The sequence below is a fragment of the Nocardioides carbamazepini genome (assembly GCF_024614185.1).
Classification (GTDB): Bacteria; Actinomycetota; Actinomycetes; order Propionibacteriales; family Nocardioidaceae; genus Nocardioides; species Nocardioides carbamazepini.
Map to the genome: position 1 here is coordinate 474,204 of NZ_JAHTLF010000013.1, position 114,214 is coordinate 588,417.

The window sequence follows — 114,214 nt, forward strand, 5'->3', positions numbered from 1 at the left end:
GGCCGACCTGGTCTTCGTCCCCACACCCGCCTGCTGAGGCTTCCGCAGCTTGTTGCCACTACCGGCCTTCTCCCGGGACCGGACGCATCTGACGTCCGGACCGAGGCAGGGCTTACGACTAAGCCGCACCGTGATCACCACGCACGGGGGCTCCGCCCCCGTGGACCCCCGGAGGGCACCTCGAGGACTGCCGTCCGTACGTGACTTACGTGGACCGTTTCGCCTGCGACTGGCATCGGCTTGCCGCACCCGATCGGGCTCGCGCCCGGTCCGAGCGACGCAACCACGGACCCGGGCGGACTCCATGACCAGACGTTAGTCCGTCGCTGGTGACGACGAAAGGCCTCACCGGAAGTTCGGGCCCGGGACACCGCTCCTTGCGTCATCCGACCTCCTCCTCGTGGCAGCGACCACCGCCCCCGCGAGCACCGGAACGCCCGCCGCCTCGAGGGCGCGCTGGGCCTCGCGCAGAGTGGCGCCGGTCGTGAGCACGTCGTCGCACACGACGACGTGGGCGCGCGGGCAGCGCCGCGCGAGCCGTCGTACGGCGGCCGCGGGAGCCGTCATCGAGCCGGCCAGGTTGGCGGCCCGGCCGGCCGCGTCGAGACCGGCCTGGTCGACGACGCCCGGCCGGAGGCGGAGCAGCCGGGCGGTCACCACGCCCGTCCCGCGCGCCCGCGCGGCGGCCCGGGTCAGGGTCAGTGTCGGGTCGTGGCCGCGCTGCCGCACGACCGCGGGGCGGGACGGCACCGGGACCAGGACGACGGGCCCGGACGTCACCGCGCCGGCTGCGCCCGCGACCGACACCGCCAGGAGCTCCCCGAGAGGGGCGGCGAGGGCGAGGACCCGCCGCTCCTTGTGGGCGAGGACGAGCGCGCGCAGGACACCTGCGTACTCGCCGGCGGCGTACGGCGGCACCAGCCCGTCGGGGCAGGGCGTCGGCCGGCGCAGGCCGGCCTCGGCGGGCAGGCCGGCGCGGCACGCGCCACACAGGGGCCGCCCTGGCCGCTCGCAGCCCACGCAGCGCGAGCCGAGCACCAGGTCGACGAAGCCGTCGGCAAGGGTCGGCAGCGTTCTCATCCACGCCACCCCAGCAGGGCGTCCCCGGACGAGCAACCGCGCGGTCCACGCCTGTGGAGAACAGGTCAGCCCGCGTAGTCGAGCTGGGTCAGCCCCTCCGGCTCGACGGGATGCCGCTCCTGGCGGACGACATCGACGTACTGGTCGGCGTACACGGCCAGCATCGGGGCGTCCTCGACCGGCGTCGCCGCTAGGCCGCGGACCTTGCCGGTGACGATGGTCGACAGCACGTCGACGCCGACCGTGGCGCCGTCGGCGGCGACGACATCGACCTCGTAGAGGCTGTCGGGCGCGGTCGCGGTGAGCAGGCCGAGCCGGATCGGGCCGTTCCAGGCGAGATCGGTGATGTGGCTGTCCTCGGCCTCGCGGACCACGAACGGCCGCCGGACCCGTTGGACCTGGCCCCGGCCGCCGATCAGGACCCGGGCCCCGACCACCTGGTCACCGCCCTCAGGGGTGCGGACGATCCCCACGAGGCGGGTGCCGTCGCGGCTCACGACGAGCCCCCGGGCGCGGGTGCCGGTGATCCCGGGCACCCGCACGGCGCGGACCACGTCGTCGTCCTGCTCGTCGTACAGCCACACGACCGCCCCGCCGGGGCGCCGCTCGAGCACCCAGAGCCGGTCGGCGTGGTCGAAGGTGGGCCGGGTGTAGTTCCCGCCGGACAGCAGGGTCTGCGCCGCCGGCTCGGAGGCCGACTGCTGCACGCGGGCCAGCCGGACCCGGCGGCCGCCGAGGTCGACCGCGGCGGCCCGCTGGTTGTCGAGCGTGACCGCGACGGAGCCGAGTCCGGCACCCTCGTCGCCGAAGACGCCCGTCACCGGCGCGAGGTCCCCGTCCCCGCTGCCGGCGACCAGACGTCCCTGGCTGACGCCGAAGAGAGTCCGGCCACCACCGGGGCCGGCAGGTCCGAGCACCGCGGCCGCTTCGACGGAGTACTGCGAGACACCGCCCGGGAGGGGCAGGTCGGTGCCGTCGATGCTGACCCGCAGCGCGGTGACGGACGGGTCCTGGCGTAGGGTCCACGCCAGCTGGGCGAGCATCAGCTCGGCCTGCTGAGCGGTGATCGCCTGGGGCTCCCCCACCAACGCGATGTCGGCGACGCCGGCGTCGCTCACCGGCACGGACAGCCCGACGGTCAACCCGGACGGCAGGAACGAGCGCACCACGCCCCGGGCCCGCGGCGGCGGCCCGGCGAGCAGGGCCGAGACCAGGCTGGTCGCCAGCTGGTCGCCCTCGGGCACGAAGACCGGCTCGGGGACGAGGATCTGCGCGATCGGGTCGAAGTAGTAGAGCGAGACCTGACGGTGACGCTGCCGGAACCATCCCGCGGGTACGACGAGCGCGTCCGGCGGGTCGGCGATCCGGTACTGCCCGTCCTCGATGCTCACCCGGAAGTCCACGGTGAGCTCGTCGGTCCCCATCGCCCCCCGCCACGCTCCGACGGCGTCGAGCCGGTCCGCGGCGGTCAGCCGGACCGAGACCGTGCCCGCGCTCTCCTGCACGGGCAGGGAGTCGCTGTAGATGATGGTCTCCTGCTCCGGGTCCCAGCCGGCGGCGGCCTCCTCGGTGAGGTACTCCTTGGCGACGCTGGTCTGCACCGGCCAGGCGGTCATCGCGTCCAGGAATCCGGCGACCACCTCGGTCCGCGACGCCCCGGAGAGCGGCGGCCGGGCGTCGATGTCACTGGCACGACGGGTCGCGCCCTGGTCGGCGCCACTGCCCTCGACCACCGGTCCCGACGTCGGCAGCGACGTGCAGCCGGCCAGCACGAGGGCCGGCACGGCGACCAGCACCGGGCCCACCCGGGCGACCTTCCGGCGCAACGCCGCGGGGGTCATCGTCCCTCCTCCGGCCCCGGGACGACGCCACCCCGCCCGACCACGACCGCAGCGTCGCTCGACGCGGCGTCCTCCGGCACCAGGGGCAGCGGGCTGTGGCGCAGCGTTCCGCCGGCGTGCCGTGGCACGGTGAGGCGGAACTGGGCGCCCTGCCCGGTCCGGCCCCAGGCCTGGAGCCAGCCGCCGTGCAGGTGGGCGTCCTCCTGGGCGATCGCGAGCCCCAGCCCGGTCCCGCCGCTGGTCCGGGTACGGGCCGGGTCGGAGCGCCAGAACCGGTTGAACACCATCGAGGCCTCGCCCGGCGCGAGGCCGATGCCGTGGTCGCGCACCGTGATCGCCGCCGACTCCTCGTCGGAGGCGAGCCGCACGATCACGGCTTCGGTGGGATCGTCGGCCAGCGCGTGGTCGATGGCGTTGGTGACCAGGTTGCGCACGATCCGCTCGATGCGCCGCACGTCGACATCGGCCCGGACCGCGACGTCCGGCTCCTCGACGAGCACCCGCACACCCCGCTGGTCGGCCAGCGGGCGCGCTGCCTCGACGACCCGGCGGACGAGGTCGCCGAGGTTGACGTTCTCGGTGGCGAGGACCGCGGCACCCGCGTCGAACCGGCTGATCTCCAGCAGGTCGACGAGGAGGTTCTCGAACCGGTCGAGCTCGGCCTGCATCAGCTCGGCGGAGCGGGCGGTGGCGGCGTCGAAGCTCTCCCGGGCGTCGTGGAGCACGTCGGAGGCCATCCGGACGGTCGTCAGCGGGGTGCGCAGCTCGTGGGAGACGTCGGACACGAACCTGCGCTGGACCCAGCTCAGCTCCTCCAGCTGGCGGATCTGACGCTGGAGGCTGGTCGCCATCTGGTTGAAGGAGTACGCCAGGCGGGCGATGTCGTCCTCACCGCTGACCTGGAGCCGCTCCTGGAGCCGGCCGGCGGCGAGCCGTTCGGCCACCTCCCGGGCCATCCGGATCGGGCTGACCACCTGTCGGGTCACCAGCCAGGTCACGCCGGCGACGAGCACGAGGAGGAGCCCCGCGGCGGTCAGCAGCGCCCGGGTCACCAGGTTGAGCGTCTCCTGCTCCTCCGCGAGCGGGAACAGGAAGTAGAGCGTGTAGGTCTGCCCGTCCGACGGCAGCTGCACCTGCGATCCGACGACGATCCCCGGCTCGCTCGTGGTGCGGGCGTCCGCCCCCGTGCCGGTCGAGCGGACGATCTCGGTGTAGGTCCACGCCGTCGCGCGCAGCCGCCCGTCGAAGTGCTCCTCGAGCGAGGCGGGGACGCTGGCCAGGTCCAGGCCGCTGGTGTACTCACCGCCACCGGTCCGCAGCGGCGGCCCCTCCTCCTCGGGGCCGGCCAGCACGACGGCGTACCCGCGACTGTCCCCCCGCTCGATGATCGGGTCGACCAGGTCACGCTGCTGTCGGCCGGCGTTCCCCTCCCGTCCCGAGGCCGCCTCCAGGCGGTCCTGGGCGTCGGTGACCTCCGCGTCCACCTCCCCGAGCACGACGTCGACCCGGTGGCGCAACAGGCCCTCGCGGGTCTGTTGCAACAGGATCCAGCCGACGCCGCTGACGACCACGGCGGACAGCACCACGGTGCTCACCACGACCCGCGCCTGGATCGAACGGCGCCAGAAGGTCAGGGCGCGACGCAGCCGCGGCGCCAGCCAGGCCCAGCACCGGCGCAGCCCCGCAAGCCCGCGGCGGCCGAGCCGGGCCGCCGCGGGCCTATCCGGAGCCGGCCTTGTAGCCGACACCACGCACCGTCAGTACGATCTCCGGATGCTCCGGGTCGTGCTCCACCTTGGATCTCAGCCGCTGCACGTGCACGTTGACCAGACGGGTGTCCGCGGCATGCTGGTAGCCCCAGACCTCCTCGAGCAGCACCTGACGGGTGAAGACCTGCCCCGGCTTGCGGGCCAGGCAGAGCAGCAGGTCGAACTCCAGCGGCGTCAGGAAGATCTCCCGGCCGTCCCGGGTCACCGCATGCCCGGCGACGTCGATCTCGAGGTCACGGATGGTGAGCGTCTCCTGCGGCACGGCCTCGGTGCGGCGTACCCTCGCGCGGATCCGGGCGACCAGCTCCTTGGGCTTGAACGGCTTGACGACGTAGTCGTCCGCCCCTGACTCCAGCCCGACGACGACGTCGACCGTGTCGCCCTTGGCCGTCAACATGACGATGGGGACGCCGGACTCGGCCCGGATCTCCTTGCACACGTCGATGCCGTCCCTGCCCGGCAGCATCAGGTCGAGCAGCACCAGGTCGGGCCGGTAGTCCCGGAACGCCGCGAGCGCCAGGTCGCCGCGCGGGCAGACCCGGCTCTCGAAGCCCTCCTGGCCCAGCACGATGCCGAGCATCTCCGCCAGCGGCGCGTCGTCGTCGACGACGAGGACGCGTCCCCGGGTCGGGTACGGCGCACTGGTGGGCGGGGTCATGAACGCGATCCTACTGATCGGTCTCGCCGTCTCATGCGACCGAGCCGGACGGGACGATCCATCGCGCGCGCAGGTCGGGACGGACACGGGCCACATGGTCGAAATCAGCGTCGTAGTGCACGACGGTGACTGCTTGATCGCCACGCGAGTGCCGCAGCGCGGTCGCCGCGATCTGAAGATCGCTCACCCCCACGGACCGCCCCGTCCCCGCATGGAAGAGCAGGCTCTGGAGGTCGACGGCGATGCGGGCGACCTCCCCGTCGGGCGCCAGGAAGACCTTTCCGCGCTGATTGCCGTCGAGAATGATGCGGTGGTCCGCTGCACTCCGGGCCGAGTAGCACTCTTCCAGCACCTGCGGCAGACAACTCGCCAGCTGCCCCGTCGCGAGGAGCACTGCCACCGCCTCGGCGACCGCCGGAGCGCGATGGACGCGTTGGGCGACGGAGTTGTCGAGCAGATACAACTGCCTCATCGCTGAGCTTGATCGACGACCTCCGGGTCATCGAGGCTACTGGCGACACCCTCCTGCAACCGCTCGAGATAGTCGAGTGCCCGCGCCTTGCGGACCGCCTGCTCCAGCGCCTCGGTCACGGTGCCTCGCTTCGTCGTCTGACCGGTCGCCAGCATCGCGTCTGCCATCAGACGCTCGTCCACCTCGATCAACGTCTTCGCCATCGGCCCGCCTTCCAAGGAGATATCCTTTTTCTGCCGCGAGTATATCTCGGCAGCCCGGAGCACACGAGCCCCGCACCCAGGCGGGTACGGGGCTCGCGAACGGCCAGCTTCTGCTACGTCAGGCGTGCGACGCGACGCCCGCCCTGTCGCCAGCTACGCGCGAGCTGCCAACTACGCACGGGCGGCCAGCACGCATGTCTTGCCGCCAGGCCAAGCCTGGACCTACGCAACACGACCGCGTGCGCGGCAGCGCGGCGCTCGCGCCTCAGTAGCGGTAGTGGTCGGACTTGAACGGGCCCTCGACCGGGACACCGAGGTAGTCGGCCTGGGCCTGGGTGAGCTCGGTGAGCTCGACGCCGATGGCGTCGAGGTGCAGCCGGGCGACCTCCTCGTCGAGGTGCTTCGGCAGCACGTAGACGCCGATCGGGTACTCCTCGAGCTTGGTGAAGAGCTCGATCTGCGCCAGCACCTGGTTGGTGAACGAGTTCGACATGACGAACGACGGGTGGCCGGTCGCGTTGCCCAGGTTCAGGAGCCGTCCTTCGGACAGCACGATGACCTTCTTGCCGGCCCCGCCGTCGGACGAGGGGAAGATCCACTGGTGGACCTGGGGCTTGATCTCGTCCTTGACGATGCCCGGGATCTTCGCGAGGCCGGCCATGTCGATCTCGTTGTCGAAGTGGCCGATGTTGCCGACGATCGCCTGGTGCTTCATCCGCTCGAAGTGCTCGACCCGGATGATGTCGAAGTTGCCGGTCGTGGTGATGAAGATGTCGGCGAAGTCGACGACCGACTCGAGGCGCTTGACCTCGTAGCCGTCCATCGCCGCCTGCAGCGCGCAGATCGGGTCGATCTCGGTGATGATCACGCGAGCGCCCTGGCCACGCAGCGACTCGGCGGAGCCCTTGCCGACGTCGCCGTAGCCGCAGACGACGGCGGTCTTGCCCGCGATCATCACGTCGGTGCCACGGTTGATGCCGTCGATGAGCGAGTGGCGGCAGCCGTACTTGTTGTCGAACTTCGACTTGGTGACCGAGTCGTTGACGTTGATGGCCGGGAAGAGGAGCGAGCCGGCCTTGAAGCGGTCGTAGAGACGGAGGACACCGGTGGTGGTCTCCTCGGTGACGCCCTTGATGCCGGCGCCGATGTTCGTCCAGTACGTCGGGTCGTTGTCGACGGAGCGGGCGAGGACCCGGAGGACCTCCTTGAACTCCTCGTTGTCCGTGGAGTCCTGGCCCGGGACAGCGCCGGCCTTCTCGAACTCGGTGCCCAGGTGGACGAGCATGGTGATGTCGCCACCGTCGTCGAGGATCATGTTCGGGCCGATGGCGTTGCCCTCGGCGTCCTTGAACTGGAAGACCTTCTCGGCCTCGTCCCAGTACTCCGCCAGGGTCTCGCCCTTCCAGGCGAAGACGGGCGTGCCGGCGGGCGCCTCGACGGTGCCGTCCTTGCCGACGACGACGGCCGCGGCGGCGTGGTCCTGCGTCGAGAAGATGTTGCAGGTCGCCCAGCGGACGTCGGCACCGAGAGCGGTGAGCGTCTCGATCAGCACGGCGGTCTGGATGGTCATGTGCAGGGAGCCGGCGACGCGGGCGCCCCGGAGCGGCTGGTCGGCGCCGTAGCGGGCGCGCATCGCCATCAGGCCGGGCATCTCGTGCTCGGCGAGCTCGATCTCCTTGCGGCCGTACTCGGCCAGGCTCAGGTCAGCAACCTTGTAGTCCATGAATGATCCTCGAGGTTCGAGTGTCGTGTGACAGCTGGGTCCTGCGGCGCATCTGCGCATCGTCGGGATCTCCCGCGCATGACGTAGGACACCTTACAAGCGGGGTCCGGGGCCGGGGGAATCATCGGAGACCATCTCCGTCCGCGCCCGGCCGGCAGCCGGCGGACATGCCGCCCCGAGCGGGGCGTGGCCGCTACCCTGCTGTCGTACGTTCTCAGGGCGGGGTGGAACTCCCCACCGGCGGTGAGGGCGTCCCGGCGGATCCGGGGCGGCCGAGCCCGCGAGCGCCGGATCGGTCCCCACGACCGGTCCGGGTCAGCAGATCCGGTGCGACTCCGGAGCCGACGGTCACAGTCCGGACGGAAGAGAACGCGGCGGGCCTCGTGCGCGTCGTCACGCCCTGGGTGACACGCGAACAGGAGAACCCATGTCACCCATCGCCCCACGCGTCGCGGTCGTCGCGGCCCGTTGGCACGCCGACATCGTCGACGTCGCCGTCACGACCTGCACGGACGAGCTCGAGCAGCGCGGCTACACGGTCGACGTGGTGCACGTGCCCGGTGCGTTCGAGATCCCGCTGCAGGTACGACGCCGCGCGCTGTCCGGGCAGTACGTCGGTGTCGCGGCGGCGGCCCTGGTCGTCGACGGCGGCATCTACCGGCACGACTTCGTGGCGTCGTCGGTGGTGGACGCGCTGATGCGGGTGCAGCTCGAGACCGACGTGCCGGTCTTCTCGGCGGTGCTGACGCCGCACCACTTCCACGAGCACGACGAGCACACGGGCTACTTCCGCCGTCACTTCGAGACGAAGGGGCGCGAGCTCGCCCACGCCATGGACGCGACGGTCAGCCTTCCCCTCGTCGGAGGCTGACGCTCCTCGCGGACAGGAGGCGCCGTCGCGTTCGACGAGGTCCATTTTCGGCATGATCGGGTCCTAACTTTCCGCAGTGCGGAATGTGCCTTGTGTCACACCACCGCCGGATCCCAGGGTTGGCAGCACTTTCCCGACCACGAGAGATCCCGCCTTGACCTCCTCCGCGCAGCCCTTCGACGGCTACCTCATCGGCACCGACATCGGCGGCACCTTCACCGATCTGGTGCTCCTCGAAAGCGGTCGCCGTCCTCGACTGTTCAAGTCGCCGACGACCCCCCACGACCGCTCCGAGGGCATCATCGACGCCCTCGAGCTCGCCGCCACGTCGGTCGGCACGACGCTCCCCCGGTTCGCCTCCCAGATCCGCTACTTCGCGCACGGGACGACGGCGGCCACCAACGCGCTCATCGAGCGCAAGGGCGCCGCGACCGGCCTGCTCACCACCGCAGGATTCGCGGACACCATGCTCATCCAGCGCAGCATGACCTCCTGGGTCGGCATGGGCTCCGCGACCGGTCACTACAGCCGCCGCCGCAACCCCGAGCCGATCGTCGGGCGCGACGCGATCGTCGAGGTCCCCGAGCGCGTCGACGCCGCCGGAACCGTGCTGGTGGCCCTCGACGAGGACGAGGTGCGCTCCGCCCTCCGGCGGCTTCGGGCGGCCGGCGTCCAGGCCCTCGCCACGTCCTTCCTGTGGTCCTTCCTCAACCCGCGAGCGGAGCTCCGGGTGCGCGAGATCGTGGAGGAGGAGTGGCCGGAGGTCTACCTGACCCTCTCCCACGAGATCTCCCCCGTGATCGGGGAGTACGAGCGCACGGCGACGACGGTCGTGAACTCCTACCTCGGTCCCGTCATCCGCGACTACATGGAGAACCTCGAGGGGCGCCTGCACGCGACCGGCTTCGACGGCGAGCTCTCCGTGATGGACTCCGGGGGCGGCGTCATGCGGGCCAGCGACGCCGCCCGCCGCTCCGCCTCGCTGCTCACGTCCGGACCGGCAGGCGGCGTCCTCGCGACGGCGAGGGTGGCCGACGCCATGGGCTTCTCCAACGTGATCACGAGCGACATGGGCGGTACCAGCTTCGATGTCGGCCTGATCCTGGACGGCGAGCCGCTCGTCGAGCGCCAGAGCGAGGTTGGCAACTACCACCTCGCGATCCCCCGCATCAAGGTCACCGCCATCGGCGCCGGAGGCGGGTCGATCGCGTGGGTCGACGAGGTCGGCGCACTCGTCGTCGGCCCGGAGAGCGCGGGCTCGGTCCCGGGGCCGGCCTGCTACGGCCGCGGCGGAGTGCGCCCCACCGTCACCGACGCCGACGTCGTCCTCGGCATCATCGACCCGGACTACTTCCTCGGCGGTCGCATGACGCTGGACAGGCACCTCGCCGAGGAGGCCATCCGCGAGCACATCGCCGATCCGCTCGGCATGAGCGTCGAGGAGGCCGCGCTCGGCATCCGGACGGTCGCCGACAACCAGATGGCCGACCTGCTGCGCAAGGTCACGGTCGAGCAGGGCCGCGATCCCCGCGACTTCGTGGTCTTCGCGTACGGCGGCGCGGGTCCCACCCATGCCTGTGCCTACACCCAGGCCGCGGGCATCAACACCCTCGTGGTGCCGCCGACCTCGACCGTGCACTCGGCCTACGGCACCGTGACGGCCGACCGGTTCCGTGCGCTGCAGGCGACCGACCCGCCGCGCACCCCGCCCGGAGCGGACGACCCGGCGAGCACCCTCGACCTCGACCGACTCAGGTCCACCCTCGCGGACCTGGCCGACCGCGTGCACGCCGACCTGGACCACGCGCCCGAGGTGCGGTTCGTGCGCTCGGTCCACCTGAAGTTCCGGCGCCAGACCCACGAGCTCCCTGTCGTGCTGCCGGACGGTGAGGTGACGGTCGACGTGATGCGCGCCGTCATCGAGGAGTTCTTCGAGACCTACGAACGGATCTACGGCAAGGGCACCGCGCTGCGCAGCGCGGGACTGGAGCTCAACACCCTGCGGGTCGAGGGACGGGCCGCGGTCGCGGCACTGGCGCCGTCCGCGCCGTTCGAGGCGGGCAGCCTCGACACCGCCCAGATCGGGACTCGCGACGTGGTGTTCGGCGAGGTCGGACGGGTCGAGGTGCCGGTCCACCGCGGCGAGCTGGTGGGCTCCGGCGCCCAGCTCGTCGGGCCCGCCGTCCTGGAGTTCGAGGGCACCACGATCGTCGTGGGCCCGGGCCAGGAGCTGACGGTCGACGCCAACGCCAACATCATCATCAACTGCAAGGGAAACTGATGGCCACCGACACCTCCACCATCGGCGCCGACCCGCGTGACGGCCTCGGCCACGACGTCGATCCCGTCACGTTCGAGGTCATCCGACACCGGCTGCTCGCGATCACCGACGAGCAGGGGGCGACGCTCGCCGCCATCTCCGGCTCGCCCCATGTGGTCAACGCCAACGACTTCAACGTCGGGCTCTACCTCCCGGACGGCTCCGTGGCCGCGATGGGACGCACGATCCTCCTGCACTCGGCCTCGATGGCGCTCATCACCCGCCACGTGATCGAGGACTGCGCGGAGGACCCCGGCATCCATCCGGGTGACATGTTCGTCGTCAACAACCCGTGGAAGGGCTCCATCCACGCGCAGGACATGGGCGTCGTCGCCCCCATCTTCCTCGACGGGGAGCTCGTCGCGTGGGCCGGCGCCATGTGCCACATGCCCGACGTCGGCGGCTCCCGTCCGGGCAGCTTCTGCAACGACGCCACGGAGTGCTACCAGGAGGGCCTCCAGCTGACGCCGACCAAGCTCGTGGAGGACGGGCGGATCCGCACCGACGTGTGGAACCTGATCATGGCCCACACCCGTGCCGCCCCCGCCGTCAACCTCGACCTTCGTGGTCTCATCGGCGCGAACAACACCGCCGTCCGCGCGATGACGCAGCTGGCGCAGCGCTACGGCGTGGACACCGTCAAGGCCGTCATGTCCGGCCTGATCGACCTCTCCGACCGCCGCCTGAGGAATCGGCTCCGCGAGCTCCCCGACGCGGTGATCCACAGCACCGCCTACCTGGACAACGACGGCGGCCTCGACGAGCTCTACGAGGTCGACCTCGTTCTGACCAAGACCGCCGATCGTCTGCACTTCGACTACTCGGGGTCGTCGCCGCAGGTCGAGGGCTACATCAACTGCACCTCTGCCGGCCTGATGGCCGGCATCAACGCGGCGCTGCTCCCCACCCTGGCCTACGACGCCCCGTGGAACGAGGGTCTCTTCCAGCCGGTCGAGGTGCATGCGCCCGAGGGCCTGATCTGCAATGCCAAGCGGCCGGCGGCCGTCTCCGGTGGCGCGCTCGAGGCGGGCTGGCTGGTCGAGATGACGGCGATCGAGGCGCTGTCGAAGCTGGTCGCGTGCTCCGACGACCTGATCGGCGAGGGGCAGGCAGCCCCGGCCGGGGGGCCCGATCAGTTCGTGCTCAGCGGCTGCAACGCACACGGCGACCCGTTCACCCACGTCATCCTCGACTGTCTCGCCACCGGTGGCGGTGCCTACGCCCACCGCGACGGCGTGTGGACCCAGGGTCAGCACAACATCGAGCGGCAGCGGATCTCCAACGCCGAGGACATGGAGCTGGAGACTCCGCTGCTCTACCTCGAGCGCCGCCTCGTGACCGACTCGGGCGGCGCCGGGGAGTTCCGCGGCGGTCAGAGCATGGGGTCCACCTTCCTCGTCCACCGCGGCACGGCGCTCAAGGCGATGTGCAACGGTCACGGCTGGGAGGCTCCGAACTCGACCGGGATCTTCGGCGGCTTCCCCGGCACGCAGAACATCCGCGAGCTGGTCGCCGGCTCCGACGTCCTCGACCAGTTCGCGGCCGGGCGCCATGTCGCCGACCTGGAGCAGATCCAGGGCGAGCGTCCCACCATGCACGGCCGACAGGGCGCCTTCTCGCTCCGAGACGGCGACGTCCTGTCCACGATCCACCAGTCGGGCGGCGGCTGGGGCGACCCGCTCGCCAGGCCCGCGGTCGCGGTCGCCGAGGACCTCAAGCACGGCGCCGTGTCCCCGCAGGCCGCGGTACGGCTCTACGGAGCCGTCCTCACCGGCGACGGCCGGGTCGACGAGAGCGCCACCGCCGCGCGCCGCGATCGGCTGCGTGACGACCGGCGGTCGTGGCCGGTGACCGCCCCCGCGACGCCCCGTCCCGAGGGAGCCCTGGACCGCGTCGCCCCGCTGGGGACGGCACTCGAGGTCCTGCGGGCAGCGGACGGGACCACCTACACCGCCTGCCGGTGCGGGAGCGTGCTGTCCCGCACGACCCGCCCCTGGCGGGCCCACGCGGGACAGCACGTCATCACCGACGTGCACGAGGTCAGCCTCGCGACCCGGCTCAACGCGAGCCTCGAGATCCGTCAGTACGCCTGCCCGGCCTGCGGCACGCTCTTGACCACCGACGTAGCGCGGCGCGGGGCGCCGGTCGCGCACGACGTGGAGGTGAGCATCTGATGGGCCGCCTCGTCTATGCGGGTGCGACGTCCCACGTCGGCGCCATCCTCAAGAACCCCGACGCCCACCCCGACCGCAACCAGGTCCTGACGGCGGCCTGGCAGACCATGACGCGCGACCTCGCGACGGCGGATCCCGATGTCGTCGTGGTCGTCGCGACCGACCACTACGAGACCTTCGGTCTCGAGCACTACCCGATCTTCTGCATCGGGTCCGCGGACAGCTACCCGGCATGGGGCGAGTACGGCAACCCCGCCGGGACCGTCCTCGGCTCGCCCGCGGCCAGTGACGAGCTGCATCGCCGGCTCGTCGTTGCGGGCTTCGACGTCGCTCGCGCCATGGAGATGCCGCTCGACCACTCGTTCATGGTTCCGATCCTGCGGCTGGGGATCGAGCACCGGGCGGTGGTCCCGTTCTTCGTCAACTGCAACACACCGCCGCTGCCGTCGCTGGTCAGGTGCCGCGACCTCGGCCGAGGGCTCCGCGCGGCGATCGAGCAGCTACCCGACGACGTCACGGTCGCCGTCGTCGCGACGGGCGGGGTGTCGCACTGGGTGGGCCTCCCGCAGTTCGGACAGGTCAACGAAGCCTGGGATCGCCGCTTTCTCGGCGCCCTGGAGCGAGGTGACGTCGACGAGGTGCTCGGGTGGGGCGACGAGCGGATCCTGGAGGAGGCCGGCAACGGCGCCCTGGAGATCCGCACCTGGCTGCTGGCGCAGGCGTGCGCAGGCGGTCGTGCCGACCTGCTCGGCTATGCCCCGATGCCCGACTGGGCGATCGGGATCGGTGTCGTCAGGATGGCGGTCGCGGCATGAGCGTCCTGGGCCTGACCAAGCTCGCTCGGGCTCTCGAGCACGAGGACGGTCTCCTGGAGCGCTTTCGCAGCGAGCCCGGTGCGGTCATGGACCGCTTCGTGCTCGACGACGCCGAGCGGGCATCGGTCCTCGCGCTCGACGCGAACGACCTCCGCGAGCGCGGCATGAATCCGGTGGCGCTCCGCAACCTGCTCGTCCTGCTCGGGGTTCCGCACGGGCAGATGTACGTCCACACGCAGGTCGGGATGCCGCCGCAGGGCAGGGACGCCCGCCATGGCTGAGCGTCCTCCGGTGGGCCTCGCCATGACCGCGACGGGCCCCGGCGAGCCGACCGCCCGCCCGCGGCCCGCACACCCGGACGCGACGTCCTCCGGCCGCCCGGCGACGCCAGCCCTGCGAATGCTGGGGATCGTCAAGTCGTACGGCGGGGCGACGGCGCTCGCCGGCGTCGACTTCGTGGCGCGGGCCGGGCGCGTCCATGCCCTCCTCGGCATGAACGGCGCCGGCAAGTCGACCCTCGTGCAGATCCTGAGCGGCGCCGTCGCGGCGGACGCCGGAGTCATCGAGGTGGGCGGGTCTCGCCTCACGCACCAGGGCCCGCGTGCCGCGCGGGCGGCCGGCATCGCCACGGTCTACCAGCGTCGCAGCCTCGTGCCCGCTCTCAGCGTCGCCGAGAACCTGCTGCTCGGCCGGCTCCCACGAGCTCGCGGGATCGTCGCCTGGCGCGAGATCCGGGAGCAGGGGGCGACGATGCTCACCGATCTGGGTCTGGACCTCGACCCCCAGATGCCGGTCCGCGCCCTCGGCCCGGGCAGCCAGACGCTCGTCGAGATCGCCCGCGAGTCCCACCGCGGCGGCCGGATCCTCATCCTGGACGAGCCCACCGCCTCGTTGGGCGGCCACGACGCCGCCCTCATCCACCGCCTCGTTCGCCAGCTCGCCGCGAACGGCACCAGCGTCGTCTACATCTCGCACCATCTCGACGAGGTGATCGGCCTCAGCGACGATGTGACCGTTCTCCGCGACGGCCGGGTCGTCCTGACCGCCGAGACGGCGAGCACCTCCGCAGCCGACATCGTCTCGGCCATGGTCGGCACGACGGTCGTCAACGACCGGCCCCCGCGGCCCGAGCGCCCCCACGTCCCCGTGCTCCGCATCGACGGGCTCTCCCGCCCGGGCCGGATCGCCGACCTGAGCGTGACGGTCGGCGCCGGAGAGATCGTGGCGGTCATCGGGCAGGCCGGCGACGGCCACGAGGAGCTCTTCCCGTTCCTCAGCGGCATGCGCAGGGGATACGACGGCACGGTGACCCTCCGCGACGAGCGGATCCGGCCCCATCAGGTCACCCGCTCGCTGAGGTCGGGCCTGCGATGCGTCACCGGCGACCGTCTGGGCACCGGCCTCGTCCCTCAGCTCAGCGTGGACGAGAACGTCACGGCGCTGCACCCGACGGCGCGCCGTCCGCTGATGCGCTGGGGCCACCTCCGCTCCCTGGCGGGCGAGGCCCGTTCGCGGTTCGGCGTCACGACCCTGCAGCCCAACCCGCCGGTGTCGGCGCTGTCGGGCGGCAACCAGCAGAAGGCGCTGCTGGCGAAGTGGCTCTCCGGCTCCTCCGTCAGCGCCTGCCTGCTCGAGGACCCGACCGGCGGCGTCGACATCCAGGCCAAGGCCGAGATCCACACGATCATCGAGGACCTGGCCGACTCCGGCATCGCGGTGCTCCTCGCCAGCTCGGACACCGACGAGGTCATGCGCCTCGCCGATCGCGTCGTCGTCGTCCGCGACGGCAGGGCGATCGCAGAACGAAGCGTCGACGACCTCACCCACGACGCTCTCACCCATCTCCTCCTGGGAGGCTCGCAGTGAACTCCATCAGCCTGAACAGGGCCACCCTCGGCCTTCCCCCGGCGCTCACCCGCCATGCCGGCCTGGCAGCCGTGCTCGTCCTCATCTGCCTCTATCTCTCGGTTCGCTCCGAGGTCTTCGCGACGACGCCCAACCTGGTCAACGTGCTGCGGCAGGTCGCCGTGATGGCCGTCCTGGCGGCGGGCCTGACCGTCCTCATGGCCGCCGGCGGGCTGGACTTCTCGCTCGGGAGCCAGGTGGCCGTGGTCGTCGCGGTGGTCGCGCGGCTCCTCGAGAGCGGCACCCATGTCGTCATCGCCAGCATCTGCGGCGTGCTGCTCGGCGCCACGTTCGGCCTGGTCAACGGGCTGGTCGTCACCGTCTTCAAGGTGGCGCCCTTCGTCACCACCCTCGCGACGGCGACGGTGCTGGACGGCGCCGCCCTGATCGCGATGAAGGGCCAGAGCGTGTCGGCCGGCGGCGCGCTCACCGACCTCGGCACCGGCGAGCTCCTCGGGATCCCCTACCTGCTGCTGATCGCCGTCCTCGTCATCGGCGGCGCCGCGGCGACCCTGCGCTGGACGCGGTTCGGCCGCGACGCGCTCGCCATCGGCGGCAACGCCGTCGCGGCCCGGCTGGGCGGCATTCCGGTACTCCGGCACACGGTCATGCTGTACGTCGCCAACGGCATGCTGGCCGGACTGGCCGGCATCATGCTCCTCTCCAGGCTGGGGGCCGCCAGTCCCGGGACGGCAGGCCTGCACCTCGAGCTGACCGTCGTCGCGGCCGTCGTGATCGGCGGAACCGCGCTGCACGGCGGCAACGCCACCGTCGCCGGAACCGTGCTGGGCGTCCTGCTCCTCGGGATCGTCGCGAACGGGATCAACCTGCTCCAGATCGACTCCTTCTACCAGTCGGTCGCCGTGGGCGTGGTTCTCCTCGTGGCCGCCGTCGTCAACCAGCTCCGACACCGCGGCCCGCACTGACCGGACGGCCGCACCTCGATCTCGGAACTCACCCAGCCCGAAAGGCAACCACCATGATGAAGTCCCGCATTCTCACCGCCGCCCTCGCCGCGACAGCGGCAACGACCAGCCTGGCCGCCTGCGGCTCGGGCTCGGACTCCGGCGACAGCGACGACGCCGCGTACGCCATCGGCTTCGTGAACGCCGACAGCCTCGACTTCCACCAGTGCCTCGAGGCGGGGATCGACGACCAGGCGCAGACCGTTCCCGTGGAGGTCGTGCACGCGAACTCGGCGCGGGACCCTGCCAAGGAGCAGGCGAACGTCGAGGACATGATCGTGCGGCAGGTCGATGCGATCGTGCTCCAGACCGTCAACATCGACTCGCTCGAGGGGGCCATCGCGAAGGCCGTCGCGGCCGACATCCCCATCTTCCTCACCTCCGTCGGAGGCCCCGACATGGCGGGGGTCGCGGGAGCCGAGCTGTCCGACGTCCAGCACACCGGCGAGGTCTCCGCCGAGTGGCTCAATGAGGACTCGGCGGGACAGGACGTGGACGTCGCCATCATCGCCGGAGCGCCTGGCGCGGCCTCGGACCTGTTCGTCGGCGGCTTCAAGTCCGCGCTCGGCCCCCATGCCACCGTCGTCTTCGAGCAGCCCGGCATGTTCCAGCGCGCGAAGGCACAGGAGGTCGCCGAGAACCTCCTGCAGTCCAACCCCGACGTCGACTACGTCTTCGTCCCCAACGAGGAGATGGGCTTCGGAGCGCTGACCGCGTTCGAGAACGCCGGTCGGTCCGACATCAAGATCATCACCAACGGCGGCACCGAGGACGGGCTGGAGGCCACCAGCGAGGGCCGCTTCGCGATGCTGGTCGCGAGCTCGCCGTACGAGCTCGGGGTGAAGGCGGTCAGCACCATGGTCGACCTGCTGGAGAACCCCACCGACGAGCCCGTCATCGGCCAGATCCCGACCACGGTGGTCACCAAGGACAACGTCGACGACGCACCCTCCTACTGCGGCTGAGGCTCATGAGCATGGAGAAGCCACCGGGAAGCTCGGTCCGCAGCGTGCAGTCGGTCGACCGTGCCGTCGACATCATGCTCGCCTTCACCGCCGCGCATCCTCAGCTGACCTTGCGGGACCTCGCGGACACCGTCGGGCTGCCGGCGTCGAGCACCCACCGCATCGCGCGCACCCTCGTCGAACGCGGCTTCCTACGCCAGGACGACTGGGGCAGCTACGCGCTCGGCTCCCGGCTGCTGGAGCTGGGAGGTCTGGTCTCGAACGCCGGCACGCTGAGCCGGGTGACGTCCGACGTCGTCCACACGATGGCCGAGACGACCGGCGAGACGATCCTGGTCGCCGAGGCCAACTGGATCGACAACACGGTCCTGATCACCCGCAAGATCGACTCGACGCACGTGCTGAGCGTCGCCTCCCCCGTCGGCAAGCGCTCGGGCATGGGCGGTGGGTGCATCGGCAAGGCGGTCCTGGCGGGCCTCCCGAGTGAGGAGGCGGAGATCCTCCTGCCGCGCATCCACCTGGTCCGCCGTACGCCCTCGAGTGTCGTCGGCACCGACCAGCTCGCCGAGCAGGTCGATCTGGCGCGGCGTCGTGGCTGGGCCTCGGAGAGCGACGAGTACATCCCGGGGGTCTCCGGCGTCGCGGTCCCCGTCACGCTCACCGCTCGTCCCATCGGCGCGGTCGCGGTCATCGTGCCGACGGCTCGGGGACAGGCGAAGCGCCTCGCCGAGCTCGGCAAGGCCCTCACCAAGCTCGTCGCGGCCGCGTCCAAGAAGGCTATCGACGACCTCGACACCGGATCAGCAAGGAAGAGCCCATGAACGTCAACCTCACCGACCATCGCGACGGGACCCGGGCGGGGTGGGTCCACTTCCGCTCGGGAGAGGAGCTGGTCCGCGGATACCTCGCGCTACCCGACGGCTCGAGCGGTGCCGGCCCCTACCCGGTGGTGGTCACCGCACACGAGAACCTCGGCGTCACGGCGCATCGGCAGGAGGTCACGCGGCGGCTGGCCGCCGAGGGCTTCGTCTCCCTGACCGTCGACCTGTTCAGCCGGCTGGGCGGCCTGCCACCCCAGAACTTCGCGAGCCAGGACGAGCGTCGTGCCCTCGCGTTCCTGGCCGCCCACGACGAGCGGGCGGTGCCGGACCTCCAGGCCGGGCTCGAGTTCGCCCGCTCGCTCGCGGCGGCCGATCCGCAGCGCGCGGGCGCGCTCGGGTTCTGCCTCGGCGGCGGCACGGTCCTCGCCTGGGGGACGGCGACCGACGACCTCGACGTCATCGTCTCCCTGTACGGCATCCCGATCCTCCCGGCCGAGTACTCGCCCACGGGTGAGCCGCTCTCTCGGCTGCCGCTGCTGGAGCGGTTGCGGGCGCCCGTCCAGTTCCACTTCGGGGGCAGCGACGAGGCCATCCCGGCCGAGCAGGTCGACGCCCTCGAGCGCACCCTCGCGACCGCGGCCAAGGGTGCCGAGCTCCACCGTTACGAGGGAGCGGGGCACGCCTACCACGACGACACGCACCCCAACTTCCATCGCCGCGCCGCCGACCTGACCTGGTCGCGGACCGTGCGACGGCTGCGGGAGTCGCTCGGGTGAGCATCTGGAACGACTACACGGGCTCGGAGGTGCGGATGGTCCGGTACGGCGGGATCCGCACCCGGACCGTCATCACCCCCGCACGCGTTGCCGACCACGGCGCGCCGCCGGTGCTCATGCTGCACGGCCGGGGCGGCCATCTGGAGTCCTTCCACCGCAACGTGCCGGCGCTCTCGGCCGGTCGCGCCCTGGTCTCGCTGGATCTCCTGGGGCACGGCCTGACCGAGCAGGCCGGCAGCCGGTACGACGTCGGCGAGATCGCCGACCACCTGGCCCACGCGATGACGAGCCTCGATGACGGGCGTGGCTTCGACGTCGTTGCGCAGTCGCTGGGCGCGTGGGCGGTCCTGCACCTGCTCGCCACCCGGTCCCCCAGCGTGCGGCGCCTGGCGCTCATCGAGCCCGCCGGCCTCCAGACCCACGCCGAGCGGATGAGCGACCCGCGGGTCCGGACAGCGACCGCCTCGGGCGGGCGGGCGTTCGACGACCCGAGCGCCGACAACGTCCGGCTCCGGTTCGCCCAGCTGCTCCACGATCAGGTCACCCTCGACGAGGAGCTGGTCGACCTGCGCCGGCGTCTCTACGCGCTGCCGGGCGCGGCGCAGGTCCATCGGGCCGTGCGCACCGCGGACAACGAGCCCCACGTGGTGCGGCCGGAGTCCCTCGTCCCCGCCGACCGCTCGATGCTGTTCCTGCGCGGCGAGCACGGCCACCTGCCGTCCGCGCTGCTGGACGACTTCGCCGGCCGGCTCCCGGACGCCCAGGTCGTGACGATCCCGGGGGCCAAGCAATGGCCGCACTACGAGCGGCCCGACCTCGTCAACACCCACCTCCTGCGACACCTCGAAAGGTGACCACCATGTCCTTCTGGAACGCCACACTCGGCGCCGAGATCCGCTACCACCAGGCCGGTGCCTGGCGCACCCGCTCGCTCGAAGCAGGCTCGACCGGAGAGCACGTCATCATGATCGGCGGCCTCACCGGACACGCCGAGGGCTTCGTCCACAACGTCCTGCCCCTGGCGGAGCGGGGACTGCAGGTCCACGCCATCGACGCGATCGGGCACGGGTTCACCGACAAGCCCCTCGACGTCACGTACCACGCCCCACTCTTCACCGAGCACCTGCTCGCCCTCATGGATGCGCTCGGGATCGAGCGGGCCCACATCGTCGGCCAGAGCCTGGGCGGCTGGATCGCACTCCACACCGCGCGCCATCATCCCGAGCGCGTCGGCAAGATCGTGTTCGCGACCGGTGCCGGCATCCTGCTCGACGACGAGGAGAGCCGGCGCGAGAGCGCCGACGTCCACACCCGGGTCCGCGATGTCACCAAGAAGGCGGTCGACGCGCCCACCCACGACTCCGTGCGCACCCGGCTCGAGTGGCTCATGGCGGACCCGTCGTCGGTGACCGACGAGCTCGTCGAGGCGCGGTACCGGATCTACACCCTGCCCGACAGCCGGCTCGCCATGGCCAAGCTGGTCGCCGAGCAGCCCGGCGAGGAGAACCGGGCTCACCTCCTGACCGAGGCCGAGCTCGCCGCCATCCCCCACGACGTCCTGGTGCTGTGGTCGGACCAGAATCCGACGACCCGCGCGGAGGTGGGCCGCCGCGCGGCCGAGCTGCTGCCCAACGGCTCCTTCGAGCTGATCACCGGCGCCGGTCACTGGCCGATGTTCGAGCAGCCCGAGCAGTTCAACAGGCTGGTGGGCGAGTTCCTGGCCGGACATGGCGCCTGAGGCGGCCCCGCCGGACCCCCGCCGGGCCGTGGTCGAGGCCGGCCAGGTCCTCGCCGACCACGGCCACGCCGACCTGGTCTGGGGACACGTCTCCCTTCGCGACGAGGACGGGCGAGGGCTGTGGCTCAAGCGTCCCGGCCTGGGGTTCGACGAGGTCCTCGAGGACGACGTCCAGCTGCTCGACCTCGACGGCGATGTCGTCGAGGGCGATGGCCCGCCCCACCTGGAGCGCTTCATCCACACCGAGGTGCTGCGGGCGCGTCCGGACGTCGCCTGCGTCGTGCACACGCATCCGGAGGCGGCCACGACGCTGGCGTCGACCGGTCTCCCGCTGCGGCCCGTCGCCCACGAGGCCACGCTGTTCGTGCCGCCCGACATCGCGCGCTTCGTGGAGACGGGCGACCTCATCCGGACGCCCGAGCTGGGCGCGGCCGTCGCCGAGGCGCTCGGCGAGCGCAACGCGCTGCTGTTGGTCAACCACGGCGTCGTCGTCGTCGGCTCGTCGGTCCCCGAGGCCGTCTTCGCGGCCGTGCTGCTGGAGAAGGCGTGCCGGATGCAGCTCATGGCCCTGTCCGCGGCCGGCGGCGACCTGCGCGTGTCCGACGATACCGAGGCACTCGCCAAGAGAGCGCGCTGCTACTCCAGCGTGCAGATGCACCACGGATGGGACTACCTGCGCCGGCGCAACGACCGCCGCCGGCGCTAGCCGACTACTCCCCGGTCAGTGCGAGGGCGTGGTGTCGCTCTCGTGGCGCTCGACCGGGTCCTTGTCGCCCTTGAACGGCAGGAGGGACACGATCACGACGACGACGGCGCCGACCACGAGACCGATCACTGCCGAGATGCCGGTGTTGGCGAGCCACGCCAGCACGCTGCCGAGGAAGCCGTGGACGGCGTGCTCGATGTCGTGCTCGATGCCGTGCACCCACTCGTAGGGCGCGTCCCACCAGCCGACCTCGTGCACGTTGACGAGCAGGATGTGACCGCCGACCCAGAGCATGGCGACGGTGCCGACGACCGAGATGACCGACAGCAGTCTCGGCATGGCGGCGACCAGGCCGCGGCCGACCTTCTGCGCGAACGCCGACGGCCGCTGCGAGAGGAGCAGGCCGGTGTCGTCCATCTTCACGATGAGGGCGACCACTCCGTAGACGACGATCGTGATCGCGATCGCGACCACGACCAGGATCGCGAGCCGGGCCCAGAAGCCCTCGGCGGCGACCTCGTCGAGCGCGATCACCATGATCTCGGCCGAGAGGATGAGATCGGTCCGGATGGCTCCGGCCACCATCTGCTTCTCGGCCTCCGGGCTGATCACGGTGGCCGGGAGCTCGTGGTCGTCATGCTTGGCGAGCAGGTGCCACACCTTGTGCGCGCCCTCGTAGGCGAGGAAGGTGCCGCCGACCATCAAGATGACGGGGAGCAGGTCGGGCAGGAACTCGCTGAGCAGCAGCGCCGCCGGGAGGATGAACAACAGCTTGTTGCGGATGGAGCCGATCGCGATCTGCTTCACGATCGGCAGCTCGCGCTCGGCGGCGACACCGTGGACGTACTGCGGTGTCACCGCCGTGTCGTCGACCACCACACCGGCCGCCTTCGCCGTGGCACGACCGGCCGCTGCGCCGACATCGTCGATCGACGCGGCGGCCATCTTGGCGATGGCGGCGACGTCGTCGAGCAGGCCGAACAGGCCGGCGCTCATCGACGGACTCCGCGGGCGGGACGGACCGGTCCGGAGGGGCTGCGGGGCATGGGCGAAAGGCTACCGGCCCGCGGACACCAACCCGTCCGCTGCGCGGTCCGCGGTCTCCTGCTCGTGGACGACACCGGTGAGCTGGACCGCCTCCCGCACCCGGCGGTGGGCGACGTCGAACGGGTCGACGACCCGCTCGAGCACCCGGCGTACCGGCGGGGCGGCCAGGAGGAGGGCGACGCCCACGCCGATCCCGACCGCGGCGAGGAGGCCCGACCAGGGCCGGTCCTGGGCCCAGGCGACGAAGCCGAGATACTCCAGCTCCTTCACCGCGAAGCCGTGGAAGAGGTAGACGACGAGCGTCGCGCCGCCCATCCGGCTGAACCAGCCGCCGACCCGCGGCACCAGGGTCAGCCAGGCGAGCGCGCCCGCGGCTCCGGCCAGCAGCACCAGCAGCCGGGTGACGATAGCCGTGGACGTGGGGTCGTCGAGGAGGGCGAAGGGCCGGTAGTAGAGGTAGGGCCGGCTCGCCCACTGGTCGAACGAGGCGGCGAGCAGGCCGAGCACGGCGAAGGTCGCGAGGCCGAGCAGCGCGGGGAACCGGCCGCGCAGCCACTCCAGCGCCTCGGGTGTGGTCTTCAGGCCGAGCACGAAGAACGGCAGGAAGCCGAGGACCCGGGGCGCGTCCAGCCAGCGCGTCCAGTCGCCCTCCAGGAAGCCGCCGGCGACGCAGATCCCGACGGCGACGAGCACACCGCCCCACAGCGGCCGGAAGAGCGGGGTGGCGAGGCGCCAGGCGACCATGGCGAGCAGGTACCACAGCGGGAAGTGCGGGTCGGTCCACAGGTCCCAGAGCCGCTCACCTCCCACGTTGATCCGGAACCAGGCGAGCGCGCCCTCGAACAGGAGGTAGGGCACGAGCAGCGTCGTGACCAGCTGCCAGAGCCGGGTCGCGCTGTAGCGGAAGCCACGGGAGAGGTAGCCGGAGAGGAAGACGAAGGCCGGCATGTGCCACAGGTAGACGAAGTCGTAGAGGCGCCCGCCGGGGCCGTCGGCGGGCAGCAGCGCGAGCAGGTGCCCGACCACGACGAGCGTGACCAGGCCCATCTTCGCGTTGTCGAGCCACGGGTCCCGAGTAGGTGAGGCCATCACTCCTTGGTACCCGAACCGCCTGTGCGGAGACCAAGTGTCTGACAACCCGGCGCTGAGAGCCGGCCCGGTTCAGTCCGCGACGAGCCCCAGGCGGAGGTACTCCGCGGCGTAGGTGCCGCTGAGCAGCAGCGAGGCGTAGCGGGCGACCTCACCGGTCGCCTCGGAGGCGACGTGCTCGATCCGGACGTCGTGGCTGCGGGCCGCGTCCTCGAGGCGCTGGCGCTGGTCACGGACCACCGCGTCGTCGACGCCGTCGTCGAGCATGACCAGCACCGGCCGACGATCGCCCGTGCCGTCGGCGACCGGGTCGGCGAACACGTTGCGCGGGCGCGCCGCCTCCACGACCGGGAGAAGGTGCTCGGCGTCACCCGCGAGCGCCGTGCGTCCCGAGGTGCGCCGGATCGACTCCGCGATCCGGCGCGCGGCCCGGGCGGCGAGGACCGAGCCACCCCAGACCAGCGGCGCCGCGTCGGCGAGCGAGATGGCGAGCATCTTCGCGGGGTTGATGGAGATGTCGCGGTGGGGCGAGCACCCGATCGCCACCGTGTCGAGGGCGTCGGCGACGGCCTCGGGGTCGGCCGTCGGGCCGAGGTGCACCTGGTCGAGGAAGGACAGCATCGCGACGGCCGTGGCGAGCTGGTCGCCGGTGCTCGTGGGCAGCAGCGTGGTCCAGCGACCGGTGGCGTGCTCCGCGACGACGGACCCGGGCGGCGCGGCGACCACGAGCTGGCAGCCGCGGCGCGCCGCCTCGGCCACGGCGAGGGCGGTGCCGGGGTCGCCGCCCTCGGGGGCGAGCACGACGACCAGGTCGAGACTGCCGGCCCACCCGGGCAGGGACGGGGACGGCCACGCCACGAAGGGCACCGGACAGAACGGCTCGAGCACGGCCCGCAGCAGCCGGGAGTCCGGGCCGGCCGCGATCACCGCGCGAGGGCGGGACTCGATCGAGCGGGAGACCGCCTCGGCGATCGCGTCCGCGCAGCCACCGACCTCGCGGCGTACCCGCGCACCGGCCTCGGCCAGCGTCCGGAGCCGGAGGCCGCCGGCGGCGAGCGCCGTCTCGTCGTCCAGCCGGGACTCGTCGAACCAGACCATCGGGGCGCTCCTTCGTCCCGCCCTCAGGCGGGCTTGCGGGCCTCGTCGACCAGCAGGACCGGGATCCCGTCGCGGACCGGGTAGACCAGGCCGCAGCCGCCGCAGGCCAGCTCGGGCACGTCGGTCAGCGTCAGCTCCCCCTTGCAGGCCGGGCAGACGATGATCGCGAGCAGCTCCGGGGAGATCTCCGCCGCGCTCACCTGCTGCTCCGGATGGTCGCCAGGACCTCGTCACGGACTCGGATCATGGTGGACTCGTCCCTTCCTTCGGTGTTGAGCCGCAGCAGCGGCTCGGTGTTGGAGGCACGCACGTTGAACGCCCAGTCGGCATGGCCGACGCTGAGCCCGTCGAGCTTGTCGATGGTGACGCCCTCCTGGCCGCCGTACGTCGCCTCCAGCTCCGCGAGCACGGCGCCCTGGTCGGCGACGGTGCTGTTGATCTCGCCACTGAGCGGGTAGCGGGCGTAGGCCGCGAGCAGCTCGGAGAGCGGTCGTTCGGTCTCCGCGAGCGCCGCCATCGCGTGCAGCGCGGCGAGCATGCCGGAGTCGGCGCGCCAGAAGTCGCGGAAGTAGAAGTGGCCGCTGTGCTCGCCGCCGAAGATGGCGTCGGTCTCGGCCATGGTGGCCTTGATGTAGGAGTGTCCGACCCGGGTCCGGACCGGCGTGCCGCCGAGCTCGGTGACGATCTCGGGGACGGCACGCGAGGTGATCAGGTTGTGGATCACCGTGGCACCGGGCTCCTTCGCGAGCTCACGCGCCGCGATCAGCGCGGTGAGCGTGGACGGCGAGACCAGCTCGCCCCGCTCGTCCACCAGGAAGCAGCGGTCGGCGTCGCCGTCGAAGGCCAGCCCGATGTCGGCCCGCTCCGAGACGACCGCCTTCTGCAGGTCGACCAGGTTGGCGGGCTCGATCGGGTTCGCCTCGTGGTTGGGGAAGGTGCCGTCGAGCTCGAAGTACATCGGCACCATCTCGACCTGTCCGGCGAGACGGCCGAAGACTGCCGGCGCCGTGTGCCCGGCCATGCCGTTGCCCGCGTCGACGACCACCTTCAACCGGCGGCCGACGACCGGGGCCAGCGCGAGCAGGTGCGCGGCGTACGCCTGGAGCACGTCGTGGGAGCTGATCGATCCCGACCGGTCCGCCCCACTGGTCGAGCCCGAGGCGCCGGCGGCGACCCGGTCGCGGATCTCGGCGAGGCCGCTCTCCACACCGACCGGCTGCGCCAGCGCCCGGCACATCTTGATGCCGTTGTACTGCGCCGGGTTGTGGCTCGCCGTGAACATCGCGCCCGGCAGGTCGAGGTGGCCGGAGGCGAAGTAGAGCTGGTCGGTCGAGGCCAGTCCGATCATCGTGACGTCGGCGCCGGCCGAGGTCGCGCCGTCGGCGAAGGCACCCGCCAGCGCCGGCGAGCTGGGGCGCATGTCGTAGCCGATCACCATCGCCTCGACGCCGAGCACGTCGACGTACGCGGCTCCGGTCGCCCGTGCCAGCTCCTCGTCGAGCTGCTCCCCGACGATGCCACGCACGTCGTAGGCCTTGAAGACCTTGCTCAGGTTGTCAGAGGACGTCGTGCCACCGGCCATGCCGCGACCCTAGCGGAGGCCCGGCCCGGATCCACCGATGGCTGCCTGCTGCAGGTCCGTACCCGTGCCGAAGTCACGGCGGCGAAGACCGGTGCCGGCGGCGAGAACGAGGCTGACGAGGAGCAGCACGGCGGCGCCGGCCAAGGCCGTCGGCACGTCGACGAGGTCGGCCGTGAGGCCGCCGAGGACGGCACCGAAGGGGGTGCCGCCCCAGGCGATCATGCGGGCGGTGGTGTTGACCCGCGCCTGGAGGTGATCGGGGGTCACGCGTTGGCGGGCGGCGATGCCGTTGAGGATCACCAGCGTGTTCGAGAAGGCCCACCCCAGAAGCAGTGCCAGCACCGCGGGGTAGGGCGGAACGGCGGCCAGGCCGGCAACCGTGGGGACGCCGAGCGCCAAGCCGCCGAGCGTGAGCCAGCCGGTGGGGACCCGGCGCGACATCCACGGGAGTGCGCTCGCCGCGAGGAAGCCACCGGCGGCGACCATCGCGAGCATCACGCCGTAGGAGCGCCCCTCGGCCGCCACATCGAGCTCTCCGACCGCGAGCACGACCAGCAGAGCGGTGACCGCCCCGCCGGTGACGGAGTTGCCGATCCCGACGAGCGTGAGGTCGCGCACGGTCGGTTGGCGCAGCACGAACCGCAGTCCTTCGGCGATGTCGGCGCGCAGCGTGGCACGGACCGGACGCTCCCCGCGGGTGGCCTGGGCCACGTGCGGCCCCATCGGGGCGGCGATGGTCACCACCAGCGCGGCCGCGACGACGTAGGACACAGCGTCGACGCTCAGGGCCTGCGCCGCACCGAGCCAGGCGACCAGGAGCCCACCCAGGGCGGGGGCGGCGACGGAGACCAGGGTCGAGCTCGTCCAGACGAGGCTGTTGGCCGCGACGATGCGCTCGCGGCCCACGATCGCCGGCAACGCACCGAACGCGGCGGCGTCGAACCAGACGAAGGAGGTCGCGAGCACCAGCGCCACGGCGAGCGCGTGTGCGGGCGTCAGCAGATCGGCGGCGTGCGCGATCGGCACTGTCGCCAGTGCCGTCGCGGAGGTCAGCTGCGCGGCCACCATCAACCGGCGCCGGGACACCCGGTCGGCGACGGCGCCGGCGATCAGCCCGAACAGGAGGTACGGCGCCACCTGCGCTGCTGCGACGAGTGCGGTCAGGAATGCCGAGCCGGACAACCGCAGGACGAGCAGGGGCATCGCGACCCCGGTCACCGCCGAGCCGGCGACCGCGGTCACGCGTGCCGCGGTGAACAGCAGCAGAGCGCGATCCCGGTGCAGCCGGTCGGCGGTGACCGGAGTCGCGGCACTCACTCGTGCAGACCCTCGGCCACGACACGCACGCCCTCGATCGCCGACAGGGTGCCGGGCTGGACGAAGGTGTTGTCCACGGCGACGAGACGGCCTTCGCGCACGGCGGCGGTCTCGCGGAACGTCGAGGTGAGGTACTCGATGCTCTCCTGCTCGTGCGCCTCGTTGTTGACGGAGAAGACGAAGGCGTCGGGGTCCTTGGCCAGCACGGACTCAGGGCCGACCTCGGCGGCGAAGAAGTCGGAGAACAGGCCGCCGTCGTCATCGAAGACGCTCTCACCGCCGGCGAGCCGCAGGACGTCGATCTCGATGGCGCCGCCGATCGCGTAGAGCTTGCCGCCCTCGACGTACACCTGGGCCGCGCGCACCGGCACCTGGTTCTCGAGCGTCCCGGCGATCTCCGCCAGCTCGGCGCGGGCGGCGGCCTCGAGCTCGGCGGCGCGCTCCTGCACACCGAACACCTGCCCGAGGATCTCCAGGTCGGTGAAGGTGTCCTCGACCGTGCCCTCCGAGCGGCGCTCGACACACCCCCCGGTGGCGACCAGGCTCGTAGCACCGAGACCCTCGAGGTCGTCGTACCCGGCGAACCCCATCTCGGTGTTGAACTCGTACTCGGTGCCGCTGAGTACGAGATCAGGGGTCCGGGAGATGAGCGTCTCCTTGTCTGGCGGGGCATCGCTGCTGATGGAGGGGATCGCCTCGACCTGCGCGGACAGCTCGGGACTGGGCTCGCCCAGCGCGTCCTGCGCTTGGGCGACGACACGGTCCCCGACCCCGAGCTGGATCAGCAGCTCGGTGATGCTGGGGTGGAGACTGACCACCCGTTCCGGTGCGGCGTGGACGGTCACGTCGCGTCCACAGTTGCTGATCTCGACCGGGTACGACGCGTCGCTCGGCGACGGCGCCGCCTGGTCGTCGCTCCGGGTGACATTGCCGCAGCCGGTCGCGAGCAGTGCTATCGCCGCGACCGATGCGGTCGTCGCGAAAGGAGCGCGGAGGCGCGCTGGGGGCAGGGACCGGGACATGGTGGTTCTCCTTGTTTCTCGTTGTCTTCTCGACGCGGGGTGGCGGCGGAGTGGGCGAGCCGGGATCAGTGAGCGGCGGGCGAGCGGCGGGAGACCGCGATCAGGGGTCGCCGGGTGCGGGGGTGGGTCAGCACGTCGCACGCGACGCCGTACACGTCCTCGACGCGGGCCGGGGTCAGCACCTCGCTCGGGCGGCCCTGGGCGACGAGCCGGCCGTCTGCGAGCAGGGCGATGCGGTCGCAGTAGGTCGCGGCAAGCGTGAGGTCGTGCAACGCCACGACGCAGGTGAGGTCGAGCGACGTGACCAGCTCGAGCAGCTCGATCGTGTGGCTGACGTCGAGGTGGTTGGTCGGTTCGTCGAGCAGCAGGACCTGTGGCTCCTGGCACAGTGCCCGGGCGAGCAGCACGCGCTGACGCTCGCCGCCCGACAACGTGGGGAACGCGCGATCGGCCAGGTGGGCTCCGCCGACGCGATCCAGGCAGATGCGGGCGAGCTCGCCGTGACCGCGGCGCCCATCCCGCCGACGAGGATGCGGGATGCGCCCCAGCAGCACGACCTCGAGGACGGTCAGCTCGAGGTCGACCGCATGGTCCTGGGTGAGGACGGCGCAACGCTGCGCCAGTTCCCGCGGCCGGGTGGTCGCGACGTCGAGCCCGGCCGTGCGCACCGTCCCTGCCGTCGGTCGCACCACGCCGTACGCAGCGCGCAGCAAGGTCGACTTCCCGCTGCCGTTGGGGCCGAGCAGCCCGACCATCTCGCCGACGTCCGCCTGCAGCGAGACGCCGTGCAGAACCTGCTTCCCGCCCAGTGCGACATCGAGCTCGTGGATCTCCAACCCGCCGAGGGTGCTCTGTGCCGGGCCCTTCATGCCACACTCCCGGTCGGTCGCCGACGCAGGAGCCAGAGGAAGAACGGCGCCCCGACCAGGGCGGTGACCACCCCGACCGGAAGCTCGCGCGGTGCCGCCGCGGTTCGCGCGACGGTATCGACCACGACGAGCAGCATCGCCCCGACGATCATCGCGACGGGCAGCAGGCGCCGGTGATCGGCGCCGACGAGAAGGCGGCACACGTGCGGCACCACCATGCCCACGAAGCCGATGCCTCCCGCGACGGCGACCACGCTGCCGACCAGGACCGACGTGACGAGAAGGGTCTCGATCCTGAACCGGGTGACGTCGACCCCCAGTGAGGTCGCCGTCTCGTCGCCGGTCATCACCGCGTTGAGGCGGTCGGTGCGCCGCAGGGCGTACGCCGCCCCGAGCCCCAACGCGATCGCCGGCAGCGGGAGCGTCCCCCAGTCGGCCGAGGAGATGCTGCCGAGGAGGAAGAAGAGGATGCTGGGCAGCTTGCCGTGCTCCGCCGTCACGGTCAGCCAGCTGGTGAGGGCGCTGAACAGATAGGACAGGGCGACCCCGGCCAGCACCAGGCGAAGCGACTCGATGCGACCTCCCCGCGATGCCAGGACGTACACGAGAACGCCCGCCAGGGCCGCGCCGCCGAACGCCGAGCCCGTCACGAACAGGCCGGGAACGCCGGCGCCCAGGACCAGCCCGATCACGGCACCGAGTGCGGCCCCGGACGACGCTCCCAGCACGTACGGGTCCGCCAACGGGTTGCGGATCACGGCCTGAAGGATCACGCCGACCAGCGCCAACGCCGCGCCGACCACCGCCGCCAGCAGCACTCGCGGCGTCCGGAACGACCACACGATGCGGTCCTCGACCACGCTCCAGCTGGCGACGTGCTCACCCGGCAGGAGATGAGCCCCCAGGATCCGCACCGTCGTCTCGGGCCGCACCCCTGCCGCCCCGAGACCGACACTCACCACCATCGCGACCGCGAGGGTGGCGCCGAGCACCATGACGACGAGCCAGAACGGCGGGCGCGATCGCAGCGACGACCGGCGCGCGCCGAGCGCGGCGGACGGGCGCGCCATCGCGGGCGCGGACTGCTCGAGGGGCGGGGAGGACCGAGGCATAGTTGCAAATGATAACCATTCCCAATTTGAGCCTCAGCCAGGGGCCCGCACAGCGACGCGCGGGGCCACCGCGCGACTCGCCTCCCCCGGGGTCCGCCGGGTCGTGTCGCCACGTGGCCCGACCGTCCCGATGGACCCGCCGCGGCACCTCACGACCGACGAACCACCGCCGGCCGACCCGGCTCAGTCAGTGGTGAGCATGCGGAGATGGCCCTTGCGCGCCACCTCACGCCCCGCCTCGCGGGGCGGCTCGACAGGCTCGCGACGCACGGGACGCGCCGCCTCGCGGACGGCGTCGGCGAGGGCGAGCAGATCGTCGTTGCTGGGGCCCTGCTGCTGGTTGCCGAGCGCGAGCCGGAGGACCTCCCAGCCCCGAGGGGCGGAGAGTCGCTCGCTGTGCACGTCGCACAGGTCGTAGGCATGCGGCTCGGCGTACGTCGCCAGGGGTCCGAGCACGGCGGTGGAGTCGGCGTAGACGTAGGTGAGCGTGGCAACGGCGCGGCGGGCACAGGCTGTGCGCGAGCAGGTCCGCAGGCTCCGCGGGGCCGGGTTCGCACTCACGGCGCAGACGCTACCGCCCTCCCGGGTGATCGGTGGCTAGGCTCGCTGGTCATGGAGTCCTCCTTGTCCCCCCGCCGGCACCGCGACCGGCGCGGGCGCGGGATGCGCGGTCCCGCGGTGCTGCCGCTGGGGACCCCCGGGCACCGGCCACCGCGACCACGCAGCCGGCGCGAGACCTTCGACCGGATCATGCTCGACGTGGTGACCGCCATCGACGCGCGCTGGTCGGACCACCTCGGCCTCGTGGAGTACGCCGTCGAGGACGCTCCCCAGCTCCCCGACGACTGGGACTCGGGGAGGGTGCCGCTGTCGTCGCTGGTGCGCGGCTCCGGTACGACGCCGACCCGGCTGGTCGTCTTCCGCCGCCCGCTCGAGCACCGCGCGGCGGACCGCACCGACCTGGAGGCGATCGTGCTCACCATCGTGGTCGAGCAGGTCGCGGAGCTGCTGGGCATCGAGCCGGCCCAGGTCGACCCGCGCTACCTGCCGGACGACGAGGACTGAGGCACCGTACCTACTCCGGCCCTACTCCGGCGCGACCGCCGGGATCCGGGCATGCGTCTCGGCGGGCCGCAGCCGCAGCGTCGCCAGGCCCGGCTGGGCGCCCTTGACCGGCAGCATCACGACGCCGGCGACGCGACTGGTGCGCGGCTCGACCGCGACGAGCACGGCCTCGGGCGGCAGGTCGAGCGCGGCGGCCCGGTCGGGTGCGACCTCGACCTGGTCCTCACGCAGCACGGTCCCGTCGGCGGCGTACGACCTCACGTGCACCACGCCGTTGCGGCTCGCGTGACCGAGGAGCAGGGTCTTCTCCCCCACCGGAAGCACGGCGGCCGTCGGCTCGCGCACGGCGATCGCCGGCGCGAGCAGGGCGAGATCCTTGCGCTGCATCAGCCGGACCGAGGCGACGACCGGCTCGGCGGACTCGATGAGCACCCCGAGCACCCCGGCCGCATTGTCCCCGGTGAGCAGCGGCCGGAGGTCGACCTCCCGCACCGCGTGGGGCGGGACGGACACGTCCGGAGCACCGGTCGGGGTGAAGGTGGCGTCGGCGGTCACCAGCCGCAGCTGCGCACGGACCTCGTCGTCGCCGGGATTGGCGACGACGAGGGTGGCGTTGCGGGCCCCGTCGAGGCCGAGGATCAGGTTCTCAGTGTCGGGCTCGGCCTGGCTCGGCAGGAAGTCCGTGGTGGAGCGCCCCCGGCCGAGCTGGTCGCTGGTGTTGCGCGCCGTGACGCTCACCCGGCCCCGGGTGACGGTGACGTGGGCGGCCGTCGTCCCCCGCCGCGGCGCCGCGGTGGCGAGGTCGATCCGCTGCACGCCGTGGGCCGGGACCTGGATGCCGCGCAGGGCCGGCTCCTCGGCCGGACCCTCCTCATCGTGGAGCGCGACGTCGACCACGGCCTCGCCGTCGTCGGGATTCACCAGCTCCAGCGTGGTGGCGTAGCGGGCGGTGGCGCCGAGTCCAACCAGCCACTCGTCGTACGCCGGGGGGCGGCACTCGGGCACGGCCAGCGGATCGTCACGTCCGGCGGTGATGCCCGGCGCGGCGGCACCCTGGCCGTCGAGGACCACGGGGCCGGCGCTGTCGGGAACGACCGCCGTCACGCCTTCCGTGACCGTCACCGACACTCCGGCCACGGCCACGGCGCCGTCCGGCGGCGCCGCGAGCACGGCGAGCTCGCCGCCGGCGACACCGGGTGACCGGCCGGCGCGCGCCGTACTCGTCGTCCCGGTCCCACCGGGGCACACGACGGTCGACGAGGTGAGCTCGACCGTGGTCGGCGGCCGCAGTCCGGCGAGCGGCGTCCGCTCCTCGCCGATCACTCCGATCGCGACGGCGACGACGGCGGGCAGCACGAGCGCCAGGGCGACCAGGATGTCGACCCTCCGGCGGCGCGCGACGGACGCGCGGCGGCCTGCTGGCTTGTGGTCACTCATCGCGGTTCCTTCGCAGGGGCGGGAGGGCGAGCACGACCAGCACCGGGATCGCGCCGGCCTGGATCAGCAGCAGGATCCAGCGCAGCCAGGCCACCCAGTCACGGTGGCCGGGCAGCGGTCCCGGCTCGGGACTGACCTGCCAGGCCCGCGTGCCGCGCTCGGAGCTGGCCTGGACCAGGCCGGAGGTGGCGTCCAGGCTGGCGGCGATCGCGCCGTTGGCCGGGGCGGCCTGGACGATGTAGCGGATGCCGAGATCCGAGAGCCGGGTGACGGCGTCCGGGTCGGGTGAGGTCACCAGCGAGCGGATGGTCGCGGTGACGCCGCGGTCCTCGGCGGTCAGTCCGGCGATCTCGTCCTCACCGACGGTCGGGCCGTCGCCGCGGTGCACGTCGTAGCGCAGTCCGGCGTCCATGCCGCCCCGCAGCACGAGTACGCCGTTGTGCTCGGCCTGCTCGGCGCGCTGGGCCATGTAGACGGGGACGTCGGAGGACGGTGGGTCGCGCAGCTCCTCCGCGCCCCAGCCCGCGAACCACACGAGCCCGACGAGAGGGGCGACCAGGCCGGCGACGCCCGCCGCGGCCAGGGCCGCCTGCGCGGGCTTGGCCTGGTCGCCGAGGTGATGCAGGGCGAGGCCGCCCAGCAGGATCGCGGTGATCCACGCGCCCTGGAGTACCAGCAGCACGGCGCCGAGGCCCGGCTGCTGACCCACCGGGCCGGCGATGTCGACCGTCGTGATCGCCAGCGGCACGGCGACCACGGCCGCGACCGCGGCGACCAGCCAGCACACGACGACGGGGATCCGGGTCGCGCGGGGCACCAGTGCCAGCAGGGCCAGCACGGGCAAGGCCAGACCGACGGCGATCGGCGCCCCCAGGCCGCCGAGCCGCCCGGCGAGGAGCTCCCACCCGGAGGTGGCCGCGGTCGGCCAGCGGCCGACCTCCAGGACCGTGCCCGCGACCCCGCCCTCCAGGAGCAGGGGCAGCCACCACGGCAACAGGACGAGCAGCGGCACGGCCAGGGCGGCGACGGGCGGTCCCCACACGGAGCGGTCGCGGACCTCGCCGGGGACGAGGCGGACCGCGCAGCCGAGCAGGACGCCGACGAGCACCGCCACGAGCGGCCAGGCGGGCGGCGCGACGGCCGTGAGCAGCGCGAGCGCCAGGCCGGTGCGCCAGGCCGCACGCCACCGGTGCCCGGCGTCGGGATCGGCGAAGCCGAGCGCGGCATGCGCCATCCACGGCAGCACCGCGGCGGCGACCACGACGCCCCAGCGGCCACCGCCCCAGGCGCCGGACACGAGGGGGACGAGCGCCCACGTCACCGAGCCCCACAGGAGCAGCCAGCGCGGGGCGCCGTACGGCGTGACGAGGCGGCCGACGACGCGGAGGAACCGCCAGGCGCCCCACAGGCCCAGCGGCGCGGCGAGGGCCATCAGGACGGACAGGAGGAGCGAGGGGCCGAACGGCAGGCCGAGAAGGGCGAGCGGCAGGACGTACGCCGGCGCCGGGATGTCGCTGCCGAAGCCGATCGGATGGCGGCCCTCCAGGTGCAGCGCCCACCAGTCGCCGACGCTCGCGGGAGCGGGCGAGAGGGCGCCGCCGGCGATGCCGCCGACCACGTCGCGGACGCCGACGAGCAGCGCGACGACCGTGACCGCGGTCGCCACGGCGACGGGGTTGGTGAGGAAGCGCACCACGATGCCGGTGTCGGCGAACTCCTCGTCCTCGTCACGGTGGCGGGCCGGCGGCGGACCGGCGGCGGCGTCCCGCTCGGCGGCGGCGACCCGTCGGCGATCGGCGACATCGGCGGCCTGGTTGGTCGCGGCCGCGACGAGGTCGGAGACGAAGTCGAGGCCGTGTCGGTAGGGCACCCACCAGGGCGCCAGCAGGCGGCGTACCCGGGACCGGTCCACGCCGCCTCCGCCCGCCGCGCGGCGCGCGCGCCGGGCGGCGCGGAGGGCGCCGGGACGGCGCAGGACCGAGATCAGCGCGGCCAGCTCGTCGAGCGCCTCGCCGACGGCCCGGACGCAGAGCAGGCCGAGCACGCGCAGCAGGGAGCCGACGGTGAGCCGCAGCGCCTGCAGGGGAAGGGTGGCGCCGCGGGCGTTGGCGAGCAGGGTGAAGAGCGCGGCGCGGCGCTCCTGGAAGTGGGTGTGTCGCCCGGTCAGCGGCGTGCGTCGCACGCCGCGGTGCGCGGCCTCGGCGTGGAAGACGACGGCGGACGGGACCACGATGGTGGTCCGGCCGGCCGCGGCGGCGCGCCAACCGAGGTCGATGTCGTTGCCGAAGATCGGCAGGGCGGGGTCGAAGCCGCCGAGCTCCTCGAGCACCTCGCGGCGCACGAGCATGCCCGCGGAGTTGACCGCCAGCACCTCACGGACCTCGTCGTGCTGGCCCTGGTCGTACTCGCCGCGCTCCAGGCCGGTCTCGCGCCGGCCGGTGCCGCTGATGGTGACGCCCAGCTCGAGCAGGCGGCGCAGCGAGGGCCACTCACGCAGCTTGGGGCCGAGGATGTCGGCCTCGGGCCGCTGCGCGGCGGCGTCGAGAAGTGCGGCCAGCGCGTCGGGCGCGGGACTCGCGTCGTCGTGCAGGATCCACACCCACTCGGGTGCGGCACCACTCCCCGTCGACGCGGACAGCGCGAGCAGGCCGTCGGCGACGGCATCGGGGAACCCGGCGTCCCGGGGCAGGGAGCGCTGCTCGAGGGGCAGTCGATCCGCGAGGGCGACCCGGACCAGCTCGGCGCTGCCGTCCGAGCTCCCGGTGTCGACGGCCACGACCCGCGTAGGGGGCGCGGTCTGCGCGAGCAGGCCGTCGAGGACCGCCGGCAGCCAGGAGCTGCCGTCGTGGCTGACCAGGAGGACAGCCACCTCGGGTTGTTGCGACACGAGGTCAGACCCTACGACCGACGGCCCGAAGGGGGCGAACCGTCAGCGCGAGCCGGAGTCGCGCGCGAGCTGGGCAGGTCAGCTCAAACGGCGCGCTTCTTCAGCTTGCGACGCTCACGTTCCGACATACCGCCCCAGATGCCGAAGCGCTCGTCATTGCCCAGCGCGGCCTCGAGGCATTCGGCGCGCACCTCGCAGGTCTGACAGACCTTCTTGGCCTCGCGCGTCGATCCTCCCTTCTCAGGGAAGAACGCCTCGGGGTCCGTCTGGGCGCACAACGCACGCTCCTGCCACCCCAGCTCGTCGGAATCTGCTTCGACCAGGAACAGTTCCCTCACGATTTCGCCCCTTACGACTCGACCCGGTGCCCCGAACGACACCATTGGAATTACATACGTGTCATACCCAAAGAGTCAAGGTCGAATCTGCTATAGGCAACCCCGTGCATCCTGCCGCTCTCGGGCAGGGCACAGTTGTCCCCCGTGGAATCGACACCTGACGCGACAACCGCTGGACCCATCGGCGGACCGCTCCGCCAGCTGACCGTCCTCTCGGGCGGCATGGGCGGAGCCCGGTTCCTGCAGGGCCTGCTCCACGGCATCGCCACCGGAACCCTACCCGGTGTGGCCACGGACGCCCACGTGACGGTCATCGCCAACAACGCGGACGACTGGTGGATCCACGGCCTCAAGGTCTGCCCCGATCTCGACACGGTGATGTACACCCTCGGCGACGGGATCGACCCCGAGCGGGGCTGGGGACGTCGAGCGGAGACGTGGAGCGCCAAGGAGGAGCTGGCGGCGTACGGCGTGGAGCCCACCTGGTTCGGTCTCGGCGACCGGGACATCGCCACCCACCTGGTGCGTACCCAGATGCTCGACGCCGGGTACCCGCTCTCCCAGGTGACCCAGGCGCTGTGCCGACGCTGGCTCACCCCGGCGTACGGCGACACGCTGAGCCTCCTGCCGATGACCGACGACCGGGTCGAGACCCACGTCGCCGTCGCGGACCCCGACTCCCCCAGCGGACGGCGGGTCGTGCACTTCCAGGAGTACTGGGTGCGGCTGCGCGCCGAGGTGCCCGCCGAGCAGGTCGTCTTCGTCGGGATGGACGAGACCACCCCCGCCCCCGGGGTGGTCGAGGCGATCACCGGCGCCGACCTCGTGCTGCTGCCGCCCTCGAACCCGGTCGTGTCGGTCGGCACCATCCTCGGCGTGCCCGGCATCCGGGACGCGGTGCGGTCCACCGAGGCGAAGGTCGTCGGCCTCTCCCCCATCGTCGGCGACACCCACGTGCGCGGCATGGCCGAGCAGATGCTGACCTCGATCGGCGTCGAGGTCAGTGCCGCCGGCGTCGGCCTCAACTACGGCGCCCGCGCGGCCGGCGGCGTGCTCGACGGCTGGCTCGTCGACGAGCGGGACGCCGCCCAGGTCGCCCGGCTCGAGGCGGCGGGCATCCGCGCGGCCGCCGTACCCCTGATGATGACCGACCACGACGCCACGGCCGCGATGGCCGCCGCGGCGATCGAGCTGGTGTGCTGATGTCGCTGACGGTGCGCGCGCCCGAGGGCGTCCCCGAGATCCGGCCCGGCGACGACCTCGCCGCCGCCCTGCTCGGCGCCCTCGGGCCCGACGACCTGGTCGACGGCGACGTCCTCGTCGTCACCAGCAAGGTCGTCAGCAAGGCCGAGGGACGGATCGAGGACGGCGACCGCGAGGCCTGGATCGACGCCGAGACCGACCGGCTCGTCGCCCGGCGCGGCCCGACCCGGATCGTGCGCAACCGGCTCGGCCTGACCATGGCCGCCGCCGGCGTCGACGCCTCCAACGTCGAGCAGGGCTCCGTGGTGCTGCTGCCGATCGACCCCGACGCGTCCGCCCGCCGCCTGCGTGCCGCGGTGGCCGAGCGGCGCGGCGTCAACGTCGGGGTCGTCATCACCGACACCGCCGGCCGGGCCTGGCGCGAGGGCCAGACCGACATCGCCATCGGCGCCGCCGGCCTGACCGTCCTCGAGTCCTTCACCGGCCGGGTCGACGCCCACGGCAACGAGCTGGCGGTCACCGCCCCCGCCGTCGCCGACGAGATCGCCTCGGCCGTCGAGCTCGCCCAGGGCAAGCTCGGCTCCCGGCCGTGCGCCGTCCTGCGCGGCCGCGCCGACCTCGTCCTCGCACCCGGCACCGATGGCCCCGGCGCGCGGGCCCTCATCCGCGCCGACGGCGCCGACCTGTTCGGGTACGGCGCCCGCGAGGCCGTGATCCAGGCCGTGGCCTCCCGACCGGCCGCACGCGCACCGTTCGGCAGCGCGGTCGGCGCCGACGAGTTCGTCGCTGCGCTGAGCCGCGCGGGGATCGCGGCGCAGGCGGCGACTCCGGTCGACGTACGCACCCGGAGAGAGCGACGCGCGGCGGCCGACATCGTCGCCTTCGCCCACGGCTGGGAGAGCGTGGAGACAGGAGATCTCGACACCGACCTGCGGTTTCGACCGGCGACTCCGTAGACTTCCCGCGTTCGCCGCACGGGGCGCGCTCACGCCTGCCCCCTCACGACCAAGACGAGGTACCCGCAGTGGCCAAGTCCAGCAAGTCCGAGAAGTCGGAGCGCCGCCAAGTCATCGACGACGTCCGGCGGAAGCAGAAGCGCGCCGACAGCCGCCAGGGCATGGCCATCGTGGGCGTGTGCGTCGTGGTCGCCCTGGTGATCATCGGGGCCGCTCTCTACCCGAAGGCCCGCGACATCGTCAACGACCGGAAGTGGAAGGGCAAGAGCGTCGCCGAGATCGGCGCCGCGGCCAGCGTCTGCGGTGACATCACCGAGAAGGAGGCGACCGGCAGTGGCGACCACGTCCCCGAGGGGCAGCAGGTCGACTACACCGACGGCCCGCCCGCGTTCGGTCCGCACTGGAACGTCGCCGGCATCGCCCCCGCGCCGATCGGCGACCGCTTCTACACCACGGACTCCCGCCCCGAGCTCGAGCAGCTGATCCACAACAGCGAGCACGGCTACACGATCCTCTGGTACGACGCCACCGCCGCCGACGACTCCGAGCAGATCTCGGCCATGCGCGCCATCGCCAAGATCATGGACGCCAACGACACCAACCAGCGGTTGAAGTTCAAGGTCGCGCCCTGGACCAAGGCCGACATCAAGGAGACGGGCAAGGCCTTCCCCGAGGGCCAGCACGTCGCCCTCACCCACTGGCGGGTCGACCGGGACACCGAGAAGCAGTACGGCGCCTGGCAGTACTGCTCCGAGGTCAGCGGTGACGCACTCGAGTCCTTCATGGACAAGTACCCGTTCACGGACGCGCCCGAGCCCTACGCGTACTGAGTTGATGGCGCGAGCGCGTCGTCGCTTCGCTCCGCCGCGCTGCCGCGCACGCAGTTGGCTTCCGTAGCCGGTTGAGTCCGTCTGGCGGCCACCCGCCGGCTCGAGGAAAGCTCGGCTCCTCCGCTCCGGTCGCTCCTTCGTCGCTCCCTACACTCCGTCGCCTTCGCTTTCCACGACGACCGGCCCGACATTCAGGCGCTCGCGCCATCGGGCGTCACCGAGGCCACGGCGGGAACGCCGGGCGAGGAGGCGCAGGGAGCGAGGAACGAGCGACCGGAGCCGACGAGACCGGTGCTTTCCGCCGTGCCGGACGTATGCCGCCACGCGAACGCAGGACCTACGGAACTCGACCGCGTGCGCGGCAGCGCGGCGCGAGGAACGAGCGACGCGCTCGCGCCATCGAGCGCGTCGCTCGCGCCATCAGACCAGATCGTGGCGGCCCTGCTCCTTGAGTGCGGCCACGACCTTCTTGACCTCCTGCGCCCGGGCGCGGGTGGTCACGAGCAACGCGTCAGGGGTGTCGACGACGACCACGTCGTCGAGTCCGATGACGGCGACCGTCCGCCCGGAGCCGGGTACGACGATGCCGCTGGCGCCGATCAGCTGGGTGAGCCCGGCGTCGCCGAGGACGCTGCAGGCGTCGTCGTCGCCGAGCAGCGTGGCGAGCGAGTCGAAGTCGCCGATGTCGTCCCAGCCGAACCCGCCCGGGATGGTGACGACCCGCCCGGCCGCGGCCGCAGGCTCCGCCACGGCGTGGTCGATCGCGATCCGCGGCAGGGCCTCCCACAGCTCGGGGAGCCGGTCTGGCTCGGCCGCGATGGCGCGCAGGGTGGCGGCGAAGCCGGCGTCCTGCTCGGCGAGCAGGTCGAGCAGGACCGAGGGTCGTACGACGAACATGCCGGCGTTCCAGCGGTAGTGGCCGGTCGCGAGGTACTCCTCGGCCACCGGCACGGAGGGCTTCTCCACGAACTCGGCAACCTTGCGTGCCGTGGGATGGCCGGGCAGCTCCTCGCCCTGGCGGATGTAGCCGAAGGCGGCCGAGGCGAAGGTCGGCTCGATGCCGATGGTGACCAGCCAGCCGTCCCGCGCCGCGGCCACGGCGTCGGCGACGGCGGCCGCGAATCCACCCGGGTCGGTGATCACGTGGTCGGCGGCGAACGACCCCATCACCTCGGCACCCCGCTTCTCGAGCAGGGCCGCGGCGAGGCCGATCGCGGCCATCGAGTCACGGGCCGACGGCTCGGCGACGACGGCGTCCTCGGGGAGCATCGCGAGCTGGCCGCGGACCGCCGTACGGTGCGCCTCGCCGGTGACCACCAGCAGCCGGTCCCCCACCAGGGGGGCGAGCCTGGCCCGGGTCTGCTCGAGCAGTGACTCCCCGGCGCCCGTGAGGTCGTGCAGGAACTTCGGCGAGCGCGAGCGGGACAGCGGCCAGAGCCGGGTCCCGGCGCCGCCGGCAGGGACCACGGCCCAGAAGCCGGGGATCTCGTCAACCATGCGCCGCACCCTACGGCCTCACTCGTGATCCCCGGTCCTAGGCTCGGGGGGTGACGACGCCGACCACCTTCCCCGCCGTCCTGGCGGCCCGCCTGCGCACCGACCCCGGACAGCCGCTGGTGACCTTCTACGACCACGCGACCGGCGAGCGGGTCGAGCTGTCCGTGACGACGTGGGCGAACTGGGTGGCGAAGGCGAGCTCGCTGCTCGTCGACGAGCTCGGTCTCGAGCGGGGCGACCGGATCGCCCTCGACCTGCCGCCGCACTGGCTGGGAACGGTCTTCCTCGGCGCCGCGTGGAACTGCGGACTCACGGTCGCGGCGCCCGACGACGCCGATCTCGTCGCGGTCGCCTGCGGCCCCGACTCGCTGCCCGACTGGTCCGGGCGCGCCGCCGAGCTGGCGGTCCTGGCCTGCGCGCTGCTGCCGCTGGGCGTCCGGTTCGCCGAGCCCGTGCCGGCCGGCGTGACCGATGTCGGCGTCGACATCTGGTCCCAGCCCGACGCCTTCCAGGCCTGGGACCCGCCGCAGCCCGACGAGCTCGCGATCGAGACGGCCGGCCGATCCCTCACCCCGGCCCCGATGGGGAGCGAGGCGGCCGGCACCGGTCTGGTCGGTGCCGGCCGCCTGCTCACGGTCGCCGACCCCGTCATGGAGCCGGCGATCCTCTGCGAACCGCTCCTGTCGGGCGGTTCACTCGTCCTGGTCGCCCGGGCCGAGCCGGAGCGACTCGAGGCGACGTACGTCGCCGAGCACGCCACGGCCCGCTTCCCCGCCTGAACGACCAGGACGGATCGGTGAGGCGGGCTAGCCCGCGAGGTCGAACTTCTTCCGCTTCTTGAGCAGGATCGGCGTACCCAGCTTCTTGGCCTTCGCCTTCGGCACCAGGTACACCGCCCGTGTCGCCTTGTTCCGCAGCACGAGGACATTGGTCCCATTCGTGGCCATCGGGCCCAGGCCGATCACCCAGTCGTAGCCGCTCGCGGTGGACTTCATCGCCTTGCCCGGCGCCCAGGCGCCCGGGAGGATCCGGCTGTAGAGCGTCAGTGCGGAGCCGTTGCGGACCAGGGCGTCGGGCGCACTGTCCTTGTTCCACCGGCCGATGGGGACCAGCTTCTTGCCGGCCACCTGGCCCGTCGCGGGCACGCTCGCCTGGAAGCCGGTCAGGCCCTGGCCCGGGTACACGCGCATCACATCGCCCTTGGGCTGGCCGACCAGGTCCGGCAGGCCGTCACCGGTGACATCGCCCACCGCCGCCAGCATCTTCACGCCGCGAAAGCTGCTGGGCAGGACCTGCGCGGGGTGGAAGTTGCCTCCGCCCATGCCGCGGAACAGCACCGGCGCCTTGTCGCTCTTGCGGATCGCCATGATGTCGTTGAGGCCGTCGCCGTCCCAGTCACCGACGCGGAGCAGCTGCTTGGCCCAGGGCGCCTCGACGTTCGTCTTGACCGTCGCGGCGATGCGCCACGTGCCGTCGACCTTGTCGATGTCGTGCAGGACCAGGCGCCCGGACTTCTCGCTGCGTACGACGATGTCGGGGTTCGGCGAGCCGATGTAGCTGCCGTTCAGCTGACCGAGCAGCGCGCCCTGCTGCGCCTGGCTCGCGATCGCCCGGATCGCCGGGATCTGCGCGTACAGGTACTTGCCCGGGCAGGCGGTCTTCCCGGCGTCCTTGTGGCCGCTGATCGCGGCGAAGTACTTCGAGCCGACCTTCTGGCTCGGTGAGGCCGGGTCCACCCCGCTCAGCGAGAGCTTCCAGGCGAACAGGGCGCCGTAGGCGTTGATCACCTCAGGCGACGGCTGCGCGGTCTCGAAGTTGCCGATGGCCGACATGGCGAAGGAGTAGTCGTTGTAGCCGAGGGTGTGGGCGCCGACGACAGCCTTGTCCACGCCGCCGGCCCGGCCCTCCCAGATCCGGCCGAACCGGTCGACGAGGAAGTTGTAGCCGATGTCCGCCCAGCCGCGGGTCTTGACGTGGTACTTCCAGATGCCACGGAGGATCGCCGGAACGTCCTCCGGCTGGTAGTCGTTGGCATTCACCGTGTGGTGGACGAAGCCGGCGCTGACGGTGCCGTACTTGGGCTTGTAGCTCGCGTCCTCCGGAGCGCCCCACTGCGCCCGGGAGTAGATCTGGGGCTGTGGCGGACCGGTCGTGGCGGCCTGCATCGCGATCGCGCCCTCGGCGCCCTCGGCTCCCTCCGTCACCTCGGCGGTGCTGCGGGTCGTGGCCCCGGAGCCGGTCGTCTGGATCGCCGGCGACTCCTCGGCGGTGGCGGCCGGCGTACCGGGGTCGATGACGGCGACCTTCAGGTCCGCCGGGGCGTCCGCGGTCGTCTCGACCTGCACCTGGACCTCGTCGACGTCGCCGACCAGGACGGCCTCCGTGCCGGGACGCGAGCGCTGACCCTCGGCACTGGCCGGGTCGGGGCCGTGCTCGTCGTGATACTCCGCCGCGGTCCAGTCGCTCCACGCGTCGCCGGTGCGGGTGCGCACGTTGACGGTGATCGCCTCCTCGGCGATCTCGCTGCCGTGCGCCCAGGTCACGCCCACCGTGCCGAAGCCGGCGACCGGCAGGGCATCGCTGGTGACCTCGTCGCCTCCGTCGGCGAGCGGCTTCACGCTGCCGCGCAGTGCGACCCGGCCGCTGACGCCCGCGGGGGACGTGGTGAGCGGGTACTCCGTGACCGTGGCGTCGACGACGTCGGTCGGCACCGTCACCGGCGTGGTGGCCGCCTGCAGGGCGACCGCGCCGGGGTCGGCAGCGCCCGGCTCGGCGGGGCGGACCTCCATCGTGACGGTCCGGGCCGCCGGGGTGAGGACGGCGACGACGACGGCCAGCGCCAGCGCCTGCTGACACAGCGTCACGAACCGGCCTCGGCGCGTGCGTTCGGGGATCTCCGTGGGGTACGGCGACATGGCTCTGCTCCAGACGTGCGTGCGGGGAAGGTGTCACACGAGTAGCAACTTTCACATGCGTCACACGCGTCTGTGAAGGGATCGTGAGTAACTACAAACGTGTAATTTCCACTCGACACGCCGAGAACATGCAAATTTGTAGATCGGCCTCGGGCAGCGCTATCGGAGCCGTCGTACGGGCGCACTGCGGGCACTTCTGCGCCGGCTCGGCGCGAGTCCCGGCTCAATCTCCGCCGGCTCGGCGGGGGTTCCGATTCACTCTGCGCCGGGTCGGCGGGGGTTCCCGTTCAGTCTGCGCCGGGTCGGCGTCAGGGAGTCGTCGGCGGGAGCGGGAGGTTCAGCGTCACGCTCTGGGTGGCGGCGGCGACGGACACGTCCTGCTCGGTCACCGTGCGTCCGTCGGTCGTGGTGGCGGTGACGTGCCACTTCCCGGCCGGCAGGTCGAGCCCGAGCTCCCCCGTGGTGGCCACGCCCGTGGCGTAGGCCGCCGGCACGCTCGCGCTCTGGCCCGTCCCCGGCGCGATGGTGATGGTGCCCGCGACGGCCGTCGAGGTCCCGTCCAACCGGGTGCGCACGACGAGCGCTCCGGTGCCCTCCGTGAGCGTCAGGGCGACGGACCTGGCCGCGTCGCCGGCGGTGATCGAGACACTCTGGCTGACCGACGGCCAGAATGTCGAGGGCTGCGCGGAGGCGGTGATCGTGTGGCTTCCCGGCGGCAGATGGACCACCAGTCCCCCGGTGCTGCCGACCACGACCTGGTCGTCGGGGAGCGTGAGGCCGGAGATCGCGACCGTCGCCGACGCGGGCGCACTGTGGCCCGCGATCGGGGTGCCGGCGACGGTGATGGTCACCGGCGTCTCCACGACCGTGACCGAGGCGGAGATCTCGGCGCCGTTGGTGCGCACCACCACGTGGCCCTGGCAGTCGTTGGCCAGGGAGTCCTTGCCGGGCAGGTTCACCTGCCCGAAGTGCCCGCTCGGCAGGGTCAGCTCGATGTTCCAGCAGCCGTACGGCACCTGGGCGAAGGACACGGAGGTCCCGCTGACCGTCTGAGGTCCCAGGGGTGCGACGCCGGTCTCGGTCGACCTCAGCAGCACGGTCGCGCCGGTGAGGGCGGTGCCGCTCGGCGAGGTGACCAGGTCGACCCGCGCGGCCCGCAGGACCCGGACCATGGTCACCTGGAAGGTGGGCAGCGCGCCGACGGTGTGGTCGAAGGTGTAGGAGTCACCGACCAGGTCCTCGTACTTCCGCTTCTGGAACCGGGCCTGGTAGCTGCCGTTGGGCACGGTCCGGAACAGGAAGGTGCCGTTGGCCGCGGTCGTGGTCTGCAACGGCAGGCCGTCGGTTCCGGACGCGACCGTGGACGCGCAGGTGCCGCCGGTGCAGGCGTGCAGGGTCACCGTGACCCCGGACAGACCGCTCTGCGCGTCCACCGAGGTCACCGTGCCGCTCAGGCTGTTGGCGGCCCGGCTCACCGCCATCGCGAAGGTCTGGCCGCTGAGGCCCGTCTTGATCTCGACCTGGGCCGTCGAGACGACGACGCCGCTGCCCGACACCTGCAGGGTGTAGTTGCCGGGGATCGCATCGGTGAAGCGGTACCTGCCGGCGGTCCCGCCGACCGCGGCCGCGGTGGCGACGGTGGTCGTCCCCCGCAGCAGCTGGACGGTGGCACCGGTCAGCGCTGTCTGGTTCTGGTCCTTCACATCGACCGTGAAGTCGACGGGGATCACGTGCAGTCGCACGGTGGTCGTCGCGTCGACCCCGTCGACGACCCGCACCACGGTGCCGGCGAGGGCCGCGGACGGCGCACTGCCGGGCTTCACGGTCCGCCAGCCGGGCTGCTGTGCCGTCAGCAGCCAGACGCCGTCGGCGATGCCCTCGACCTGGTTGGTGCCGGACAGACTGAACCGGCCGTCGGCACCGGTCGTCGCCGGGAAGCGGACCGATCCGAGCGCCGTGCAGTAGTCCGCCTGTGCCGCCGGACCTGCCGGCAGCCAGTCGATGCACCGCGTCGCCGTGACGCCCGCCCCGGCCAGGCTGCGCACGTCGACGTCCGGGTCGGTCACCGGCGCGGCGGCGAGGACGCCCTCGACCGCACCGTCGATCCGGGCCATCGGGTCGAGGGTCGCGTCGCAGGCGGTCTGGGTGCCGGGAACGATCGTGATCTGCGACGACACCGCCGGGTCCGCGCCGACGGTGCAGCTCAGGGTCCCCGAGCCGAAGGCGTAGCCGGCCGCCTGCACACGCACGGTGTAGTCGGTCGGACCGGGCCGCAGGTCGGTGAAGGTCACCGCGTTGCCGTCGGTCGGCGACGTCTTCGTGCTCACCGGCTGCGTGCCGCGCAGCAGTGTGACGATCACGTTGTCGGCCGGCTGCGGAGAGCCCGCCTGGTCGAGCCCGAGCGCCTCGACCCGCAGCGTGCCGAGCTGGCGCAGGACCGGGCCGTCCGGAGCGCACGGCGTCGCCACCTGGCAGGTGAACGTGACCGGGTCGCTGACGTAGTCGCCCTTCGTCGCGGTCAGGGTGTAGGTGCCGGGGCGGATCGAGCCGGCCGCGTAGCGCGAGTCCTCCCACTGCAGGTCACCGCTGCCGTTGGCGGTGACGGTCACCGTGCCGACCGGGGTCGTCGTGGAGGTCACCGCGAAGGTCACGTCGGGGTACGACGGCGCCGTCCCCTCGGTCGTGATGCGGGAGCTGAACGCCACCGGGGACGGCGCGAGGTTCAGCGTCATCACCGACTGCATCTTCTTGTCGGTGACGACCAGCTCCTCGTACCCGGTCTTGGTGACCCGGATCCGCTGCGCGTAGTCCGAGGCGAAGTCCGCCTCGGTCAGCGCGGTCGCGCTGTAGGTCGCGTCGCAGGCGCCCTGGGCCACGACGGCGGTCGCCGGGTCGTGGAAGGCGACGCAGCCGTCACCGGTGTCGCTGGTCGCGGTCGCGGTGACGTGCTGGGGCGTGCTGCCGTCGTAGCTGCCGGGCGCGGTGATCTCCACCCGGGCGCCGTCGACCTGCTGGTTGCCGTCCGTGACGACCTGGGCGGTGAACAGGCCGGGACTGCGGCCCAGGGTGAGATAGACGACCGCGACCTGGTTGTCCAGGACGTAGACGTCGCCCGTGTCGGTACGCCGCCCCGTGGCGGAGGCGGTGAGCCGGTAGCCGCCGGGCGCCAGCGAGGTGAAGTGGACCCGCCCGTCGGCGCCGTACGTCCCGCTGGTGGCGGGGCCGGTGCCGCCGCCCGTCAGGATCGGCGCGATGGTGACGTCGGCACCGCCGAAGGGCTGGATCGCCCCGGTGCCGTCGAGCGCCTGCGGGATCACCTGGATCTCGGCCAGCCGGATGAACTCCAGGTTCTGGATCGTGGTCGACCCAGGGGCGAGATTGACCCGCACACCGGTCAACGGGGCGTAGGTGCCGTCGGTCATCCGGGCGGTCATCAGCCACGGCCCCGCCCGCGGCACCTCGAGCTCGTAGGGGTCGAGGTCCTCGACCCACTCGCAGACCGTCGTGGCCTCGTCCAGGATCCCCCGGGGCTCCCCCGGGGCCAGGCAGCTGCCGTCGGCGATCGCGGCCGCGCAGCTTGCGGTCGGTTGCGGGTCGCCGTCGGGGCTCGCCCAGATGCAGGTGCGGTTGTCGGTCGCGGGCACCCCGCTGGCCACGCGCAGGGTGCCGGAGATCACCGGGAGCTTGGTCAGCTCGGCCGTCGGCGCGATCGCCGTGGTCCCCAGCGGCAGCTGGACCCGGACGATGGCGCTCTCGTATCCCGGGGCGGAGACCAGCACCGAGTAGAGACCCGGCTCGAGACCCGGGCCGCCCGTGGCCGGGAGGATGTACTCCTCGTCGCCGGCGAAGGGCACGGTGATCTCGTCGCCGTTCTGGTCGGTGGTGGTGGCGTGGCACGGATCGGCCGCGGTGCAGTCGATCGGGTCGCCGCTGTAGAGGTCGACCGCACCGCCGCGGATCGTGGAGGTCGCCGGCAGCACGCCGCCGGGCAGGCGCTCGATCTCGGGGCTCACCGTGACCGTCTGCCCGGCGCGCACCTGCACCGTGAGCACGTGCGGCCCGAACTCGAAGTACTCGGTGGTCAGCTGGTAGGTGCCGGGCTCGACGCCGTTGAAGCGGAAGGCGCCGGCCTGTTGCCCCGGAGCCGCGTTGTCGGCCGTGGTGGTCGTCTTGTAGGCGAACTCGGCGTTGCTCAGCGTCATCCCGGCGCCGACGACCCGATCGCCGCTGGGAATCTCGCTGACGACGCCGGCGACCACTCCGCTGCTCAAGACCAGTTCGGCGTCGAGCTTGGCCCGGGACTGGCCCCGGCGGAGGTCGACGCGGCTGGTCTGGTCCTGATAGCCGTCGGCCGAGAAGGTGACGATGTAGGTCCCCGGCGCGGGCAGGTCGGGCAGCTGGTAGCGACCGGCCAGCTCCTGGGTGGTCACGGTGGTGGCGACGCGCTGCACGCCCTGCTCGTCGGTCGCGGTCACGGTCACCCCACCGATCCCGCCGAGGTCACCGCCCGACTCGAGACCCTCGACCGTGCCGGTCAGCGCGGCCACGCCGGGGACCAGGCGTACGTCGGCCGTGGCGGTGCCGCCCGCGTCCAGCGTCACCAGCCGGGACTCGGTGCCCAGCCCGAAGCTGGTGACCTGCACCAGGTAGCTGCCCGGGGTGTGCAGCCCGGAGACCGACCAGCCGCCGACCTTCTTGCGGGAGGCGCTGCTCGTGGTCAGGGTGCTGGTGCCGTCGCTGATGGTGACCGTCGCCGCTCCGACCGGGCCGTCCGGACCGCGGACCGTGCCGGACAGGTTGCCGTCGCCGGGCTGGAGGTCGACCTCCATCGGCTTCGTCGGATCGGCGGTGGCCGCGTCGACGACGAAGCTCTGGGGGTCGTAGCCCGGCTTGCTGAACGTCACCAGGTAGTAGCCGGGCGAGGTCACGTCGGGGAAGGACCAGGTGCCGTCCTCGGTCGTCGTGGCGGTGCGGGGACGGGGCACCTCCCCCGGCACCTGCAGGAGCACGGCCGACTGCGGCGTCTTGCCGTAGGCGGCCGGACGGACGGCGTCGGAGGCGCCGACGGCCTCCTCGTCGACCAGGGAGGTCGGCGCGAGGGTCACCGTCACGCCCGACGGGTCCTCGGCGCTGACCGTGCCGTTGAGCTGCAGGCCCTTCGGCGTGGCGGGCGACTCGGCCCGGACCACCTTGACCCGGCCCTTGCCGCCCGATCCCGATCCGCCGGCCGCGTCGCTCCCGTCCTCTCCGGAGCCGCCGTCGCCCTGCGCGCCGTCTCCGGCGGATCCGGCGACGGCCGAGTCCTCCGGATCGGACCCGAATCGGTCGGCGAGCGGCGGGATGAAGACCACCGCCGCCGTGATCCAGACGCCGACGACGGCCAGCAGCGCGGCGGCGCGAAGCCATGCGGTGCCGAGGACGGCGCGTTGCTGGGCGATGCCCCGGGCCCTGCGTACGACCTCGGCCGTGGTCGCCGTGACCGTCCAGGAGTGCTGGCTGGTGCCACCGAACGGTCGCGGCCGGGTCACGATCAGCCGCCCCGGGACCTGGACCTCCTCGCCCGCGGCGATGGTCACGACCTGGCGCTTGAGACGGACCTCCAGCCCTGGGGTCGCGCTGCCCTGCAGCTCGGTGGTGGTGTCGACGGTGCTGCCGTTGCGGAGCACGACGCTCAGCCGCTGCCGCCGGATCAGCGAGGACCGCTCGGGGGTGACCTCGAGCTGGAACTGCGCGCGGGGGTTGACCACCAGGGTCACCTCCCCGATCGCGGTCGGCTCCGGTGCGGGACGGTTCGTCCCGGGGATCAGGGCCTGGACGGTCACCGCCACGGGGTAGCGGGCCGGCAGCGTTCCGGCCGTCGGCGTGAGCCGGACCTCGAGGGTCTCCGACGCGCCCGGGGCGACCACTCCGGTGCGGATCGGCCCGGGCAGCCACGACGGGTCCACGCCCACCGTCATCAGCGTGTAGCTCCGTGGCTCGCCGACGGTGTTGGTGACGACCGCGGTGAGCGTGGCCGCCGTGCCGGCGGCGGTCCGGACCAGCTCCGGGACCAGGACCCCCGGCGGCAGCGGGGGCTCGATCGGCGGCATGCTCATGGCGTCACACTCACGTTCCTGGTGGCCTGCTGGCTGGCTGCGACGGTCGCGTTGCCCGAGCCGATCGGCGCGGCGCCCTGGGTCCGGCGTACCTGGACGACGTACACCTCCGGAGCGTCGACGTCGGCGAACTGGTAGTTGCCCGCCGCGTCGGTCCGGGTGGTCCGGTAGACGGAGCCGGGATAGCTGCCGGCGCGGTACAGCTCGACGAGGTAGCCGCCACCCACCGGCGCCCCCGAGTCGGCGACGGTGACGGATCCGCTCAACGACGCCGCCTTGGCGAGCTCGGGGCTGTAGTCGCGGGTGTCCCCCGCCGCGAGCTGGAGGATCGTCGAGGTGGGGCGGACCCCCGCTCGGCTCACGCTGACGGTGTAGGTGCCGGGCGGCAGGCCCTCGACCCGGTAGCGACCGCGCTGGTCCGACGGGACCGAGGCCGTGGTCACCCGATAGGTCGACGAGCCGGAGCTCAGCTCGACCGTCACCTCGCCGACCGGCCGCACCACGTTGTCGAGGGCCGGCTGGGTGACCCGCCCCTCGAGCACGGTCGTGGACGACTTCATCACGGTCTCGATGCCGTTGGAGGTGACGGTGGCGCCGATCGAGGACGGCGTGATCGTGCCGACCTGGTCGAGGGTGACCGACACGGTCTGCGCGGCCAGGTCCGAGCGGGAGAACGTGACCGTGTAAGTGCCGGGCAGGTCGAGGCCGGAGACCTTCCAGTTGCCCACCTTCCCCGAGCTCTGGGTCGCTGTCTCCACGGTCCGCACCCCGTCGGTGATGGTGACCGTGACGCCCGCGGCCGGGCCGCCACCGCTGAGCAGCGCGCGGCCGCTCAGGCTCCCGGAGGAGGCGCCGAGGCTGAGGGCCACACCGGTCAGCTCCTGGCCGTCCGCGAGGGTGAGGCTCAGGGTCTGCGACGCGTAGCCCTCCTTGCTCGCGACCAGCGTGTAGACGCCGGGGGTGGGCAGGCGGCGCAACGTGAAGCTGCCGACGTCGCCGCTGCTCAGCGAGACGGTCGACGAGGAGGACTCTCCCGACGTGGCGGTGATCGTCACCCCGTCGATCGGCTTCCCGTTCGACGTCACGCTGCCGCTGATGATCCCGTTGCCCCGGATCAGGTTGATCTCGACGCCCTCGCGCGCCTCCCCCGCCGCGACGTCGACGCGCTGGGTCGAGGTGGCGTACCCCTTCTTGGTCACCACCAGGTCGTAGACGCTCGGCGACGGCACGTTGGCGAAGGTGAAGGTGCCGTCGGCCGCGACCGGGGCGGTGTCGACCGTCGCGCCGCCGGTGCCCGTCACCGATCCCGCCGCGGCAGGAGCGCCCGGTGCGGCGACGGGTGCCGTGTCGGGGGTGCGCAACGAGACGGTGGCATCCGCGATGTCCTCGCCCAGCACGGTGCCGCTGATCGTGGCCGGGGTCCCCCCGAGGGCCACGTCGAGGCCGGCGACCCGGTGGTCGGCCTCGACGGTGATCGTCTCCGCGTTCTCGACGCCGAGGGACTGCGGGTACCACAGCGGCTCGAATCCCGCCCCGCGGAAGACGAGCTTGTAGTCGCCGGCGGCCAGGCCGTCGATCCGGTAGGCCCCTTCGGCGTCGGTCGCATCGGACGCCAGTGGCGTCACCAGGTCCTCGGCGCTGTAGACGTTGACCGCCACGCCGGAGACCGGGAGGCCGGTCGTCAGCAGTCGCACCGTTCCCGCCACGCCGGAGTTGCCGCTCGTCGTCCCCGATCCGTCCGCGGCGGCGATCTCGAGGGCGAGGTTGCGGTCGGCCGCCGACTGACCGACCAGGCGGGAGAGCGCGATCGTCAGCACCAACGCGAAGACCGTCAGGGCGGCGAGGAGGCCGAGCAGACCGATCGGGCCGCGGGACAGCACCGCCGTCTGCACCATCGAGGCCGTGGTCGCGGGCCGCTGCTCCGGGTCGGGCGGCCGCGGCGCCTCCTGGTTGCGGTCCGCGGTCGCCGGCGGACTGCCCTCGACGAGGTGGACGTCGAGGACGCGCACCACCGGCTGCCCGATCAGCGGGCGGCGACCGCGCGCCCGCAGGTCCACGACGGCGTGCTCGCCGGGCGCCAGGTCGATCACCGGTGGGTCGAACCGGTAGTGCATCGCGCTCTCGGCGTCGAGCCCCGCCAGCCAGCCGCGGGCCGGCGTGTTGCCGTTGTTGTCGATCAGCAGGCTGAACCGGCCGGTGCGGCCGGCGGTCAGCGTGACCGGGTCGATCCGGACCTGCGTACTCGGGGCCTCCGGCACGAGCAGCACGAACTCCTCGACCGTGCTGCGCTCGGGCGGCGTCAGCTCGCGCACCTGGACCGCCATCCGGCGCTCGCCCGCGGCCAGTCCGGCCGGCACGGTCACCGTCGCGATCAGGGTGCGGGACTCGTCGGGGAAGAGCGAGATCCGGTCGTCCTCGAGCTCGACCCACGACGGGTCGGCGCCGAGCAGCCGGAGGGAGTAGCCGCCGATGACGGTGCCCGGGTTGGTGATCGTGATCGCGATCGACTGCGGGATCCCGGCCGAGACCTCGACCCGCGCCGGGCTGACGGAGACCCTCATGTCAGCTCGTCTCCTCGAGTGCGAGGTTCAGATCGGCGTCCTGGCCGGCCCGGATCCGCACCAGGCCGGTCTGCTGGGTCCACCCCGGCATCGTGGCGGTGACGCTGTACCAGCCGGGCTTCAGTCCGGCGAACAGGTAGCCGCCGTTCGGCAGCGCTCCGCCACGGCCGCTGGACGTGGTCCGGAAGGTCTCGGTCCCGCTGCTCACCGTCACCATGACGCCGTCGAGCAGGCCGCCGCCGGGTCGGGTGACCTTGCCCCTGAGGTCGCCGAGCTCCGTGGTGAGCTGCAGGTCGACGGCCGCGGCCGGTCCGTCCGCCGAGAGGCTGAACGGCCGGGTCTCGGGGGCGTAGCCCGGCGCGGTGACGGTCAGCGTGTAGTCCCCCGGAGCGGGCAGGTCGCTGAACGCGAAGCTGCCCACCTTGCCCGTGGTCAGTGTGGTCGTGGCCGGTGATCGCCCGTCCGCGGTGACCGCCCCGCCGACGACGACGGTGACACCGCCGATCCCGCCGTCGGAGCCGCGGACGACCCCGCTGACGCTCCCGGTGCCGGCGGTGAGCTTCTGGTCGAATCCGGTCCGGCTCTCTCCCGGGTCGAGCGCGACGGTCTCCGTCCGGCTCCCGTGTCCCTCCGCCGTGAAGGTGAGGACGTAGGTGCCCGGTGTCGGCAGGTTCTGGAGCGCGTAGGTGCCGACGCTTCCGACGGTCGGCGTGATGACCGACACCGCCTCGCCGTCGACGGTCGTGCTCACGGTGACCCCGCCCAGCGGCCCGGCTCCTCCCCGCACGACACCGGAGATCTGGCCGCCGCCGGCGCTCAGCAGGACGGTCGGCTGGATCCGGTTCTCGCCGCCGGCGAGCTTCTGGGTCACCGTCGTCGGGCGATAGCCGGCCGCCACGAAGCTGAGCTCGTAGGCGCCCGGGGCCTGCAGGCCGGTCAGCACGTAGCCGCCCGCGGCGTCGGTGGTCGTGGTTGCCGCCGGTGGCGCGTCGGCGGCACTGCTGAGCAGTCGGGCCGACACGGTCGTGGCGACCGGAACGAGCGAGTCGCCGGGGTCGACCGTCCCGGAGATCGATCCGTTCTGTCCGCCGATGACCACGTCGATGCCGTCCACGGTGCCCTGCGCCTCGGCCGGGATCTCCTTCGCCCCGCCGCGTCCGCCGCCGGGCGCGGACTGCCCGCCGCCGCCGACCTCGCCGCCGCTGGCGGGGCTGCCGTACCAGACGGTGTCGTAGCCCTTGGCCGAGAACTTGAGCCGGTACGACGTCGGGAACAGCCCGGCCAGCGTGTAGCTGCCGTCGCTCTGCGTCGCGCCCGAGCTGACCTTGACCAGCCGGCCGTCCCGTCCGGACCGGTAGGCCTCCACCAGGATCCGGCCGACCGCGCTGTTGTCGCTGCGCGCGGTGACGGTGCCGCCGATCTGGCCGCCGACCCCCGGTGGCAGCAGCCCGCTCTTCGGCAGGGCGTCCGCCGGTCCACCGCCGCTCCCGTCCGCCCCGTCGCCGTCGGCGCCCGCCGCCGCGGCGAAGAAGGAGGCCGGTGCGGTCTTGGTCAGCGGGTCGCCCGCGAAGACGTTGATCAGGCCGAAGAGGAAGATCGCCGCCCACAGCGCGACCACCGACGCCAGGATCAAGAAGGTGAGCAGCCCGCGGCTGATCAGCGGCCGCTGGCGCAGTTGGACCGTGGTGCTGTGGGAGAGGGCGGGATCTCCCTCGACCGCCGGGTCCGCGGCCGGCGACGGATCGGACTCCGTCACCGTCCCGGCCCCGACCACCGCACCGATCGCGACGCCTGCCGGGGTGCCGACGATCTCGATGCCGGCGGTGCGGTCGACCTCGGATCCGGTGATCATCCGCGGGCCGCGGACCACGGCCATCACGGAGGTGGTGGTGCCGGCCTCCAGGCGCAGCGACCCGGGAGACAGCCGGAGCGTCGTACCGGCGTCCCCCGGGGTGCTGGAGAGTACGACGTCGAGCGGCACGTTGCCGTGGTTGGTGAGCGCGATCACGAACCGGCCCGATCGGCGGGCCCGGACCATCCGCGGCTCCCGGACCACACCGAGCAGGGGTCGCGCGGCCACGTCCAGGTCGACGTCGGCGTGCTGGACGGCGCCGGTGGTGTGGGACACCACCTCGACGGTCAGCGGATGCCGGCCCGCCGGCTGGGCCTCCGGAAGGCGGACGGTGAGCTCGAACTCGCCCTCCGCCTCCGGGAAGAGCGGCAGCATCTCCGGCTCGGCGTGCACCTCCGCACCGTCGGCACCGACCAGCCGGGCCGACAGTCCGTCGATGATGGTGCCCGTGTTGACGACCTTCACCAGGATCCGGGAGACGGATCCTGGGTCCGCTGCGATTTCTCGCTGCGGGGTCGACAGCTGCATCGGCTTCCACCTGATTTCAGGCACGCGTCAGTGCCGGCGAGAGATTCCGCCGGTCAGCGTGCATTGGGGGCGCCTCGCATCCTAGGAACGTCGGCGTGATCCTGCAGCGGAATCGGAAAACGGCCCCGATCTGACCGACCACCTGCGGATCCTCGCGGTGCGGCACTAGATTGGGCGGTCCATGCCGGCCACGGCCGGCACCCGAGCTCGGACGATCTCACCTCCGGTCGAAGCAGAGGCCTCCCCCCATCGTGTTCATCAGCAACGTCGACGCCGCGCTCGAGCAGCTCGTGCGCGACCGGCTCGCCCTCACCGAGGACGTCGGCGAGGTCTCCTTCGCCACGCCGGACAAGGAGTGGGCGGCGAAGCAGACCCGGATCACCGTGAACGTCTTCCTGTACGACGTGCAGCGCAGTGCCGACCCGTCGCGGTCGGTGACCCGGCCCGACGACGCCGAGGCCCGGCGCTTCCGGCGCCCGCAGCCGATGATCCAGCTCAGCTACCTGATCAGCACCTGGGCCGGGGGGCCGCGCGACGAGCACCAGCTGCTGAGCGACCTGGTCAGCCTGCTGGCCGGCACCGAGATCGTGCCGGCCACGATCACCCCGCCCGGCCTCTCCTCGACGATCCGTCTCTCCCTCGGCGACGACCGGCACGCGGCGCGAGAGATCTGGCAGGCGCTGGGCGGCACGCTGCGACCGGCCGTCCAGGTCAGGGCGACCGTGGCGGCCGACACGTTCGCCTGGGAGGACCAGGCCCCGGCCGTCGAGCGGATCGCCGCCATGGCGGATCGGATCCGGAGATGAGGCGCAGGGTCGTCGCCCCGGCACTGCTCTCCGGGACCGCGATGCTCTTGTTGGCGGGCTGTGGGTGGTTCGGCGACGACGACACCGCGGGCACCTCGGTCTTCGACGCCGAGCCGGGGATGTGCTTCCGCTCGCTCGACCAGGTCAAGGCCCAGGTCGGCGACCTCGACCAGGTCTCCTGCGCCGATGCCCACGCGCTCGAGGCCTACGCCGTGGTGCCCTACGACAAGGAGGGCAGCACGTTCCCGGGAGAGGAGGAGCTGACCGCCTTCGCCGACGGCCACTGCGCACAGGAGTTCCGTGACTACGTCGGGGTGGACTACCTCGACTCCGACCTGTTCTTCACCTATCTGCTGCCCTCCCCACGCAGTTGGGAGGAGGACGACCGTGACGTGCTCTGCGTGATCACCACTGCCGGGGAGCCACTCACGGCCTCCGTCAAGGACAGCGAACGCTGAGCGTCCACCGACCCACCTGAGTCCCCCGCCGATCGGAGCCCGCCATGCCCATCCCCGTCGTGAACGGCGCTCAGCTGATGTGCAGCTTCGGGATCTCGCCCGCCCCCCTGACGGTGCCGCCGACCAAGCGGACCATGATCGGCAAGCAGCCGGTGGCTGTCATCACGGACATCCTGCCGCTCGCCAACATCGGCTCCTTCGGGATGTGCAACTCACTGGCCAACCCGCAGGTGGCGGCGGCCACGTCGGCCGCCCTCGGGGTGCTGACCCCGATGCCGTGCGTCCCCGTGCCCGCCGGACCGTGGGTGGGCGCCGGACCGTCGCCCCTCGTGGGCTCGCTGCCGGTCGTTCAGAACAACTGCACCCTGAACTGCGCGTGGGGCGGGGTGATCCAGGTGATCGCTCCTGGCCAGTTCACGACGCAGACCGGGTGAACCCGCCGCACAGCGGCCATCCGTCCGAGATCACAGGAGACAGCGCGTATCTCGGGAGCAGTTTCGTCGTTTTGCACTTTTCGCGCCTCGGCATGCAGCACGATTGATCTGGTCGGCTCTTTCGGGCCCCCAGCACCCCAGCACCCCCGTACCGAGAGCGAGTCCGTTGCCATGCCCACCTACACCGCCCCCGGCGTGTACGTCGAAGAAGTCGTCTCGTCTCAGAAGGTGCTCTCGTCCGCACCGACTGCCGTCGCCGCGTTCGTCGGGTTCACCGAGCGGGCTCCGCTCGACGACCCGAACGACCCTCAGGGCCTGGCACCGCGCCTGGTCACCAGCTGGAACCAGTTCGAGGCGCTGTACGGGGGCTTCGCTCCGGGCTGCATGCTGCCCCTGTCCGTCTACGGCTACTTCGCCAACGGCGGCAGCATCGCCTACATCTGCCGGGTGCCGAACGTCGAGCCGGCCGGCGAGCCGTCCCGCATCGAGCTGCCCGCGAGCGACCGGGCGCTCGGCCTGCCCGTCGCGATCGAGAGCCTGGAGCCGGACGCCGACATCACGGTGCAGATCAGCACCGACGACGCCGGCACCGACGAGGACGCCGTCGCCACCTTCACCATGACCATCCTCGAGGGTGGCGAGCCGGTGGAGTCGTTCCCCCGTCTCGACCTCTCCGGCGGAGCGACCGGTGTCGCGACCGCCGTCAACGGGACCTCCACCAAGGTCAAGGTCGACCTGCTGGTCGAGAAGGACGTCGACCTGTCCGGCCAGCTCGAGCTGATCCGCCCCGGCGTCTACGACCTGGTGAAGGCGGCGCCGGTGCCGGTGCCCGTCAACGGCCGCAAGTTCGCGGGCTCCGAGTCCGCACGGGCCGGCATCAACGGCCTGGCCGTCGCCGAGGACGTCACCATGGTGCTGGTGCCCGACCTGGTCACCGCGGCCACGCAGGAGGACGGCACGATCGACCTGTCGCTGTGGAAGGCCGTGCAGACCGCGCTGATCTCCCACTGCGAGCAGCACGGCAACCGGATGGCGGTGCTGGACGCGCCTCCGGGCATGAGCCCCCAGCAGATCAAGGAATGGCGCAGCGACGTCGCGATGTACGACTCGGCGTACGCCGCGCTGTACTACCCCTGGATCAAGGTCGACAACCCGATCGGCGTCAACGGCGACCGCGAGATGCTGATCCCGCCGTCCGGCCACATCGCCGGCGTGTGGGCGCGGACCGACGAGACCCGCGGCGTGTGGAAGGCCCCCGCCAACGACACCATGCGCGGCGTGCTCGACATCGAGCGCAATGTGACCCAGAACGAGCAGTCGCTGCTCAACCCGATCGGCATCAACTGCATCCGCCCGTTCGGCACCCGCGGCATCCGGGTCTGGGGCGCCCGGACCCTCGCGTCCGACACCGACTGGCAGTACATCAACGTCCGCCGTCTCTTCAACATGGTCGAGGCCTCGATCCTCACCGGCACCCAGTGGGCGGTGTTCGAGCCCAACGACATCACCCTGTGGGAGGGCGTCAAGCGCACCCTCAACGCGTACCTTCGCGGCCTGTGGTCGGCCGGAGCGCTCTTCGGCGCCAACGCCGACGAGGCGTTCTACGTCAAGTGCGACGCCGAGACGAACCCGCCGGAGTCGATCGACGCGGGCCTGCTGATCGTCGAGGTCGGCATCGCTCCCGTGAAGCCCGCGGAGTTCGTGGTCTTCCGGATCAGCCAGAAGAAGCAGTCGGCTTCCTGACCGGCCGCCCCGACTAACCCCATCGCGCAGACGAGAACCAAGGATCCGACATGCCCAACGATGCACTCATCAGCAACGACCCGATCGTCTCCAGCAACTTCTTCCTGGAGATCGACGGCTCGATCGTGACCATCCTCAGCAGCGTCTCCGGCCTCGACGTCGAGGTCGACGTCGTCAGCATCGAGCAGGCCGGCGCGAACGGGAAGGTGCAGGTGGTCAAGACGCTCGGCAAGTCCACCAAGGCGCCGGACATCAGCCTGGTCAGGATGGCCCCGCCCGACTCCACCCAGGACAAGCTCTGGGGCTGGTTCAACGACATCAGGGACAAGGGCATCCTGCTCAGCGACCGGTCCAACAACCGCAAGAACGGCTCGATCGTCATGTACGACTCGACCAACGCCGAGATCGCCCGGTTCAACTTCACCAACGGGTGGCCGAGCAAGATCGCGACCGACCAGCTCAGCATCGACTCCAACGACCCCGTCAAGGAGACCATCACGCTGACCGTCGAGAGCCTGTCGCGCGTCAAGTGAGCGCACTGCGGACGACCTACGAGTTCACGCTCCCGCGGGGGTACGTGGACGACGACGGGATGGTGCACCGGACCGGCACCATGCGGCTGGCGACGGCCCGCGACGAGCTGGAGCCCTTGCGGGACCCGCGCGTCACCGGTCCGGACGACCCGCGGCTGACGGTCCTGGTGCTCGCCCGGGTGATCAGCAAGCTCGGCGACCTGCCCCAGGTGACGATGCACGAGATCGAGGGCCTGTTCGCCGTGGACCTGGCGTACCTGCAGGACTTCTACGGCGTCATCAACTTCGGCAACCAGGCCGAGTTCGACGCGCTCGTGCAGGCCCAGATGGGCACCCAGCTCGTGGTCGACCAACCGTCTCCGGAGCGGACACCCGCTCCGGAGACGGTGGCGGCCGCGCCGCCCGTCATCGAGGACGTCGTGGGCGAGGCCGTCGTCGAGTCCCGTCCCACCCTGCGGCACGCCGTCGAGGAGCTTCCGCGGAAGAACGGTTGAGGCATCCGCCATGTTGCGCTACCCCACCGACGCCCTGTGGCAGGAGATCGCCTATCTCGCGTACCACCTGCACTGGTCGATGGGCGATCTGCTGGACCTCGAGCACATGGACCGGGTCCGGATGGTGCGGGCGGTCGTCGCCCTGAACGAACGAGCGTGGGAGGCGGTGCGGGAGCATGCCCAGTAGCAGTGTCACCCCGCTCGGGGGCGATCTCCCCGCAGCGAACCGGTTCATCTTCGAGCTCGACGGCACCGAGATCGGCGTCTTCCGGGAGGTCCAGGGCCTCCAGGTCACGGTCGCCGTGCACGAGTTCGCCGAGGGTGGGCAGAACTCCTACTCCCATCGGGTGCCCGGACGCATGTCCTGGCCGCACCTGCTCTTCAAGCGGGGCCTGACCGACAGCAACGCCCTGTTCGAGTGGCTGGAGCGCAGCTCGGGTGAGGGGTTCGCCGCCGCGGGCAGCAAGCTGACCCGGTCGACCGGTGCCGTCACCGCGATCGACACCACCGGCACCCGGCTGCGCACCTGGGAGTTCCTCGACGTCTTCCCCGTGCGGTGGCGCGGCCCCGACTTCTCGATCGGCAGCCCGACGCCGCTCGAGGAGGAGCTGGAGGTCGCTCACCACGGGTTCCGGGCCAGGACCGTGACGTGAGCGGGGACGTCGTGCCGGCCACCGACGCGAACCGGCTCGGCCGGGCCGCGGCCGGGCGGCTCCGCCTGCCGGCCGCCACCGGCGCACGCCAGAGCCAGCGACAGGTCGGCATCCTGGCCCGTTCCGTCGGCCGCTTCGCCAGCGGCGTGTCTCGGCCGGTCGACGTCCGGGTCGCCCTGCGCGGCCCTGGCCTGTCCGCCGGTGAGATGCGCCCGCCACGCTGGTGGACCCCGATCGCGCAGGAGGCCGCGGACGCGCCGGCGGCCGGCGGCATCGACACTCCGGCGGGCACTCCTGCCGGTGGCCCCGCGCCGTGGCTGCGCGACGCTCGGCCGACCGGCGCCGGCGCGCTGCCCGGCCGCGGCCTGCCCCGCGCGGCTCGGGCGGTCGAGGCCGAGCAGTCCTACACCCCGGGGGGGATGCTCTCGAACCTGACCTCGGTCGAGGCCCGGGTACGCCGGCACGCCGAGGTGACCGCGTCAGGACCGATGCTCACCCAGACGGATCGGCAGAAGCTGACGGCCGTCCGGCGCCCCCCGGTCGAGGACGCGACCGGGTCCCGATCCGCATCGCCGGCGGGTCCGGCAGCACCTCCCACTCCGACCATCCGGCGCTCCCCTCGGCGTTCGCCCCCGGGCCCGTCCGCACCTGCCGCCACATCTTCCACTGCCTCGTTCAGGATCCCGTCCCCGGTCGGCTCTCCTGCGGCGTCCTCGTCTCCAGCGGGCTCACCTACGGAGGCCGCGTCCCCGGCCGACTCGTCCCCGGCCGTCTCCGCGCCGGTCGGGGGCTCACCCGCCCCTGTCTCCTCCGCCACCGCGACCGCTGCGTCCCCCGCCACCTCGACCGCCACCTCGACCGCCACCTCGACCGCCACCTCGGCCGCCACCTCGGCCGCCACCACGGCCGCCACCACGGCCGCCACCACGGCCGCCGCCCGGTCCGGAGCGGAGCCGAGCACGGCCGGTTCCGCCCCGGTCCCCGGCGCACCCGGCCCCCGGGCTCCCTGGAGTCTGGCGGCGGCCCCGACCCGGTTCTCCCGGACCCTGCGCACCCGGGCCACACCGTCGATCCGGCTCGGCTCCGCCGCCGCAGCGACGGCCCTGACGCCGGCCACGCCCATCCGGGCGGCCGCGGTGGGGCTGCTCGATCGCGCACCGGCACTGCCTGGTCACCTGCTGCCGTCCTCACGACGCGACGCCGGCGTCGGTTCCATCGCGCCGGTCGACGTCCCCGCTCCGGCCGCCCCCGCGGCCAGGTCGACCAGCACCTCCACCGCCGTCACTGCCGCCGGGACCGACGCGGGCATCTCACCCTCCGCGGCCACATCCGCCGCCACATCCGCCGCCGCATCCGCCGCCGCTCCCGCGACATCCGCCGCCACCGCGACCTCCGCCGCCACGCCGACCGTCCGCCGGCATGCCCGCCGGAACGGACGGCCCAGCTCGGCCGCCCCCGAGTCGGCGATCGCCATGCCGGACCAGCTGGTGGTCCGCCGCTGGACCCGGCACGGCCGGAGGAACACCGCGCTGGCGACCGGCTTCGGCGTCGACACCCCGATCCGTCCCGCGACCGCCGGCGCGCTCCGCACGCCCGCACCCCCTACCGGGAACACCCTGGGCACGACCGGCCCGGGCACCACCACCCCGGCCCCCGCGGCAGCGGACGCCACACCCGCCGCGAGCTTCGCGACGGCCCCCTGGGTGAGAGCCGCAGGCCCGGGACACGCGACGGCGGCGCCCGGCACGCCACACATCGGCCGACGGTCCGCGGCGACATCCTCCGCGGCCACCTCCACCACCTCCACCTCCCGCACCACCTCCTCGCCGGCCTCGCCGGCCCCACCGGCGTCCTGGATCCCCGCGTCGCCTCCGAGCGGCGGTGCCGGTGCCGATCTGCAACCGCTCCCCCCCGCCGCGCCCAGCGGCCCGGTCACACCGGGCGCACCGGACGCACCGGGAGCTCCCGAGGCGACACCCCTCCCGGCCCCGGCGTTCGGCGGCTCATGGGCACCCGCTCCGGGCGAGCCGCCGCGCGCCGAGACCAGCGCTCCCGCGGCGGCGGGGCGCACCTCCCTCGGACGCGTGGCCATCGGCCGGAGGGCACCGGGCGTCCCCGCCGGCGCCCCAGGCCTCGGCCCCGCGACATCGGGACCAGCGATCCCGGGGCAAGCGACCCCCGGGCAAGCGACCCCCGGGCAAGCGACCCCCGGGCAAGCGACCCCCGGGCAAGCGACCCCCGGGCAAGCGACCCCAGGGCCGGCGATGCCCGGTCCCGCGACGTCCCACTCCGCATCGGCGGCCGGTCCCGCGTCGACCGCGCTCCTACGCAGCCTCCCGGTCGCACCGCCCCGCACCGGGCCGGTGGCGCGCGAGGCAGCCGTCGCGCCGCCCCCGCCGCCGCACGGTGCGCCGGGCGTCCCGGCCACCTTCACCGCCGCCGAGATCGAGCGGATCCGCAGCGGCACCGGGTCGCTCCTCGAGCGCACCGCCGACCTCTTCACCGCGACGTCGGGCATCGGCGCCGCCGTCAGCCCGTCATCCAGCCCATCCTTCGGCCCCGGATCCAGTCCGGCATTCGGCGCCGCACCCGGCTCAGCACCCGGCTCGGCGCCGGGGCAGGAGCTCGACCACACCACGGGAGGTCCTGCCGTGTTCCACCAGACCAGCACCGACAGTCATGCGGTGGCCTCCTCCCGACCGGACCCCTGGCGAGCCGGCGTCCCGGACCCGTGGACCGACATGCCCGGCGAGACCGAGCCGACCGGCGCCACCCTCGATCGGATCGTGGACGCCGTCGTCGAGCGGATCGAGGACCGGGTGATCGACGAGCTCGAACGCCGGGGCCGCCACGAGTGGCGGGTGGTCTGAGATGGCCGAGCTGGAGAAGGCGTTCCTGGAGCTCGAGGGCGGCGAGCGGCTGCCCTGCCTCTACAACCCGGAGACGCTCAGCGTCGGGCGCCGCAACAACTGGGTGTCCAACCCGATGCCGGGGAAGGGCGTGCCGACCCTGCAGTACGCCGGCGCGGGCGGCGGATGGATGCGGATGGACCTGCGCTTCGACACGACGGCCGACGGCAGCCCGGTGACGAAGCACACCGGCAAGATCCTGAAGCTGATGGAGGTGGATCCGAACCTCCCCGGCACCGACCTCGAGCGCAACAACGCGCGGCCGCCGACCGTCGTCTTCCACTGGGGCGACCTGCACTCCTTCCGTGCGGTGGTCGCCGACATCCAGCTCAGCTTCACCTACTTCTCCTCGGGCGGAGTGCCGCTGCGCGCCGAGATCCACCTCGAGCTGCGACAGTACGAGAGCTCCGACGCGCTCGGCCCCCAGAACCCGACGTCGGGGACCCCCAAGCCGAGCCGGGTGCACCGGGTGCAGCCCGGCGAGACCCTCGACCGGATCAGCGCCCGTTACTACGGCGACGCGACCCAGTGGCGCCGCCTGGCCCGGGCCAACGACGTCGAGGACCCACTCGCGCTGCGTCCGGGCGAGCTGCTCGACATCCCGCGGGAGAGCTGATGACCACCTCCACGTCGACGATGCCCGTCCCCGCCGCCCTCGAGGTCGCGGGCGCACCGCTCAGCACACAGCGCCTCGAGCTGCTCACCTCGCTGCGGGTCGAGACCGCGGTCAACCTGGTGGGCCGGCTGACGCTGCGCTTCGCCGATGTGGGCTACCAGCTGTCGAGCGGCGCCGTGTTCGGCATCGATGCGGTGCTCCGGGTGACGGTTCCCGGCGCGCAGCAGGTGCTCTTCCACGGCAGCGTGAAGAGCATCGCGCTCGACCACTCGGCCGGGCAGGTGCCCGAGCTGGTGATCGTCGCCGAGGAGCCGACCTGGCGACTCGCACGCGACACCACGGTCACGACCTATGAGAGGACGTCTGCCGCCGACGTACTCTCCCGGCTGCTGCGGACGGTCGGGCTCAATCTGGTGAACAGCGCGCCGGCGCTCTCCAGCCAGATCCCGGAGTACACGGCGAAGATCGGGTCCTCGCTCGCCCACCTCGACGAGACCGTGCGCGCCCACAACGCCATGTGGTGGTTCGAGGCACCCAACAAGGTGCACGTCGCCCCGGTCGGTGCCGTCGCTCCCGGCTCCGTCCGCCTCGGCTTCCCGCACACCGACGCCAACACCACCGCCGACCAGCGCCTGCTCACGTTCTCGGTGAAGGCCACCGCGGGGACGCCCCAGCAGACCCAGGTGACGGGCTGGGACCCCAAGACGAAGCGGACGATCGAGGGCACCGCGCAAACGGAGGCCGGCGAGGAGCATCACTTCGCGCAACTCGCCCGCCGGTCGGTGAACGGCATCAGCCGCCGGGCCATGCGCACCAACGCCGGGGCACCCCAGATCCAGGCCGAGGCGACGACGCTCGCCAAGGCGATCCAGACCTCGATGGACTCCGATGCCCTGATCGGCAGGGGCACCGCCCTCGCCGACCCGCGGATCCGCCCGGGTGTCGTACTGGAGATCGTCGACGTGGGGCCCTCCTCGGGGAAGTACCTGGTCACCCGCGTCGAGCACGTGTACGACCGACGTGGCTTCCACACCACCTTCCACACCGGCAGCCATCGGCCGCGCGGCCTGGTCGACACCCTGGGCGGCGGGAGCCGGCCGGAGGCCCGGGCCGACGGGATCCAGGTCGGCATAGTGACCAACATCAGCGACCCCGAGAAGCTCGGGCGGGTCCGGGTCAAGCTCCCCTCGCTGCTCGGCAACGACGTGGAGTCGGCCTGGGCCCGCGTCTCGACGTTCGACGCCGGCAACGGGCGCGGAGCCACCTTCCTGCCGGAGGTCGACGACGAGGTCCTGGTCGGCTTCGAGGAGGGCAGCCTGCGCCGCCCCGTGGTCCTGGGCTCCGTCTACGGCGGCAAGAACAAGCAGCCCGAGCTGGGGCGCCTGCTCGGGCAGGGTCAGGTGAACACCCGCCGGCTGACCTCGCGGACCGGGCACGCGCTGGAGATGGTCGACGAGGCCGGCAAGGAGGCCGTGCTGCTCAAGCACGGCAGGAAGGAGATGTCGATCAAGCTGGACGAGGCCTCCAACAGCCTGACCATCGAGGCCAAGAGCGGCGACCTCAAGCTCACCAACGGGCGGGCCACGATCACCCTCGCCAGCAACGGTGACATCTCCATCGAGGGCACGGCGGTCAAGATCAAGGCCAAGAGCAACCTCTCGCTGGAGGCCACCGGCGCCGCCGAGCTGAAGGCCCAGGCGACGCTCACCGTGGAAGGCACCACCACCACCGTCAAGGGCAAGGGCAACGCCACCTTGGAGGGCGGGATGACCACCATCAAGGGCGGGACGGTGCTGATCAACTGATGTCCATCACGCCAAGCACCGGACGCCCCAGCGAGGACGACTCCTCGTTCGTCGGCCGGGGGTTCAGCTGGCCCCTCGGCGTCGACCAGACCGGGACGATCCGCCTCTCCGAAGGGCCGGAGTCGCTCGACCGGGCGATCACGCTGGTGCTGACGACCGCTCCTGGCGAACGCCTGATGCGCCCCGAGTTCGGCTGCCGGATCGCGGAGCTGCTCTTCGAGCCGGTGACCGGCAACCTGCTCGGGCTGATCGCGCAGTACGTGCGCGAGGCGCTCGCCCGCTGGGAGCCGCGCGTCGACGTCGAGGACGTCGTGGCCGCCCCCGACCCCGCGCAACCCTCGCTGGTGCGGGTCGCGATCAGCTACCGGGTGCGGGCGACCAACGACCGCCGCAACCTGGTCTACCCGTTCTACGTCATCCCGCACGACGCCGAGTGAGCCGAGGACCCGACCCATGCCGCTGCCCACGCCCAGCCTCGACGACCGGACCTTCCAGGACATCGTCGACGAGGCCAAGCGCCTGATCCCGCTCTACTGCCCGGAGTGGACCAACCACAACGTCTCCGATCCCGGTGTCGCCCTCATCGAGCTGTTCGCCTGGATGAGCGAGATGGTCCTGTACCGGGTCAACCAGGTCCCCGACCGGCTCTACTCCCACTTCCTCAACCTCGTCGGCATCGAGCCCTTCGCGCCGTCCGTGGCTCGGACCGACCTGACCTTCTGGCTGTCGACCGCGCTCGACGTGCCGGTCGTCGTGCCCGCGGCCACCGAGGTCTCCACCCTCGCCGCCGGGGAGGGTGACACGGTGGCGTTCAGCACGCTGCGGGACCTGAACATCGCGCCCCCTCGCCTGGACGCCGCGATGACGGTCAGTGACGACGGGCGCACTGTCGTCGACGTCTGGGACGACGTCCGCTTCGACCCCGCCGGCGTCCGCTGCTTCGCGTCCCCCGACCTCTCCCCGGGCGACACCTTCTGCCTGGGCTTCCGGGACAGCCTGGCCGGCGTCGTGCTCCGCCTCGACATCGACGCCGAGGCGGAGGGCATCGGCGTCGATCCGACCAACCCGCCGCTGGCCTGGGAGATCTGGAACGGCGAGGGCTGGATCGGATGCCAGGTGTTCGAGGACACGACCGGCGGCCTCAACCGGGCCGGGGCGATCTCGCTGCTGGTCCCGGTGGAGCACTCACCGAACGCGGTGGGCAACCTCGCGGCGTACTGGCTGCGCGCCCGGCTGCTCTCACCGTCGCTCGGCGAGCCCACCTACCGCGCCTCCCCACGCGTGCGCGCCGTGAGCGCGGCGGCCATGGGCGGCACGGTGGCGGCCGAGCACGCCGAGCGCTTCCCCGCCGAGCAGCTGGGCCGCAGCGACGGCTCGCCCGGCCAGGCGTTCGCCGCCGGGCACGCCCCCGTGCTGCCGCGCAGCCCGGACGAGGTCGTCGAGGTCGTGGACGGCGACGAGTCCGTGCGGTGGACCGAGGTGCCCGACTTCTCGGCATCGGGGCCGGACGACCGGCACGTGGTGTGGGACGACAGCACCGGGACGGTCCGGTTCGGACCCCGCATCCGCTACCCGGACGGCTCGACGCGCCAGCACGGTGCCATCCCGCGCGACGGTGCCTGGATCCGGGTGTCCGGCTACCGCTCCGGCGGCGGCCGGGCCGCCAACGTCGGGGTCCGGACCCTCTCGGTGATGCGGTCGTCGGTGCCCTACGTGTCGGGCGTCGTGAACCTCGCCCCCGCGCGCGGTGGCGTCGATGCGGAGACGGTCGCCGAGGCCAAGGAACGAGCTCCACTGACGCTGCGGACCGGCCAGCGCGCGGTCACGGCGGACGACTACGAGCGCCTCACCCTGGAGTCGTCCACCGAGGTGGCCCGCGCGCGGTGCCAGAGCGCCCAGCGCGGCAACGGCGCCGTCCAGCTGCTCATCGTGCCCCGCGTGCGCGGGGAGGTCGCCCAGCACACCCTGGACGACTACGCCTTGACCCCCACGCTGACCGAGACCATCTCCCGGCACCTGGACCGGCACCGGATCGTCGGCACCGCCGTCGAGATCGGCACGCCCTACTACCAGGGGGTCTCCGTGGTGGCTCTCGTACACGGTGAGCCCGGCCGGCCCCCGGCGCTGGTGCAGCAGCGCGCCGTGGACGCGATCAGCCGCTTCGTCAACCCGCTCGTCGGTGGCACGGACGGCACGGGCTGGCCCTTCGACAGCGACCTCAACGGTGCGGCGGTGACCCAGCTCCTCGAGTCCGTCGAGGGCGTCGCCCGGGTCGAGGAGACCCTGCTCTACGAGTACGACCTGCGGACCGGCCGGCGGCTCGGTGCCGCCAAGGAGGTCATTCGTCTCGACCGACGCTCGCTGTTCCTGGCCGCCGCGCCGCAGGTGATCGTGCGATGACCCTGTCCCCCATCGTGACCCGGGTCCCGGACGGACGTGTCCGTCCGCGCCGCGACCCGAACTGGATGCTCCAGCAGCTCCCGGTGACCATGACCGGCGAGGACTTCTTCGTCCGATTCGTGTCGATCTTCCAGAGTGTCGGGAGCACCCTGCTGGAGGACGCCGACACCATCGAGCACGTCCTCGACCTCAGTGTCGCGCCGCCGGAGATGGTGCGCTGGCTCGGCTCCTGGATCGGCCTCGGCGCGCTCGACGAGTCACTGCCCGAGAGCCTGCAGCGGCGGATCGTCTCCAGCGCCGCCCAGACCCTGGCCTGGCGCGGCACGAGCCACGGCCTGCGCACCTATCTCGAGCTGGTGACCGGGTCGGCGGTCACGATCGAGGAGGGCGGCGGCATCTGGGCTGCCGGCGAGGCGCCGGCCGACACCGCCTGGGTGCGTCTGCTGCTGGACTCGACCGGCATGATGTCCGAGCCGGAGCTGGTCGAGGTCGTGCGCGACGAGGTCCCCGCGCACGCACACAGCGAGCTCCACGTGGCCGGCCGGCTGCTGTGGTCCTCGACCGACGACGACAACGAGACCGGCCGATGAAGACCGGAGAAGGACAGACGTTGAGCAGCTCCCCCGTGACCTGTCCCGAGTGCGGGACCCAGGCCACCGTCGCCCTGAGCGAACGCGACGCGGCGGACTTCTGCGCACGCTGTGACTACCCGCTGTTCTGGACACCGCAGACCATCCAGCTCGGTGACCGGGACACCGACGGTGACACGCTGCGCCGCCTGCCCGGCACCGCGGGCCAGGTCACCGTGGCATCGATCCCCTGCCCGCACTGCGGCGAGGTCAACCCGCTGGCGGCCGAGACGTGCACCCGATGCGGCCTGCCGATGGTGGTCGTGCCGCCCCCGGAGCCCGAGCCCGCCCCGGAGCCGGTGGTCGTCGTACCTCCGCCTCCGCCGCCCGTCCCCGAGCCCCGATCGCTGTGGTGGGTGTGGACGCTGCTCGGTGTGACGACCCTGGTGCTGGTGGCCCTGCTCGTCTGGTGGCGGGTGTCCTGACCGGCTCCGCTCCCGGTCAGTCGTCGTCGGGGTCGGCCTCGATCTCCGCGACGACCTCCGCCGGATCGGCGCCCAGGGACACCGCGACCAGCCCGGAGAGATAGCGGTCGAAGATCTCCACGTTCGCGGCGGAGAGGTCATTGATGATCGCGTCGAGCAGGTCGTCGTCGTCGAGGACGTCACGAGGCAGGGTGATCAGCTCGATGCCGGTGCGCAACCGAGCCTCGCCGGTGTCGTGGTCGAACTCGAAGGCCGCCGTCACCAGGCCGTGGTTGATCCGGTGCAGCGCCTCGGCCATCGCCGGCCACCGCTCCGGCGCCGGGTCGACCGGCAGGAGCGAGTAGAAGACGAACCGGTCCGCGTCGTCATCGGTGATCGCGAGGGCCGACCAGGCGCCGTCGGTGCCCTCGACCTCCATCGTGAACCCGGTGCCGTCCTCGAGAGCGGTGACCGGCCAGCCCCCTTTGTCATAGACGCGGGCGGCCGATCGCTGGACCGGACCGTGGTGCGCGGCCTCGGCCGCGTCGGTCTCCGTTGGGGTGCTCATGCGACCCCCTCCTGGACCCGACGGGCCACCTCGAAGTCGACGTACTCGAGGTTGCCCTCGTAGAACGGGTCGGTCTTCGGCAGGCTGCCGACGAGCTGGTAGAGCTCGGCCATGCTCGCCTTGGCGACCTTGGCGGCGAACGCCGGGTCGAACTGGTGCACGGGCGCGACCTGCTTGGCCGACTGCTTCTGCTCGGCGACCTTGGCCCGCTTGTCGCGATCCGAGCCGGTCCGGGACAGCTGGTCGGGCGCGACGCCGTTGACGTGCTGCTCGCCACGGACCTTGGCGAAGGACTTCTCCGTCTTGTCCTCGCCGCGCAGGAAGTTCATCAGGACCGAGCCGCCACCGCGGTCCTTCTTGCCGTGGTAGCCGAGCTTGTTCTTCTCCTCGACCAGCAGCTTCGCGTCGGCGTGCTTCGCCTTCAGCTCGGCGACCTTCTTGCCGATCTTGTCGGGCAGGCCGGTGACGGCTCCGGCGACCTTGCCGGGCAGCTCCCTGATCTTGTCGAGGGTGCCCTTCTCCTCCTTCTTGCCGCCACCGGGACCGTCGTCGAGGCCGAGCTTCTCCTTGACCGCCTTCTTGGCGGACTCGATCTTCTCGGTGACGGTCTTCGGGTCGCCCTCGGCGTCCAGGCCGTCGAGGACCTTGTCCCGGATCTCGTAGTGGCGCATGCCGTCGATCTCGTTGTCCCGGATGCCGTATCCCTTCAGCAGCTTCCGGGCGTAGTCGAGCTTGTGCTTCTGGGCGGCCACGATGACGACGTCGATCGACGTGCCGATGTCGTACTTGAGCACGTCTCGCGACGCGCCCTCCTTGTGCTTGACCCCGAAGTCCTTCTTGGCGGTGGAGGACTGGCTCTCGTTGACCGTGTCGTAGATCTTGTGACCGAGCTGGTGGGCGTAGTCGGTGATGGTCAGGGTCAGCTTCGCGGCCGCGGGGATCCCGAACCCGCCGGCAGTGGCGATCTCGGCGACGTGGAGACCGAGCATCGTGATGTTCTTGGCCAGCCCGAAGGTGGCCTTCTCGACCAGCTGCGCGTTGCGGGAGTTGACCCGCTTCAGGGAGGCCGCCAGCGGGCCCTTCCGCTCGAGCACGGCCTGGTCGACGGTGACCAGTCCCTCGCCGAGCCGCTGCCCCAGCGGCACCAGCTCGATGGCCTTGTCGATGGTGCCCAGCGAGGAGGTGATCAGCCCGACGATCGGAAGAGCGGTCCCGACGTCGCTGATCACCTGGCTCGACCCGCCGAACTTCTCCACGCCCTCGCGTGCCGCCCGCAACGTGATCCGGGTGACCTTCGCGCCCGAGCTGAAGGCACCGACCGCCGTCTGGGTCGCCTTCAGCCTGGCGCCGGGGTCGGCCATCCCCTTCTTGATGTCACGGATCTGGTCGGACAGCCCGAGCAGCTGGGAGAGCAGGTTGAAGATCTCCGCCAGGCCGCCGACACTGTTGGCCGCCAGCTCGTTGGCCTCGCCGGGCACGCCCTCCTTCTCGAGGTAGCCCTGGCCGATGAGCTGCTTGTTGAGCTGTTTGTCGCCCTTGCCGGCCATGGCGGTGACCTTGCTCGCGGTCTTCAGGCCGTCCTGCGCGTCGACCACGTCCTGGTCGTGCCCGTAACGCTCCTCGACGCCCTTGCGCGCCGAGTCCTTCTTGATCTGCTGCTCCTCGCCCTTGCTGACGGGGCGCTCCGCGGCGACCTCGGCGACCTTGGCCATGCCCTTCTGCTGCGCGCGCTGCTCGTCCTCCTGCCCGCGCTGCTCGAGGGTCTCGCCCTTGCTCTGCACGTTGCGTGCCCTGCGACGCTCGAGGCCGCGCTGCTCGGCGACCTTCTTGGCGGCGTCCTTGGGCGACATCGGCGCACCGAACGAGGACTCGTTGTCATCCAGCTTCTTGGCGATGTCGCCCTGTTCCTCGGCCCGCGCCTCGTTGATGGCCTGGCGGACCTCGTTGAGGGCCTTGTCGAACTCGTCATAGCGCAGCGGCCGGAACGCGCGGAGGTCCTCGGGCGCCTTGGCCCACAGCTCGTCGACCGCCTGCTCCTCGGCGAGGTCGGCCTGAGCGCGCAGCTCGTCGGTCTCCGGCTGGCCCTGGATCACCTCGTGGCGCGCCTTCGACCGCACATAGCGCTCCAGGTCGAGCTGGTCCTTGAGCTGCATCTCCAGGTCCTTGAGCGCCTGGGGCTTGAACCGGGGATCCGTGTTGCCGGCGTACTGGCCCTTGACCTTCGCCGAGACCTCCTTGTTCTTGGCGTTGACCTCCTTGGCCTTCAGCCGCACGGCCTTGTCCTTGGCCTTCAGCTCGGCCCGGGCCTTGACCAGCTCCTCCTTGCGCTTCTTCGCGTCCTCGGCCTTCTTCTGCTCCTCCGGCGTCTTCTTCTTGAAGGGGTTCCACCGGTGCACGCCGGACTCACCGGACACGACGTGGCCGAGCTCGTGGGCCAGCACGTGCCGGCCGTGCTCGGTTCCGGCGTCGAACATGCCGTCCGCGAAGTAGATGTCCTTGCCCGCGGTGAACGCGTCCGCCGAGATCGACCGGGACAGCCGGGCCGCGGTGGCGTCGCGGTGGATCCGGACGTCCCCGAAGGATCGGCCGAAGGCGGACTCCATCGACGACCTGACCGCGTCGGGCAGTGGCTCCCCACCTCCGCGGCGCGACCGGATCTCCTGCTGGGAGCCGGGGTCGAGGTCGCCCCCGGCGAGTCCGATCCGTCCTGGCGCCGCGGCGCTGGGAGCGCGCCGGATCCGGCCATCGCCGACGCCGCCCACCCCGGCGCCGCTCAGCGCCACCGTCCCGCCCCGGGAGGAGAGCCGCGCCAGGGCCGCCTGGGCCCGGGTCTCCGCCTCGCGCTCGGCATGGTCGTCGGCAGCGCCCACCCGCATCGGCTGCTCGGTCGCCGGTCCCGGAGCGTCGTGCTCGTGACCGGCATGGGTCCGCTCGTGGTGGTCACTCATCGAAGTCCTCCGTCTTCACCATCCGGCCGAGCTTGCGGAGCTCGCCGGCGATCGCCGCGTTGACGTGCGTCAGTGACACACCGGTCCCCTCGTCGACGGCCCGGAAGGCCGCCGCGAGCACGATGTTGCGGATCTGCCCACCCGTGAGGTCGAACCGCGACGCGAGCCCCCCGACGTCGATCTCGTCCACCGGCATCCGGCCGTCGGCGAGGTGGCGCTGCCAGATGGCGCGCCGCTCGTCGACACTGGGCTCGGTGAAGTGGACGACCTCGTGGATCCGGCGCAGGAACGCCTCGTCGATGTTGCCCGGCAGGTTGGTCGCGAGGACCACGACGCCGTCGTACTCCTCGAGTCGCTGCAACAGGTAGGAGACCTCGAGGTTCGCGTACCGGTCACGGGCGTCCTTGACCTCGGCGCGCTTGCCGAACACGGAGTCCGCCTCGTCGAAGAACAGCACCGCGTTGCCTGCGGACGCCGCGTCGAAGAGCCGATCGAGGTTCTGCTCGGTCTCGCCGATGTACTTGCTGACCACGGTCGACAGGTCGACCCGGTAGAGGTCGAGGTCGAGGTCGTGCGCGACCACCTCCGCGGCCAGGGTCTTGCCGGTGCCCGACGGCCCGGTGAACAGTGCGACCACGCCGCGGCCGGAGGCCGTCGTGACGCCCCACTCGTCGTAGACCGTCGGGCCGTGGCGGTACCGGCCGACCACGGCGCGCAGCTGGGCGCTCTTGGCCCCGCTCAGCACCAGGTCGTCCCAGGTCTTCCGGGGGCGCACCCGGTGGGCCAGCCGGGCGAGAGGGCCACCGAGGAGACGGCGTACGGCGGCGTCGACGTCGCCGCCGACAGCGGGCAGGGTGCGCCGCACCTGGTCGAGCTGGGTGGCGTTGAGACGATGGGTGTGGGGCACGTCGCCGAGCACCTCGCGCCACTCGTCCTCGTCGACCATGTCGCCGGTCGCGGTCAGCTCGATCCGGTGCCGTGCCGGCATCTCGGTCAGCATCAGCTCGTCCCGGCCGGTGACGACCCAGCGCAGATGGGTGGCGCGCTCGATCCACCGCCGCCCCGGTTCGGGCAGGCCCTCCTCGAGCTCGAGGACGATCCCGGCACCGGCGATCGTGGCCTCCCGGACGAGCGCGGCCCACCCGGCGCCGTCGGCCGGCGCCGGACTGACCAGCACGGAGCCGACCGGACAGTGCCGCATGCCGAGCTCGCGGCGCCGGACCCGGTCGGGGCCGGTGACCAGCACCAGGCCCGGTGCCTGCTCGGCCGCGGCATCGCCGGTCGCCCAGTGGCTCCCCAGGGGCAGGTCGGGATCGGGGGCCGCGTCCCCGGCGAGCGCCCACACGAGGCTCGGTGCGAGCCGGATCCGGGTCGCTGCCCAGGTGCCCTCCTCGCTCAGGTCCACCAGCGCCGCCCGCAGCAGGGCCGACCCGGGGCCGATCGCTGCAGCACACCGGCTGACATCGCCGAGCAGCCGGGCCGCGGCGCCGAGACTGAGCCGGGCGCCCCGGACCGATCCGTCGAGGACGGCCACCCGGGCGGCCCGGGCGGCGTCCACCTCGACGGCCACGACCAGCGCCAACAGCTCGGTGGCCGCCTCGGTCGCGCCGGCGTTGGCACAGAGCGTCGCGAACGACGAGGGCTCGCCGACCAGCCGCGCCCGGGCGCGGTCCAGCGTGCCGGCGGTGCCGATCAACTCTCCGGAGACGTCCTCGAGGGCCGCGAGTGCGTGCTCGATCGCGGCGTCCGCGTAGGCGAACATGGGGTCGACCTCCGGCATCCGCGCAGCACCCGACGTCATCGCGGCCGCGCTGAGCGACGGCTCGGATGAGATCTCGGGTGAAACGGAGGTGACCACGCGTGCCCTCCTTCGCGTGCCGTGGCTCCGATCCTCCCGCCCCGCCACTCCCCCGCGCAGCAAAACGGGTGAAGTCGGGACTCCCGTCCCGCGCAACGCCATGTTCAATCTGCGCCGGGTCGACGACGTCCTGAGTTCAATCTGCGCCGGGTCAGCGACATCCAGAGTTCAGTCCGCGCCGGGTCAGCGATGCGCTCGCGCCATCCAATCAGCGCGCGGCTACGGCGGGAGCACGGGACGAGGAGGCGCAGGGAGCGAGGAACGAGCGACCGGAGCCGACGAGGCCCGCGCTATCGCCGTGCCGCAGGGTGGCCGCCAGGCGGACGCGACTCCTACCGGCCTCGACCGCGTGCGCGCCAGCGCGGCGCGAGGAACGAGCGACGCGCTCGCGCCGTCCTATATGTCGTTGGCGATCTCGTCGTCGAGGTCGTCGCCCTCGTCGTAGCGCAGGTAGTGCACCGCCTCGGTCGGGTCGCCGTCGAAGCCGAGGCGCCCCTTCTCCAGGACGAGCACGCGGTTGCACATCTTGATGACCGAGTCCGGCGAGTGGCTGACGTAGAACAGGGTGCGCCCGCTCTTGCGGATCTGCCGCATCTTCTTCATGCACTTGACCCGGAACGGCTTGTCACCGACGGCGAGGACCTCGTCGGCGAGGAAGATGTCGGAGTCGACGTGGATCGCGATCGCGAAGCCGAGCCGGGCCTTCTGACCGGACGAGTAGTGGCCGACGGGGCCGTCGAGGGTGTGGCCGAGCTCGGCGAACTCGACGATGTCGTCGAGCTTGCGCTTGATCTCCGCCTCGGTCATCCCGAGGATGGCGGCGTTGAGGTAGAGGTTCTCGCGGCCGGTGAGCTGGTTGTGGAAGCCGGCGCCGGTGGCGATCAGGCCGGCGATCCGGCCGCGGGTGAGGATCGACCCCTCGTCGGGCTTCATCACGCCGTTGATCATCTTGAGCAGGGTGCTCTTGCCGGAGCCGTTGAGGCCCATGATGCCGATCGACTCGCCCTGCTCGACGGTGAACGAGACGTCGTCGACTGCCTTGAAGGTCTCGGAGGTCGGCCGCCCCTTCGCCTTGGCGACCGCGACCTCCTTGAAGGTGCGGTGGTAGCGCAGCGTGAAGTACTTGGTGGCGTTCTCCACCACGATCGATGTGGCCATCAGAGGCGCTCCGGGATCTTGTTCTCGAGTCTGCTGAAGACGAACTGCGCGACACACAGGATCAGCAGCGAGACCCCCACGATGATCGCGCCGTTGAGCAGCAGATGGTCGGGCATCGCCGCGACGGACTTGTGCCCGGGGTCGACCGTGCCCACCCAGAACGCCCGCTGGAAGAGCAGGACGGCGTCGGCCAGTGGGTTGTAGAGGTAGTACTGGGCGAACCGGCCGAAGCGGTCGTCGACCATCTCGTAGGAGTACATCATCGGCACACCCCAGCGCACGAAGTTGTTGAAGACGCTGACGATATTGCCGAAGTCGCGGAAGAAGACGTTGGCGGCGCTGAAGAACAAGGCGCCGGCCAGGCCGAGGGTCCCGCAGATCAGCAGGCCGAGCAGGAGCGCGACGAAGTCGACAGGTTCGGGCGTCCAGCCCGACAGCAGCGAGGCGATGGTCAGGATCACGAGTTGCGGGACGACGTGATAGAGGGAGACCAGCATCGTCGCGACCGGGAACATCTCCCGCGGCATCGCCATCTTCACGACCAGGGCCCGGTTGCGCACGATGGAGCGGGTCCCCGCCCCGAAGGTCTCGGTGAAGAAGTGCACCACCGTCAGGCCGGCGAAGAGGTGGATCGCGAAGTTCGGGATCTCCGCGTGCAGGTTGAAGATGAACCCGACCACGAAGTAGTAGATGCAGAACTGCGTCAGCGGGTTGATGTAGGACCAGATCAGGCCCAGGAACGTCCCCTGGTAGCGGGCGCTGATCTCGCGGGTGACCAGCAGCTTGAGCAGGTAGCGCCGGCGCACGACGCCGATCAGGCCGTTCTCCGAGGCAGGTGGCCGTAGCGGCGGCAGACCCGACTCGTCCGGCACGACCGCGCTCACCGCTCGTCCCCGTCGGCCCAGGGGGCGAAGGTCTTCTCCCAGGTGTCGGGCGAGGTGATGTCACCGAGCGCGCCGCGGTACTGGCCGGCGATCTCGTCCCAGTCGCGGCGGAACCGGTTGTGCAGCTCGACGGTACGACGCACCAGCGCCTTGTAGCGCTCGCGGTCGCGCTGGTAGAGCGCGGCGGAGGTGCCGTCGTTCATGGAGACGACGGCGGAGTCGAAGCCCGCGATGCGGTACCACTTGGCGTCCATCGCGCGGATCTCCACCTCGGGGAACTCCCGGGACAGGTCCCGCGGCCTCTTGAGCTGACGGATCGGCGCGAGCCCGGCGGTGATCACCTTGGAGAGGCGGCCCGGGACGTCGCTGAGGTCCTTGCCCTTGCGCGGCGGCTTCTCGCGCCGGACCGGTGGAAAGTCGTCGGGATCGGCGTGGAGCTGCGCGTCGGTGAACTGCTTGCGGAACGCGTTCACCTCGCCCAGGCGGGTGCCGAGCATCCCGTGCAGGCCGTGCGGCCCCGCCAGGACGTCCTCGAGCGCCTGGATCCGCAGCTCGACCGTGGAGTACTGCATCGACACGAGGTGGGCCAGGTCGAAGGCGAAGCTCTCCTGCAGCAGCCGTCCGCCGCGCGGGTAGCCGGAGTGCAGCAGCGCCGCCACGAAGCGGTTGCGCTGGTGGAAGTAGGCCTGCCAGTCGAGAGCGTCGTTCTTGTCGGTCCACGGGACGTGCCAGACCGCGGCGCCCGGGAAGGTGACCGTCGGCACGCCGGCCGCCTTCGCGCGCAGGCCGTACTCGGAGTCGTCCCACTTGATGAACAGCGGCAGCGACAGGCCGATGTCCTCGAGCACCTGGCGCGGGATCATGCACATGAACCAGCCGTTGAAGTCGACGTCCTGCCGCTTGTGCAGCCACCGCGCGGAGCGCAGGTTGCGGGCGCCGAAGTCCCAGTCCTGGAAGCCGTCCTTGGGCGACATCCACCAGAACCGGTAGGGCTGGACGATCTCGCCGAAGCTGTGCAGCCGGCTCTTGGCGTAGAGGCTGAACATGTGGCCGCCGACGATCGTGGGCCGCTTCGCGAGGTCGCCGAAGGTGACCGCGCGGATGATGCCCTCGGGCTCGCAGACGACGTCGTCGTCCATCATCATCGCGTACGTCGCGGTGCCCTTGCGGACCGACTCGAGCTGCCCCCGGGCGTAGCCGCCCGAGCCGCCGAGGTTGCCCTGCTGGAGCACCCGGAGCCGACCCTCGAGGCCGGCCTCCGCGCCGGGGAAGAACTCGCTGTCGCGGACCAGCTGGGTGCCCTGCTCCATCACGAAGACCGTGTCGAGGTAGGGCAGCAGCTCGGCGGTGCCGAGCTGGGCGAGCAGCTTGGCGCAGAAGTCGGGCCGGTTCATGGTGGTGATGGCGAGGTCGACGGTTCCGTGCTCGGCACGGTCCGCGGGGACCGCTGCTGTCCATTCAGCGGACTCGACCGTGACGTCGCCGTGGCCGGCCACGACGTCGTACCAGTACCAGCCGCCGTCGATGAACGGCCCCAGGGTGAGCTCGAAGGTCAGCGTGGTCGGGCCCTCGGCCTCGGTGACCCCGCTGTCGACCTTCTGCTGGCGTCCGTTGGCCATCGACTTGTTGACGATGACGGTCGCCCCGGAGCCGCGCACGGTCACGGTGAGGGTCACGGCCGTGACGACGCTCCAGCGGCGCCAGTAGCTCGCCGGGAAGGCGTTGAAGTAGGTGCCGAACGAGACCTTCTCGCCGGACGGGACGAGGACCGCCGTGCGGGACAGCACCTGGTCGGGGCGCACGGTGCGGCCCGTCGCGGTCTTCTGCCGGATGGAGGCGTTGTTGAGCTCCTTGGCCGCGCGCGAGCCGCCGACGACGTACTTGTCCTCGTCGAGGCTGGGCTCCTCGCAGTCGAGGTAGAGCGGGAGGACGTCGGGGTCGGTGTCGAGCGGCAGGATCTGGCGCTGGAGCAGCCGCTGGACGGTGGTCGCTCCCTGGTCCGAGGTGCTCATGCGTCGACTCCGCCGCTCTTCAGCTCCGCGCCGTCCGCGAAGTGCGGACGCAGCTTGTTGTCGTACATCGACAGCGCGGAGGCGATGGCCATGTGCATGTCGAGGTACTTGTAGGTGCCGAGACGGCCGCCGAAGAGCACCCTGAACTGCTCCGTCTCGCGCTCGGCGAGCGCTCGATAGCGCTGGAGCTTCTCGCGGTCCTCGGCGGTGTTGACCGGGTAGTACGGCTCGTCGGTGTCCTCCGCGAAGCGGCTGTACTCCCGGACGATGACGGTCTTCCCCTCGGGGTAGTCGCGCTCGGGGTGGAAGTGCTTGAACTCGTGGATCCGGGTGAAGTCGACGTCGGGGTCGGGGTAGTTCATGACCGAGCAGCCCTGGAAGTCGTCGACGTCGAGCACCTCCGGTACGAGGTCGACGGTGCGCCACGACAGGCGACCCTCGCTGTTGGCGAAGTACTCGTCGACCGGGCCGGTGTAGACGATCGGGACCTTGCCCTGGTAGCGGTCCGCCACGCCGTCGGCGAGGAAGTCGGTGTCGAGGACGACCTCGATATTGGGATGGTCGGCCATCCGCGCCAGCCAGGCGGCGTACCCGTCGGTGGGCAGGCCCTCGTACTTGTCGTTGAAGTAGCGGTTGTCGTAGGTGTAGCGCACCGGGAGCCGCGAGATGATGTCGGCCGAGAGCTCCTCGGGCGGGGTCTGCCACTGCTTGGCCGTGTAGTGGGCGATGAACGCCTCGTAGAGCGGGCGGCCGATGAGCGAGACGCCCTTCTCGACGAAGTTCTCCGGCTCCTTGCCACCCAGCTCGGCGGCCTGCTCCTTGATCAGCTCGCGGGCCTGGGCCGGCGTGTAGGCGGCGTCGAAGAACTGGTTGATCGTGCCGAGGTTGATCGGCAGCGGGTACACCTGCTGGTGGTGGGTGCTGTAGACCCGGTGCTGGTAGCCGGTGAACGAGGTGAACCGGTTGACGTACTCCCACACCCGCTCGTTGCTCGTGTGGAACAGGTGCGCGCCGTACTTGTGCACCTCGATCCCGGTCTCGGGCTCGGGCTCGCTGTAGGCGTTCCCGCCCAGGTGGGAGCGGCGCTCGATCACCAGGACCTTGAGGTCGAGGTCGGCGGCGCAGCGCTCGGCGATGGTCAGGCCGAAGAAGCCGGAGCCGACGACAACCACATCTGGGAGGCCGGGGTTCGACGAGGTGACAGACACGATCGGTCAGTTTACGGATGTTCCCCTCCCTTCCCCATTCGCAACGCGCGGCGGGTGCTGATCGGCTCCCTGTCGGACCGGACGCATATCCTGTTCTGGTGTACACGCACCAGACGACCGGACGCGGCGCGCCATCGTTCGCCCTCGCATGGCTCGCCGGACTCGGGCTGGCCGTCCTCACCGTGGTCTTCTCCCAGGTCGAGAACATCCCGATCCAGGACCCCGACAGCCTGGTCCCGGGCTACATCCGGTTCCCCGCCATCGTGCTCGGCGCGATCGCCCTCGACGTCGTGCCCCGCACCCTGCTCGCGGCCGGCCGGCCCGGTGGCGACTGGCTGCGCCGGATCGGGCGCACCTTCCGCACGGTGCTGCGCGAGCGCTGGCCGCTGTCGCACTGGAAGTTCGCGCTCAACGGCGTCATCGCGTGGTACCTCTGCTACGCCGCCTTCCGCAACGTGAAGAGCATGGCGCCGTTCGTCCACGAGAAGATCTACGACGACCCGCTGGCCGATCTCGACAAGTTCCTCTTCGCCGGTCACGACCCGGCGGCCATCCTGCACGCCTGGTTCGGCACCGGTCTCGCCGCCCACTTCTTCTCGGCGGTCTACATCGTCTGGATCGCGCTGGTGCCGGTGTCGATCGCGATCGCACTGGTCTGGACCCGGCACACCCGCGCCGGTGAGTGGTACGTCACTGCCGTCGCCGTCGACTGGGCGCTCGGCGCGGTGCTCTACGTGGTGCTCCCGACGGTCGGGCCGATCTACTCCGACCCGCGGACCTTCGCGGCGCTGCCCGACACCTACGTGAGCCGGCTGGCGAGCTCCATGTGGGACGACCGGGTCGCCGTCCTCGCCGATCCCGTCGGCGCGGGCACGCTGCAGACGATCGCTGCCTTCGCCTCGCTCCACGTCGGGATCATGATGACGATCTGCCTCATCGTGCAGCTGGTCAAGCTCGCCCGCTGGGTGCGGATCAGCGCCTGGACCTTCTTCGGACTGACGGTGCTCTCGACTGTCTACCTGGGCTGGCACTTCTTCGTCGACGTGATCGCCGGCGCCGCGCTGGGCGCCTTCGCGGTCTGGATCGCGGGCATCGCCACCGGCAACCGGGTGGGCCTGCGCGCCCGGCTGGTGCCGGACCCGGTCAGCGTGCCGGCGGGGTCCGCATCCCCCGGGCATCCCGGAGCGCTCGCGACACGTTCCGCGCCTCTGCCCGACCACCCCGCAGCGGACTGAGCGCGACGACGGCCAGGGCGACCAGCCACGGCTTGAGCCGCACGAGCGCGTTCTCGCCGTACCGGAAGTGCACCGCGAACAGGTTGCGGTACATGTAGTAGCCCTTCCAGCCGGCCAGGTCGTGCTGCTGGTCGAAGTCGAGCTGGCGCACGAGCACCGCGTCGCGGACCGCGCGGATCGGGAAGCCCGCCCGCCGGGCGCGGATCGCGAAGTCCACGTCGTCGTAGAAGATGAAGTACGACGCGTCCGGCAGGCCGATCCGGTCGATCACCTCACGCCGGACCAGGAAGCCCTCGAAGGCGACGTTCTCGACCTCGACCGTCGCCGGCATCTCGGCCCGGGACGCGTACGTCGAGTCGATGCTCGCCGTCTTGGGCCGGATCGCCAGCGGGTTGCGCAGGTCGAAGCGGAGGGCCGCCTTCTCCACCAGCGCGCCCGACCGGTCCTCGCGGACCGCGATCAGGCAGGAGCCGTCGGCCTCGAGCAGGCGGGTCAGGCAGTCGGGGGCCGGGATGACGTCGTCGTCCATGAGCCACATCACGTCGAAGCCCTTGTCGTAGGCGGTCTGCAGGCCGAGACGGAAGCCGCCGGCGCCGCCGAGGTTCTCCGTCGTGTGGATGGCGACCAGTCCGGCCAGCACGCTGCGCTCCAGCACCTCGCGGGTGTGGTCGGCGCTCGCGTTGTCGACCACGAACACGGCGTCGGGCGCCCGGTCGAGCGCGGCGAGCCCGGCCAGCATCCGCTCGAGGAGGTCGGCGCGGTTGTAGGTGACGACGACGACGGCGACCCGCTCGTCCGGCCGCCCGCTCACCGGAGGTACCTCCGGTGGCCGGTGAAGTCTCCCCGCAGCCCGGCGACGGCCGCCCGGGCGCTCAGCGGGATCCGCGCCGGCTGCGGCCTGGTGAACAGGTAGAACCACACGGTCTTGAGCCAGAACAGCAGCACGTGCACCCAGCCGCGGTAGGCGCGCAGGTTCAGCGTGTTGTTGCGCGCCATGCAGTAGTGCTTGAGGTCGCTGGGCGTGTGGTTGTACGTCGTGCGGCCGCGCATCATCGGCGTGCCGAGATCGTCGGTGGCCGGGTGCAGGAAGTGCGCGTCGACCACCGTGGCGATCCGGGCACCGGCCCGCTCGGCGCGCCAGAGGTACTCCACGTCGTCGCCCCAGATGAAGAACTCCTCGCGCGGCAGCCCGATCCGCTCCACCAGGTCCCGGGTCACGAGTACGCCGTTGAACGGGATCACGACGCCGTCGATGAGACCGTCCTCGGCAGCGGCCTCGACGGCCGCCATCTCGTGGACGACCCGGGTCCCGCCCGGCAGCCGGATCGGGAAGCAGAGCCGCGTCGGGTCCTGCTCCGCCAGCACCGCCGGCCCGCAGAACTCCAGCCCGTCGCGCTCCACCCGCTCGAGGAGCAGGTCGAGGCAGTCGGGCGCCGGCATGCCGTCGTCGTCCATCAGCCAGACCAGCTCCGCGCCCTCGCGCACCGCCCAGCCCAGGCCGTGGTGGAAGCCGCCCGCGCCCCCGGTGTTGGTGGGCAGCGTCTCGTGGCTGACCCGCGGGTCGTCGAGAGCGGCGAGCCACTCCCCCGTGCCGTCCGTGGAGGCGTTGTCGACCACGAGGATCCGCTCCAGCCCGGCGATCTCCCGCAGTCGCGGGACGAGTCGCTGCAGCATCGCCAGCCTGTTGAAGGTCACCACGACGGCCTGCACACGCACGGGGGTGACCCTACTGTCCGTGCAGGCTCGATCAGGATTCGTCGGTCAGCAGCGCGTCGGGGTCCAACCGGGGCGGGACGGCGGCCAGCGCGGCCTGGACCAGCGCGGTGCGCGCCTTGACCTCGACCGCGCGCCGCAGCCGGCCGCGGCGCTGCCCCACGAGGCCGTCCACGACCTCGGCGACCACCTTGTCGTCGTAGCTCGCGCGGGTGCCGGGAGCGACGTCGACGTCCGGAAGGGCGACGAGGACGGGCAGCACCTGGTCGCCGAGCGCGTCGAGGACCTTGAAGCGCTGGTAGCGGTCCATCTGGTCCCAGGCGGTGTCGACGTCGACACCGCGCTTGCGGAGTCTGCGGTCGGCCGCCAGGACGACCTTGGCCGCGCCGGCGAGGGCCGCGGTCAGCTCGTGCTCGGTGAAGCGCATGGCCCTAGCCAACCCCACCGACCCTGGCACTGTCCCGTCGGCGGGCCCCGTTACGGTGAGCACCGTGGACACCGTCGCCGTGCTGACCCTGCTCCAGGACGTCGCGGCGGAGGTGATCAACCCCCGGTTCCGCGCCCTTGCCGACGAGCAGGTCACGGAGAAGAACCCCGGTGACCTCGTGACCGTGGCCGACCACGAGTCCGAGGCCCTCATCACCGCCGCCCTCCAGGCGGCGTACCCCGACGCGCTGGTGCTCGGTGAGGAGGCGATGGCCGCCGACCCGACGCTGCTCGACCGGTTCGCCGCCGCCGACCATGCCTTCACCGTCGACCCGGTCGACGGCACCAAGAACTTCGTCCACGGCTCCCCCGACCACGCGGTCATGGTGGCCGAGGTGCGCGGTGGCGAGGTGACGCGGGGGTGGATCTGGCAGCCGCAGCACGCGGCCTCGTACGTCGCCGAGCGCGGTGGCGGCGCCTGGCGCAACGGAGAGCGGCTGACCGTCGCGACCGCCGGCGCCGCCGTGCCCTTCCGCACCGCACGACGCGCGTGGGTCGGCAGCGAGCTCGGCGACCTGGGCACCCTCGAGCTGACCTGGGCCTGCTGCGGCGTCGACTACCCGCACCTGATCGCGGGCGACGCCCGCGCGCTCCTCTACAGCCGCAGCATGCCGTGGGACCACCTGCCCGGGGCGCTGATCCTCACCGAGGCGGGCGGCGTCATCGGGCAGCACGACGGCCGGCCGCTGGCCCCGCAGGCGCTGGCCGGCGGGATCGTCGCGGCACCCGACCGGGCGACGTACGACGCGATCGTGGCCGCTCTGCCGTTGTAGTCGACACGCATTGGCCGTCCGGGCGGGCGGGCGGGTTCATCACGGGATGTAGGTGAATCGGCACTTCCCGTGCGGAGTTCCGCTACAGATGCGGGAACTCACCTACATACCGTGATGAACCCGCCGCCGGCTCAGCAGGCGGCGGCGACGTCGTCGGTCTCGTTGGCTTTTAGCCGTCGTTGCGGGACCCGAGCGAACCGCCGGTGACGGTGCGGCTGCTCGGCGGGCTGCGGTTCCGTAGCCCGGCACAGCCCGAAAGGCAGCAACGAGGGAGGGTCGGCAGGTGGCCGGGACCCGCGGTCGGGTTGCGGGCCCGCCGACACCGAGAACCCGTCAGCAAGAAGGGACAGTCCCCGACGGTGATCGCGTCACCGTCGGCGATGACGGTGCGGTTACGGAGCTCGTAGAACGACTTGCGGGAGATGTCGTGCTCGGCGCAGAACGTCGAGACCGCACCACGGGGCGCGTCGCCTAGCCACTGCGCGGTAGCGAGACGGACGCGAGGATCGATGAGTTCGTTGGCAGCCACCGCCGAAGGATCGGATGAGAAATGTCACCACCAACAACCCCGGAAGTGTCACCCATGTCCTGAGACATCTCTTGAAGAATCGCCTGCCAAATCCCTTGATTCGAACAGGTGTTCGAGTAGACTGAGCGCATGACTTCCCCCGGAGCGCTCCACACGGCCACCACCGTGGCCGAGCGCGCCGCGGAGTTGGCCGGCCATGACTGGGACGACCTGGATGGTCCCGACGCGGTGGCGGGCGTGGAGGCGATCACCACCGCCCGCTCGTTCCTGGACGCCGCCCTCTTGCGGGGCATCGACCGGCTCGAAGCCACCGACGCCCTGCGGGACCTGGGCTGGTCTTCGACGAAGGACTTCCTGACCCACCTCACCGGCGGCCACAAGGGCACCGGCGGCGGGCTCGTGCGTGCTGTGGAGCAGTTGCGGGACCTGCCCGCGGTGCAGGCCGCGTTGGAGTCCGGGCGAGTGAGCTTGCCCCAAGCCAGGGCGATCGCGTCCAAGGTGCACACCCTGCCCCGGGTGCCGGAGTTCCGCACCGCCGTGGCCGAGAAGATGCTCGACCTCGTCGACACCCACGGTCACGACGCCAGTGACCTACAGACCGCGTTCGGTGATGTCGTGCGTGACCTCGACCCCGACGCCGAGATCGTGAACCGCGACAAGGAGAAGGCCAAAGCCGAACGCGGTGCCCACCACGCCCGGCACCTGTCCTTCGCCGAAGACGCCCTCGGCGGAGTCCGGGTCAAGGGATACGGGACCGTCGAGGACGCCGAGAAGATCAAAGCCGCCCTCCACCCGTTAGCGGCACCGGTCACTTCGGAGCCTGGTGCCTGTGGTGGTGTGAGCCGTCAACCCGAGGAGGAGATGTTCGACGACCACGGGGTCTCCACCGCCGCACCCTGTCTGACGCCCGGTTGTGGGCACGACGGGAGGGATCGCCGTGATGCCGGGGCCCGGATGTGGGACGCGCTCGTGGATGCGTGTGACCGACTCGCCAACACCGAGGGCCCCGACGCGCTGCCCCGTGACCACGGCTCCACGGCACGGGTGATCGTGCTCATCGACCAAGAGTCCCTCAAGCAGCAGGTCATCGACGCCGGACTCGCCCGCAACGGTCACACCCCCGCCGGAGCCCGGCTCTCCGCAACCGCCGTACGCCGGATCGCGTGTGATGCCGAGATCATCCCCGGCGTCCTCGGCTCCGAAGGCCAGGTGATGGACGTCGGCCGTGCCCAACGACTCGTCACCGCCGCGATCTGGATCGCACTCGTCATCCGCGACCGACACTGCTCCTTCCCTGGCTGCACCCGCATGCCCCTGGCCTGCGACGCCCACCACATCCAGCACTGGGCCGACGGCGGCACCACCAGCCTCGGGAATCTCGTGATGCTCTGCAGGCACCACCACGTGCTCATCCACCAGACCCCCTGGGCCGTGAAGATCGACGACGACACCGGACAACCCGTGTGGACCCCACCACCCAGAGCCACCCTCGACAACAATCTCCGAGCCGCCGGGATCAGCTACGGCCGCGCCCGACCACGCGCAGCCTGACCCGCCATGCGCTGACGTTCATCGCCAGCCACGGCGATCCGACCGCGATCGGCATCGAGGGCACCTCCGCCTACGGCGTCGCCCGACACGGTCACCCAACTCTATTTCAGCGCTCAGGGGCCACCTGGGCTGGTTCCCAGAGCCCATCGCTATTGATGCGATGCGTCATCAGGAAGGAGATCGGTGCATCGGACCGGTCGTTGAGCTGTTGCTCAATCAACGGCACGAGGAACGGACTTGCCGAGTCGAGCACGAACGGGTCGACCCATGCAGCCTCAAGGATCTGCGGTTCACCAGGTGGCACGCGCGGCACGCTGCCTTCGGCAGCGGTCGCCTCGAAGAAGCAGATGAGCTTCCGCTGGCGACGCTCGTGCCATTCGTGCACGCAGGAGGCAATCAGGCGACCGACCTCGACTGCGACTCCGGTCTCTTCGGCAGTCTCGCGCGCCGCAGCCTCTTCGAGCGTCTCGCCCGGATCAACGTGACCGCCTGGCAACTCCCAGCTCGTCACACCAAGCCGCTCGTGACGAATCATCAACCAGAGCCGATCCATGCGCGTCAACGCGAACGCCGTCACGGTTGTCTTCCAAGGCTCGGTCACGATCCGACCCTACGAGGACGCTGCCCAAGAGCGCTTGACGGCCAAGAGGAGCATCTATCCGTCTCCGTCTGCTCCCCTTCGACGCGTAACAGCGCCTCGGAGTCAGCAGGCGGCGGCGACGTCGTCGGTCTCGTTGGCCTTGTAGCCGTCGTTGCGGGAGCCGAGCGAACCGCCGGTGACGGTGCCCGGCTGCTCGGCGGGCTGCTCCTCGGTGGCCGGGGTCTCCTCGGACGTCGGCGCGGGGTCCGGTGTCTTGCCGGTGCCCTTCTTGGCCGCCTTCAGGTCGCCCTCGGCCTTGTCGATCGCGTCGCCGACCATCTGGTGGACGAGATCGATGTCGGGGCGGGCGGTGTCGATGCGCGGGGGGACGAGGGAGACCGAGGAGATCTTCTGGGTCCGGGCACGCAGGGCGAGCTCGACGAAGTCGCTGAGCGCGCCGCCGGGGATGTCGGTCTGGATCATCGCGCTGGAGGCCTTGGCGATCTCCTGGAAGTTGGTGAGCGCCTGCGCGGGGCTGACCTGGGAGACGAGGGCCGAGAACACGCACTTCTGGCGCGCCATCCGCGAGTAGTCGTCGGAGCCCTCCCGAGCCCGGGAGTACCAGAGGGCGTCGTGTCCGTTGAGCTTGCGCTCGCCGGGCTCGATGTAGCCGGTGACGTCCTTGCCGAGGCCGCCGACGGGGATCCGCTGGCGGACGTTGAGGGTGACGCCGCCGAAGGCGTCGACCAGGCGCTCGAAGCCGCGCATGTTGACCATGACCCAGTAGTTGAGGTCGAGGCCGGTGATCCCCTCGACCGCCGACACGGTGGCGTCGATGCCGGGGGTCTCGGAGTCCTGGAACAGGTCGGTGTGGTCACCCACCCAGGTGCTGACGCCGTTGAGGTAGCAGCCGTCGCAGTCGAAGCCCTTGGGGAACTGCTCGTCCATCACGCTGCCCTCGCGGAACGGGAAGTTCTGCATGTTGCGCGGCAGGCCGATCATCACGGTGCGACCGGTGGTGGCGTCGACGGAGGCGACGGTCATCGAGTCGGTGCGCAGGCCCCAGCGGTCGTTGCCGGAGTCGCCACCGATGAGCAGGATATTGTAGCGCCCGCCGTGCGCACTGCCGAGGTCACCGTCGGCGAACATCGTCAGCCATTCGCGCTGGGCGGCGGCGAGATGGGCGCCGAAGAGCATGGTGCCGGCGACGGAGAAGCAGAGGATGCCGTTGACGCCGACGACCGCGCGCCGATGCGGGAGCCGCAGGCTGAGCGGCTGGCCGATCCGCCAGGCGTCGACGAAGAGCGCCGCCCAGCAGATCGCGCCGACGATCAGGTAGAGCCGGACGACGAGCATCACGGTCGGGCTGAACGCGAGCGAGAGCGCGAAGCCGTTGTCGAGCCAGCTCCAGGCGGCGACCACGGCGAGGGTGCCGAGCGACGCGAGCCAGATCCGCACGGCGACCCGGCCGATCGCCCGGTTGCCCGCCACCAGCTGCGCGGAGCCGGGCACGACCAGGGTGAAGGCCATCAGGGTCAGCGCCCGGCGGAACCGCACCCGGGCGGCGCGGTCGTCGACGGGAGTCCTGTCCTGCACCTGCCCAGTATCACCAGTCCCATGCGTCACTCGGGTGGCGACGCGCCGCGACCCCTCAGGCCGCGGCGACCGATCCCGCGAGTCGGGCGATCTCGTCGGCCGAGGCGTTGGCACCCGTGCAGACCACGGCGATCGGACCCGTCCCTGCCGCGTCGACGCCGGCGGCCGCGGCTGCTGCCGCGCCCGCCAGGGAGGCCGCTCCGGCGCCCTCGGCGAGCGTGTGCGCGCAGGTGGCGAGCAGCCGCGCGGCGGCGTCGATGGCGTCGTCGTCCACCAGCACGAAGTCGTCCAGCCGGTCGCGCAGGATCTCCTGGGTGCGCGGGTAGCCGGTCGTCGTGGCCAGTCCGGCGGCGCGGGTCGTCGCGGGCGCGGTCTCGATGGTGCCGGCGCGCCAGGAGCGCCACCCGGCGGGCGCGGCCTCGGACTGGACGCCGACGACGCGACACCCCGGCGCCAGCGCGTCGCGGACCAGGCACGCGCCCGCGGCTCCGGTGCCGCTGCCGATCGGGACGAAGAGGGTGCCCAGGTCGGGGGCCTGGCCGAACAGCTCGAGGTACGCCGTCGCGTGCCCCAGCACGATCCGCTCGTCGGTCGGGCAGATGAACGACGCGCCGGTCTCGGCCGCCAGCGCGCGGGCGTGCTCGGCCGCCTCGCCCAGGCTCGCGCCCACGAGGACGACGTCGGCGTCCAGGGCCCGCACCGCGTCACGCTTGGTCGCGGGGGCACTCTCCGGCATCACGATCGTGGCGCGGACGCCGGCCAGCCGGGCGCCGTACGCCACGGACTGGGCGTGGTTGCCGGTCGAGCAGGTGACCAGCCCGTGCGTGCGCTCGGCGTCGCTGAGGCGCGCAGCGAGGTGGACGCCGCCGCGGACCTTGAAGGCACCGGTCGGCAGCACGTTCTCGTGCTTGACCAGGACCGGACGGCCGAGCGCCCGGTCGAGCAGCGGGTGGGCCTGCAGCGGCGTGGCCGGCAGCTCACGGCCCACGATCTCGGCAGCGGCGAGGACACCGTCGAACGTCAGGTCGGAGTGCGGCATGGGTCCATCCTCGGCGACCGGACACTCATCGGTCCAATAGTTCCTTTCGAGTGAACCCATCGACGGTGTCGATATGATGACTCCGTGATTGACCTGCGCCGCCTGGAGGCCCTCGTCGCCGTCCACCGCACCGGCTCCGTCTCGGCCGCGGCGACGGCACTGCACTACGGCCAGCCGACCATCTCCCACCACCTGCGCCGGCTCGAGGCGGAGACCGGCGCCGTGCTGCTCCAGCGGGTCGGCCGCGGCGTCCGGCTCACGCCGGAGGGTGAGCGGCTGGCCCGCCGCGGCGAGGAGATCCTCGGCCTGCTGGCCCGGGCGGAGGCGGAGCTCGCGGCGACGACGAGCCTCCAGTCGGGGCGGGTCCGGCTCGCGGCCTTCCCGTCGGGCGCGGCGACGCTGGTCCCGGACGCGCTCGCGCTGCTCACCACCCGCCACCCCGGGATCGAGCTCGACCTGGTCGAGGCCGAGCCGCCGGAGGCCCACGAGCTGCTGCGCGCGGGCGAGATCGACCTCGCGCTGACCTTCGCCTACCCCGACCAGCCCGAGCCGGACCAGATCACGGTGACGCCCGTCGTCGACGACCCGCTCTACCTGGTGACGCCCGCCGACCGGGCGACCGCCGGGACCGTCGACCTCGCCGACTACGCCGGCACCGGGTGGATCACGGGCTGCGAGCGCTGCCGGCGCGAGCTCCTGACACTGTGCGCGGAGGCCGGGTTCACCCCCGCGATCGCCTTCGCCAGCGACGACTACGTCGCCGTCCAGTCACTCGTCGCGAGCGGTCTCGGGGTCACCGTGCTGCCCGGCCTGGCCCTCCGCGCGCACCAGCACCGCGACGTCGTACGACGCCCCCTGGCCGCGCACCGTCGGGTGCAGCTCTCGACCTACGGCGCTCCCCCGCGCCCGGCAGCGGTCGACGCCGTCGCGGCGGCGCTGACCGAGGTCGCCGTGCGCCCGGGGTGATCAGACGCGCGCGCGGAGCGCGTCGATCTCCTGGCGCCGCGCGAGCCGGTGGGCCCGGCGCACCTCCGCCTCGTGCATCCGGCGGCGGTCCTCGTCGGTCTCCGGCTCGAGCGCGGGCACCGGTCGGCCGCGGCCCGCCGCGTCGACCGCCACGAACACGAAGTACGCCGAGCCGACGTGCAGGACCCTGCCCGCGGCGTCCCAGGGCTCCGTCTCGATCCGGACGCCGATCTCCATCGACGACGTGCCGACCCAGTTGACCCGACCGAAGGTCCGGATGATGTCGCCCACGCGGACCGGCTCCAGGAACGCCATCTCGTCGAGGGCCGCCGTCACCGCCGGACCCCCGCTGTGCCGCTGCGCCACGACCCCCGCCGTCGAGTCGGCCAGCTTGACCACCTCGCCGCCGTGGATGTTGCCCAGCAGGTTGGCCTGGGCACGCGAGGTCAGCGTGGCCAGCTCGATGCGGGAGTACGACGGCGTGCGCGCCGCGACGATTTCGCTCACGGGCTGACGGTAGCGTCAGGCGTATGGCAGGGCGTGGCGACGGCACCGGCGACTCGGGGGACGGGGCCCCCGACGAGCAGTTCGACTGGATCTATGGCGCGCCCCGCGGCGGCTCCGACCCCGAGCCCACCCGGCGGATCCCGGTCCAGCGACGTCCCGGGGCCAACCCGCCCCCGCCCCGGACGCCGTCCCAGACGCCGCCCCAGGCCCCGCCGAGGCTGCCTCCCGCGCAGCAGTACGGCGGCGCGCCCCCGCCGACCGGGCGCCGCCCCGCGCCCGCCGCCACCCCGGCCCCTCGCGCGCCGCGGCGCAGCCGCTGGTCGCGACCACGCACCTACGTCCGGCTCGTGCTCCTGGCCCTCGTGCTGTGGCTGGTCTTCCTCGTCACCGTGCCGCTCGTGGCGTGGAACCGGGTCGACAAGGTCGACTTCGAGCCGAGCGCCGACCGCCCTGCGGAGCAGCCCGGCACGACGTACCTCCTCGTGGGCAGTGACTCGCGGGCCGGCCTGTCCCCGGAGGAGCGCAAGGAGCTCCACACCGGCGACGCCGCGTCCGAGCTGACCGACACGATCCTGCTGCTGCACACCGGCGACGGCCCGACGACCCTGGTGTCGATCCCCCGCGACTCGCCGCTGGACATCCCCGGCTTCGGTGTCAGCAAGGTCAACTCGGCCTACGCCAAGGGCGGGACGCCGCTGCTGGTGCAGACCCTCGAGAACGCGACCGGCCTGCGGGTCGACCAGTACGTCGAGATCGGCTTCGGCGGCCTCGTCGGCGTCGTGGACGCGGTCGGTGGGATCGAGATCTGCCCGAAGCAGCGGATCAAGGACAAGGACTCCGGGCTCAACGTGAAGAAGGGCTGCCAGGAGGTGGACGGCGCGACTGCGCTGGCCTACTCGCGGGCCCGCAAGTTCAGCCCGATCTCCGACCTGGCGCGGGTGCAGCAGCAGCGCGAGGTGATCGCCGCGGTCGGCGACAAGGTGCTCTCCCCCTGGTCGGTGCTCAATCCGTTCCGGTGGTGGGGCCTGAACAGCGCCGTCCCCGACTTCTTCCGCTTCGGCGACAGCACCGGCCCGGTGGACGCCGGCAAGTGGGCGCTGGCGATGACGAAGGTGAAGAAGTCGTGCACCGTGCCCCTGGCCCGAGCCGACACCACGTGGGACGGCCCGCGCGCCGAGCAGCTCTTCGGCAGGATCGCCGAGGACCGGACCGGCAAGATCACCGACGATCTCTGCACAGCCACCGGCCTCGCCCCCTGATCCCGGCACGACTCGGAGGACCCCTGTGTACGAGACCCTCACCTGGCACGTCGACGACGACGGCATCGCGACGCTGACCCTGCACCGACCGGACGCACTCAACGCGTTCGACCTGACGATGGCCCGGGAGCTGCTGCAGGTCTTCCTCACCGACGCGCGCGACGACGCGGTCCGGGCGGTCGTCGTGACCGGCGCCGGCCGCGCGTTCTGCGCCGGCATGGACCTCTCCGCCGCCGGCAACGTCTTCGGGCTCGACGAGACCCTCTCCCCCACCCCCGAGGACTTCCGGGCGGCGTACGACGAGCCGCCGTACGCCGACGGCGTCCGCGACACCGGCGGCAAGATCACCCTCGCCATCCATGCGCTGCCGAAGCCCGTGATCGCCGCGATCAACGGGCCGGCGGTGGGCATCGGCGCCACCATGACGCTCGCGATGGACATCCGGCTGGCGTCGACGAAGGCCCGGATCGGGTTCGTGTTCGGGCGGCTCGGCATCGTGCCCGAGGCCTGCTCGTCGTGGTTCCTGCCTCGCATCGTCGGCATCCAGCAGGCGCTGGAGTGGGTCTACTCCGCCGACGTCCTGACCGCCGAGCAGGCGCATGCCGGACGGCTGGTGCGCAGCCTGCACGAGCCGGAGGACCTGCTGCCGGCGGCCTACGACCTGGCCCGGTCGTTCGTGACCGACCGCTCGCCCGTCGCGCTGGGACTGGCCAAGCAGCTCGTCTACCGCAACAGCGCGGCCGCCGACCCGCTCGAGGCCCATCTCACCGACTCGCTGGCGATGTTCTGGACCTCGATCGGCGACGGCAAGGAGGGCGTCGCGGCGTTCCTCGAGAAGCGGACGCCGGCGTTCACCGGCAAGGCCTCGGAGCTGCCGCCCATCGCCTGACGGGCGGCGCGGCTCACATGGCCATGAAGAGGATCTCCTCGCGGCTGTACTCCCGGCCCGGGTGCTCGGCCGCGAGGTGGGCCTGCACCTTCTCGACCAGGTCGTCGTCGGTGTCGGCACGCAGGGTGGTGTCGCAGGGGCAGCGCAGCGAGGGCATGGGGACCTCCGGGGACCGGGAACGGGAACGTGTTCCAGTCTAGGACTTCTGGCTGTGCGGTGACCCGGGTTAGCCTCGGCGCGATGCTGCAGACCCCGGGAACCTCCGTCCACCGCGCCCGCACGGCGCTCCTGGCCACCGTGGCCCTCCTGGTGCTGGCCGGGTGCCGCGCGCAGGAGTCGCCGAGCGCCGGGTCGAGCCCTGAGCCGACGACGCCCGCGCCGAGCACGAGCGCCACGACCGCGGCCCCGCCCCCCGCGACGGTGCCGCCCCCGGCGGTGCAGCCGACGACGCCGGCCCCGCCGCCGCGGCGCACCTACCGGCCGGACAAGGAGGTCTGGCAGCGGGCCCAGCCGGCGCACGCACAGAACCTGCGCAACCCGCTCGCCGAGCGGCGCTGGGGTGTCTACCGCGGCGGGCTCGAGCAGACGTGGACCGCCTACCAGGCGGCCGGCGGCGACGCCAAGCAGCAGCTGGGCCGGATCGCGCTGCGCCCCAAGTCCCTGTGGCTGGGCACCTGGAGCGGCTCGCCGGAGCGGATCGGCTCGGTCGTGGAGGAGTACGTCGCCAACGCGTCGGGCGGCGACCGGAAGGTCCTCGTGCAGCTCGCGGTCTTCCGGATGGACCCCTGGGAGCACGCCGTGTGCAACCGCACCCCGTCGGCCGGCGCCCAGGGCGACTACCGCCGCTGGATCACCAATGCCGCCCGTGCCCTCGGCCGCCAGCACGCCGCGGTGATCCTGCAGCCCGACCTGCCGTTCTGGTGGTGCTCGAACCGCGCGGTGACCAGCGCCCTCATCAAGCACGCGGTCACGGCGTTCTCCGCGCAGCCGAACACCAGCGTCTACCTGGACGCCGGCGCCGCCGACTGGAGCAGCACTCCCCAGGTCGGCGTGCCGCGGGCCTCCCAGGCGGCCGACCTGCTGCTCGCCAACGGGATCGCCGACGCCCGCGGCTTCGCCCTCAACGCCACCCACTACGTCGGCACCGAGGAGTCCGTCGCCTACGGCGCCGAGCTGGTCGAGATCCTCCGCCAGCGCGGGGTCAAGGGCGTCCACTTCGTCATCGACACCGCCCAGAACGGCAACGGCATGACCTGGCCGGAGGTCGACGCGGAGGGCCCGGTCAACGACAACGCCCGTGTGTGCGGGTCGGCCTCGGACCGTCGGGGCTGTGTCACCCTCGGCATCCCGCCGACCTCTCGCGTGGGCGACCCCCGGTGGGGGCTGTCCGCGGAGACCACCAGGGACGCCAGGAGGTACGTCGACGGCTTCCTCTGGTTCAGCCGCCCCTGGCTGCACATGCAGGCGAACTGGCGGGGGCCGGACCGGGCGCTGGGGATGACCCGCAGCACCACCTGGTTCGCCCCGTAACCCTCCGCTGCCCTGAATTGCACCGACCCGTCGCGTTCGAACGCGACGGGTCGGTGCTTCTCAGACGTTCAGATGCGCCGGGTCGATCAGGCGACGGCCGCGATGCGGCGGCGGCCGTAGCTGACGCCACCGGCGCCGGCGACCACGAGGCCGCCTCCGAGGAGCAGCCACATCAGGTCGGGGCCACCGGTGTTGGGCAGCCCGGCGCCCTGGTCGCCGCCGCCACCGCTGCCGTTGTCGTCATCACTGTCGACGCGGAAGGTCTGGGTGGTGCCGGACGACGGCAGGAAGAGCGCGGCGTTGTCGGGCGTCAGCGCGGCGGTCGCGACGTACTTGCCCTTCGGCAGGCGCGGACCCTCGACCCGGATGGCCTGGTCGACGAAGTGCACCGTCGTCGTGAACACCGGTGCGGCAACGAGCGCGCGGGCGCCGCGAGCGGCGGTCCCGCCGGTGGCCAGCGTGATGGCGATGTTGCCGGCCGGCGGCGTCGGGTGGTTGGCGCTGGCGCTCACCTCGAGCACCACCGGCTTGCCCGCCTCGTTGGCGATCACCTTGATGGTGGTCACGGTCGGGATCTTGGGTGTGTAGCCGTCGGCCTGAGCGGGCGTCGACGGTGCGACGGCGAATGCCGCCGTGAGCATGGCGAGCGCAGCCAGCTTCTTGAGCACGTGTCCTCCTTGAACTTCCCCATGCAACGACCCGGCTCGTTCAAGGTGGCGGGCAGTGCGGAACGATCCTAGCGTGATTCGCTCTCACCCGCGGGCGTCGACTCCACCAGATGGCCGAAGACGACCGACCGGTTGTCGGTGTGGAAGATCTCCGAGCAGGTCACCAGCGTGATCAGCTGGTCGCCGATGTCGGCCGGCGGCTGGGCGCCCCCGGACGGGTTGACCGGCTTGTCGTCGAGCACCCAGGTCTCGGTGAACGGCACGATCAGGTCCTCACCGCCGGTGTCGAGGACATAGGTGTAGGTCGCCGCGCGGGTCTCCACGATCACCTCGTCGCCCGGCTCGAGCGAGGGCAGCTCGGCGAACGGCTCGCCGTGGGTCACCCGGTGACCGGCGAGCACGTAGTTGCCCACCGCCCCCGCCTCGGTGTCCTCCATGTGGCCGATGCCCGCAGCGAGGACGGCGTCGCTGGAGCCCTCGAGCACCGGGATCGAGTAGTCCTTTCCGAACCTCGGGATGTGCACGATGGCCGTCGCGTTGCCGAACTCGGTGCGCACCACGTCCTGGCCGTCGCCCCAGCCGGCCTCGAGCGCGCGGGTGACCTCGCCCTGGCGCTGCTGGGACTGCCAGTTGGTGCCCCAGAACTGCCAGGCCACCCAGCCGAGGACGGCCAGGCCCGCGGCGATCAGGCCGCAGCCGAGCCAGAAGGTGACGCGCCGCCGGGCAGGCGCCGCCGGGCCCGACGGGCCGTCCGCGGGACGCGAGCGGCGCCGGCGTACCCGGGAGGGCGCGGGACCGCTGTCGACGTCAGCGGCCGCCTCGGCCCCCGGGTCGGAGCTGTCGGGCGCGTCGGTCTGCGTCATGGGATCCCTCCTCGACGGGGCACCGCGTCGGACAGCCCCACCCCATCCAACGCGACGCGGACGCGTGTGTCACGTCCGGCGAGCTCGCTCAGCGAGTCCACCGCCGACGGCCACGAGCCCGATCCCGGCGAGGAGGAACCCCAGGTGCGGGCCACCGGTGTTGGGCAGCCCGCCGCCGCTGCTCCCACCGTTGCCCCCACCGGTCTCGCCCTCGGCGTCGACCTGGAACTTCACGCTGTCGCTGCAGCGCCCGAAACGGGTCGGGTCGTCGGGGACGAAGGTCGCGGTCGCCTGGTGCCTGCCGCGCTCGAGCCGCGGCCCGACGAGCTCGACCGTGGACCCCTCGTAGCGCACCGTCCGGGTCCACCGGTCCGCCGCCGCGGCGCGCGCGGACACGCGATCGCCGTCGACAGTGACCGTGCCCTTCGGCTGCACGCTGCCGGCCGCGGTCACCTGGACCCGCACGACAACGCGGTCGCCGGCGACGGTGGCCGGGACGGTGACCCGGCACGACGTCGGCACCGCGGGCGTATAGGGATCCGCGCTCGCGGGACTGCCGACCAGGCCCAGGAGGGCGAGCAGGAACGCGGTGAGTGCCACGACGGCACTCGACGGCACCAGGCGACGACGCATCGAACCTCATCTCTCCCGAGAGGATGACTGTGGCGCTCCGCCCGTCACCGGCCGGCGACGGGCGAACCTGTATCACCCAACCGGTGTGCTGTGAGGTTTGTTACGGCCCGGCGCGAAAGATTTTGCCCGGTTGCCGTGACGCACGGTCACACCTGGCCCGACCGGACCGCGACCTCACAGGGTGCTCTGGACCCCGGCGAGGAGCTGGCGGGCCATCACGATCCGCTGCACCTGGTTGGTGCCCTCGTAGATCTGGGTGATCTTGGCGTCGCGCATCATCCGCTCGACCGGGTAGTCGCGTGTGTAGCCGTAGCCGCCGAGGACCTGCACCGCGTTGGTGGTGACCTCCATCGCCACGTCGGAGGCGAAGCACTTGGCCGCGGCGCCGAAGAAGGTCAGGTCGCTGTCGCCGCGCTCGGAGCGGCCGGCGGCGGCGTAGGTCAGCTGGCGGGCCGCCTCGACCTTCATGCCCATGTCGGCGAGCAGGAACTGCAGACCCTGGAAGTCGGCGATCGACCTGCCGAACTGCTGGCGCTCCTGGGCGTAGCCGAGCGCATAGTCGAGGGCGCCCTGGGCGACGCCCACGGCCTGCGCGGCGATGGTGACCCGGGTGTGGTCGAGGGTCTGCATGGCGTACTCGAAGCCCTTGCCCTCCTCGCCGATGATCCGATCGCCGGGGATGCGCACGTTGTCGAGATAGACCTCGCGGGTGGGCGAGCCCTTGATGCCGAGCTTCTTCTCGGGAGCGCCGAAGGAGACACCGGGGTCGGTCTTCTCGACGACGAACGCCGAGATGCCCTTCGAGCGGGCGTCGGGGTCGGTGGTGGCGAGGACGGTGTAGAACTCCGACTCCCCCGCGTTGGAGATCCAGCGCTTGGTTCCGTTGAGGATCCAGCCGTCGCCGTCGCGGACCGCGCGGGTCTTCTGGTTGGCGGCGTCCGAACCGGCGTCGGGCTCGGAGAGACAGTACGAGAAGCCCTCGCCCGCGGCGAGGCGGCCGAGGTACTTCTTCTTGAGGTCCTCCGAGCCGCCGATCATGATCGGCAGCGAGCCCAGCTTGTTGACCGCGGGGATCAGTGAGGCCGACACGTCGGCCCGCGCGATCTCCTCGATGACGAGCACGGTGGCGAGAGCGTCGGCCCCGGCGCCGCCGTACGCCTCCGGGACGTGGGGGGCGTGGAAGTCGGCCGCCCGCAGCGCCTCGGCGGCCTCGCGCGGGTAGCGGGCCTCCTCGTCGACCTCGGCGGCGAAGGGCGCGACCTTGGCGTCGCAGATCGCGCGCACCGCCTCGCGGATGGCCTGGTGCTCCTCGGACAGGGCGTACATCGGGTGGTCGCTCACGACGGCTCTCCTGGCTCTCCCGGACTGGGCTGGTACTCAGTATCGTACTAGCGAGACTCCGTCCCGTCGAGTTAGGGTGCGGTGGTGCCCGCCACCGCCCGCGACCGTCTCGTCGCCGCCGCCTTCGAGCTCTTCGAGGGCCAGGGGTACGACGGCACCACCGTCGACGACATCGCCACCCGCGCAGCCACCGGGCGCAGCACCTTCTTCCGCCACTTCCGCGGCAAGGAGGACGTGGTCCTGCCCGACCACGACGCACTGCTGGGACGGATCGACACCCGGCTGGCCACGGCCTCGCCGGCGGGACGGGAGCTCGCGCTGCGCGAGGCCGCGGGCATCGTGCTCGCGCACTACCTGACCGAAGGGCCGACCGCGCGCGCCCGCTACCGCCTGGCCAGCACGGTGCCGGCGATCCGGGACCGCGAGATCGCGAGCGTGCAGCGCTACGTGCGGCTCTTCGCCCGCCACGTGCACGGCTGGCTCGACGTCGAGCCCGACGGCCCGCTGCGCGCCGAGCTCGTCGCCTCCGCCATCGTGATCGGCCACAACCACGTGCTCCGACAGTGGCTGCGCGGAGAGGTCGACGACGCCGCGACGGCCGAGGCGCTGGTGGACCGCGCGCTGGGCCATGCCCTGGCCCTGCTCCGCGGCGAGGCGGCGGCCGGGCCGCCCGCGATCGTGATCACCGGCGGCCAGCAGGACGTCGAGCAGGTCGTGCGTCAGGTCCGTGCGGCTCTCGGACACCCCTGACCGGGAAGACCGGGAAGACCGGGAAGACCGGGAAGATCCGGCGCCCGGGGTGCCTTGCACCTACGTGACCACTCCAGCCCACCTCGACCCCGCCGTCATCGACCGGATGCTCGACGACGCCACGACCTGGGCCGTCGTCGGCCTGTCCGGCAACCCCGGCCGGACCGCCTACGAGATCGCCGCGCTGCTCCAGCGGCGCGGCAAGCGGATCGTGCCGATCCATCCGTCGGCGCCGGTCGTGCTCGGCGAGCAGGGCTACGCCACGCTCGCCGACGTGCCGTTCCCCATCGACGTGGTCGACGTCTTCCGGCGCTCCGAGGAAGCCGGCCGGTTCGCCGACGAGGCCGTCGCGATCGGTGCCGGCGGCGTCTGGTTCCAGCTCGGCGTGGTCGACGAGGCCGCCTTCGAGCGCACCCGCGCGGCCGGGGTGCCGATGGTCATGGACACCTGCCCGGCCATCGAGTGGCGCAAGCGCGGCCGCTGACCCGGACCACCGGTCGCGGGCTCACTGGTCGCGGACGACGGAGCCCTTCGCCTCGGCGACGGCCTTCAGCTCGGCCTGGAAGTCGGTCATCTGCCGCTGCAGGGCGGGGTCGGTCGCCGCGAGGATCCGTACGGCGAGCAGGCCCGCGTTGCGCGCGCCGCCGATCGCGACCGTCGCCACCGGCACGCCCGCGGGCATCTGGACGATCGACAGCAGCGAGTCCATGCCGTCGAGGTACTTCAGCGGCACCGGCACGCCGATCACCGGCAGGGGCGTGACCGCGGCGAGCATGCCGGGCAGGTGCGCCGCACCGCCCGCGCCGGCGATGATGACGGACAGCCCGCGACCCGCTGCCTCCTGGCCGTAGGCCAGCATCTCGGCCGGCATCCGGTGCGCCGAGACCACGTCGGCCTCGTAGGCGACACCGAACTCCCGCAGCGCCTCGGCGGCGGCCTTCATCACCGGCCAGTCGGAGTCCGAGCCCATCACGATGCCCACGCGCGCAGTCATGGCGCGAGGCTACTCACTCACATTTCCGTCCTCCACAGCGCACGGTCCTCTGACGGCGACGCAAGCCTCCGCTCGCCTAGACTCGGGTCATGTCAGAGAGTCGTGAGGAACTGCACCACCTGATCGACGCCCTGCCCGACGAGCAGGTCGCGCAGGTGCTGTCCGACGTACGCAACCTGACCGCGCGACGCCGGGTGCCCACGGAGAAGGCGTTCGCCTGGATCGGTGCGGGTCCTGCCGACAACGAACGCACGGACAACGCCCAACGGGTTGACGAGCTGCTGGCCGAAGGCTTCGGCCGCAGCCGACCGTGATCCTGTTCGATACGGCACCTATCGTCGCCGCTGCCTTCACCACGGAGGACCACCATCACGCCTGCGTGGAGTTGTTTGCGGGCCTTCGCCTTGCCGAGCGGGCCCTGTTGCTCCCAACTACCGTCGCTGCCGAGGTCGGCTACCTGATCGACAGACTCGGTGGTCCAGTGCGCGAAGCAGGGTTCCTGGCCGGCATAGCCGAAGGGGGCTTCGAGCCGGTCGAGTTGACCTTGACCGACTATGCCCGCATGGCGGAGTTGGTCGAGCAGTACGCCGACCTCCGCCTGGGCACGACCGACGCCTCGATCATCGCTCTGGCAGAGCGCCTGGGGATCACGGAGATCGCGACGCTCGACCGGCGCCATTTCACCGCCGTCCGCCCCCGACACGTCGATGCGTTGACCCTGCTGCCCGAGCAGCTCTGAGGCCGGCTACTCGCTCTCGTTGCCGAGGTCGCCGCGGAACCAGGCGGCGGCGTGCCGGCCACGCTCCAGGCAGTCCTCGAGATCGTCGCCGTAGACGTTGACGTGGCCGACCTTCCGCCCCGGCCGCAGGTCCTTGCCGTAGAGGTGCACCCGCAGGTGAGGATCGCGGGCGAGCGCGTGCGGGTAGCCGTCGTAGAGGCGGCCGACGTGCTGGTCGTCGCCGCCGAGGATGTTGACCATCACGGTCCAGCGGGCGCGCGGTGCGGGCGAGCCGAGCGGGAGGTCGAGCGCGGCGCGCAGATGGTTCTCGAACTGGCTGGTGACCGCGCCGTCCTGGGTCCAGTGACCGGTGTTGTGGGGGCGCATGGCGAGCTCGTTGATGTAGACGACCGGGCGACCGTCGGCGTCGACCGCCTCGAACAGCTCGACCGCGAGGATGCCGGTGACGCCGAGCTCACCGGCGATCCGGAGGGCGAGCTCCTGCGCGGACGTCGCGAGACCGGGGTCGAGGTCGGGCGCCGGGGCGACCACCTCCCGGCACACGCCGTCGACCTGGAGGGTCGCGACGACCGGGTACGCCGCCGCTTGGCCGCCGGGCGCGCGGGCCACGAGCGCGGAGAGCTCGCGGCGGAAGTCGACGAGCTCCTCGGCCAGCAGCCCCACCCCGGTCGCCTCGGCGGCGGCCAGCGGCTCGGCCGCGTCGGCGAGGGTCCGGACGACCCAGACCCCCTTGCCGTCGTACCCACCGCGGGAGACCTTGAGCACGCACGGCAGGCCGAACGCCTCGACCTCGTCCGCGGATCCGACGACCGCCCAGCGGGGCTGGGGGGCGTCGAGACGGGCCATCGCCTCCCGCATCACGATCTTGTCCTGCGCGTGGACCAGCGCCTCGGGGCCCGGGTGCGCGGTCACGCCGTCGGCTGCGAGTGCCCGCAGGTGCTCGGTCGGGACGTGCTCGTGGTCGAAGGTGACGACCGAGCAGCCCTCGGTGACGGCCCGCAGCGTGGCCAGGTCGCGGTAGTCGCCGACCAGCTGGTCAGGGATGACCTGGGCGGCCGAGACGCCCTCGGCCTCGGCGAGCAGACGGAGCGGTACGCCGAGGGCGATGGCCGGCTGGGCCATCATCCGGGCGAGCTGACCGCCACCGATCACGGCGATCCGGGGCGCGGGTTCGGTCGTCGACACGGCCGAAACCCTACGCACCGGGCGCGGCCTACGCCGAGCCGGCCTCCACGGCCTCGCTGAGCTCGAAGCGCAGCCCCTGGCCGCGGATCGTCGTGATGAGGCGGGGCTGGCGGGTGTCGTCGCCGAGCTTGCGCCGCACCCATCCCAGGTGGACGTCGATCGTCTTCGACGACGTCCAGAAGGTCACCCCCCACACGTCGCGCATCAGCTCCTCGCGCGTCACGATCGACCCGGCGCGCGCGATCAGCGCGTGCACCAGGTCGAACTCCTTGCGCGACAACAGGATCTCGCGGTCCCCACGCCACATGCGCCGGGCCGACGGGTCGACCCGAACGTCCTGCACCTCGATCACAGGGCTCAAGGTAAGGACCTGGCCGCCTCCCCGACACCGAATGGCAAGAATTTTGCCTTGAGAAGGCACCCCAAAACGGGCGCTGACCAGGGATTTCGGTGAAGATGAGAGGTCAGGCTCGCCTGACTGCAACAGGTTCCACCACGCCGAAGCCCCGGACCGGACGGGCCGGCAGCGGTCGGGACTCGACCTGGTCGGCCGGGAGCAGGTCGGCGGTCGCGTGGTCGACGATGATCCGGTTGCGGCGTGCCACCTGCGTCAGCCGGGCGGCGAGGTTGACCGGCGGACCGAAGACGTCGCCCATCCGCAGCACCACGCCGCCGGACGCGAGGCCGACCCGCACATCCGGCATCCGGGGGTCGCGGCCGATCACGTTGATGATCCCCTCGGCGGTGGCGAACGCGGCCATCGGGTCGTCGTTCACGAACAGCACGGCGTCACCCATGCTCTTGATCAGCCGGCCCTGCTCACGGGCGATGACGTCGCCGCACCGGGCTTCGAAGACCTCCACGAGCTCCCCGATCCGCTCGCGGGAGACCTCGTTGGACAGCGCGGTGAACCCGACGATGTCGGCGAACCCGACGCTGAGGTCGGTGGTGTGCGGGTCGTCGTCGAGGGCGCGCACGGACTCCATGCGCGCGACGGCGGCGGCGAGGTGGCGGCGCCAGGCGTAGACGAGCAGTCCCTCGAACCGCTCGCCCAGCCGGGCCAGCACCCAGGCGCCGGGGTCGTCGTCGACCGGCTCGCCCTCGGGTACGCCGTCGGCGACGTGCTGCACCAGCTCGCCGACCTCCCAGTCGGCCAGCCGGGCCATGGTGATGCCGACCCCGCGGGTGACGTTGAGCGCCACGTCGTGGTCGATGACGCCGTCCGCGAGGATCTGCGTCATCAACCTCATGGCGGCGACGTCGGCGTCGGTGTAGGCGCGCTCGTCACCGTGCTCGGCGAAGCCGAGCGTGCGGAACAGCCGGCGGGTCTGGTCGAGCGGCAGGCCGGCCTGCTCGGCGACCTCCGCCGCGGTGAGCTGGGGTTCCTCCCCGAGGCAGGCCTGCTCGGGGACGGTGTCAGACACCTTCGTCCCGACGGGGCGCCTGCCCGCTGTGGAGCTCGTGGAGCAGCTCGTTGAGCTGGCGCTGGGTGGCCTCGACGTGCGGGATGTCGTTGAGGCGCACCATGCCGAAGGTCGACGCGTCGGCGATCAGCAGGCTGCCACAGCCGAACGGCCGGTCCAGCAGGTTGATCTCGATGGAGATGTCGCTGACCCGGGCCAGCGGGATGTCGTGGCCGCGGCGGGTGATGATCCCGTTGCGGGTGATCAGCCGGCGGTCGGTGAAGGCGTGCACCGTGGTCAGCCAGACCAGGAACGGACGCACCGAGAACCACAGGATCCCGATGATCGCGAGGACCCACACGATCAGGGTGAGCACCCGCTGCACACCGGAGTCCTCGAGCCGGACCTGGACGACGACGCCGATGGCGAGCAGCACCACGAGCGCCAGGATCGGCCCGAACAGCGCCTTGGGGTGCTGACGGGTGCTGACGATCAGGCGCTCACCGGGGTTGAGCAGCTTCTTCGAGATGGCCACGGGCCGATCATCCCACCAAATCGACCGATTCAGGCCGAGGTCGCGCGGACGTGGATGACGTCGCCCGCGCCGACCCGCTCCGTCCCCGCGGCGGTCTCGACCACGAGGCGGCCGTCGTCGTCGATGTCGGTGGCGCGACCGAGCAGCTCCCCTGCACCCGGCAGCTCGACGCGGACGTCGCGACCGAGCGTCGCGCACTGGGCGCGGTACGACGTGGCGAGGCGCGCGGTGCCCTGCTCCCCCCCGGCCTGCCAGACGTCGTAGCCCTCACGGACGGCGGCGACGACACCGAGCAGGACCGACGTCCGGTCGGGCACCTCCGACCCGGCGACGGCGAGGCTGGTCGCGGTCGGGACGGGGAGCTCGTCGGCGGTCATGGCGACATTGATGCCGACCCCGACGATGGCGGCCGGTCCGGTCGGCGTCTCCACCCGCTCGACGAGGATGCCGGCGACCTTGCGGTCGCCGTCCAGGAGGACGTCGTTGGGCCACTTGACCGCCGCGTCGTACCCGAGCGCCGTGATCGCCTTCGCCACGTTGTGGCCGACGAGCAGCGGCAGCCACGGCCAGGACGTCGGCGGCACCGTCGGACGCAGCAGCAGGGAGAAGGTCACCGCCGTCCCCGGAGGGGTCTGCCAGGTGCGGTCGAGGCGGCCGCGACCCGACGACTGGTGGTCGGCGACGACGACCAGACCCTCGTGCGCGCCGGCACGGGCTCGCTGCGCCGCCACCTCGTTGGTCGACGGCGTCTCGGCCAGCAGCTCGAAGCTGAGGTCAGGGGTCAGCTCGGACACGCCGGCGAGGCGGTCGCCGTCCAGCGGTCCACGGAGGGGGGACGGAGTGGAACCGGAAGTCACGGGCTCTACCTTGGCGCAGCGCGGCCCGAGAGGAAACCCCGGGGCCTACGGACACCGCAGCGCCCGGCCGCCGACGGGCCGGGCGCTGCGGATCGGTCTCAGGCGAAGAAGGCCCGAAGGTCGGCGACGACGTCCTGCGGCACCTCCATCGCCGCGAAGTGGCCGCCGCGCGGGAACTCCGACCAGTGCGCGATGTTCGCGTTGTCCCGCTCGGCGAGCGGCCGGATCGTCTGGAAGTCGTCCCGGAAGACCGCCACCCCGATCCGGCCGGTGCTGACGACCGGCTCGGCGCCCGCGTGCTGCTCCTCGTAGTGGTAGCGCGCGGCCGAGCCGTAGGTGTTGGTCAGCCAGTAGAGCGACGCCTGGGCGATCACCTGCTCGGGCGTGACCAGGCTGGTGCCGTTGCCGAAGCTCTCGAACAGCTCGCTGTAGGCGAGCACCGCGACCGGCGAGTCGGCCAGGCCGGCGGCCACCGTCTGCGGCCGGGTGCCGTTCATCTGGTTGTAGCCGCCGACCGACTGGAACCAGCCCATGTGCTCGAGGGCGGCGTACTCCTTCGGCCCGAAGCCCTCGAACTCGGCCGGGTCGCCGCTCGGGAAGGAGAACAGGTGCAGCACATGCGCGCCGCGGAAGCCCTCGGGGTTCGCGACCGCGAGCTCGCGCCCGACCATCGCGCCGCCGTCGCTGCCGTGGATGCCGTAGGCGTCGTAGCCGAGGCGGCGCATCAGCACGTCGTACGCCGCCGCGACCCGCTTCATCGTCCAGCCGGTGTCGACCACCGGGGTGGAGAAGCCGAAGCCCGGCATCGACGGGATGACCAGGTGGAAGGCCTGGTCGGCGGTGCCGCCGTGGGCCTCGGGGTCGACGAGCGCCTCGATCATGTCGAGGAAGTCGAGCTGTGAGCCCGGGTAGGTGTGGGCCAGGAGCAGCGGGGTCGCGTCGGCGTGCTGCGAGCGGACGTGGAGGAAGTGGATCCGCTGGCCGTCGATCTCGGTGACGTAGCCGTCGTAGGCGTTGAGCCGGGCCTCGACCGCGCGCCAGTCGAAGGCCTTCCACCGCTCGACCATGTCGCGCAGGTAGGACGCCGGGGTGCCGTAGTCCCAGGAGTCGCCGGGCACGGCGGGGGCGAGGCGGGTGCGGTCGAGGCGGACGCGGAGGTCGTCGAGGTCGGCCCGCGGGACGTCGATGACGAAGGGGGTGATCTGCTCGGACATGGCGAGGGCCTTTCGGTTGCGGTGGGTGCTCCTTCTTGGTGTCTCCGACGTTAGAAGCATTACCGGAACAGTTCCTTCCGGTTTAATGAGGTTCGTGAAGAAGACGTCGGGACGAGTCCTCGAGCTGCTCGGCCTGCTCCAGTCGCGGGTCGAGTGGACCGCTCCCGAGCTGGCCGTGCGGCTCGGCGTGACCGAGCGGACCGTGCGCAACGACGTCACCCGGCTGCGCGAGCTCGGCTACCCCGTGGACGGGCTGCGCGGACGGACCGGGCACTACCGGCTCGGCGCCGGCGCCAAGCTCCCGCCGCTGCTGCTCGACGACGAGGAGGCCGTCGCCGTGGCGGTCGGGCTGCGCACGCTGACCGGCGTCGCCGGCTTCGAGGAGAGCGGCGGCCGGGCGCTCACCAAGCTCGAGCACGTGCTCCCCGACCGTCTGCGCCGCCGGGTGACGGCGCTGCGCGACGCCACCGAGGCCGGCCCCGTCAACACCGACTCCAACGTGGAGGACCCCGAGGTCGACGCCGGCGTGCTCGCCGAGATCGCCGACGCCATCCGCGACCACCGCGGCCTGCGCGCCTTCTACGGGGAGGCCGGGGAGCGGGTCGAGATCGAGCCGTACCGGCTGGTCGCCTGGCAGCGGCGGTGGTTCGTGGTCGGCCGGTCGCCCGCGACCGGGGAGTGGGCGCCGTACCGGGCGGACTGGCTGACTCTCCGCATCCCCGGTGGCCGCGCCTTCCGCCCCGCTCCCCTGCCCGGCGACCTCACCGAGCTCGTCGTACGCGAGGTCGCCCGGACCGGCTGGTCCGTCCACGCCCGGCTGGTCATCAACGCCCCCGCCGAGGAGGTCCTCGCCCGGATCAACCCGGCGGTCGGCGTCGTGGAGTCGCGTCCCGACGGCCGGTCGGTGCTGGTCACGGGCGGCGACAGCCTGGAGATCGTCGCGGTCTGGATCGGCATGCTCGGCCTCGACTTCACCGTCGAGTCGCCGGCCGCGCTGGTCGACCACCTGCAGGTGCTGGCCGCTCGATATGCAGGTGCCGTGGCGGGCTCGGCGGCTCACCGCTGAAGATCCGACCGCGGTCGGATGCGTCCGGCCCCCGGTCCGGGCCAGGATGACGCCATGAACCGGCTCATCGCGTCCGGAGCGGCGGCCTACGCGGGGCTCGGCGTCGCGTCCTTCCTCAAGCCCGACGTCGTGCCCGCGGTGATCGGCTACACCGCTCCGAACGCGGACACCCGCACCGAGATCCGCGCCGTGTACGGCGGCCTCCCCCTCGCCTTCGCCGCGAGCCTGGTCGCCGCTCCCGCCTCCGGGACGGCCATCGGCGTCGCCACCGCCGGGATGGCGGCCGGCCGCGCCGCGTCCGCCGCGTTCGAGGGCCGGCCCAGCCTGAAGATGCTGGGCTTCATCGCCCTCGAGACGATGGTCGCCGGGGCGCTGGTGCTGGGCGCCCGCCGCGCGACCCGCGCCGGCTGAGCCGAAATCCGGGTGCCCGTTGTCGGGAGCGGGTCCTAGGGTTCCCGACATGACGCGACTCGTGGACGCCCGCACCGACCGCTTCGTCGAGGACCTCGCCGTGCTCGACCCGCTGACGGCGACGTACGCCGGCATCCCGGGCCACGACGGCGAGCTGCCCGACCTGTCCCCCGACGGCTTCGCCGCGACCGAGGAGCTGCACCGCCGGGCCCTGGCGGAGGTCGCCGCCCTGGCCGCCGCCGACGAGCGCGAGGAGGTCGCCAAGGCGGCCTTCCTGGAGCGGGTCGGGCTGACCGTCGAGCGGACCGAGGCCGGCGTCGAGCGCAGCGAGTTCTCGGTGATCTCGAGTGCGATCCACGCCGTGCGCGAGGTGTTCGACCTGATGCCGACCGACACGGGCGAGCACTGGGACGCGATCGGCTCCCGGCTCGCCGCGGTGCCGGCCGCTCTGGACGGCTACCGCACCACCCTGCTCGAGGAGGCGGCCGCCGGCCGGGTCGCAGCGTCGCGGCAGTACGTCGAGGTGGCCGGTCAGGTGCGCGGGTGGACCGGCCAGGAGGGCGCCGCGGGCGACTACTTCGCCGGCGTGGTGGCCGAGGCGCCGGCGGGGCAACGCGACGCACTGGCCGCCGCAGCGGCGAGCGCGTCGGCGGCGTACGCCGCCTTCGGGCGCTTCGTCGAGACCGACCTGCTCCCCCGGGGCCGCGACGTCGACGGCGTGGGTCGCGACCACTACGCCCTGGCCTCTCGCTACTTCCTCGGCGCGCGGGTCGACCTGGAGGAGACCTACCGCTGGGGCTGGGAGGAGCTCAAGCGCATCGAGGACGACATGGCTCGCACCGCTGGGCGGATCGTCTCCGGCGGCTCGGTCGCCGACGCGGTCGCGGCGCTCGACGCCGACCCCGCGCGCGACTGCGGCAGCCGCGAGGCGTTCCAGGCCTGGATGCAGGAGAAGTCCGACACCATCCTCGCCGACTTCGACGGCGTGCACTTCGACATCGCCGAGCCGATCCGGACCCTGCAGTGCAAGGTGGCGCCGATCAACGACGGCGGCGCCTGGTACACGCCGCCCACCGAGGACTTCTCCCGTCCCGGCGCCATGTGGTTCTCCTTCACCGACGATCACGAGCGCTACTCGACCTGGCGCGAGACCACCACCGTGTTCCACGAGGGTGTGCCCGGCCACCACCTGCAGTGCGCCCAGGCCGTCCACCGCGCCGACCTGCTCAACCGCTGGCAGCGACTGCTGTGCTGGGTCAGCGGCCACGGCGAGGGCTGGGCACTGTACGCCGAGCGGCTGATGGACGAGCTCGGCTACTTCGCCGACCCGGGCGACCGGCTCGGTTTCCTCGACATGCAGGGCTTCCGCGCCGCCCGGGTGGTCGTCGACATCGGTGTGCACCTCGGGCTGACCGTGCCCGCCGACAACCCGTTCGGCTGGCGCCCCGGCGAGACCTGGAACGCCGACCTCGCCTACGAGTTCATGCGCGCGCACTCCCGGATGGACGACGGCTCGCTGCGCTTCGAGGTCAACCGCTACCTCGGCTGGCCGGGCCAGGCGCCGTCGTACAAGGTCGGCGAGCGGATCTGGCTCGATGCCCGCGCCGCGGCGCAGGCGCGCCACGGCTCGGCCTTCGACCTCAAGGCCTTCCACACCGCGGCGCTTGATCTCGGTGGGCTCGGGCTCGACCCGCTGCAGGCGGCTCTCGCGCGGCTCTGAGCGTGATCCACCTCGACCGACAGCTGGCGCGCCGGATCGCGGTCCGCGCGCAGCTCCTCGACACCCGGTGTCGGCGCTCGGTGGCCGAGGTCGTCGACGAGCTGACGCTGCTCCAGGTCGACCCGACCGCCGCCGTCGCCCCCAGCGTCGATCTGGTGCTCTGGTCGCGCCTGGGTGAGGACTACGAGCACTCCGACCTCACCTTCGCGCTCGAGACCGAGCACTCGCTGGCCGAGCTGTCGTCGTACGTCCGGCCGATGGACGACATCGGGCTCCACCTCGCCGTGGCCCCGCGCGAGCTGCACCCGACGATCCACGACTGGCTGGCGGCGAACCAGGGCTTCCGCGCCGACGTACTCGGCCGGATCGCGGCGGAGGGGCCGCAGACCGCTGCCGAGATCCCGGACACCTGCGAGGTGCCGTGGGCCTCGAGCGGGTGGAACAACGACAAGAACGTCAACCGGCTGCTCGAGGTGCTCACCTTGACGGGGGATCTCGCGATCACCGGTCGGCGCGGCAAGGTGCGGGTCTACGACCTGCCCGAGCAGGTGTACCCGACCGACCTCGAGGTGCCGTCGTACGACGAGGCGCGAGCCGCCCTCGACCGGCGTGAGCTGGCCGCGCTCGGCCTCGTCCGATCCGGCCCGGGCGAGGTCGTCACCGTCGAGGGCTGCCCCGGCGAGTGGCGAGCCGACCCCGACGCCCTGACGGAGGCGGACGCACCCTTCGAGGGTCGCTGCGCCTTCCTCTCGCCGTTCGACCGCCTCGTCCACGACCGCGAGCGGGCGCTCGACCTCTTCGACTTCGAGTACGTCCTCGAGATGTACAAGCCCGCGGCATCGCGCCGCTGGGGCTACTTCACCCTCCCGATCCTCGACGGAGACCGGTTGGTCGGGAAGCTCGATGCCAAGGCCGACCGCAAGGCGGGCGTGCTGCGGGTGCACGCCGTACACGAGGACGCGCCCTGGGCACCGGAGACCGGGGACGCTGTCGACGCCGAGCTCATCGCCCTGGCCGACTGGCTGGGGATGGGTCTCGCCCGGGGCTGAGCTCCACCGGAGGTCGGGGGGCGGTTGGTGTCGTCGTGAGTCGTGCTGGTCGTGCTGGTCGTGCTGCGGGACTGTCCGAATGCTGCGGTTGCGTAGCCGGTCGAGTTCCGAAAGGCAGCGACGAGGACGTTGGGGAGATGGCTGGGTCCGGCGGTCGGGCTACGGTCCGGCTGTCGGATCGGGCCACTTCTGTCACGGATGGTGACGTTGGCTCTCCACACCCCACCGATCGGGTTTCGCCTGTCCACAAGCGGGTTTCCGCCGCTTTGAAGTGTCGTAGCCGGATGGGAGAATCCAGTCATGGATCTCGGAACCCAGCCCCGCACGACAGCCTCGCTGCTGTCGCGCCTGGGCGAGCGGATCCGCTCCCGCGAGACCCTCGTGATCGAGGAGTGGGAGGACATCGTCACCTGGGCCGGCGACCACATCATCGACAGCCCCGAGGGCGCGGCGACCATCACCGAGGGCTACCTCGACACCGGCGTCCCGATCGCCGGCGACGGGGCACCGTTGGTGTCGGAGTTCGCGTTGATGGAGCTGATCGCGGTCCTCGGCCGCACCCCGGACGGTGGACGGGCCTATGTCGGGCGGGTGATCGAGTGCGCCTGGCGACTCCCCCACGTGTATGCCGCCGTGGTGGCCGGCAAGCTGGCGCCGTGGCGGGCCGAACGGATCGCCGACCTCACCCGCCCTCTTTGCGCGGAGGCGGCCGCGTTCGTCGACCGGCAGCTGTTCGACGCGTCCGGGGTGGGGTGGGCCCAGCTCGAACGACTGGTGGCCGAGGCGGTGCTGCGGTTCGACCCCGAACAAGCCGAAGCCGAACGACAGGCCGCCGCTGACCAGCGCCGGTTCGACATCGGTGGAGTCGACGAACACGGCCTGGTCCACCTCGACGCCCTCCTCGATGCCGCCGACGGCCACGACCTCGACCAGGCGGTCGCCCGACGAGCCGAGACCCTCGGGCGACTCGGTGACGACTCGACGCTCGACGTGCGGCGCTCCAAGGCCGCCGCCGAGCTCGCCCGCCACGACCTCGCCCTGGACCTGCTGATCCCCGACCCCGACACCGAAGAGATCCTCGCCACCGTCCCCGGCCGCAAGGTGATCCTCAACGTCCACATCACCGACACCACCATCAGCGACGATCACCCGTTGGCGAACCCGGTCGGTCGGTGGGAGGAGGGCCGCTGCCCGATCACCTCGGTCCAGATCCGCGAATGGCTGCGGACCAAGGACACCACGATCATCGTGCGACCGGTCATCGACCTGGCCGACCATCTCCCCGTCGGCTCGTATGAGATCCCCGACCGTCACCGCACCCGCGTGATCCTGCGCGACCACGCCTGTCGGTTCCCCCACTGCACCCGACCCGCGCAACGCTGCGACATCGATCACGCCCGACCCTACGGTCAGGGTGGACTCACCTGTCCGTGCAACGAAGTGGCGCTATGTCGACGGCACCATCGGGCGAAGACCCACTCCACCTGGGCCTACGACATCGTGATGCCCGGGTCGTATGTGTGGACCAGCCCCACCGGATTCCGGTTCCGCGTCGACCACCACGGCACCCACCCCATCCACCCCGGACACCCACCGGACCAGTAGCCACCCCGCCCCACACCCCGCGAACCATCTGGTTGCGGGGACGTCGGCATGTCCAGGTCAGCGGCCCCGTGCGGGCGGCGGCACACGCGGCGGCCGGCCTCAGCCGAGCGCGCGGGCCCAGGTCCAGGCATACTCCGGGTCCTCGACCGCCAGACCGCCCTCGCCGAGGTCGAGCGGGGCGAAGGTGTCCACCATGACGGCCGACTCGTCGAAGTACTCCGCACCCAGCGACGCCTCGATCGCCTGCGACTGCGGGCCGTGGGCGTGGCCGCCGGGGTGCAGCGAGATCGAGCCGAGGCCGATGCCCGAGCCCTTGCGGGCCTCGTAGTCGCCGGCGACGTAGAACATGACCTCGTCGGAGTCGACGTTGGAGTGGTAGTACGGCACCGGCACCGCGAGCGGGTGGTAGTCGACCTTGCGCGGCAGGAAGTTGCAGATCACGAAGTTGCGGCCCTCGAAGACCTGGTGCACCGGCGGCGGCTGGTGGATCTTGCCCGTGATCGGCATGTAGTCGTCGATGTTGAACGTGTACGGATAGAGACACCCGTCCCAGCCGACGACGTCGAAGGGGTGGGTGGCGTAGGTGTAGCGGGTGCCGACGACCTGGCCGCCGACCCGGTGCTTGACCAGGACCTCGACCTCGGTGGCACCGTCGCCGTCGGCGAGGTGGACGGCGGTCGGCCCGTGCAGGTCCCGCTCGCAGTACGGCGCGTGCTCGAGGAGCTGCCCGTAGCGGGACAGATAGCGCTTGGGCAGGGCGATGTGACTGTTGGCCTCGATGGCGTAGAGCCGGGACGGCTCGGCGGGCACCCAGCGGTGGGTGGTCGCGCGCGGGACGACGACATAGTCGCCCGCCCGGTAGGACAGCGCCCCGAAGACGGTCTCGACGGTGCCGGACCCGGACTCGACGTACACGCACTCGTCGCCGATGGCGTTGCGGTAGAGCGGCGTCGGGCCGGACTCGGCGCCGCCGGTGACGACATAGGAGATCCGCACGTCGGCGTTGCCGAGCACCAGGCGGCGGTCGACGACGGCGTCCGTGCCCGTGTCGAGGTCGTGCAGGCGCAGGTGCCGCGGCTTCAGTGGGTGGTTGGGCTCCCGGGTCTGGTCGGGCAGGTCCCAGACCTCCGCGGACGTGATCGCCGAGGGGACGCCGCGGTGGTAGAGCAGCGAGGAGTCGGAGGAGAAGCCCTCCTCACCCATCAGCTCCTCGTAGTAGAGCCTGCCGCCCGGCTCCCGGAACTGCGTGTGCCGCTTCTGCGGGATCTCGCCGACCTGCCGGTAGTACGCCATCGCCACCCTCCCGGTGCTCCGCATTCACGCTCGCTCGATATTCGGACACTATTCGTTCTTATTTCGAACACTAGACGCTACAGTGGGCGCGTGTCCATCCCCCTCCCGTTCCGGCGGCTCGTCGACGACGCCGCGATCTTCCCGCCGGGCCTGGCTCCGCTGCCGGAGGCGGTACGCGCCCACCGCGCCCACCCCACGAGCGCGTACGCCGACCTGGTCGGCCCCCTGGTCGTGGACACCGCCCGCCTCGACGACCTCGCCGCGCTCGACACAGCGGGGATCGCCGTCAGCGTCGTCGTCCCCACGCCCGCGGAGGTGCCCGGCATCGCCGCCCGGGCCGCGGACGCGGGCGTCGTGCTCGCCGGCCTGGAGGTGAGGCTCGGCGGCTCCGGGAGGCCCGCCGAGCAGGTCGCGGCGGTCGCCGCCGACGCACCCGACGGCATCCCCACCTACGTCGAGGTGCCGCGACCGGCCGATCCGGCCTGGGGGGACGCCCTCGCCGCCGCCACCGAGCACGGCCTGCGCCTCAAGCTCCGCACCGGCGGCACCGAGGCCGGGGCCTTCCCGTCGGAGGACGAGGTCGCGACCTGGATCGCCGCCGCCGTGACCAACGCCCTCCCGTTCAAGTGCACCGCCGGCCTGCACAACGCGGTGCGACACACCGCCCCGGGCACCGGCTTCGAGCACCACGGCTACCTCAACATCCTGCTCGCGACCGCGCGGGCCGGTGCGGGTGCCGAGCACCCGGCGCTGGTCGCGACCCTCGCCGAGCGCGACGCCGCCACCCTCGCGGACGCCGCCCGGACCACCGTGGACCTCGGCGCGGCCCGCGCCTCCTTCGTCTCCTTCGGCTCGTGCAGTGTCGCCGAGCCCTACGACGACCTGGTCGCCCTCGGCCTGCTCGCCACCACCCCGTCAGCCCCGGAGGAGCACCGCTCATGACCGACCAGCAGACCTGGGTGCAGGGTGCCGCCGGCAGCCTGTACGACGTCGACAACCTGCCGTACGCCGCCATCACCACCGAGACCGGCAGCGGGCGCACCGACGGCCCCGGGAGGCTCGGTGTGCGCATCGGCGACCAGGTCCTCGACCTCGGCGCCGCCGCCCGCGAGCTGCGCCCGGAGTGGACCCGTCTGCTCGACGTGCCCGCCCTCAACCCGCTGCTCGCTGCCGGACCCGCCACGTGGGCGCTGGTCCGCGCCTGGGCGAGCGAGCTGCTCACCGATCCCACGTACCAGGAGCGGGTCACCCTGCTGCCGCTGGCCGAGGTGACCTGCCTGCTGCCGTTCTCGGTCGCCGACTACGTCGACTACTACGCCTCCGAGCACCACGCGACCAATGTCGGCCGGATCTTCCGACCCGACGGTGAGGCGCTGCTGCCCAACTGGAAGCACCTCCCGGTCGGCTACCACGGCCGCGCCGGCTCGATCGTCGTCTCCGGCACCGACATCCGCCGCCCCGCCGGTCAGCGCAAGGCTCCCGACGAGCCGGCGCCGACGTACGGCCCCAGCCGCCGGCTCGACATCGAGGCCGAGCTCGGGTTCGTCGTCGGCCGCAGCGTGCCGCTCGGCACCCGCGTCGGGACGGCCGAGTTCGCCACGACCGTCTTCGGC

At 72.0% G+C, this 114,214-nt stretch carries 105 protein-coding genes and 1 riboswitch (1 of these 106 running past the window's edge); of the genes, 51 read left to right on the top strand and 54 right to left on the bottom strand.

Features of this window, described 5'->3' with window-relative positions; all coding sequences use genetic code 11:
• Positions 1–345 precede the first annotated feature (345 nt).
• The 7 genes from KVF89_RS09160 to ahcY form a co-directional block, all read right to left on the bottom strand.
• Positions 346–1,080, bottom strand: a complete 735-nt coding sequence (locus KVF89_RS09160) for a ComF family protein (protein ID WP_257425056.1) — start codon at positions 1,078–1,080, stop codon at positions 346–348.
• A 65-nt stretch (positions 1,081–1,145) separates the two neighbouring features.
• Positions 1,146–2,921, bottom strand: a complete 1,776-nt coding sequence (locus tag KVF89_RS09165) for an LpqB family beta-propeller domain-containing protein (protein WP_257425057.1) — start codon at positions 2,919–2,921, stop codon at positions 1,146–1,148.
• Positions 2,918–4,600, bottom strand: coding sequence for an MtrAB system histidine kinase MtrB (gene mtrB / locus KVF89_RS09170; protein ID WP_306809289.1), 1,683 nt, complete (start codon positions 4,598–4,600; stop codon positions 2,918–2,920). The genes KVF89_RS09165 and mtrB overlap by 4 nt, the downstream gene beginning before the upstream one ends.
• A 40-nt stretch (positions 4,601–4,640) precedes the next feature.
• On the bottom strand, positions 4,641–5,348 hold the full coding sequence (mtrA, locus tag KVF89_RS09175) for an MtrAB system response regulator MtrA (RefSeq protein ID WP_257425058.1): 708 nt from the start codon (positions 5,346–5,348) through the stop codon (positions 4,641–4,643).
• Positions 5,349–5,379: 31 nt separating this feature from the next.
• A complete protein-coding gene (locus KVF89_RS09180) occupies positions 5,380–5,811 on the bottom strand; it encodes a PIN domain-containing protein (RefSeq protein ID WP_257425059.1) in 432 nt (143 codons plus the stop codon).
• A gap of 5 nt (positions 5,812–5,816) precedes the next feature.
• The gene (locus tag KVF89_RS09185; protein ID WP_257425062.1) at positions 5,817–6,023 is read right to left on the bottom strand and encodes a type II toxin-antitoxin system VapB family antitoxin; all 207 of its coding nucleotides are present in this window, start codon (positions 6,021–6,023) and stop codon (positions 5,817–5,819) included.
• Positions 6,024–6,288: 265 nt separating this feature from the next.
• The gene (ahcY, locus tag KVF89_RS09190) at positions 6,289–7,746 is read right to left on the bottom strand and encodes an adenosylhomocysteinase (RefSeq protein ID WP_257425066.1); all 1,458 of its coding nucleotides are present in this window, start codon (positions 7,744–7,746) and stop codon (positions 6,289–6,291) included.
• A gap of 206 nt (positions 7,747–7,952) precedes the next feature.
• A riboswitch (FMN riboswitch) is annotated at positions 7,953–8,121 on the top strand.
• 52 nt (positions 8,122–8,173) lie between these two features.
• Between ahcY and KVF89_RS09195 the strand changes: the two genes are divergently transcribed.
• The 13 genes from KVF89_RS09195 (at position 8,174) to KVF89_RS09255 (ending at position 21,802) form a co-directional block, all read left to right on the top strand.
• On the top strand, positions 8,174–8,617 hold the full coding sequence (locus tag KVF89_RS09195; RefSeq protein ID WP_257425067.1) for a 6,7-dimethyl-8-ribityllumazine synthase: 444 nt from the start codon (positions 8,174–8,176) through the stop codon (positions 8,615–8,617).
• A 154-nt stretch (positions 8,618–8,771) separates the two neighbouring features.
• Positions 8,772–10,898, top strand: a complete 2,127-nt coding sequence (locus KVF89_RS09200) for a hydantoinase/oxoprolinase family protein (RefSeq protein WP_257425068.1) — start codon at positions 8,772–8,774, stop codon at positions 10,896–10,898.
• Positions 10,898–13,111: a hydantoinase B/oxoprolinase family protein gene (locus KVF89_RS09205; RefSeq protein ID WP_257425072.1), complete on the top strand. Its 2,214-nt coding sequence runs from the start codon at positions 10,898–10,900 to the stop codon at positions 13,109–13,111. The genes KVF89_RS09200 and KVF89_RS09205 overlap by 1 nt, the downstream gene beginning before the upstream one ends.
• The gene (locus KVF89_RS09210; protein WP_257425073.1) at positions 13,111–13,926 is read left to right on the top strand and encodes a DODA-type extradiol aromatic ring-opening family dioxygenase; all 816 of its coding nucleotides are present in this window, start codon (positions 13,111–13,113) and stop codon (positions 13,924–13,926) included. The genes KVF89_RS09205 and KVF89_RS09210 overlap by 1 nt, the downstream gene beginning before the upstream one ends.
• Entirely contained in the window at positions 13,923–14,207 is a 285-nt protein-coding gene (locus KVF89_RS09215) for a hypothetical protein (protein WP_257425074.1), read from the top strand. Before KVF89_RS09210 ends, KVF89_RS09215 begins: the two co-directional genes overlap by 4 nt.
• On the top strand, positions 14,200–15,792 hold the full coding sequence (locus KVF89_RS09220; protein ID WP_257425075.1) for a sugar ABC transporter ATP-binding protein: 1,593 nt from the start codon (positions 14,200–14,202) through the stop codon (positions 15,790–15,792). Before KVF89_RS09215 ends, KVF89_RS09220 begins: the two co-directional genes overlap by 8 nt.
• Positions 15,789–16,757, top strand: a complete 969-nt coding sequence (locus KVF89_RS09225) for an ABC transporter permease (RefSeq protein ID WP_257425076.1) — start codon at positions 15,789–15,791, stop codon at positions 16,755–16,757. The genes KVF89_RS09220 and KVF89_RS09225 overlap by 4 nt, the downstream gene beginning before the upstream one ends.
• Positions 16,758–16,810: 53 nt before the next feature.
• Positions 16,811–17,761 (top strand): sugar ABC transporter substrate-binding protein, encoded by a 951-nt coding sequence (locus KVF89_RS09230; protein WP_257425077.1) that lies wholly within the window; start codon positions 16,811–16,813, stop codon positions 17,759–17,761.
• 11 nt (positions 17,762–17,772) lie between these two features.
• On the top strand, positions 17,773–18,582 hold the full coding sequence (locus KVF89_RS09235) for an IclR family transcriptional regulator (RefSeq protein ID WP_257425079.1): 810 nt from the start codon (positions 17,773–17,775) through the stop codon (positions 18,580–18,582).
• Positions 18,579–19,358: a dienelactone hydrolase family protein gene (locus tag KVF89_RS09240; RefSeq protein WP_257425080.1), complete on the top strand. Its 780-nt coding sequence runs from the start codon at positions 18,579–18,581 to the stop codon at positions 19,356–19,358. The genes KVF89_RS09235 and KVF89_RS09240 overlap by 4 nt, the downstream gene beginning before the upstream one ends.
• Positions 19,355–20,212, top strand: coding sequence for an alpha/beta fold hydrolase (locus KVF89_RS09245; protein ID WP_257425083.1), 858 nt, complete (start codon positions 19,355–19,357; stop codon positions 20,210–20,212). Before KVF89_RS09240 ends, KVF89_RS09245 begins: the two co-directional genes overlap by 4 nt.
• Positions 20,213–20,217: 5 nt before the next feature.
• Complete coding sequence (locus KVF89_RS09250) at positions 20,218–21,096, top strand: alpha/beta fold hydrolase (RefSeq protein WP_257425085.1); 879 nt, start codon at positions 20,218–20,220, stop codon at positions 21,094–21,096.
• The gene (locus KVF89_RS09255; RefSeq protein ID WP_257425086.1) at positions 21,086–21,802 is read left to right on the top strand and encodes a class II aldolase/adducin family protein; all 717 of its coding nucleotides are present in this window, start codon (positions 21,086–21,088) and stop codon (positions 21,800–21,802) included. The genes KVF89_RS09250 and KVF89_RS09255 overlap by 11 nt, the downstream gene beginning before the upstream one ends.
• Positions 21,803–21,817: 15 nt before the next feature.
• Here the strand turns inward: KVF89_RS09255 and KVF89_RS09260 are convergent, their stop codons facing one another.
• The 10 genes from KVF89_RS09260 to KVF89_RS09305 all read right to left on the bottom strand — a co-directional run bounded on the left by KVF89_RS09260 (position 21,818) and on the right by KVF89_RS09305 (position 31,499).
• Complete coding sequence (locus KVF89_RS09260) at positions 21,818–22,798, bottom strand: DUF808 domain-containing protein (protein ID WP_257425087.1); 981 nt, start codon at positions 22,796–22,798, stop codon at positions 21,818–21,820.
• Between the two features lie 60 nt (positions 22,799–22,858).
• Positions 22,859–23,938 carry an acyltransferase family protein gene (locus tag KVF89_RS09265; RefSeq protein ID WP_257425088.1) on the bottom strand — a complete coding sequence of 360 codons (1,080 nt, stop codon included), beginning with the start codon at positions 23,936–23,938 and terminating at the stop codon, positions 22,859–22,861.
• A 72-nt stretch (positions 23,939–24,010) separates the two neighbouring features.
• On the bottom strand, positions 24,011–25,036 hold the full coding sequence (locus tag KVF89_RS09270) for an SIS domain-containing protein (RefSeq protein WP_257425089.1): 1,026 nt from the start codon (positions 25,034–25,036) through the stop codon (positions 24,011–24,013).
• 23 nt (positions 25,037–25,059) lie between these two features.
• On the bottom strand, positions 25,060–25,236 hold the full coding sequence (locus KVF89_RS09275) for a Trm112 family protein (RefSeq protein ID WP_257425091.1): 177 nt from the start codon (positions 25,234–25,236) through the stop codon (positions 25,060–25,062).
• Positions 25,233–26,618 carry a phosphomannomutase/phosphoglucomutase gene (locus KVF89_RS09280; RefSeq protein ID WP_257425092.1) on the bottom strand — a complete coding sequence of 462 codons (1,386 nt, stop codon included), beginning with the start codon at positions 26,616–26,618 and terminating at the stop codon, positions 25,233–25,235. Before KVF89_RS09280 ends, KVF89_RS09275 begins: the two co-directional genes overlap by 4 nt.
• Before the next feature lie 9 nt (positions 26,619–26,627).
• Positions 26,628–27,935, bottom strand: a complete 1,308-nt coding sequence (locus KVF89_RS09285; protein ID WP_257425094.1) for an MFS transporter — start codon at positions 27,933–27,935, stop codon at positions 26,628–26,630.
• Positions 27,932–28,957 (bottom strand): ABC transporter substrate-binding protein, encoded by a 1,026-nt coding sequence (locus tag KVF89_RS09290; RefSeq protein WP_257425095.1) that lies wholly within the window; start codon positions 28,955–28,957, stop codon positions 27,932–27,934. Before KVF89_RS09290 ends, KVF89_RS09285 begins: the two co-directional genes overlap by 4 nt.
• A gap of 65 nt (positions 28,958–29,022) precedes the next feature.
• Positions 29,023–29,826, bottom strand: a complete 804-nt coding sequence (locus KVF89_RS09295) for an ABC transporter ATP-binding protein (RefSeq protein WP_257425097.1) — start codon at positions 29,824–29,826, stop codon at positions 29,023–29,025.
• A complete protein-coding gene (locus KVF89_RS09300; protein ID WP_257425099.1) occupies positions 29,823–30,938 on the bottom strand; it encodes a FecCD family ABC transporter permease in 1,116 nt (371 codons plus the stop codon). Before KVF89_RS09300 ends, KVF89_RS09295 begins: the two co-directional genes overlap by 4 nt.
• A gap of 183 nt (positions 30,939–31,121) precedes the next feature.
• A complete protein-coding gene (locus KVF89_RS09305) occupies positions 31,122–31,499 on the bottom strand; it encodes a DUF3499 domain-containing protein (RefSeq protein WP_257425101.1) in 378 nt (125 codons plus the stop codon).
• Positions 31,500–31,550: 51 nt separating this feature from the next.
• Here KVF89_RS09305 and KVF89_RS09310 point away from each other — a divergent pair, with 51 nt between their 5' ends.
• Positions 31,551–32,003: a metallopeptidase family protein gene (locus KVF89_RS09310; RefSeq protein ID WP_257425102.1), complete on the top strand. Its 453-nt coding sequence runs from the start codon at positions 31,551–31,553 to the stop codon at positions 32,001–32,003.
• A 21-nt stretch (positions 32,004–32,024) separates the two neighbouring features.
• Here KVF89_RS09310 and KVF89_RS09315 read toward each other — a convergent pair whose 3' ends face one another.
• The 3 genes from KVF89_RS09315 to KVF89_RS09325 all read right to left on the bottom strand — a co-directional run bounded on the left by KVF89_RS09315 (position 32,025) and on the right by KVF89_RS09325 (position 36,665).
• Positions 32,025–33,440: a DUF5719 family protein gene (locus KVF89_RS09315; protein WP_257425104.1), complete on the bottom strand. Its 1,416-nt coding sequence runs from the start codon at positions 33,438–33,440 to the stop codon at positions 32,025–32,027.
• Positions 33,433–36,327, bottom strand: a complete 2,895-nt coding sequence (locus KVF89_RS09320) for a glycosyltransferase (RefSeq protein WP_257425105.1) — start codon at positions 36,325–36,327, stop codon at positions 33,433–33,435. Before KVF89_RS09320 ends, KVF89_RS09315 begins: the two co-directional genes overlap by 8 nt.
• Before the next feature lie 83 nt (positions 36,328–36,410).
• Complete coding sequence (locus KVF89_RS09325) at positions 36,411–36,665, bottom strand: WhiB family transcriptional regulator (RefSeq protein ID WP_273475458.1); 255 nt, start codon at positions 36,663–36,665, stop codon at positions 36,411–36,413.
• Positions 36,666–36,809: 144 nt separating this feature from the next.
• Here KVF89_RS09325 and cofD point away from each other — a divergent pair, with 144 nt between their 5' ends.
• The 3 genes from cofD (at position 36,810) to KVF89_RS09340 (ending at position 39,654) form a co-directional block, all read left to right on the top strand.
• Complete coding sequence (gene cofD / locus KVF89_RS09330; protein ID WP_257425107.1) at positions 36,810–37,868, top strand: 2-phospho-L-lactate transferase; 1,059 nt, start codon at positions 36,810–36,812, stop codon at positions 37,866–37,868.
• A complete protein-coding gene (gene cofE, locus KVF89_RS09335) occupies positions 37,868–38,824 on the top strand; it encodes a coenzyme F420-0:L-glutamate ligase (RefSeq protein ID WP_257425108.1) in 957 nt (318 codons plus the stop codon). The genes cofD and cofE overlap by 1 nt, the downstream gene beginning before the upstream one ends.
• Before the next feature lie 68 nt (positions 38,825–38,892).
• Positions 38,893–39,654 carry a DUF3105 domain-containing protein gene (locus KVF89_RS09340; protein WP_257425109.1) on the top strand — a complete coding sequence of 254 codons (762 nt, stop codon included), beginning with the start codon at positions 38,893–38,895 and terminating at the stop codon, positions 39,652–39,654.
• A gap of 420 nt (positions 39,655–40,074) precedes the next feature.
• On the opposite strand, the gene KVF89_RS09345 is transcribed toward KVF89_RS09340, so the two are convergent.
• Positions 40,075–41,151: a mannose-1-phosphate guanylyltransferase gene (locus KVF89_RS09345; RefSeq protein ID WP_257425110.1), complete on the bottom strand. Its 1,077-nt coding sequence runs from the start codon at positions 41,149–41,151 to the stop codon at positions 40,075–40,077.
• A gap of 50 nt (positions 41,152–41,201) precedes the next feature.
• Between KVF89_RS09345 and KVF89_RS09350 the strand changes: the two genes are divergently transcribed.
• Positions 41,202–41,930: a TIGR03089 family protein gene (locus tag KVF89_RS09350; protein WP_257425112.1), complete on the top strand. Its 729-nt coding sequence runs from the start codon at positions 41,202–41,204 to the stop codon at positions 41,928–41,930.
• A 27-nt stretch (positions 41,931–41,957) separates the two neighbouring features.
• Here KVF89_RS09350 and KVF89_RS09355 read toward each other — a convergent pair whose 3' ends face one another.
• The 4 genes from KVF89_RS09355 to KVF89_RS09370 all read right to left on the bottom strand — a co-directional run bounded on the left by KVF89_RS09355 (position 41,958) and on the right by KVF89_RS09370 (position 55,102).
• Positions 41,958–44,066 (bottom strand): N-acetylmuramoyl-L-alanine amidase, encoded by a 2,109-nt coding sequence (locus KVF89_RS09355; protein WP_257425113.1) that lies wholly within the window; start codon positions 44,064–44,066, stop codon positions 41,958–41,960.
• Positions 44,067–44,374: 308 nt separating this feature from the next.
• Complete coding sequence (locus KVF89_RS09360; RefSeq protein WP_257425114.1) at positions 44,375–50,161, bottom strand: carboxypeptidase-like regulatory domain-containing protein; 5,787 nt, start codon at positions 50,159–50,161, stop codon at positions 44,375–44,377.
• Positions 50,158–52,722 carry a carboxypeptidase regulatory-like domain-containing protein gene (locus tag KVF89_RS09365; protein WP_257425115.1) on the bottom strand — a complete coding sequence of 855 codons (2,565 nt, stop codon included), beginning with the start codon at positions 52,720–52,722 and terminating at the stop codon, positions 50,158–50,160. Before KVF89_RS09365 ends, KVF89_RS09360 begins: the two co-directional genes overlap by 4 nt.
• Position 52,723: 1 nt before the next feature.
• A complete protein-coding gene (locus tag KVF89_RS09370) occupies positions 52,724–55,102 on the bottom strand; it encodes a carboxypeptidase-like regulatory domain-containing protein (protein ID WP_257425117.1) in 2,379 nt (792 codons plus the stop codon).
• A 251-nt stretch (positions 55,103–55,353) separates the two neighbouring features.
• On the opposite strand from KVF89_RS09370, the gene KVF89_RS09375 reads away from it, so the two are divergent.
• From KVF89_RS09375 to KVF89_RS09410, 8 genes are all read left to right on the top strand, one after another.
• Positions 55,354–55,908 carry a Pvc16 family protein gene (locus tag KVF89_RS09375; RefSeq protein WP_257425118.1) on the top strand — a complete coding sequence of 185 codons (555 nt, stop codon included), beginning with the start codon at positions 55,354–55,356 and terminating at the stop codon, positions 55,906–55,908.
• Positions 55,905–56,366 carry a septum formation family protein gene (locus KVF89_RS09380; RefSeq protein WP_257425119.1) on the top strand — a complete coding sequence of 154 codons (462 nt, stop codon included), beginning with the start codon at positions 55,905–55,907 and terminating at the stop codon, positions 56,364–56,366. Before KVF89_RS09375 ends, KVF89_RS09380 begins: the two co-directional genes overlap by 4 nt.
• Before the next feature lie 44 nt (positions 56,367–56,410).
• The gene (locus tag KVF89_RS09385) at positions 56,411–56,800 is read left to right on the top strand and encodes a DUF4280 domain-containing protein (protein WP_257425120.1); all 390 of its coding nucleotides are present in this window, start codon (positions 56,411–56,413) and stop codon (positions 56,798–56,800) included.
• A 171-nt stretch (positions 56,801–56,971) separates the two neighbouring features.
• Positions 56,972–58,543: a phage tail sheath family protein gene (locus KVF89_RS09390; RefSeq protein WP_257425125.1), complete on the top strand. Its 1,572-nt coding sequence runs from the start codon at positions 56,972–56,974 to the stop codon at positions 58,541–58,543.
• Positions 58,544–58,593: 50 nt separating this feature from the next.
• Entirely contained in the window at positions 58,594–59,076 is a 483-nt protein-coding gene (locus tag KVF89_RS09395; RefSeq protein ID WP_257425126.1) for a phage tail protein, read from the top strand.
• The gene (locus KVF89_RS09400) at positions 59,073–59,570 is read left to right on the top strand and encodes a hypothetical protein (RefSeq protein ID WP_257425130.1); all 498 of its coding nucleotides are present in this window, start codon (positions 59,073–59,075) and stop codon (positions 59,568–59,570) included. Before KVF89_RS09395 ends, KVF89_RS09400 begins: the two co-directional genes overlap by 4 nt.
• Before the next feature lie 10 nt (positions 59,571–59,580).
• A complete protein-coding gene (locus KVF89_RS09405) occupies positions 59,581–59,757 on the top strand; it encodes a DUF6760 family protein (protein ID WP_257425131.1) in 177 nt (58 codons plus the stop codon).
• Complete coding sequence (locus KVF89_RS09410) at positions 59,747–60,223, top strand: phage tail protein (protein WP_257425132.1); 477 nt, start codon at positions 59,747–59,749, stop codon at positions 60,221–60,223. Before KVF89_RS09405 ends, KVF89_RS09410 begins: the two co-directional genes overlap by 11 nt.
• A 403-nt stretch (positions 60,224–60,626) precedes the next feature.
• Here KVF89_RS09410 and KVF89_RS09415 read toward each other — a convergent pair whose 3' ends face one another.
• Both KVF89_RS09415 and KVF89_RS09420 read right to left on the bottom strand, forming a co-directional pair.
• Positions 60,627–61,340 carry a hypothetical protein gene (locus KVF89_RS09415; RefSeq protein WP_257425133.1) on the bottom strand — a complete coding sequence of 238 codons (714 nt, stop codon included), beginning with the start codon at positions 61,338–61,340 and terminating at the stop codon, positions 60,627–60,629.
• Positions 61,341–61,394: 54 nt separating this feature from the next.
• Positions 61,395–62,315, bottom strand: coding sequence for a hypothetical protein (locus KVF89_RS09420; RefSeq protein WP_257425134.1), 921 nt, complete (start codon positions 62,313–62,315; stop codon positions 61,395–61,397).
• A gap of 172 nt (positions 62,316–62,487) precedes the next feature.
• On the opposite strand from KVF89_RS09420, the gene KVF89_RS09425 reads away from it, so the two are divergent.
• The 7 genes from KVF89_RS09425 to KVF89_RS09455 are packed head-to-tail and all read left to right on the top strand — an operon-like array spanning position 62,488 to position 69,007.
• A complete protein-coding gene (locus KVF89_RS09425) occupies positions 62,488–63,093 on the top strand; it encodes a hypothetical protein (protein ID WP_257425136.1) in 606 nt (201 codons plus the stop codon).
• A 1-nt stretch (position 63,094) separates the two neighbouring features.
• A complete protein-coding gene (locus KVF89_RS09430) occupies positions 63,095–63,748 on the top strand; it encodes a CIS tube protein (protein ID WP_257425138.1) in 654 nt (217 codons plus the stop codon).
• Entirely contained in the window at positions 63,748–65,553 is a 1,806-nt protein-coding gene (locus tag KVF89_RS09435; RefSeq protein ID WP_257425140.1) for a phage baseplate assembly protein V, read from the top strand. Before KVF89_RS09430 ends, KVF89_RS09435 begins: the two co-directional genes overlap by 1 nt.
• A complete protein-coding gene (locus KVF89_RS09440; protein WP_257425141.1) occupies positions 65,553–65,990 on the top strand; it encodes a GPW/gp25 family protein in 438 nt (145 codons plus the stop codon). The genes KVF89_RS09435 and KVF89_RS09440 overlap by 1 nt, the downstream gene beginning before the upstream one ends.
• A 16-nt stretch (positions 65,991–66,006) precedes the next feature.
• Positions 66,007–67,953 (top strand): putative baseplate assembly protein, encoded by a 1,947-nt coding sequence (locus KVF89_RS09445; RefSeq protein ID WP_257425143.1) that lies wholly within the window; start codon positions 66,007–66,009, stop codon positions 67,951–67,953.
• Complete coding sequence (locus KVF89_RS09450) at positions 67,950–68,543, top strand: phage tail protein (protein WP_257425144.1); 594 nt, start codon at positions 67,950–67,952, stop codon at positions 68,541–68,543. Before KVF89_RS09445 ends, KVF89_RS09450 begins: the two co-directional genes overlap by 4 nt.
• 20 nt (positions 68,544–68,563) lie before the next feature.
• Positions 68,564–69,007, top strand: coding sequence for a hypothetical protein (locus tag KVF89_RS09455; RefSeq protein ID WP_257425145.1), 444 nt, complete (start codon positions 68,564–68,566; stop codon positions 69,005–69,007).
• Between the two features lie 16 nt (positions 69,008–69,023).
• Here KVF89_RS09455 and KVF89_RS09460 read toward each other — a convergent pair whose 3' ends face one another.
• From KVF89_RS09460 to glf, 7 genes are all read right to left on the bottom strand, one after another.
• Positions 69,024–69,554, bottom strand: coding sequence for a YbjN domain-containing protein (locus tag KVF89_RS09460; protein WP_257425147.1), 531 nt, complete (start codon positions 69,552–69,554; stop codon positions 69,024–69,026).
• Positions 69,551–72,502, bottom strand: coding sequence for an eCIS core domain-containing protein (locus KVF89_RS09465; RefSeq protein ID WP_257425149.1), 2,952 nt, complete (start codon positions 72,500–72,502; stop codon positions 69,551–69,553). The genes KVF89_RS09460 and KVF89_RS09465 overlap by 4 nt, the downstream gene beginning before the upstream one ends.
• The gene (locus tag KVF89_RS09470; RefSeq protein ID WP_257425150.1) at positions 72,495–74,360 is read right to left on the bottom strand and encodes an ATP-binding protein; all 1,866 of its coding nucleotides are present in this window, start codon (positions 74,358–74,360) and stop codon (positions 72,495–72,497) included. Before KVF89_RS09470 ends, KVF89_RS09465 begins: the two co-directional genes overlap by 8 nt.
• A 396-nt stretch (positions 74,361–74,756) precedes the next feature.
• The gene (locus tag KVF89_RS09475) at positions 74,757–75,518 is read right to left on the bottom strand and encodes an ABC transporter ATP-binding protein (protein ID WP_257425151.1); all 762 of its coding nucleotides are present in this window, start codon (positions 75,516–75,518) and stop codon (positions 74,757–74,759) included.
• Positions 75,518–76,402, bottom strand: coding sequence for an ABC transporter permease (locus tag KVF89_RS09480; protein WP_257425152.1), 885 nt, complete (start codon positions 76,400–76,402; stop codon positions 75,518–75,520). The genes KVF89_RS09475 and KVF89_RS09480 overlap by 1 nt, the downstream gene beginning before the upstream one ends.
• Entirely contained in the window at positions 76,399–78,414 is a 2,016-nt protein-coding gene (locus KVF89_RS09485; protein WP_257425153.1) for a glycosyltransferase, read from the bottom strand. The genes KVF89_RS09480 and KVF89_RS09485 overlap by 4 nt, the downstream gene beginning before the upstream one ends.
• The gene (gene glf, locus KVF89_RS09490) at positions 78,411–79,622 is read right to left on the bottom strand and encodes a UDP-galactopyranose mutase (RefSeq protein WP_257425154.1); all 1,212 of its coding nucleotides are present in this window, start codon (positions 79,620–79,622) and stop codon (positions 78,411–78,413) included. The genes KVF89_RS09485 and glf overlap by 4 nt, the downstream gene beginning before the upstream one ends.
• A gap of 98 nt (positions 79,623–79,720) precedes the next feature.
• On the opposite strand from glf, the gene KVF89_RS09495 reads away from it, so the two are divergent.
• On the top strand, positions 79,721–80,857 hold the full coding sequence (locus KVF89_RS09495) for a phosphatase PAP2 family protein (RefSeq protein ID WP_257425155.1): 1,137 nt from the start codon (positions 79,721–79,723) through the stop codon (positions 80,855–80,857).
• Here KVF89_RS09495 and KVF89_RS09500 read toward each other — a convergent pair.
• From KVF89_RS09500 to KVF89_RS09510, 3 genes are read right to left on the bottom strand one after another with little or no spacing between them, the layout of a single operon-like run.
• Positions 80,766–81,668, bottom strand: coding sequence for a glycosyltransferase family 2 protein (locus tag KVF89_RS09500; RefSeq protein WP_257425156.1), 903 nt, complete (start codon positions 81,666–81,668; stop codon positions 80,766–80,768). The genes KVF89_RS09495 and KVF89_RS09500 overlap by 92 nt on opposite strands.
• The gene (locus KVF89_RS09505) at positions 81,665–82,573 is read right to left on the bottom strand and encodes a glycosyltransferase family 2 protein (protein WP_257425158.1); all 909 of its coding nucleotides are present in this window, start codon (positions 82,571–82,573) and stop codon (positions 81,665–81,667) included. The genes KVF89_RS09500 and KVF89_RS09505 overlap by 4 nt, the downstream gene beginning before the upstream one ends.
• Before the next feature lie 31 nt (positions 82,574–82,604).
• Positions 82,605–82,997, bottom strand: coding sequence for a hypothetical protein (locus tag KVF89_RS09510; protein WP_257425159.1), 393 nt, complete (start codon positions 82,995–82,997; stop codon positions 82,605–82,607).
• A gap of 64 nt (positions 82,998–83,061) precedes the next feature.
• Here KVF89_RS09510 and KVF89_RS09515 point away from each other — a divergent pair, with 64 nt between their 5' ends.
• Together KVF89_RS09515 and KVF89_RS09520 are read left to right on the top strand one after the other, a co-directional pair.
• On the top strand, positions 83,062–83,829 hold the full coding sequence (locus tag KVF89_RS09515) for an inositol monophosphatase family protein (protein WP_257425161.1): 768 nt from the start codon (positions 83,062–83,064) through the stop codon (positions 83,827–83,829).
• 658 nt (positions 83,830–84,487) lie between these two features.
• Entirely contained in the window at positions 84,488–85,909 is a 1,422-nt protein-coding gene (locus KVF89_RS09520; protein ID WP_257425163.1) for an HNH endonuclease signature motif containing protein, read from the top strand.
• A gap of 106 nt (positions 85,910–86,015) precedes the next feature.
• On the opposite strand, the gene KVF89_RS09525 is transcribed toward KVF89_RS09520, so the two are convergent.
• The 3 genes from KVF89_RS09525 to KVF89_RS09535 all read right to left on the bottom strand — a co-directional run bounded on the left by KVF89_RS09525 (position 86,016) and on the right by KVF89_RS09535 (position 89,124).
• A complete protein-coding gene (locus tag KVF89_RS09525) occupies positions 86,016–86,510 on the bottom strand; it encodes an NUDIX hydrolase (RefSeq protein ID WP_273475363.1) in 495 nt (164 codons plus the stop codon).
• 102 nt (positions 86,511–86,612) lie between these two features.
• Positions 86,613–88,085, bottom strand: coding sequence for an LCP family protein (locus KVF89_RS09530; RefSeq protein WP_257425164.1), 1,473 nt, complete (start codon positions 88,083–88,085; stop codon positions 86,613–86,615).
• A 55-nt stretch (positions 88,086–88,140) separates the two neighbouring features.
• Positions 88,141–89,124 carry a threonine ammonia-lyase gene (locus KVF89_RS09535; protein WP_257425165.1) on the bottom strand — a complete coding sequence of 328 codons (984 nt, stop codon included), beginning with the start codon at positions 89,122–89,124 and terminating at the stop codon, positions 88,141–88,143.
• A gap of 84 nt (positions 89,125–89,208) precedes the next feature.
• Here KVF89_RS09535 and KVF89_RS09540 point away from each other — a divergent pair, with 84 nt between their 5' ends.
• A complete protein-coding gene (locus KVF89_RS09540) occupies positions 89,209–90,090 on the top strand; it encodes a LysR family transcriptional regulator (protein WP_257425167.1) in 882 nt (293 codons plus the stop codon).
• On the opposite strand, the gene KVF89_RS09545 is transcribed toward KVF89_RS09540, so the two are convergent.
• Positions 90,091–90,597, bottom strand: coding sequence for an acyl-CoA thioesterase (locus tag KVF89_RS09545; RefSeq protein ID WP_257425168.1), 507 nt, complete (start codon positions 90,595–90,597; stop codon positions 90,091–90,093).
• A gap of 23 nt (positions 90,598–90,620) precedes the next feature.
• Here KVF89_RS09545 and KVF89_RS09550 point away from each other — a divergent pair, with 23 nt between their 5' ends.
• Together KVF89_RS09550 and KVF89_RS09555 are read left to right on the top strand one after the other, a co-directional pair.
• Positions 90,621–91,856 (top strand): LCP family protein, encoded by a 1,236-nt coding sequence (locus tag KVF89_RS09550; protein ID WP_257425170.1) that lies wholly within the window; start codon positions 90,621–90,623, stop codon positions 91,854–91,856.
• A gap of 25 nt (positions 91,857–91,881) precedes the next feature.
• Positions 91,882–92,745, top strand: a complete 864-nt coding sequence (locus tag KVF89_RS09555) for a crotonase/enoyl-CoA hydratase family protein (protein WP_257425171.1) — start codon at positions 91,882–91,884, stop codon at positions 92,743–92,745.
• Positions 92,746–92,758: 13 nt separating this feature from the next.
• Here the strand turns inward: KVF89_RS09555 and KVF89_RS09560 are convergent, their stop codons facing one another.
• A complete protein-coding gene (locus KVF89_RS09560; RefSeq protein ID WP_257425172.1) occupies positions 92,759–92,902 on the bottom strand; it encodes a DUF1059 domain-containing protein in 144 nt (47 codons plus the stop codon).
• An 83-nt stretch (positions 92,903–92,985) separates the two neighbouring features.
• Between KVF89_RS09560 and KVF89_RS09565 the strand changes: the two genes are divergently transcribed.
• Positions 92,986–94,275, top strand: a complete 1,290-nt coding sequence (locus KVF89_RS09565; protein ID WP_257425173.1) for a glycoside hydrolase family 6 protein — start codon at positions 92,986–92,988, stop codon at positions 94,273–94,275.
• A gap of 86 nt (positions 94,276–94,361) precedes the next feature.
• On the opposite strand, the gene KVF89_RS09570 is transcribed toward KVF89_RS09565, so the two are convergent.
• The 4 genes from KVF89_RS09570 to KVF89_RS09585 all read right to left on the bottom strand — a co-directional run bounded on the left by KVF89_RS09570 (position 94,362) and on the right by KVF89_RS09585 (position 97,765).
• Positions 94,362–94,943, bottom strand: a complete 582-nt coding sequence (locus KVF89_RS09570; protein WP_257425174.1) for an LPXTG cell wall anchor domain-containing protein — start codon at positions 94,941–94,943, stop codon at positions 94,362–94,364.
• A 68-nt stretch (positions 94,944–95,011) separates the two neighbouring features.
• Complete coding sequence (locus KVF89_RS09575; protein WP_257425175.1) at positions 95,012–95,806, bottom strand: class E sortase; 795 nt, start codon at positions 95,804–95,806, stop codon at positions 95,012–95,014.
• A gap of 69 nt (positions 95,807–95,875) precedes the next feature.
• Positions 95,876–96,439: a hypothetical protein gene (locus KVF89_RS09580; protein ID WP_257425177.1), complete on the bottom strand. Its 564-nt coding sequence runs from the start codon at positions 96,437–96,439 to the stop codon at positions 95,876–95,878.
• A 174-nt stretch (positions 96,440–96,613) separates the two neighbouring features.
• Complete coding sequence (locus KVF89_RS09585; RefSeq protein WP_257425282.1) at positions 96,614–97,765, bottom strand: acyl-CoA dehydrogenase family protein; 1,152 nt, start codon at positions 97,763–97,765, stop codon at positions 96,614–96,616.
• Positions 97,766–97,864: 99 nt separating this feature from the next.
• Here KVF89_RS09585 and KVF89_RS09590 point away from each other — a divergent pair, with 99 nt between their 5' ends.
• Both KVF89_RS09590 and KVF89_RS09595 read left to right on the top strand, forming a co-directional pair.
• Positions 97,865–98,530, top strand: coding sequence for a TetR/AcrR family transcriptional regulator (locus KVF89_RS09590; RefSeq protein WP_257425178.1), 666 nt, complete (start codon positions 97,865–97,867; stop codon positions 98,528–98,530).
• A gap of 64 nt (positions 98,531–98,594) precedes the next feature.
• Positions 98,595–99,014, top strand: a complete 420-nt coding sequence (locus KVF89_RS09595; protein ID WP_257425180.1) for a CoA-binding protein — start codon at positions 98,595–98,597, stop codon at positions 99,012–99,014.
• Positions 99,015–99,035: 21 nt separating this feature from the next.
• On the opposite strand, the gene purE is transcribed toward KVF89_RS09595, so the two are convergent.
• Positions 99,036–99,524 carry a 5-(carboxyamino)imidazole ribonucleotide mutase gene (purE, locus tag KVF89_RS09600; RefSeq protein ID WP_257425182.1) on the bottom strand — a complete coding sequence of 163 codons (489 nt, stop codon included), beginning with the start codon at positions 99,522–99,524 and terminating at the stop codon, positions 99,036–99,038.
• 89 nt (positions 99,525–99,613) lie between these two features.
• Here purE and KVF89_RS09605 point away from each other — a divergent pair, with 89 nt between their 5' ends.
• Positions 99,614–99,838: a hypothetical protein gene (locus tag KVF89_RS09605; RefSeq protein ID WP_257425183.1), complete on the top strand. Its 225-nt coding sequence runs from the start codon at positions 99,614–99,616 to the stop codon at positions 99,836–99,838.
• Positions 99,835–100,263 (top strand): type II toxin-antitoxin system VapC family toxin, encoded by a 429-nt coding sequence (locus tag KVF89_RS09610; protein ID WP_257425184.1) that lies wholly within the window; start codon positions 99,835–99,837, stop codon positions 100,261–100,263. The genes KVF89_RS09605 and KVF89_RS09610 overlap by 4 nt, the downstream gene beginning before the upstream one ends.
• Positions 100,264–100,269: 6 nt before the next feature.
• Here KVF89_RS09610 and KVF89_RS09615 read toward each other — a convergent pair whose 3' ends face one another.
• The 6 genes from KVF89_RS09615 to KVF89_RS09640 all read right to left on the bottom strand — a co-directional run bounded on the left by KVF89_RS09615 (position 100,270) and on the right by KVF89_RS09640 (position 105,457).
• Complete coding sequence (locus KVF89_RS09615; RefSeq protein ID WP_257425186.1) at positions 100,270–101,448, bottom strand: 5-(carboxyamino)imidazole ribonucleotide synthase; 1,179 nt, start codon at positions 101,446–101,448, stop codon at positions 100,270–100,272.
• 28 nt (positions 101,449–101,476) lie between these two features.
• A complete protein-coding gene (locus tag KVF89_RS09620; protein ID WP_257425187.1) occupies positions 101,477–101,800 on the bottom strand; it encodes a winged helix-turn-helix domain-containing protein in 324 nt (107 codons plus the stop codon).
• Positions 101,801–101,912: 112 nt separating this feature from the next.
• Positions 101,913–102,872 carry an adenylate/guanylate cyclase domain-containing protein gene (locus KVF89_RS09625; RefSeq protein WP_257425188.1) on the bottom strand — a complete coding sequence of 320 codons (960 nt, stop codon included), beginning with the start codon at positions 102,870–102,872 and terminating at the stop codon, positions 101,913–101,915.
• Positions 102,865–103,386: a PH domain-containing protein gene (locus KVF89_RS09630; protein ID WP_257425190.1), complete on the bottom strand. Its 522-nt coding sequence runs from the start codon at positions 103,384–103,386 to the stop codon at positions 102,865–102,867. Before KVF89_RS09630 ends, KVF89_RS09625 begins: the two co-directional genes overlap by 8 nt.
• A gap of 29 nt (positions 103,387–103,415) precedes the next feature.
• Positions 103,416–104,243 (bottom strand): biotin--[acetyl-CoA-carboxylase] ligase, encoded by an 828-nt coding sequence (locus KVF89_RS09635; RefSeq protein WP_257425193.1) that lies wholly within the window; start codon positions 104,241–104,243, stop codon positions 103,416–103,418.
• A 98-nt stretch (positions 104,244–104,341) separates the two neighbouring features.
• Positions 104,342–105,457 (bottom strand): epoxide hydrolase family protein, encoded by a 1,116-nt coding sequence (locus KVF89_RS09640; protein ID WP_257425194.1) that lies wholly within the window; start codon positions 105,455–105,457, stop codon positions 104,342–104,344.
• Positions 105,458–105,551: 94 nt separating this feature from the next.
• On the opposite strand from KVF89_RS09640, the gene KVF89_RS09645 reads away from it, so the two are divergent.
• The 5 genes from KVF89_RS09645 (at position 105,552) to KVF89_RS09665 (ending at position 111,308) form a co-directional block, all read left to right on the top strand.
• Complete coding sequence (locus KVF89_RS09645) at positions 105,552–106,523, top strand: helix-turn-helix transcriptional regulator (protein WP_257425195.1); 972 nt, start codon at positions 105,552–105,554, stop codon at positions 106,521–106,523.
• A 54-nt stretch (positions 106,524–106,577) separates the two neighbouring features.
• On the top strand, positions 106,578–106,934 hold the full coding sequence (locus KVF89_RS09650; protein WP_257425196.1) for a DUF4345 family protein: 357 nt from the start codon (positions 106,578–106,580) through the stop codon (positions 106,932–106,934).
• Between the two features lie 49 nt (positions 106,935–106,983).
• Positions 106,984–108,654 carry a DUF885 domain-containing protein gene (locus KVF89_RS09655; protein WP_257425197.1) on the top strand — a complete coding sequence of 557 codons (1,671 nt, stop codon included), beginning with the start codon at positions 106,984–106,986 and terminating at the stop codon, positions 108,652–108,654.
• Between the two features lie 2 nt (positions 108,655–108,656).
• On the top strand, positions 108,657–109,703 hold the full coding sequence (locus KVF89_RS09660) for a DNA glycosylase AlkZ-like family protein (RefSeq protein ID WP_257425199.1): 1,047 nt from the start codon (positions 108,657–108,659) through the stop codon (positions 109,701–109,703).
• A 300-nt stretch (positions 109,704–110,003) separates the two neighbouring features.
• Entirely contained in the window at positions 110,004–111,308 is a 1,305-nt protein-coding gene (locus KVF89_RS09665; RefSeq protein ID WP_257425200.1) for an HNH endonuclease signature motif containing protein, read from the top strand.
• A 99-nt stretch (positions 111,309–111,407) separates the two neighbouring features.
• Here the strand turns inward: KVF89_RS09665 and KVF89_RS09670 are convergent, their stop codons facing one another.
• Positions 111,408–112,601: a homogentisate 1,2-dioxygenase gene (locus tag KVF89_RS09670; protein WP_257425283.1), complete on the bottom strand. Its 1,194-nt coding sequence runs from the start codon at positions 112,599–112,601 to the stop codon at positions 111,408–111,410.
• Positions 112,602–112,691: 90 nt separating this feature from the next.
• Here KVF89_RS09670 and KVF89_RS09675 point away from each other — a divergent pair, with 90 nt between their 5' ends.
• Positions 112,692–113,543 (top strand): hypothetical protein, encoded by an 852-nt coding sequence (locus KVF89_RS09675; RefSeq protein WP_257425201.1) that lies wholly within the window; start codon positions 112,692–112,694, stop codon positions 113,541–113,543.
• Positions 113,540–114,214 carry the 5' portion of a fumarylacetoacetase gene (gene fahA, locus KVF89_RS09680; protein WP_257425202.1) on the top strand. The gene runs 549 nt beyond the window's last position, so only the first 675 of its 1,224 coding nucleotides appear in the window; the start codon lies at positions 113,540–113,542; its stop codon lies off the right edge, out of view. The genes KVF89_RS09675 and fahA overlap by 4 nt, the downstream gene beginning before the upstream one ends.

Bases quoted from the DNA above. Each gene is read 5' to 3' on its own strand.
- KVF89_RS09160 (WP_257425056.1), bottom strand. From the start codon at position 1,080: ATGAGAACGCTGCCGACCCTTGCCGACGGCTTCGTCGACCTGGTGCTC.
- KVF89_RS09165 (WP_257425057.1), bottom strand. From the start codon at position 2,921: ATGACCCCCGCGGCGTTGCGCCGGAAGGTCGCCCGGGTGGGCCCGGTG.
- mtrA (WP_257425058.1), bottom strand. From the start codon at position 5,348: ATGACCCCGCCCACCAGTGCGCCGTACCCGACCCGGGGACGCGTCCTC.
- KVF89_RS09185 (WP_257425062.1), bottom strand. From the start codon at position 6,023: ATGGCGAAGACGTTGATCGAGGTGGACGAGCGTCTGATGGCAGACGCG.
- ahcY (WP_257425066.1), bottom strand. From the start codon at position 7,746: ATGGACTACAAGGTTGCTGACCTGAGCCTGGCCGAGTACGGCCGCAAG.
- KVF89_RS09195 (WP_257425067.1), top strand. From the start codon at position 8,174: ATGTCACCCATCGCCCCACGCGTCGCGGTCGTCGCGGCCCGTTGGCAC.
- KVF89_RS09205 (WP_257425072.1), top strand. From the start codon at position 10,898: ATGGCCACCGACACCTCCACCATCGGCGCCGACCCGCGTGACGGCCTC.
- KVF89_RS09210 (WP_257425073.1), top strand. From the start codon at position 13,111: ATGGGCCGCCTCGTCTATGCGGGTGCGACGTCCCACGTCGGCGCCATC.
- KVF89_RS09215 (WP_257425074.1), top strand. From the start codon at position 13,923: ATGAGCGTCCTGGGCCTGACCAAGCTCGCTCGGGCTCTCGAGCACGAG.
- KVF89_RS09220 (WP_257425075.1), top strand. From the start codon at position 14,200: ATGGCTGAGCGTCCTCCGGTGGGCCTCGCCATGACCGCGACGGGCCCC.
- KVF89_RS09230 (WP_257425077.1), top strand. From the start codon at position 16,811: ATGATGAAGTCCCGCATTCTCACCGCCGCCCTCGCCGCGACAGCGGCA.
- KVF89_RS09235 (WP_257425079.1), top strand. From the start codon at position 17,773: ATGGAGAAGCCACCGGGAAGCTCGGTCCGCAGCGTGCAGTCGGTCGAC.
- KVF89_RS09240 (WP_257425080.1), top strand. From the start codon at position 18,579: ATGAACGTCAACCTCACCGACCATCGCGACGGGACCCGGGCGGGGTGG.
- KVF89_RS09250 (WP_257425085.1), top strand. From the start codon at position 20,218: ATGTCCTTCTGGAACGCCACACTCGGCGCCGAGATCCGCTACCACCAG.
- KVF89_RS09255 (WP_257425086.1), top strand. From the start codon at position 21,086: ATGGCGCCTGAGGCGGCCCCGCCGGACCCCCGCCGGGCCGTGGTCGAG.
- KVF89_RS09260 (WP_257425087.1), bottom strand. From the start codon at position 22,798: ATGAGCGCCGGCCTGTTCGGCCTGCTCGACGACGTCGCCGCCATCGCC.
- KVF89_RS09265 (WP_257425088.1), bottom strand. From the start codon at position 23,938: ATGGCCTCACCTACTCGGGACCCGTGGCTCGACAACGCGAAGATGGGC.
- KVF89_RS09270 (WP_257425089.1), bottom strand. From the start codon at position 25,036: ATGGTCTGGTTCGACGAGTCCCGGCTGGACGACGAGACGGCGCTCGCC.
- KVF89_RS09280 (WP_257425092.1), bottom strand. From the start codon at position 26,618: ATGGCCGGTGGCACGACGTCCTCTGACAACCTGAGCAAGGTCTTCAAG.
- KVF89_RS09290 (WP_257425095.1), bottom strand. From the start codon at position 28,957: ATGTCCCGGTCCCTGCCCCCAGCGCGCCTCCGCGCTCCTTTCGCGACG.
- KVF89_RS09295 (WP_257425097.1), bottom strand. From the start codon at position 29,826: ATGAAGGGCCCGGCACAGAGCACCCTCGGCGGGTTGGAGATCCACGAG.
- KVF89_RS09300 (WP_257425099.1), bottom strand. From the start codon at position 30,938: ATGCCTCGGTCCTCCCCGCCCCTCGAGCAGTCCGCGCCCGCGATGGCG.
- KVF89_RS09310 (WP_257425102.1), top strand. From the start codon at position 31,551: ATGGAGTCCTCCTTGTCCCCCCGCCGGCACCGCGACCGGCGCGGGCGC.
- KVF89_RS09315 (WP_257425104.1), bottom strand. From the start codon at position 33,440: ATGAGTGACCACAAGCCAGCAGGCCGCCGCGCGTCCGTCGCGCGCCGC.
- cofE (WP_257425108.1), top strand. From the start codon at position 37,868: ATGTCGCTGACGGTGCGCGCGCCCGAGGGCGTCCCCGAGATCCGGCCC.
- KVF89_RS09345 (WP_257425110.1), bottom strand. From the start codon at position 41,151: ATGGTTGACGAGATCCCCGGCTTCTGGGCCGTGGTCCCTGCCGGCGGC.
- KVF89_RS09355 (WP_257425113.1), bottom strand. From the start codon at position 44,066: ATGTCGCCGTACCCCACGGAGATCCCCGAACGCACGCGCCGAGGCCGG.
- KVF89_RS09360 (WP_257425114.1), bottom strand. From the start codon at position 50,161: ATGAGCATGCCGCCGATCGAGCCCCCGCTGCCGCCGGGGGTCCTGGTC.
- KVF89_RS09365 (WP_257425115.1), bottom strand. From the start codon at position 52,722: ATGAGGGTCTCCGTCAGCCCGGCGCGGGTCGAGGTCTCGGCCGGGATC.
- KVF89_RS09370 (WP_257425117.1), bottom strand. From the start codon at position 55,102: ATGCAGCTGTCGACCCCGCAGCGAGAAATCGCAGCGGACCCAGGATCC.
- KVF89_RS09380 (WP_257425119.1), top strand. From the start codon at position 55,905: ATGAGGCGCAGGGTCGTCGCCCCGGCACTGCTCTCCGGGACCGCGATG.
- KVF89_RS09385 (WP_257425120.1), top strand. From the start codon at position 56,411: ATGCCCATCCCCGTCGTGAACGGCGCTCAGCTGATGTGCAGCTTCGGG.
- KVF89_RS09390 (WP_257425125.1), top strand. From the start codon at position 56,972: ATGCCCACCTACACCGCCCCCGGCGTGTACGTCGAAGAAGTCGTCTCG.
- KVF89_RS09395 (WP_257425126.1), top strand. From the start codon at position 58,594: ATGCCCAACGATGCACTCATCAGCAACGACCCGATCGTCTCCAGCAAC.
- KVF89_RS09405 (WP_257425131.1), top strand. From the start codon at position 59,581: ATGTTGCGCTACCCCACCGACGCCCTGTGGCAGGAGATCGCCTATCTC.
- KVF89_RS09410 (WP_257425132.1), top strand. From the start codon at position 59,747: ATGCCCAGTAGCAGTGTCACCCCGCTCGGGGGCGATCTCCCCGCAGCG.
- KVF89_RS09420 (WP_257425134.1), bottom strand. From the start codon at position 62,315: ATGGCCACGCGTCCGAGGGAGGTGCGCCCCGCCGCCGCGGGAGCGCTG.
- KVF89_RS09425 (WP_257425136.1), top strand. From the start codon at position 62,488: ATGCCCGGTCCCGCGACGTCCCACTCCGCATCGGCGGCCGGTCCCGCG.
- KVF89_RS09430 (WP_257425138.1), top strand. From the start codon at position 63,095: ATGGCCGAGCTGGAGAAGGCGTTCCTGGAGCTCGAGGGCGGCGAGCGG.
- KVF89_RS09435 (WP_257425140.1), top strand. From the start codon at position 63,748: ATGACCACCTCCACGTCGACGATGCCCGTCCCCGCCGCCCTCGAGGTC.
- KVF89_RS09440 (WP_257425141.1), top strand. From the start codon at position 65,553: ATGTCCATCACGCCAAGCACCGGACGCCCCAGCGAGGACGACTCCTCG.
- KVF89_RS09445 (WP_257425143.1), top strand. From the start codon at position 66,007: ATGCCGCTGCCCACGCCCAGCCTCGACGACCGGACCTTCCAGGACATC.
- KVF89_RS09450 (WP_257425144.1), top strand. From the start codon at position 67,950: ATGACCCTGTCCCCCATCGTGACCCGGGTCCCGGACGGACGTGTCCGT.
- KVF89_RS09460 (WP_257425147.1), bottom strand. From the start codon at position 69,554: ATGAGCACCCCAACGGAGACCGACGCGGCCGAGGCCGCGCACCACGGT.
- KVF89_RS09465 (WP_257425149.1), bottom strand. From the start codon at position 72,502: ATGAGTGACCACCACGAGCGGACCCATGCCGGTCACGAGCACGACGCT.
- KVF89_RS09475 (WP_257425151.1), bottom strand. From the start codon at position 75,518: ATGGCCACATCGATCGTGGTGGAGAACGCCACCAAGTACTTCACGCTG.
- KVF89_RS09485 (WP_257425153.1), bottom strand. From the start codon at position 78,414: ATGAGCACCTCGGACCAGGGAGCGACCACCGTCCAGCGGCTGCTCCAG.
- KVF89_RS09510 (WP_257425159.1), bottom strand. From the start codon at position 82,997: ATGCGCTTCACCGAGCACGAGCTGACCGCGGCCCTCGCCGGCGCGGCC.
- KVF89_RS09520 (WP_257425163.1), top strand. From the start codon at position 84,488: ATGACTTCCCCCGGAGCGCTCCACACGGCCACCACCGTGGCCGAGCGC.
- KVF89_RS09535 (WP_257425165.1), bottom strand. From the start codon at position 89,124: ATGCCGCACTCCGACCTGACGTTCGACGGTGTCCTCGCCGCTGCCGAG.
- KVF89_RS09550 (WP_257425170.1), top strand. From the start codon at position 90,621: ATGGCAGGGCGTGGCGACGGCACCGGCGACTCGGGGGACGGGGCCCCC.
- KVF89_RS09560 (WP_257425172.1), bottom strand. From the start codon at position 92,902: ATGCCCTCGCTGCGCTGCCCCTGCGACACCACCCTGCGTGCCGACACC.
- KVF89_RS09565 (WP_257425173.1), top strand. From the start codon at position 92,986: ATGCTGCAGACCCCGGGAACCTCCGTCCACCGCGCCCGCACGGCGCTC.
- KVF89_RS09575 (WP_257425175.1), bottom strand. From the start codon at position 95,806: ATGACGCAGACCGACGCGCCCGACAGCTCCGACCCGGGGGCCGAGGCG.
- KVF89_RS09580 (WP_257425177.1), bottom strand. From the start codon at position 96,439: ATGCGTCGTCGCCTGGTGCCGTCGAGTGCCGTCGTGGCACTCACCGCG.
- KVF89_RS09585 (WP_257425282.1), bottom strand. From the start codon at position 97,765: ATGTACGCCCTGTCCGAGGAGCACCAGGCCATCCGCGAGGCGGTGCGC.
- purE (WP_257425182.1), bottom strand. From the start codon at position 99,524: ATGACTGCGCGCGTGGGCATCGTGATGGGCTCGGACTCCGACTGGCCG.
- KVF89_RS09605 (WP_257425183.1), top strand. From the start codon at position 99,614: ATGTCAGAGAGTCGTGAGGAACTGCACCACCTGATCGACGCCCTGCCC.
- KVF89_RS09640 (WP_257425194.1), bottom strand. From the start codon at position 105,457: ATGTCCGAGCAGATCACCCCCTTCGTCATCGACGTCCCGCGGGCCGAC.
- KVF89_RS09650 (WP_257425196.1), top strand. From the start codon at position 106,578: ATGAACCGGCTCATCGCGTCCGGAGCGGCGGCCTACGCGGGGCTCGGC.
- KVF89_RS09655 (WP_257425197.1), top strand. From the start codon at position 106,984: ATGACGCGACTCGTGGACGCCCGCACCGACCGCTTCGTCGAGGACCTC.
- KVF89_RS09665 (WP_257425200.1), top strand. From the start codon at position 110,004: ATGGATCTCGGAACCCAGCCCCGCACGACAGCCTCGCTGCTGTCGCGC.
- KVF89_RS09670 (WP_257425283.1), bottom strand. From the start codon at position 112,601: ATGGCGTACTACCGGCAGGTCGGCGAGATCCCGCAGAAGCGGCACACG.